Source organism: Allopontixanthobacter confluentis (assembly GCF_009827615.1).
Classification (GTDB): domain Bacteria; phylum Pseudomonadota; class Alphaproteobacteria; order Sphingomonadales; family Sphingomonadaceae; genus Allopontixanthobacter; species Allopontixanthobacter confluentis.
On sequence record NZ_WTYU01000001.1, the window covers coordinates 1,582,685 to 1,695,860 of the forward strand.

Below are 113,176 nucleotides of genomic sequence, written 5' to 3' on the forward strand. Positions count from 1 at the left end.
GTGACGATCGTGTCTTTGAACTCGACATCGCGTTCGACCTTGTAGCTCAGGGCATGGCCCGGCATCGTTACCACGCGGGCAAGGCGCGCCGCATCCAGAATGCCTTCTTCCTGGTCAAAATCCCAGCTGCGGTTCTGCTGCGCCATCAGGCGGCGCTGCAGGCGGTTGGCCAGCCGGGTAACGATGGATTGCAGGCCCGTCAGCTGGCTGTCGAGATAGGCGCGCAGCCGGTCAAGTTCGTCCGTATCGCACAGTTCCGGTGCCTCGACCACTTCGTCGAACCGGTCGGTAAAAACCTTGTAATCGAAACTGTCGGGCAAGTCGGTCCACGGGCGGTTGGGGCGGACGGGCATCATGCCTTCCTCGCCTTCGTCACCCACTTCGCCGTCGGTCATTTCCTCGTCGGACGTCAGCTCGCTTTCACTGTCGCCCTCGTCATCACTTTCGGACGTTTCACCGGCCATTTCGGTCGCCTGCGGTTCGTTCTGGCCGGAATCGTCTTCGCCATCATCCTCGCTGTCGTCCTGGCCTTCCTCGTCCTCGCCGCCCTCATTATCGCTGCTGTCGCCGCCTTCTTCCTTGGTCAGTTCCAGATGGCGCAGCATATCCAGCGTCAGCGACTGAAAGGCATTCTGGTCATCCAGCGACAGGGCCAGCGCATCGAAATCGGCGCCGACCTTATTCTCGATCCAGCCGCGCACCATCTCGACCCCGGCAGCAGCACGGGCGGGTATGGGATGGCCGGTCAATTTCTCGCGCAGCATCAACGCCAGCGCTGATTGCAGCGGCACATCATCCGCATTTTGCGCCCGCGAGATCGGGTCAGATGCGGTGCGCAATTCTACCGCCGCATCAAGATTATCCGCTATGCCACTGAAATTATTGGAACCCAATGCCTCGTATCGGGCCTGTTCCACCACATCATAACAGGCGCGGGCCAGCGGCTCTGCCGGCGCATTACGGCTGTGCAGCGAAGCATTGTGGTGACGCAGTTTCAGCGCGAAACTATCCGCAAAACCGCGCGCTTCGCGGGCCTGTTCGGGGGGCAGGTTGCGCCCCGGCAATGGCACGCGGAAGCTGGTGCCGCTGGCGGCCGGGCTGTCCGCACTCCACGCCACTTCCACTTCTGCCTCGCGCGCAAGGGCACGGCTGGCACCGGTCAGTGCCTGCTTGAACCGGTCGAGAGGTGTTTCATCTGACAAGATTACGTGTCTTCATGCCTGTTGCTGCGCGCTGATAATTGCCGGCGCCCTAGCGCAGGATGGTCTGGCCGGTCTTGGCCCAGTCCGCCATGAAACCTTCAATGCCCTTGTCCGTCAAGATGTGCTTGAACAGCGCCTTGATCACGGCTGGCGGCATGGTTGCCACGTCCGCGCCGATCTTTGCGCTTTGCAGCACATGGGTGGCGTGGCGAATACTGGCGACGAGGATCTGCGTGTCGAAATCATAATTGTCATAGATGAGGCGGATGTCTTCGATCAGTTCCATCCCGTCGAAGCCATTGTCATCATGCCGGCCCACGAACGGCGATACGAAAGTGGCCCCGGCCTTTGCAGCCAGCAGCGCCTGATTGGCAGAAAAGCACAGGGTGACATTGACCATCGTGCCATCAGTGGTCAGCGCCTTGCAGGTTTTCAGCCCGTCAATCGTCAGCGGCACCTTGATGCAGACATTGTCTGCGATCTTGCGCAGCACTTCGGCCTCTTTCATCATGGTGTCATGGTCCAGCGCGACCACTTCGGCGCTCACCGGACCATCGGTCAGCCCGCAGATCTCTTTGGTGACTTCCATGAAATCACGCCCTGATTTGGCAATCAGGCTGGGATTGGTCGTTACGCCGTCCAGCAGGCCAGTGGCGGCCATTTCCTTGATGTCATCAATATCGGCAGTGTCGACGAAGAATTTCATGCATGGCTCCGGAGGTAATAAGGGATTCGCCAACCGCTATATGCGGCCCGCGCGCCCTTCACCACCCCCGGAGCGGCAAGAATTACCGCGCGGGCTGAAATTAGAACCCGGTGCCGAAAGTGCCAATAATCAGCGGATCATTGGTGCTGCGCGGATTGGCGCGAATGGCTGCTTCCTCGCGGCCGATTTCATTCCAGATCGTGTCGTTCACCCGTGCGCCAAAAGTGTTGGCCACTTGCGAGACGTTCACGCCAGTCAGAGCTGACAGGGCCTGGCCCACCAGCGGATCCTGCGCCACGCGCATCGCATCCGCCAGTTCCGGCACCATGGCTTCCAGCAATTGGCCGCCCATTTCCTGGCGCAGGAAACTGGTAGCCGCAGTCGGCCCGCCGCGCACCAGATCGACCGCATTCTGGAACCCGATCACGCGCACCGCATCGGCCACGATGGGCGCGGCGCGGTAAGCGCCTTCGATGGCGATATCGGCAAAGGCCCCATTCAGCCGCGACTTGAACAGGGACGAAGTCAGAATATTCGACAGGATATCGCCCCGCGTGCCCAACAGATTGGCCAGGCCAATCTGCGCCACTTGCTGGTCCCAGAAACCGCCATCTGCTGTCAGACGGGCAAAGGCCCGTTCGCTGGACAGGGTCAGCATCCGGCGGATAGCATCGGCAAGGCCGAAGCCGCCAATAGACGAACAGGCGGGCAGCGCCAACAGGCCGGTGGCGGAAAGGCCCACCATGAATGCGCGCCTGCCAACCGGGCGGGAGACTGCGTTTTGGGCTGCGGGGATCAATAATTCGGTCATTTCATAATTCCTTACCTTGCCGCTCCCACCAAGCGTCCTGCATAGAAGGGCCCTATTGGACCCCTGATCATGAACCGCGCCCGACTTCTCATCTTCAATGCCGCGCTCGGCCCGCTGGATTACCGCGTGCCCGATGGCATGGTGGTGGAACCCGGCTCGGTCGTCGTCGCGCCGCTTGGCCCCCGCCAGATCATCGGGATCGTGTGGGAAGCAGAACGGTTGCCGACAGAGCCGGTTCCGGAGCACAAACTGCGCCCGCTGATCGAAGTGCTGCCAGTTCCGCCCCTGCCAGCGCAGTTGCGGCGGCTGATCGAGTGGACAGCGGATTATTACTGCGCCCGGCTGGCATCGGTCGCGCGTATGGTGCTGGCATCGGGCGGGGCCTTGCGCGGACCATCCAAAATGATCGAATACCGGCTGAGCGGGGCAGAGCCGGAACGCATGACCCCGCAGCGCGCAGTGGCGATGGATGCCCTGCAGAACGAACAATCCACCATCCGCGAATTGGCAGACCTTGCCAGCGTGAGCGAAGGGGTGCTGCGCGGGCTGGTCAATCAGGGCGTGCTGGAACCTGTGGAAGTGGACATCGACCGCCCTTACCCCAAGGCGCAGCCCGATTTTGCCCAGCCGAAACTGAGCGCTGAGCAGACCGAAGTGGCAGACCGGTTTACCGCAGCTGTAAAAGCGGAAGAATTTGCGCCCTTCCTGCTCGACGGGGTGACAGGGTCAGGCAAGACGGAAACCTATTTCGAGCCGATGGCCGCCGCCCTGCGCATGGGCAAGCAAGTTCTGGTGCTGCTGCCGGAAATCGCGCTGACCGAAGCATTCCTGCGCCGCTTCGAAGACCGCTTCGGCGCCGCGCCCATCGTGTGGCATTCCAGCCTGAAATCCACCGAACGCCGCCGCGCATGGCGGGCCATCGCCAGTGGCGATGCCCAGGTGGTGGTGGGCGCGCGATCGGCCCTGTTCCTGCCCTATCGGCGGCTGGGGTTGATCGTGGTGGATGAAGCGCATGAAGTCAGCTTCAAACAGGATGAAGGGGTGCGATACAATGCGCGAGACGTGGCCGTGATGCGCGGCCATTTCGAGAAAATTCCCGTCATTCTTGCCAGTGCCACGCCCGCGCTGGAAAGCCTGCAAATGGCGGACAGCGGCATTTACGAGAAAGTTGAACTGCCCAGCCGGTTTGGCGGGGCGACCTTGCCCGATATCGGTATTGTCAATCTGACGGAGGAAAAGCCGGAACGGGGCCGCTGGCTGGCCCCCCGGCTGGTTGAACAAATGAAATTGCGGCTAGAACGGGGCGAACAATCGCTGCTGTTCCTCAACCGGCGCGGCTATGCCCCGCTGACCTTGTGCCGCAATTGCGGGTTCCGCTTTCAATGCCCCAATTGCAGCGCGTGGCTGGTCGAACACCGCCTGTCCCAGCGCCTGTCCTGCCACCATTGCGGGCATGAAACGCAGCCGCCTGCCACCTGCCCTGAATGCGGGGAGCCGGATTGCCTTGTCGCCTGCGGGCCGGGGGTGGAACGCATTGCGGATGAAGTGGCAGAAATCATGCCCGGCGCGCGAATTGCCGTGGTCACGTCCGATACGCTGAATTCGCCCGAAAAAGCCGCGGATTTCGTCGCCAAAGCAGAAGCAGGCGCGATTGATGTAATCGTGGGCACACAGCTGGTGACCAAGGGTTTCCATTTCCCTGAACTGACGTTGGTGGGCGTGGTCGATGCCGACCTTGGCCTGGAAGGCGGGGATTTGCGCGCGGCAGAGCGGACCTATCAGCAAGTGGCGCAGGTTGCCGGACGGGCCGGTCGCGGCGCCAAACCTGGAGAGGTTCTGATCCAGACGCGCCACCCCGAAGCGCCGGTTATTGCCGCGCTGGCAGCAGGTGACAGGGATGCATTTTACGAAGCAGAAACAGAGGCCCGCCGCGATGCCGGTGCGCCGCCGTTCGGGCGCTGGGCCGCGATCATCATATCCTCCGAAGATGAAAACGAGGCCAAGGAAGCGGCCCGTGCCATTGGCGGCACCCGCCCCAACCTGCCCGATGTGGCCATATTGGGCCCGGCGCCCGCCCCCATGGCGCTGCTGCGCGGGCGATACCGTTACCGGCTGCTGATCAACGCCCGCCGTTCTGCCCAGTTGCAGGACATATTGCGCGACTGGCTGGGCGCACTGAAGTTCCCACAGGGTGTGCGCGTGGCAATTGATATCGACCCCTATTCCTTCGTCTGATGCGCATGGCTGGCACGTAGAGTGATTGGCCTGAGCTATTGCTCCACAGGACTGAACTGATAGGAAAACCGGTGCGCCCGAACATGTTGGGCGCAGCAATGATCAAGGAACACGCACCATGCTTACAGTCCACCATCTTGGAATTTCGCAATCGGAACGGATTGTCTGGCTGTGCGAGGAACTGGAGCTGGATTACGAATTCAAACGCTATGACCGGCGGGCCGACAACCGGCTGGCGCCTGACGAATATAAGGCACTGCACCCGATGGGCATTGCCCCTGTCATTCAGGATGGCGATCTGGTGCTGGGGGAAAGCGGCGCCATTTGCGAATATATCGACCATGTACATGGGGCGGCGAAATTATCGCCTGAGGTGGGGAGTGCGGATTATCCCGACCATCTGTTCTGGCTGCATTCTGCCAATGGCACGTTCATGACCAATGGCATGATGCAGTTGATGCTGAACATGGCAGAACCGCGTAACGACATGCCCGCCAGCTTTGTGGCGGACCGCACCAGAAAAGCGTGGGACATGGTCGAAGCGCGGCTGGGCGAAGCGGAATTTTTCGGCGGCAGCCAGCTGACCACAGCCGACATCATGATGGTGTATTGCCTGACCACGGCGCGCATGTTCCGCGAAGCGCCGATTGATGCCTATCCCAATGTGCAGGCATACCTCAAACGCATTGGCGAACGGCCTGCCTATCAGCGCGCATGGGCCAAATGCGAGCCGGGTGTTCCTCCCAAGCTGGATTAATTGGCCAAGTTCGCTTGTCTGGCTAAATTGAATTGAACCGCAGCGGGGGTAGTCCCCGCTGCGCTCATTCTGCGATTGCGGCCTGTTCCATTCGCGCAATCCGCCGGCGGGTCCACCATGGCTGCATGAAATTGCCTTCACGCCGGGCGCGCACCACCATCCAGATGCCGGCACCTGTGGCCACCACCAGCGCGATGACCGAGGCTTCCAGCCCGAAAGCGCCGCCGGTCAGAAGTTCCGGCCCCGCCAGCCGCGCTTCGACCATGCCTTGCCACGCATTGCCCGAAACCGGCACATCATAGATAAACCCCTGCGTCACGTTCCACCCCGCATGAATGCCGATTGCCAGCCACAGCGACCGGGTAAGCATATAGGCCCCGCCCAGCAGAATGCCCGCTTCCACGGCAATGGCCAGCGAGGAGAACAGCGTGGCATGCTGGTTGCCCATGTGCAGCAGGCCGAACACCAGCGAACTGACCGCCAGTGCGGCCCAGCTTCCGGCGAATTCTTCCATCCAGCGAAACACTATGCCGCGCATCAGCAATTCTTCCATGAAGCCTGCCACCAGCCCTGCGCTCATCACGATTTCGACAAAATCGGTCCAGTTGCCCCATCCGGTGATGCGATAGACCCCCGCCAGCGTAGCGGCGCCGACCACTGTGGTGAAAATTGCAAAACCTGCACCAAGCCCAAGCGCAGTATCCCCCAATGCGCCCTTCCATGGCAAATCGTCATGCCTGCGTTCGCCCAGCCGCCTGATGATCAGCTTGTAAGCGGCAAAGGTCACAATCACGCTTGCCAGCCCGCGCACGACAAGGTTGAGATTGTCATCGTCGAACACTGGCAGCACGTTGAACAAGGCGCCCAGCCCTGCAATGCAGGCTGCCACCACCGCTATGGCAACCACCATCGCGACCAGCGGAAATTCCCAAATTTTGCGCCACAGCGGGCGTGCAGGATCAGCCAGCGCAACAGGTTTTTCGGTCATGCGTTTGCCCCGTTCATGCAGGCCGCCGGAAGGTCAGCGGCAACTGCTTCAATCTGACGAAACGCCTTCCTTGTCGAGCAATTTGCGCTTGATATGCAGGCCATAGGCATAGCCGCCCAGCGACCCGTCGGAGCGGACCACACGGTGGCAGGGGATGAGCACCGCCACATTATTCGCGCCATTGGCAGACCCTGCCGCACGCACGGCCCTGGGGTTGCCCGCCGCGGCGGCAATTTGCGCGTATGAACGGGTTTCGCCCGCCGGAATTCTGCGCAATTCCTGCCACACCGCTTCCTGAAAGGCGGTGCCTTGCACATCCAGCGGAATGTCATTGGCCGTGCCCGGCGCTTCTACGACCGATATCACTTGCTGCAACAAAGTCCGAAAGCCTGCGCCGCCTTCGACCAGATCTGCCTTGGGGAAACGGGCGGCCAGCGCGGCTTCACCCTCGCCAAAAGACAGGCGGCATACGCCCTTGTCCGTTGCTGCCACCAGCATCGGGCCAAGGCTGGTTTGCACCACCGCCCAGTTGATGGTGACGCCGCTTGCCCCGTCACGCCATGCCGATGGTGCCATTCCCATGCGTTTCCCTGCATCATCATAAAACCGCGACGGGGCATTATAGCCTGCGTCATAAATTGCAGCCGTTACACTATTGCCCGATTGCAATGCGGCGCCAGCCCGTTCGCGCCGCAGCGCGCGGAAAAATGCAGCGGGGCTCAACCCCACAGCGCGGGTGAATAGCCGCTGGAAATGGGTCGGCGAATAGCCACTGAAAGCCGCCAGCTGTGCAAGCGGAACCGCGTTTTGGCTGGATTTGAGAACCGACAGCGCCTGCGCCACGGCCGCTTCATCGCGTGACTGCGCTTCGGGGCGGCAGCGTTTGCAGGCGCGAAGGCCAGCCGCCTCTGCATCTGCGGCAGAGGCATAGAACCGCACATTTTCCCGTTTTGGCGTTTTGGCAGCGCAGGACGGGCGGCAATAGATGCCGGTCGAATGGACACCTGTGAAAAACACGCCGTCAAACCGGCGGTCACGCGCCGCTGCAATGTGCCAGCGTTGCTCGTCAGTGACGGGTTTTTCGATCATCATGCCATCCTATGCCATTCCTGGGTGTGGTCCACCAGATAGGCTGATGGGGCAGGCCGTGCTTCCCGAGGCTTGCGGTCAAACCGTTCGCTCGCCTAAAGCATGCAGGATGAACCGGTTTTTCCATGCCATGATGATTGCATCGCTGGGCTTTTTGGCTCTGCTTGCATCTGTGGTTTTGCCCCGGCCTGCCCATGCAGACCCGGCCGACATTTCAGCCGCAGCGCGCGGCGTAGTGCGCGTGGTGATAATCGGCACCGACGGGCGTGATGTCTTCCCCGTCAGCCATGGCAGTGGTTTTGCCATTTCGCCCACCCGCATTGTCACCAATGCCCATGTCGTGCGCGAGGCACAGCAGGATGATACCATGCGTATCGGGATCGTGCCGTCAGACGGGGACGGGGCGGCATTTGCCCGCATCATTGCCATCAGCCCGCGCAACGATCTGGCGCTGGTGGAAATTGTCGGCACCACTTTGCGCCTGCCGCCGCTGACCATTTCTGGCGCGGACGACCAGGACGGGGCGGAGGTTTCCGCAGTCGGTTACCCGATGAATGTGGACCGCGCGCAAGGCCTCAGCCTGAACGATATTTTCGAATCGCAGCCAGCTGTCAAAAGCCGCGGCTTTTTATCAGGCGCGCGGCCATCGCGGCAATTTGACACCATCCTGCACACTGCCCCTATCGCACGCGGCAATTCCGGCGGGCCACTGCTGGATAGCTGCGGCCGGGTGCTGGGGGTCAACAGCTTCGGCGCGGATTCGGACGGATCGGACGCGGAATTTTATTTTGCGGTATCCAATCGCGAACTTGTCCCCTTTCTGAAAGCTAATGGCATCAATCCGCCGGTCAACGCGCTGCCGTGCCGCAGCCTGGCCGATATTGACGAGGTTGAACGCGACCGGATCGAGCGGGAACAATTGTCAGCGCGTCAGGGAATGGCCCAGCGCGCCGACGAAACGCGCGAAAAACGCAGCCGCGCCGAGGCTGAGGCAGAAGAAGCCGTGACCAGCGAACGGGAAAACCGCATGGCCGCAGCCTTCCTGCTGATGCTGGTGGCATTTGGTGCAGGCGCAGCGGCGTGGCAGGCACATGGCGCGGCGGGCAAGGAACGGCTGGTTGCCATTGGCGGCGGCATTGCAGCCGTGGCCGCCGTGGCCGCGCTGGCGCTGTGGTTCACCCGCCCTGGCCTTGATGAGATTGACCGCCGCGTGGCCGAGGCCATGCAGGAGGATGCGGCAAATGGCGGCGATGACGGCAATGGCAGCGATGGCTTCGGCGCAGGGGCCAGCACCGGCCCGCTGGTGTGCACGCTGGACGTGGACCGCAGCCGCATTACCGGCACACCCGACACACAGCTGCAATTTGACTGGGCCGAAGATGGCTGCGTGAACAAGCGCACCCAATATGGCTTTTCCGGCGGCAAGTGGTCCCGTGTGTTCGTGCCCAATTCCGAAGCCGCAGTGTCGGTCAACATTTATGATCCTGCCACCCGGACTTTCCGCACCGATCGCTATCTCCTCAATCGCAGCGCCATGAACGAAGCGCGTTCAGCACGCAGCGGATATTCGCCGCCCCAATGCGGAACGGCCAATGCCGCGGGCAAGCTGGGTGATCTGCAAGGCGGCGTGCTGGCAGCCCTGCCATCCAGCCCGAACGAGCGGCTGATCTATAGCTGCGCGCCTGAAAACGGACATCTGACGCAATAGGTTTGCCGCAGTGGAGCGCGCGGCATCAGGCCGGCATCAGGCCGGCATCAGGCGGCCAATGGCTCGCCGCTCAAGGTGATTCGGTGCATTTCCCGCGCAAATCCGGGGTAGTCGTTCAGCGCATTATGCCAGGTTGAACGGTTATCCCAGATGGCGACCGTACCTGCCTGCCACACCACGCGGCACTGGTTCTCCTCCAGCATCGCTGTGTCATAAAGCTGGCGTAGCAGGGGCAGGCTTTCCTCCCGCGTCTGCCCTTCGAACCGGATCGTGAAGGACGGATTGACGTAGAGCAGCTTGCGGCCCGTGCGCGGGTGGCGGATGACTACCGGATGGGTGGCGCCTGTTTTCATATCCTGCCCGCGCAGGTCCGCCCCCATGTCCGTCCGGGCGTAAATGCCGTCAGGCGCATAGACATGGTCGGCCGTGTGGAAAGCGCGCAATCCGTCAACGCGGGCCTTTAATTCCGCCGACAGCGCATCATAGGCCGCGCCCATATGGGCAAACAGCGTATCTCCGCCTGATGGGGGCAACAGGCGCGCCACCAGGATCGAACCCATGGCCGGGATCTGGTCATAGGAATGGTCCGTATGCCACGCCCCGCCGATATTGGTTTTCTGGTCAGCCTTTTTGCGAACAATGGCAATTTCAGGATATTCATCTTCCAGCGGAAAATAATTGTTGATGTCGATCCCGCCCCAACGCTGCGCCAATGCGATATGGTCATCGGGCGACAGGTCCTGATCGCGCAATAGCGCCACGCCATGTTCGAAAACGGCGTTTTGCAGGGCTTCCAGATCAGCATTATCAATGCAGGCAAGCTGGATGCCGGTGATTTCCACACCTGCCCTTGGTGCCAGCGGGGTCATTGCCAAAGCCATACTGATTGTCCTTTCCCACCAGGCCATTTGCGCAGCTTCACAGCAGACCATATCGGAGACCATATCGGAAAATATGATTTTGGGGAAATCTACAGGCCAGTGGCGGGTTGCATCTGTGCATCCCCGATGATAGGGGCGCGCCAGCCATTCAAGGCCAGCTCTTGGGGCAGTGTTTTGCACGCCCCTTTCAGGTTTGGCCCCAACATCGTTCCTTCCGGACCCAAGAGGACCAAAACGCGTGGAAATTTCCGCCGGTATTCAGGCTAGCCTGGCAGGCCGTTACGCTTCGGCCCTGTTCGAACTAGCCGCTGAAAAAGGTAATGTGACCGCGGTCGAAAACGACCTCGAGAAGGTTGATGCCGCCTTGCGCGAATCGACTGACTTTCGTGCGCTCACGACCAATCCAGAAGTTTCGCGCGATGCAGCGAAGAAAGCCATCTGGGGCGTTTCCGCCCTGCTCGGCATTTCGGAACTGACGCAGAACTTCCTTGGCACATTGGCGCAGAACCGCCGGCTGGCAGAATTGCCGTCGATGATTCGTGCCTTCAACACCATCGCGGCCGCCCAGCGCGGCGAAGTGACGGCCGAAGTCACCAGCGCCCATGCGCTGACCGATAGCCAGATTGCATCGCTCAAGGACCGGCTGACGGCCCGCGAAGGGCGCACTGTGAAATTGAAGACGAATGTCGATCCCGACCTGCTTGGCGGCCTTGTCGTCACCATCGGGTCCACGCGAATCGATGGTTCGATCAAAACCCGATTAAATTCCCTCGCTAACGTTATGAAGAAGGCTGACGGCAAGACTGCCGTTGGGAAAGGCTGAAAATGGAAATCCGCGCGGCAGAAATCTCGAAGGTCATCAAGGACCAGATTGCTAATTTCGGCACCGAAGCTGAAGTAAGCGAAGTCGGCTCCGTCCTCTCTGTAGGTGACGGTATTGCCCGTATCCACGGTCTCGACAATGTCCAGGCCGGTGAAATGGTCGAATTTTCCAACGGTGTGCAGGGCATGGCCCTCAACCTTGAAGCCGACAATGTCGGCGTCGTGATTTTCGGCTCTGACGCCGAAATCAAGGAAGGCGATGTCGTCAAGCGGACCGGCACCATTGTGGACGTTCCCGTTGGCAAGGAATTGCTCGGCCGCGTGGTTGACGCGCTGGGCAACCCGATTGACGGCAAGGGACCGATTGCCACCACGCAGCGCAGCCGCGTTGAAGTGAAGGCTCCGGGCATCATCCCGCGCCAGTCGGTGAATGAACCTGTTCAGACCGGCCTCAAGGCGATTGATGCGCTCGTTCCTGTTGGCCGCGGCCAGCGCGAACTGATCATCGGTGACCGTCAGACCGGTAAATCGGCTGTCGCAATCGACACTTTCATCAACCAGAAGAACAACAATTCCGGTGATGATGAAAGCAAGAAGCTTTACTGCATCTATGTTGCTGTCGGCCAGAAGCGCTCGACCGTTGCCCAGATTGTAAAGGCGCTCGAAGAAAACGGCGCTATGGAATATTCCATCGTGGTTGCCGCGACCGCTTCGGAGCCTGCACCGCTCCAGTTCCTCGCGCCTTACACCGGCTGCGCCATGGGTGAATTCTTCCGCGACAACGGCATGCACGCCGTGATCGTGTATGACGATCTTTCCAAGCAGGCTGTGGCTTACCGCCAGATGTCCCTGCTGCTGCGTCGCCCTCCGGGCCGCGAAGCCTATCCGGGTGACGTGTTCTATCTTCACTCACGTCTGCTCGAACGCGCTGCCAAGATGAATGACACGCATGGCGGCGGTTCGCTGACTGCCCTGCCGATCATCGAAACGCAGGCCGGCGACGTTTCCGCCTACATCCCGACCAACGTGATCTCGATCACCGACGGCCAGATCTTCCTGGAAACCGAGCTGTTCTATCAGGGCGTCCGTCCGGCCATTAACGTTGGTCTGTCGGTTAGCCGTGTGGGCGGTGCCGCCCAGACCAAGGCGATGAAAAAGGTCTCCGGCTCGATCAAGCTGGAACTGGCGCAGTACCGTGAAATGGCGGCGTTTGCCCAGTTCGGTTCCGACCTCGACGCATCGACGCAGAAATTGCTGAACCGCGGCGCGCGTCTGGTGGAACTGCTCAAGCAGCCACAGTACAGCCCGCTTCCATTCGAAGAACAGACCGTGTCGATCTTCGCTGGCACCAACGGCTATCTCGATGCCATCCCGGCAGCGCGCGTTGTGGAATATGAAGCAGCCATGCTGAGCCACATGCGTTCGGAACACGCCGATATTCTCGGCACCATCCGCAGCACCAAGAACTTCGATGACGATGTGAAGAAAAGCACGGTTTCCGCGCTTGACGCATTCGCCAAGCAGTTCGCGTAAGCCTGTAGAGAACCAAGGGAGCCGAAATGGCCTCGCTTAAAGAACTCAAGGGTCGGATCAACTCGGTCAAATCGACCCAGAAGATCACCAAGGCCAAGCAGATGGTTGCGGCGGCAAAACTGCGTAAAGCGCAGGCCGCAGCTGAAGCTGCGCGTCCCTATGCCAAGCGGCTTTCGGATGTCATGGCATCGCTGGCCGGCAAGGTCAGCGGTGACGATGCGCCGAAACTTCTTTCGGGCACCGGTTCGGACAAGCGCCACCTGCTGGTGGTTGCCAATTCCGACAAGGGCCTGGCGGGCGCGTTCAATTCCAACATCGTCCGCTCCGCATTGGTCAAGGCCCGCGCCCTGATCGCGGACGGCAAGGAAGTGGAATTCTACCTCGTTGGCCGCAAGGGCCGCGCCCCGATCAAGCGGGCGTTCCCCGCCCTGGTCGGCACGCAGTTCGACACCACCGATGTCCGCGAACCGGGTTATGGCGAAGCCGAACGCATCGCTGATGAACTGGTTGATATGTATCAGGCGGGCAAATTCGATATTGCCCACCTGTTCTTCAGCCACTTCAAGTCGGCGCTGACGCAGGAACCGACCCAGCAGCAGATCATCCCTGTGCCTGCACCGGAAATCGCCCCTGTCGATACCGGCGCTGTGGTGGAATATGAGCCTGATGAAGAAGCCATTCTGGAAGAATTGCTGCCGCGTTATCTCAAGACCCAGATTTTCGGCGCGTTGCTGGAAAATAACGCATCCGAGCAGGGTGCCTCGATGACCGCGATGGATAATGCCACGCGTAACGCAGGCGAACTGATCGACAAGCTGACCATTCAGTACAACCGCAGCCGCCAGGCCGCGATTACCACTGAACTGATTGAAATTATTGCTGGTGCGGAAGCGCTGTAGCACCAAGTAGAACCGCTGGCGCCAAGGCGCTTTAAGCAACGAAGGCAAGGAAGAAACCATGGCCACCGCCCCCGCCCTTAACCAGATTACCGCTGGCTCCATCAGCCAGATCATCGGCGCCGTCGTCGACGTTGCGTTCCCCGGTGAACTGCCCTCGATCCTGACCGCCCTGGAAACCGACAATAACGGTAACAAGCTGGTCCTCGAAGTGGCGCAGCACCTTGGTGAAAACACCGTCCGCTGCATCGCAATGGACGCCACCGAAGGCCTGACCCGCGGCCAGACCGTCACCAGCACCGGTGCGCAGATCTCCGTCCCGGTTGGCCCCAAGACGCTTGGCCGCATCATGAACGTGATCGGTGAACCGATTGACGAACGCGGCCCGGTTGGCGCTGACAAGCGCAACCCGATCCACGCAGAAGCACCCCTGTTTGTCGACCAGTCGACCGAAGCGGCCATTCTGGTTACCGGCATCAAGGTCATCGACCTTCTCGCGCCTTACGCAAAGGGCGGCAAGATCGGCCTGTTCGGCGGCGCCGGCGTGGGCAAGACGGTTCTCATTCAGGAACTGATTAACAACATCGCAAAGGGTCACGGCGGCGTGTCCGTGTTCGCCGGCGTGGGTGAACGCACCCGCGAAGGTAACGACCTTTATCACGAATTCCTCGACGCAGGCGTTATCGCCAAGGATGCGGACGGCAATGCCACGTCCGAAGGTTCCAAGGTTGCGCTGGTGTTCGGCCAGATGAACGAACCCCCGGGCGCACGTGCACGTGTGGCTCTGTCGGGCCTCACCATGGCGGAATATTTCCGCGATGAAGAAGGCCAGGACGTTCTGTTCTTCGTCGACAACATCTTCCGCTTCACCCAGGCCGGTTCCGAAGTGTCCGCACTTCTTGGCCGTATTCCTTCGGCAGTGGGCTATCAGCCTACCCTGTCGACCGATATGGGCAATCTGCAGGAACGCATCACTTCTACCAACAAGGGTTCGATCACCTCGGTGCAGGCCATTTACGTTCCCGCAGACGATCTTACCGACCCTGCCCCAGCAACGTCATTTGCCCACTTGGACGCAACCACCACGCTGAACCGCGCCATTTCCGAACTCGGCATCTATCCTGCGGTTGACCCGCTCGATTCCACCAGCCGCGTTCTGGAACCACGCGTGGTCGGCCAGGTGCATTACGAAACGGCTCGCCGCGTTCAGGAAACGCTGCAGAAGTACAAGTCGCTGCAGGACATTATCGCCATTCTGGGCATGGACGAGCTTTCGGAAGAAGATAAGCTGACCGTTCAGCGCGCACGCAAGATCCAGAAGTTCCTCAGCCAGCCCTTCCACGTGGCCGAAGTCTTCACCAGCATCCCGGGCAAGTTCGTCCAGATCGAAGACACGGTTGCTTCGTTCAAGGCTGTGGTTGACGGCGAATATGACCACCTGCCAGAAAACGCCTTCTACATGGTTGGCGGCATCGAAGATGCCGTTGCCAAGGCCAAGAAAATGGCTGAGGAAGCCTGAGCACAATGATGGGTTTGCTTCTCGTATTGGCTCAGGTGGCCCCTTCGCCACCAGAACCTGGCGAGAGGCCTAACATTGTTTCCGATCGGCTCGAATTGGGCTTCAAGCTTTGTGCCCAGCACGTTATTCAGCAAGGGATACTGACGCCCGACCATTTGGAGGAGCTAGAATCGCTTGATGTGCAGTTGGTTGATGATGTTGCCGACGAGATCAAGGCGAACACTGGGCCCCTCTTCACGTCGGATCGCATCTTCGCGAAAATCGGTCGGGATGATGCTAACGTTTATATTTCCACAGCCAAGAATTCATCAGCTTGCCGGGTAATAACCGCAGATACGCAAGATGGGCTCCGCGGACGGGTGAAATTCGTGAACGATCTTCGGCGAACCACCTCATGGGAATATGACGAGAGACGATCCGGAACATTCAACGGAATGATGAAAGAAGAACTACTGCTGCGTAATGGACTAATGATCGCGATTATGAACGGGCCAAACCATATCGCTAACGAAGGTGTGGGCGTACAGTCCTCTCTCACTGTTGCCTTGCTGCCGCCAAAGGGACCAAATTGATGCCACTTCACTTTGAACTTGTCACTCCGGCCAAGCTGGTCCGTTCGGAAGCCGTCCACATGGTGGTCGTCCCCGGTGCGGAAGGCGAGTTCGGCGTGCTGGAAGGCCACGCGCCGTTCATGTCCACCATCCGCGATGGCGCCGTTCAGGTCTACAAGACTGAAGGCGGCGCGCCGGAAACCATTGCAGTGCGCGGCGGCTTTGCCGAAGTGGGCGACAATGGGTTAACCATTCTGGCAGAACACGTCGACGAAGCCTGAATTCGTCACTTTTGGCATGAAAAAGGGCGGCCCCCGGGTCGCCCTTTTTGTTTGTCCAATTCACTCGCTTATAGTGAACAGGTCATCCGCCTTTACCGCGTATTTCTCCGCAAGCTCCACATTGACCGGCGCAACATTGGCAACATCACAGCGCAGGTCGCTCATTTGACCATCCGCTGCCTGCACCAGCACCCCATCTTCAATCGCAGGGTTATTGGGTTCGCCCGCTGCAAAGTTGGTCCGGATGATGCGGCTGTAGATGATATAGCGCGTATTTCCCCGCGCAAAGCTGATCTGGGCTTCGCCGCCGCCAGAATACGCCACGCTGGCCCAGGCAAGCTTGCCCGCATCCGGAGTTGCAGGCCATGCCAGTTCCGGCGCAGCACCGTCTGAGCCGAAGCGATATTGCGCAAAGCCGCTATCACCTTCGGTCACGCAGACCGACGCCCGCTTGCCGCTTGCGAACTTGCAGGAAAAGATGGTCTGCTCCCCACTGCTGCATTGTGCATCAGTGGCAGGGACTGGCTGTTCAGCCGGCTCTTCTGCAAACTTACCCTGCGCTGGCGCCGTGTCCGCCTCTATCGCATCAGAAGCAGGCTCAGGCGAGCATCCAGCAAGCGCGAAGAGCGCCAAAGCTGCCGCTGACAGCCATCGCACATTATTCACTTCCTGCGCGCTGCCTTCTTCTTTTTCATTGTATCGTGGAAACGGTCGGCCCAGCCCGGCTTCACCAATTGTTCGGCCCGCACCATCCGCAATTCGCCCGCGTCCACATCGCGGCTGACCGCGCTGCCAGCCGCGACGATTGCATCCGCGCCGATATTCACTGGCGCAATCAGCGATGAATTGGACCCGATAAAGGCGCGTTCGCCAATCACCGTCTGATGTTTGAAATATCCATCGTAATTGCAAGTAATGGTGCCTGCCCCGATGTTGGCATCAGCGCCAATCTTGGCATCGCCCAGATAGGTGAGGTGGCTCGCCTTGGCCCCCTTGCCCATTGTCGCGTTCTTTATCTCGACAAAATTGCCCACTTTCGCGCTTTCTTCCAGCACCGTTCCGGGCCGCAGGCGGGCATAGGGGCCAACGCTGGCAAATTCGCCCACACTTGCCCCTTCCAGATGGCTGAATGCGCGGATGGTGGCATTGTCCGCCACGGTCACGCCGGGGCCAAACACGACATTGGGTTCAATGGTGACATCGCGGCCCAGCTTTGTATCCCAGCTGAAAAATACCGTTTCGGGCGCTTTCAGCGATACGCCATCGGCCATGGCTTCATCGCGGCGGAATTCCTGCCATTGGCGTTCTGCATCGGCCAGTTCCTTGCGGCTGTTGATACCGGCCACTTCTGCCGGATCATCCGTGGTCACAACCGCGCTGCGGCGCCCGTCGGCATTGGCGACATTGACGATATCGACAAGGTAATATTCGCCTTGCGCATTATCATTGCCCACCCGCGCCAGCAGATCGAACAAATCTTCTGAACGCGCCGCCATCAGGCCCGAATTGCACAGGGTGCAGGCGCGTTCTTCCGCGCTCGCATCCTTAAATTCGACCATCTTGGTTATACGGCCTTCGGCATCTGCGATGACTCGGCCATATTGGAGCGCGTCATCTGGTTCGAAGCCCAGCACCACCACCGCAGGCGCATCGGGTTGGTGCAGCCGGTCGAGCATGGATTGCATGGTGGCGGGGCGCACAAAGGGCACGTCGCCGTAAAGAATCAGGACATCACCCGAAAACCCTGCAAGCGCATCCTGCGCCTGCTGCACTGCATGGCCGGTGCCCAGCTGTGGCTCCTGCAGGCAGGTCCGCGCCCGGTCACCCAGGGCATTTTCCAGCTGTTCGCGCCCTGCACCCACAACCACGACGGTGTGGGCTGGCTTCAACTCGCCGGCAGAAGCCATCAGATGGTCCAGCATCGGCCGGCCGGCAATAGGGTGAAGGACCTTGTGCAGGTCACTTTTCATGCGAGTGCCCTTGCCGGCGGCAAGGATGATGGTGGCAAAACTGTTCATGCCGCTGCCAATGCCACCAAATGCTTGCCGTTTGAAGGCGCTTAAGTCAGGTCAGCACAGATGAATGATATTCCTTTCGACATTGTCGGCTTCGATCTGGATGGCACCTTGCTGGATACGCACCGCGATCTGGGCGAAGCGGTGAACCACGCGCTGGAACTGGGCGGTTATGACCGCGTGCCGGTGGAACAGATTGAAAGCCTGATTGGCGGCGGTGCCAAGATCATGCTGAAAAAGGCGCTGGATGATGCAGGCGGGGTCACGGAAGAGGAATTCCGCCCGCTCTACAAGGCGTTGCTGGCCTATTATGCGGAACATAACGCTGTCCATTCACGGCCTTATGACGGCGCGATTGCCATGCTGGACGGGCTGGCTGAACGGGGCATCAAAATGGCCGTGGTGACCAACAAGTTTGAAAGTTTCGCCACTGACATTCTGACCAAGCTGGACCTTGCCAGCTATTTCGAAACCATCATTGGCGGCGATACGATGGGCAAAGGCCGGTCAAAGCCGCAGCCTGACCCGATCTTCGAAGCCATTCGCCGCTGCGGTGGCGGGCCTTGCGTTTTCATTGGTGACAGCACCTATGACATGGCCGCAGCACGCGCCGCGAATGTGCCGGTGGTGGCCGCTGCCTATGGCTATTGCGACCGGCCCGCGCATGAATTGGGCGCCGATATTGTCATCGAAAGCCTGTACGAATTTATTCCCGCGCTACAGAACATGCCTGCGCTACAGAAAAATTGAGCCCCCGCTTTTACCGCGAGGGCCCGGTTATTTTTCAACGCTGATCAAGCGGATCAAAAGTCCAGTTGTGCCCGCACGCCGAATGTGTCGACATTATAGGACCGTGTCAGGCCCGCAGCGATGGCCGCATCGTCATATTCATTGTGCAGATAGTTCAGCATGAAGCGGGTGTAATCGGTCGGGGTCCACACCAGTGACAGACCATAGGTGTTCTGCATTCCGCCGGTAATGCCTGCATCATTAAGGTCGAGATAGTCATAACGCGCCACGACCTGCACTGCACCGAAACCGCCATTGCCCACCGGGTTTTTCGGCTTGATCCGGTCAAATTTCCCGCCCTTGTAAGTCCGGCTGTCACCGCCGGTCAGGAAATAGCCCACTTCGGCATAACCGCCGAAAAACGTGGGATCCGCTGCGCCGGCCGTGCGGCTGGCTTTCTGCCAATAGGTTTCGCCGGTGGCGTGGAAAGGCCCGTTGATCGCTGCAAATTCCAGCCCGTAACCAAATTCACCCGTGGCAGCGATGCTGCGCGTATCGACAAAGCGCGTGTCAGTGAAATGCACCTGCGGGCGCTGGCGATAACGGACAGAGGACTGGCCATCATTGAAATCACGCCAGTGAACAGAACCGCCCAGGTGAAGCTGCGTGTTGGCCAACTTGGGAGCAAAAACCACGCGGCCATCAGCGCCCCAGCTGTTGTTGCTGGCTGACAGATTATCGATATTGTCCGTAAACACACCGCCCTGCACCAGCAGGGTGCCGGGATTGAATTCGGCCGAAACACCCACGCGGCGCTGGAAGCCGAATGCGTCGGTAAAGGCGGCACGTTCCATGAAACTGGTGAACCGGCTGCTGGTCAGTTCTTCCAGCGACTGGAAATTATTATGCTGGCCCACGGTCAGCTTGGCAGCGCCTGCATCATAGCCCAATGTGGCATCGGTAATTTCGACTTCATTATCCGCAAATTCCAGCTCGATCTTGTAATCAAACCCGCCCGGAATATCGCCCTTCACCCCAATGCGCGCACGGCGCACTTCATTGGCAAAGCCAAGGCCGGGATCGTTGATGACGTCCGGCGCATCGACCGATCCTGCGTCGATCATCAGGCGGCCAAAAGGCTCAAAGCTCCAGCCGTTCGATTTTTCGAGGGTGGCGACTTTCACATCCTTTGTCGCCGCCGCAGCCTTTTCTGCCGATTGCGATGCGCTGGCACCAGCCTGACTGGCCGCCTGCGTGGCAGCTTCCGCCTTGGTATCGGCAATCACAAGCCGACCTTCCAGCCTATCGATCTGCTGCGCCATTGCGGCCATCTGTTCGCGCATGGCGGAAATTTCCGCGCGCAATGCGTCTGATTGCTGCGCGGTTTGCGCGTGGGCAGGCACTGTCCAGCCAAGAGCCGATGCGACTGCCAAGGTCGAAATTGCGCGAAAATTACTCATCGAAGATAAGGTCCTGTGCGTTTGATTACGATTCGTTGTCGCATCTATGTCCTCTGCGTGACGCTTATATGACAACTTATGCGCAAGGTGCCGTTACGGCATGGCAGTTACGGCGCAGAACAGTTGAAAGTGGCGGAAAGCCGTGCCATCCCGCGCTGGTCCGGGGCTTTGCAGCAGGCAGGATTTGACCCCGTAATTGCAATATGGAGACTACATTATGTCGATTTCGTTCAAGGATCGCGTTGCTATTGTTACTGGTGCCGGCGGCGGCCTGGGCAAGGAATATGCGCTGGAACTGGCACGCCGCGGCGCCAAAGTCGTGGTGAACGACCTTGGCGGATCGCGTGATGGCACGGGCACGTCGGATGCCGCCGCTGAAGTCGTGGCCGAAATCGAAGCGATGGGCGGCGAAGCGATGGCCAATGGCGCATCGGTGACCGAATTTTCCCAGATGGAAGAAATGGTCGCCAAGGCGAAGGAGAAATGGGGCGGCGTCCACGTCCTGATCAACAATGCCGGCGTCCTGCGCGACAAAAGCTTCGCCAAGATGAGCCCGGAAGATTTCGAATTTGTGGTGCGCGTCCATTTGCTCGGCTCTGCCTATGCCACCAAGGCCTGCTGGGACACGTTCCGCGACCAGGCCTATGGCCGTATTCTGATGACCAGCAGTTCCACCGGCCTGTTCGGCAATTTTGGCCAGGCCAATTACGGCGCGGCCAAGCTGGGCCTTGCGGGCCTGACCAAGACGCTGCACCTTGAAGGCGCGAAGTATAACATCCGCTGCAATTCACTGTCGCCAGTGGCCGGCACCCGCATGACGCAGGATATTTTCCCTGAACAGGCATTTGAACTGTTCGGCCCGGAAAATGTCGTGCCAGCGGCGCTGTTCCTGGTGAGTGAAGATTCGCCCACCAATGCCATCGTCGGCGCAGGTGCAGGCGGTTTCCATTCCGCATGGGTCATGATGAACGACGCCGTGTGGCTGAAGGAAGAAGACCGCACGGTTGAAGGCTTTGCCGCCAATTGGGACAAGATTTCCGAACAGTCGAACCTGATTGCGCCGCAGTCCGGCGCTGAACAGAGCGGGGCAATCCTGAAGGCGATGCAGCAAGTGCTTGGCGCGGATGCGGCACCTTCGTCTACTCGCGGTTGATCGGCGCAATCGGCGAACGTCATTCGCTGTATTGACACACTAATACACTGGTTCTATCTCTCCCCTATCCAAGGGGAGGATAGAACTATGTATAGTGAAGAAGACCTGCGCGGAGCAGTCGCTTCCGGTGCCATCAGCGCTCAGGCTGCCGATGCCCTCCGCGCCCATGTAACATCGGGCCGCTTTACCCTGGCAACTGATGAAGAAAACTTCCGGCTGATCAACAGCTTCAACGACATTTTCGTGACCATTGCAGCCGTGCTGCTGCTGGTGGCAATGGCTGGCATTGGCCAGGCCTTCACCCCCGGTATAGACGGGCCGCCGCCCTTTTCCGGCCTGCTGATTGCCGGCACGGCATGGGTGCTGGCAGAATTGTTCACCAAAAAACGCCGCATGGCCTTGCCCAGCATCGTTTTGCTGCTGGCCTTTGTCGGCGGCGTGTTCGTCACGCTGATCGGCTTTGGCATCATGGCCCTTGGTGGTGGCGATAATATTGATCCTCAAGGGCAGACTCTGGCGCTCATCATTGCTTCAGCCAGCGCCCTGCTGACTGCCGCGGCCACATGGGTGCATTGGCAACGTTTCAAAGTGCCGATTACCGTGGCCGCAGGCGCTGCTGCGGTTGCTGCCACAGTGATGACGGCGCTGGGCGCTGCCTTCGGCCTCGCAAATGCTGACAATGCCCAGAATGTCCTGCTGCCGATGGTCTTTATGGGTGGTCTGGCTATTTTCGCCTATGCCATGCGCTGGGACATCAGCGACCGCGCCCGCACCACCCGCCGCAGCGATGTGGCATTCTGGCTGCATCTTCTGGCTGCACCGATGATTGCGCATCCGCTGTTCTACTGGCTGGGTGTGACAGGCGGCCAGGATATCAGCCCCGCTGCGGCTGTCGGCGTCCTGTGCGTCTATATCGCCATGGGTCTGGTTGCTTTGATGGTGGACCGCCGTGCGCTGCTGGTCTCCGCTCTCGCCTATGTGCTGGTCACGCTGACATCGCTGTTCGACAGGTTCGGCGCGGTGGAACTGAATGTGGCGCTGACCGCCTTGGTCATCGGGTCTGCCTTGCTGACGCTGTCTGCTTTCTGGACACCGATTCGCCAGGCACTTGTGAGACTGTTGCCAGGCCCGATGCAGCAAAAATTGCCATTGTCAGGCCTCGCTGTCGCAGCCTGAATCGGTGCACAAAAAAGGCCTCCGCTCGATATTCGGGCGGGGGCCTTTTTCACGTCCTGTCAGGCTGGATAATCACACAGCCTTGAGCAAGCGCCGTTCAACCGGTGCCAGAATGCCGGCCAGTTCATGCCCGCGCTTCAATATCTGGCCCTGTTCGCCAAACAAGGTCCACATGCCCTGTTTACCGCGCAGCGATGGCCGTTTTTCCACGCGCGCCTGCGGCCGCTCGGCAGCGCGGCGAAAGGCTGCAAAACTGGCCACATCACGGTTGAAGTCCATCGCGTAGTCACGCCATTCACCAGCCGCCACCATGCGCCCGTAAAGGTCCATGATCCGGCCCAGTTCTTCCCGCGCAAACCCCACCTGCAAAGGCTGCCTGCCCGGAAATGCGATGACTGACCCTGGAGTGTGAGGGGAAAGATGCGGGCCTGTGCCAGCTGACATCAGCTATCGGTGCCGCTGCGCTGGGTGGATCCGGCGTCCTGACCAGAGCCGGTCTGCGCTGCTTTCAAACTGGTTAGCTCCGCCTGCATTTCGGCCATCTGCTTCTGCATTTCCTCGATCCGGCGGTTTCCCGTCCCGATCATTTCCTCGCACGGTTCATCACATGGGGTGCCGTAGGGGATGAATTCCCGCAGCCATTCTTCCGCCGGCATCAGCGTGCTGCGCGCCTTCAGGCCAACCATGGTCGCGCCTTCCGGCACATTGTCCAGCACCACTGCATTCGCGCCGACCCGGCCACGTTTGCCAATGGTGATAGGCCCGATGATCTGCGCGCCTGAGCCGATGATCACATTATCTTCCAAAGTCGGGTGGCGTTTGCCGCCCTTGCCATTGGTGGGGTTGGTACCGCCCAGCGTCACACATTGATAAATTGTGACATTATCGCCGATTTCAGCGGTCTCCCCGATGACGGTAAAGCCATGATCGATGAAGAAATTCTTGCCGATGGTCGCCCCGGGATGAATGTCAATTGCTGTCAGCATCCGGGAAAAATGGTTCACCAGACGGGCCAGAAAATACAGTTGTGCGCCAAACAGCCAATGCGCCACGCGGTGCAGGCCCAATGCCATCACGCCGGGATACAGCAGAACTTCCCAACGCGAACGGGGCGCAGGGTCGCGCGCACGGATCGAATCCAGATAGTCTCTCAGACTTTGCAACATGGCCATGCGATCCTTTCGCTCCGCGATTCTTTCACCAATCCTGCGCCAAGGCAAGCCTGCTTGAAAGCTGCGGTCATAACAGCCGCGGCTGCTGCGCCCCATGCACAGCATCCAGCGCATCCCGCCAGATTGACAAGGTGGCCGGTGCCTTGCGTTCAAGGCTGAGCCGGTCAATCGTGACAACCAACCGTTCAATCGCCGCAAAACTGCGCGTTGCACGGGGCAGCAGATAGGTAAGAGCGCCTTCGCCCAATGCAAGCGCACGCTGCGCTGCCAGCGCTTCGATCAGATCCGCTACCATCGCATCATCGGGCGCGCCGATTTCCAGATGCAGCGCCGCACCAAGCCGCGACCGCAAATCCGGCAGGGTAATAGTCCAGCCAGCACCTTCAGCCCCGCCATCGGTAATGAGCAGCAACGCCTGGCCATTTTCCTGCGCGCGGTTCCAGCGATGAAACAGATCGGTTTCATCCATCTGGTCAGCCCCGTCGAGCACTTCGCCCCTGCCTTGCGCGGCAAACCAGCGGCCCAGCAATGATTTGCCGGAACGCGGCGGCCCGGCAAGAATGGCGGTATGAAATGGCCATCGGGATGGATCGGCCAGTGCATCGATCACGCCCCGGTTGGCATTGCCCACCACGATGCGGTCGGGGTCGGCAGCATTTCTGTGGGACAGGGGCAGGGCAATCTGCGTCATCAGGGCAGTGTCAGCAGCTTTGCAGCATTACGGCGAAACCATCAGGCACCCAGCCCTAGCGGCTGATGGCAAGCGCATTGTTGCCCTGGCTGACGGTAAAGCCGCGGGCGCGCAGCGCGGCCGCCAATTGTTCCAATGTGCCGCTGTAACTGACCCGCATCACCGACGTGCCGCCAATGGCCAGACTGCTGGCCGCAGCACCGCGGACACCGGCCGCCGCCCGCACGGCAGACAATGTCGCATCGACAGAACCGCCATCGGGGCTGGCAAACTGGACCACATAGCTGGATACCGCCACCGGCGCTGTTGCAGGCCCTTGTTCCTCGCTGGCGGCAGGCACATTTTGCGCTGCTGCGGCGCTGGCGGCCCTGCGCGCAGCATCGGCCTGCGCATCGGCAGCACGGCCCAGATCAATCAATTGCTGCAATTCAGGGGCAATGACAGGCGCACCCAGATTGAGGGTTGGATCAGGGCGCAATTTGCCGTCCTGTAATGCCTGTTCAAAAATGCCGTTCAACCGCAGCATGGCCTGATTGAGCATTCTGGGTAGGTCATCATCACCCTTGGCCGTAAGGGTGAAGCTATCGAGAAAACGGTTGTCTGGGCCAAAGCGGGCAGTGAATGTCCCTTTTATCGGCCCGCCCGGCCATTGCCGTTCCAGCCGGGCAATCGGGATCAGCACATCTGCGGCGCCAAACTGGTCCAGCACATTGCGCCACCAAGTCCGGCTTCTGCGGCTGGTCTGGCCATAGGTAATCAGCAGCGAATCGCCATTGGCCCCGGAAGGCCGGACATAATCTATGCTGCTGGCACCTGTCTGATATTCGGCCCAGGCGCGCTGCCACGGGTTGACCATTTCATACACCCGCGCCGTCCCGCCTTCGATCGTGACGGGAATCAGCAGCATCGGCGCAGAACGGGTCTTGCGCCCGGCCGCGCCCAGCAGGCCGCCAGCGCGTGTCCGGTCAAAGATCACTCCCAGCGTCGCAATATAGCGCTGCGGGCCGATGCGTTCTTTTTCAATGACAATGGCAGACACCATCGATTCGAGCTGCGAATCGGATATTTCCGATCCGCCCAGCTTTTTCCACGCGGCACGCTGCGCCTGTGCCCACCCCTTCTGGCGGGCTTCTTCTGCGGTCTTGCCAGTGGTGTTCACTTCAATCCCGCCAATGTCGATATCGCTGCTGCTGGCGACAGCGGCAATGCCGCGGTCCCCGTCAACCTGCGCCCACAAGGCGCGGCCCGCGACAAGCGCGCACAGCAGGATCACAAGCGCCATGGCCCCGATAAACAGGGTGGGGCGCAACCGGGCTGAAAGAAGGTTCACATGAGTCATCGGGGAAAACTTGGGGCCTTTTGCCCAAACGGGCATGGAAATCCAAGCGCGAAAGATTAAAGCAGCATTATGTCCACCAAAAATACTTCACCTGAGAGTTACACTTACGCCAAAGCGGGCGTTTCCATCGATGCAGGCAATGCGCTGGTTAAAGCCATCGGACCGCTGGTAAAAGCGACTGCGCGGCCCGGTGCCACGTCGGAACTGGGCGGTTTCGGGGGCTTTTTTGACCCCAAGGCTGCCGGCTATACAGACCCGCTGCTGGTCGCGGCCAATGACGGGGTCGGCACCAAGCTGAAACTGGCCATCGATCATGACCGGCACGACAGCGTTGGCATCGACCTGGTGGCAATGTGTGTCAACGATCTGATCGTTCAGGGCGCTGAACCGCTGTTTTTCCTGGATTATTTTGCCACTGGCAAGCTGGAAACCGGCATTGCCGAACGGGTTGTCGCCGGGATTGCCGAAGGGTGCAAGGACGCCGGATGCGCGCTCATCGGCGGAGAAACTGCTGAAATGCCGGGCATGTATGCTGCTGGTGATTACGACCTGGCCGGCTTTTGCGTCGGCGCTGTGGAGCGTGGGCAGCAATTGACCGGCGATGAGGTTGCACCGGGTCAGGTGCTGCTGGGGCTGGCCAGTTCGGGCGTTCATTCCAACGGTTATTCTCTCGTTCGCCGGCTGGCCGCTGACAAGGGCTGGAAAATGGACCGCCCCGCCCTGTTTGATTCGGACCGCCTGCTGATCGACATTCTGATCGAGCCGACGCGGATTTATGTAAAAAGCCTGCTGCCGGTGATCCGCTCCGGAAAAATCGCGGCGCTGGCGCATATTACAGGTGGCGGTCTGCTGGAAAATATCCCGCGCGTGCTGCCCGTTGGCGCCCATGCCATGGTGAACGCGGATGCGTGGGCGCAGCCGCGCCTGATGGCGTTCCTGCAAGCGCAGGGCAATATCGAGCCGGAAGAAATGGCCCGCACGTTCAACTGCGGTGTCGGCATGGTGCTGGCGGTGGATGTACAGCACGAAGCCAGCGTAACCGAGCAATTGCAGGCAGCGGGCGAAACGGTCCTCAACATTGGTCAAATCACTGCTGGCGAACGTGGGTGCACCGTGCGCGGGTCTGCCGGAACATGGTCTGCCCGCAACGACTGGGAAGCCAGCCATCTCGGGTGACAGCCAGCCTTCCGGCGCGGGTGCGTGCGTGCCAGTGGCCGTTTTCATATCAGGCAGCGGCACCAATATGGCAGCCCTGCTGTATGCCAGCAGAATGGCGGGTAGCGCCTATGACATCGTGCTGGTGGCCAGCAATGATCCGGATGCCGAGGGGCTGAAACTGGCAGCCGGAGAAGGCATCGCCACATTTGCCCGCCCTCACCGTGGGATGGAACGCGCTGATCACGATGCCATCATGGAACAGGCCGCCACGGATGCTGGCGCGCAATGCATCATTCTGGCCGGATATATGCGCATCCTCACTCCGGAATTCGTGGAACGGTGGGCCGGCAGGCTGATCAACATTCACCCGTCCCTGCTGCCCAAATATCGCGGGCTCGACACGCATAGCCGTGCCTTGGGCGCAGGCGACAAGACCGCAGGTGCCACGGTCCATCTGGTCACCGCAGAACTGGATGCGGGGGAAATACTGGGCCAGGCACAGGTTGCCATCCTGCCCGGCGATACAGAAGCCAGCCTGTCAGCGCGGGTAAGACTGGCAGAGCATCAATTATATCCGCGCGTGGTCAATGCGTATCTGAAACGCCCCTATGATCCGTCCTATCTGCTGGATCAGGTGCGGCTGCGGGCGCTGGCCCTGCCAGAGGCGCAGGAACGAGACAGCCATGGTTCGCCCGGATGGCGCACCGGCGGCAAGAGCGGCAGGTATTTTGCCTATTTCAGCCAGCAGCATCATGGCGAGCCGCATATTGCCCTTCTGGCCAAAACCAGCGGGCAGGATGAGTTGGCAGAGCTGATTGACCGCGATCCCGCTGCGTTTTTCCGCCCTGCCTATTATGGCGCCAGCGATTGGGTCGGGCTGATTTTGAACCGCCCGGGGCTGGATTGGGCACAGGTCAACTATTGGCTGGAACGTAGCTGGCGCATGGCGGCACCCCGGCGGCTGACATCGCTGCATGATGCCGATATGCTCGAAGCCGGCCTGCTTGACCCTGACTTGCCGGATGCTGGCGACCAGTTCTAGCCCATGCCGCCGCCGCCCCGACCCCATGCCCTTGCCCGATCAGCATTGGCAGACCGCGCGAATGGCTGGCTGGCAACCAGTTGGGCCAAAGGCTGGCTTTCCTTTCCGCCGCTCGATGCCGAAAGCTTGCTTGCCAAAGCGGGGCAGGATTTTGCGGCCGCAGACGAAATGGGCGGGCGCACCCGCGAAGATGTGGACGATTTTCAGGAACGACTGACGCGCCTGTGCCATAGTGTTGAGCACGAAGCCCGGCTTAACTCCCTTGGCCGGGCCATTGCCCACGGGCAGATTGTCCGCGTAATCCGGCAGCGGCTTGGCTTGGGCAAATTATGGCAGGCCCAGCCTGAAATGCTGCACACGCCCCTGGCCCCGCCCATTATCGTGGTGGGTCAGATGCGCGCTGGAACAACGCGGCTTCACCGTTTGCTGGCAGCAGATCCGGCCCATTGCGCAACCCGCTTTTGCGACAGCTGGCAGCCCGTTCCCGGCGGCGCGGTTGATCTCAGACCATTATGGAGCGGGATGGCTCTGTTCATGGCGCGGCGGATGGACCCGTGGATTGATACGCTGCACCCGTTTGGCGCAGCCCGCGCCGATGAGGAACTGGGCTGGCTGGCCAGCGCGCTGGACCATGGCGCGTATGAAGCGCAGTGGCATATCCCATCATTCACTGCGTTCAGCGAAGCGCGCGGCGCAGTGCCCGTCTACCGCGAATTTGCCCGTATATTGCGCACCGATGCCGCCTATCATGGCAATGCCGCGCTGCCGCGGGTGATGAAAGTCCCGCAATTTGCCGAAGATTTGCCCGCCCTGCTGGCGCAATTTCCCAATGCGCGACTGGTGATCGCCAGGCGCGACCACATTGATGTGACGCAAAGTTCAGCATCGCTGGTGGCCAATCAGATGACCATGCAGTCAGATGATGTGGACCTGCCATGGATCGAGCGTGAATGGCAGCGCAAGATAGCGCTGCGAAGCGCCCGGATGGACGCTGCGCTGGCGGCATTTGCTGGGCCGGTAGCGCAGGTGGAATTTGCTGACATCAACCGCGATTGTCTGGGCGCCATATCCGGCGTGTATGATACGCTGGGTCTGGAACTGACGCAGGCCGCCAGAACTGCGATGGAGACCGAATTGGCACAGGCCAGCCAGTCTGCCCATCACCACCATCAGGAAATGTACCAGGGTTTTGCCAGCGGCGAAGCCTAAGCCGCATCCCCATTGAGCAGGCAGTTTGGCTGGTCGCGCCTGATAATCAATTGGCCACGAGATCGCTCGCCAGAATTCTGGCAAGCGCTGGCGGCTGATCCGAGCGGAAGCTTTGCCAATAGGCTATTTTGCCGTCTATCACCTGGCATTGCCACAGACATTGCGCCACCAGCACAGGGTCGCGTGCCGTGGTAGCGCCCTTGATCAACACATCATCGCCATTGCGGCTGGCGCTTTCGATCGTGATGGCAAAGCCGGTGTCGAGCGCGACGAAACGGCGAAAAAATTCGATGCAGTTTTCCCGGCCTTCAATGCGGGTCAGGCGGCTATCCACAAACACGAAATCGTCATGCATCATGGCTGCCAGTGCATCGACATCAGCCAAGTTCATCCGCTTGATAAAACGGCGGGCAGTTGAAACGCGGCTTCTGAATAGCATTGTTGCAGCGTAACACGCTCAAAACCATAATAATATTTGACGGATGTTAAGTTTGGACAAAAAAAGGGCCACCCTTTCGGGCAGCCCTTGTCTGTTGTGTCAAAGGTTTCAGAACCTTAGCCGACAATTTCGTCTTCATTGAAGAAATACGCAATTTCTGTCGCCGCATTTTCGTCGCTGTCAGAACCATGGACGCTGTTGGCTTCAATGCTTTCAGCCAGTTCGGCGCGAATGGTGCCGGGTGCGGCGTCCTTGGGATTGGTAGCACCCATGATGTCGCGGTTGGCCTGCATGGCGTTTTCGCCTTCAAGCACTTGCACCACAACCGGGCCGCTGATCATGAAATCGACCAGTTCACCGAAGAACGGGCGTTCCTTGTGCACGGCGTAAAAGCCTTCAGCCTGTTCGCGGGTCATCTGGATACGCTTGGAAGCGACAACGCGCAGGCCTGCTTCTTCCAGCATCTTGGTGACAGCGCCGGTCAGGTTGCGGCGGGTGGCATCGGGCTTGATGATCGAAAAGGTGCGGGTAACCGCCATGGGAGTTTCCTAAATTGCAAGATTGAAAGGGGGAATGCGTTGCGCGCGCCCCTAGCCGCGAAGGAAGAATATCGCAAGTCCTGCGTGGTGTTGCCCGGTTGCGCCCGGCTAACAGTCAAACCGACGCCTCAGCCCATTTCCCGCCATTTACCGCCATCCTGTTTCCAGAAATGGCGTTCGATACCTTTTTGCACATGGCTGTCGCTGCCCAGCAACCGCCAGCAGGCCCGCGCATCTTCCAGCCGGTCATCACCAAACAGCAGGAACGCGCGAGCGAAGTTGCAGGCTTCTTCCCGCCATTTGCCATCAGCAAGAATGACGAATTTCGCATCATTGGCAGCTTGTATATCCGCCGCAATCAACACCGGCTGGCGCGCTTCGTTACCCTCGCCTGCCTGCCCGTGGGCCAGAAACGCCTCCGGCGCGACTTCCCACAGTGCTGTGTCGATGCGGCTTGCGCGGTCGGCGTCTTCGCACACCACCAGCACGCGCTCCCCCGCAGCCTTGGCAGCGCGGGCCAGCAGCGGAACGACCAGTTCTGCCGGATCGCGGCTCAACTGATAGAAATCGACCCGCATCAGCCTTCCGGTTTATGGATCGTCGGGTTTTTCGCAGCAGCGCCGCTGACTGCCGTGCTGCTTTTCGACCGGCGGCACCGTTCGGAACAATAGCGGACATTGTCCCATTCACGTGCCCATTTCTTGCGCCAGTTGAACGGCAGCCCGCACGTCAGGCATATTTTGCTGGGCAGTTCTGCCTTGTGTGACGTGCGGGCCATAATGTTCAATCAACCTTCTAGATTATCGCGGACATATTGATCGATCAGGCGGACGCCGAAACCGGTCGCTCCCTTGTCCCAGGTGGTGCCGGGCTTGTCGGCCCAGACCATGCCGGCAATATCGCAATGCGCCCATGGGGTGCCTTTTTCGATGAACCGCTGCAGGAATTGCGCTGCGGTAATTGACCCTGCACCACGCGCGCCTACGTTTTTCATGTCGGCAATGGGGCTGTCGATCAGCTTGTCATAAGCAGGTGACAGCGGGAAACGCCACATCTTGTCGCCACTGGCCTTGCCGGCGGCAGTCAGCTTGTCGGCCAGATCATCGTCATTCGCAAACAAGCCGCCATGTTCGTTACCCAGCGATATGATGATCGCGCCGGTCAGCGTGGCAAAGTCGATGATGGCAGCCGGTTTGAATTCCTTCTGCGCCCAATGCAGCGCATCGCACAGCACCAGACGGCCTTCTGCATCGGTGTTGATCACTTCGATGGTCTGGCCCGACATGGATGTGACCACATCGCCCGGACGCTGCGCCTTGCCGTCGGGCATGTTTTCCACCAGCCCCATCACGCCCACGATGTTGGCTTTCGCCTTGCGCGTGACCATGGCCAGCATGGCGCCTGCCACTGCGCCTGCGCCGCCCATGTCCCACTTCATGTCTTCCATGCCGGCGCCGGGCTTCAGCGAAATGCCGCCACTGTCGAATGTGACGCCTTTGCCTACAAATACTGTCGGTTTTTCGCCTTCAGCCCCGCCATTCCAGCGGATTGCCAGGATGCGCGACGGCTGTTCTGATCCAAGGCCCACGCCCAGCAAAGCGCCCATGCCCAATGCTTCCATCTCGGCATCGTCCAGAACCGTGACTTCGACGCCGGTGCCGGCAAATTTCTCTTCGCATTTCGCGACGAAACTGACCGGAAAAATCTTGTTGGACGGTTCAGCCACCAGTTCGCGGGTGAATTCCACCCCGTCAGCCAGCGCTGATTCGCTGGCCCATGCGGCATCGGTGCCTTCTGGCGCCCCTGCCACAGTAACACTGGTGAGAGTGGCTTTCAGTTCTTCCTTCATGGTGGTGCGGTAAATATCATGCCGCCAGCCGCGCAGGCGCAGGCCCAGCAGCACAGATGCCGCTTCATCGGCCGAAAGCTGGGAATTCGACAGGTCCAGCACCAGCGATGTCGCGCCAGAGGCAAGATATTTGGCAGTTACAGCCGCGCCCGCCTTTTCAAGCGATTCGCGGCGGCCATCAGCGCCCGCTTCGCCAGCGCCTGCCAGCGCCACGCGGACGACAGAACCACTGCGTTCGACGAAACTTTCAAAAATCTGCCCGGGATTGCCTTTGAATCGCGCAGTAGCAGCCCCTTCGTCGATGGATTTTTCGAGGCCAGCGGGCATCGCACCCTTGTTGACGACATAGGCCACCAGCCGGGCAGTTGCAGGAACGGTGGGTTGAAAATCGATCTTCATGGGGTCTCCGACGCAGCAAGTGTGAAAGAAGCGTGGCCGCATGGCAGCCTGTCGTTCTGTTGGCGATTGCGATTAGGCGCGGGCGGTGCGATAGGCAAGCCATGCTCCCCCGCCCAGAGATTACGCCGCATCTGGCGATACGACATTCCAGCAAATTCAGCACGGCTGCCGCGGCGCTGGCGCTTGCCTGTTGCTACGCCGCACCCGCAGCGGCGCAGGATGTGGCGCAGGATGTGGGTCAGGATGCAGATCAGCCTGAAGGGCCAGCCACGGCGCAGGCAGCAAGCCCTGCGGTGCGTAACATCGATTTTGAAGCGGACACGCTAGCCTACGATTCCGAAGCCGAGATCGTCACCGCCACCGGCAATGTTGTGCTGCGCAGTGAAGACCGCTCGGTCATCGCGCAGGAAGTGAACTGGAATCGCACCAGCGGGGTGATTATTGCGACGGGCGATGTCCGGTTTGTGGATGAGGATGGCAATCAGCTTTATACCGATCGGCTGGAACTGACGGACAAGTTTGAAGCCGGTGCCATGGAAAATCTGCTGCTGGCCCTGCGTGAAGGGGGCCGGCTGGCCGCACGCGGGGGAACGCGGCAGGAAGATGGCACGATAATCCTGACAGAAGCGGCCTATAGTGCCTGTGCCGTGATGGATGAAGATGGCTGCACCAAAGACCCCAGCTGGCGCATTACCGCCGACCGGGTGACATATGACCCGCAGGACAAGCGCGTGCGTTTTCGCGGTGCCTATCTGGAATTATTCGGCGCGCGGCTGCTGCCGCTTCCCGGCCTTGCTGTCCGGACGGATGGCAAATCCGTCTCCGGTGTTCTGGTGCCTGACTTGCGAATTTCAGAATCGAACGGCGTTGAAATCAACGGCAGTTACTATTTCCGCCTGGGGGACAATCGCGACCTGACCCTTGGGGCATATCTGTTTACCAAAGCCCCGCCGATGGCGACTGCCCAATGGCGCCATCTGACCGAAAAGGGTGCCTATCAGATAACCGGCTATCTGACGCAAAGCCGCCGCATTTCCACTTTCACCGGCACGCCGACATCGGAACGCGACCTGCGCGGATATGTCGCGGCCAATGGCAAATTCCAGTTCAGCCCGGAATGGAGCCTGACGGGCTCCATCCGTCTGGCAACCGACCGCACGTTCCTGCGCCGGTACGATATCAGCCGCGATGATCGGCTGCGCTCGACAATTGAACTGGAACGGATCGACGACACATCCTATTTGTCGGTTGCAGGCTGGGCCACGCAGGTCATGCGCCTGGGCCAGCCTCAGGGGCAGGTTCCGCTGGTGCTGCCAGTGATTGATTACCGCCGCCGCCTGCAAGACCCGGTGCTGGGCGGCACGGTGGAACTGCAGCTCAATTCTCTCAACCTCTACCGCAACGAGGGGCAGGATACGCAGCGCGCATTTGCCGGTGCGCGCTGGGATTTGCGCACCATTACCGGTATGGGCCAGCTGGTGTCCGTCACGGCCCTGGCCCGCGCCGATGTCTATCACAGCGATGAAAACCAGCTGACCGATACGGCCATCTACCGCGGCCTTCCGGGCTGGCAGGGACGCGGTATCGCGCTGGGCGCAATTGATGTGAAATGGCCCTTTGTCGGGCAGGCATTCGGCGGCACACAGGTTCTGACCCCGCGTGTCCAGCTGGTCGCCACGCCTGCAATCCGCAATCTGGCCGTGCCCAATGAAGATGCCCGCGCCATTGATCTGGAAGATTCCAACCTGTTCGCCCTCAACCGCTTCCCCGGTTATGATCGGGTGGAAGACGGTGTGCGCCTGACGTACGGCTTCGACTGGGAATTGCAGCGCCCCGGCTGGCGCATAAAATCCACCATCGGCCAGTCATACAAGCTGGACAAGAACCCAGTCATCCTGATCGACGGGACCGGCCTCAGCGAGAGAGTGTCGGACCTGGTTGGGCGGACAGAAGTGCGCTTCCGCGACTTTGTCAAAGTCACCCATCGCTACCGGCTGGACAAGGACAATCTGGCTCTGCGCCGTAACGAATTTGACGCCACGGTCGGCTCGCGCCGGACCTATGCCGAAGTGGGCTATCTGCGCCTCAACCGCGATATTGACGGGCTGGTCGAGGATTTGCAGGACCGCGAGGAATTGCGCGTTGCCACCCGCGTGGCTTTTGCGAAATACTGGTCCTTGTTTGGCGCAGGCGTGTTCAACCTGACAGACCGCAACGAAGACCCGACTTTTACCGCCGACGGGTTTGAACCTGTGCGCACGCGGCTGGGTGTTGCCTATCAGGATGATTGCCTGGAATTCGGCCTTACCTGGCGGCGTGATTATGTGGCGTCGGGCGATGCCCAGCGGGGCGACACTTTCCAGCTGTTCTTCTCGTTGCGCAACCTTGGTTTCCGCTAGATCGGCACAGCAGAGGGGACAGGCTGAACGGCGCGATTGGCAGCGAGGCCCAAAACGGCTATTTGCGCAGCCACTCAGCTACGGTTAAGCCGGAAACAGCAATTAACCGGGCAGTTCATGGCGCAAAAAGCGCGCGTTAATCGGAATTTACGTGTGATTCAAAAGACCATTTCCAAATTACTGACAGGAATTGCCACCGTCGGCCTCGTCACGTCCCCTGTGGCAGCACAGGCGCAGGCCAATGAGCAGGCCAGTACGCAAACTGGTGCGCCGGTTGGTGCACAGGCCGGAATGCAGGCAGGTGGGGCTGTTGAAATCGACAATCCGCTGGGCATTCCTGCAAATGTGGTTCTGCTGGGCCAGAGCGACCCGAACAATCGCCGCGCCACCGCGCTGGTCAATGGTTCGGTCATCACCGGTACCGATGTTGAACAGCGTGTGGCCCTGCTGGTCGCCGCATCGGAAAGTGCGCTTCCCGAGGAAGAATTGCAGCGTGTGCGGATGCAGGTGCTGCGCAATCTGATCGACGAGACATTGCAGATCCAGGAAGCTGCAGCGCAGGAAATTGTCGTCGCGCGCGAAGAAATTAACGAGCGTTACGCGCAGGTCGCAGCCCAGAATTTCGGTCAGGATACTGGCAAGATGGATGCCTATCTGATCAGCATCGGATCATCGCCGGTCTCGTTGAAGCGCCAGATCGAAGGCGAAATGGCATGGCAGCGGCTGCTTCGCCGCCAGATTGCACCCTTCATCAATGTGTCCGAAGAAGAAGTGCGCGAATTGCTGGAACGCATGGAAGCATCACGCGGAACGGATGAATATCGCCTTGGCGAAATCTATCTGTCGGCCACTCCTGAAACGCGGGAAGCGGTGCGGCAGAATGCCCAGCGCATTGTTCAGCAATTGCAGCAGGGCGGCAGCTTTGTCGCTTATGCCCGCCAGTTTTCCGAAGCATCGACTGCCGCTGTCGGCGGCGATCTCGGCTTTGTCCGGCTGGAAACCCTGCCGGGCGAAATGCAGACCGTGGCCCGTTCCATGGCGCCTGGCCAGTTGGTCGGCCCGTTTGAAATTCCCGGCGGCTTCGAGATTCTCTATCTGATCGACAAGCGCCAGATCCTCATGGCTGACCCACGCGATGCGCTGCTCAGCCTCAAGCAGATTTCTATCAGCTTTGCGCCTGGCACTACCGAACAGGCCGCAACTGCGCGGGTTGAACAATTCGCCAATACGGTAAAGACCATGCGCGGTTGCGGCGATGCAGAATCGATTGCCGCCACCATCGGCGCGGAAGTCGTGACGAATGACCAGATCCGCGCGCGCGCATTGCCCGAACAGTTGCAAAGCGCGCTGCTGCAATTGCAGCTTGGCCAGACCACGCCGCCTTTCGGCTCTGTCACCGATGGGGTGCGGGTGCTGATGCTGTGCGGCCGGGATGACCCCAAGCCTGACAGCGGCCCTGATTTCGAGCAGATGATGGAGCAGATGGAAAACGACCGCATTTCCAAGCGTGCCCAGCGTTATCTCCGCGATTTGCGCAATGATGCCTATATCGAATATAACTGATCGATCTGGTTTGATAAATTCTCGATGAAAGCGCTGGCCATCTCGCTCGGTGATCCGGCCGGGATTGGCCCGGAACTGATTACCGAGGCATGGGCGCGGCGCGATGCCCATGACCTGCAGCCGTTTTTTGCAGTCGGCGGGGAAGTTATCCTCGCCGCTGCGGCGCGGCAGCGCGGGCTGGATGTGCCAACCATCCGCATCACCCGCCCAGAGCAGGCAGCGGCAGCTTTCTCCGCAGGCCTTCCGGTATTGGCCCTGCCAGCCGCATCATCTGCGGGCGAGACGGAACGATACAGCCCCGGCACCCCTGGTCTTGCCGGTGCCCGCCTTGCATTGGCATCGCTTCGCCATACAGCCCAGCTTGCGCTGGATGGCGACGTTGCTGCCATTGTGACAGCGCCGGTGGCGAAATCGCAGTTGGCCAAGGCAGGGTTCAAATATCCCGGCCAGACCGAATTTCTGGCTGCCGCCTGCAACATTGCTGCGGAAAATGCAGTGATGATGCTGGCAGGGCCGCAATTGCGCACCGTGCCTCTCACCGTACATTGCGCCTTGTCCGAAGTGGCGGGGCTGCTGTCTGTTGATCTCATCAGGCGGCGGGCGACCATTACCGCACAGGCTCTGATCCGCGATTTCGGTATTGCCGCCCCTCGCCTCGCGCTGGCGGGGCTGAACCCCCATGCCGGCGAAAATGGCCAGTTCGGGGATGAGGAAATCCGCATCATCGCGCCTGCCATCGCCGCGCTGCGCGAAGAAGGGATTGATGCCACTGGCCCTCACCCTGCCGATGCGCTGTTCGCGCCCCATGCGCGGGCGAAATATGACGTGGCGCTGGCCATGTATCACGATCAGGCGCTGATCCCATTGAAAGCGCTGGATTTCGATGCCGGGGTCAATGTCACTCTGGGCCTGCCGATCATCCGCACATCGCCCGACCACGGCACCGCGTTTGACATTGCCGGCACTGGGACGGCCGATGCCGGGGCCACCATCGCGGCCATTCGTATGGCTGGTGAATGTGCGGCAAGACGCGGGACATGAGCATCGATCTGCCACCATTACGCGAGGTCATCGCGCGTCACGGCCTCAGCGCATCGAAGGCGCTGGGCCAGAATTTCCTGTTCGACGAACAGTTGCTGAACCGCATCGCTGCCATTCCCGGTGACTTGCAAGGCAAGGCCGTGCTGGAAGTGGGCCCCGGGCCCGGCGGCTTGACCCGCGCCTTGCTGCGTGCCGGCGCGCGGGTAACAGCCATTGAAATGGACAGCCGGTGCCTGCCTGCCCTGGAAGAATTGTCAGACGCATTTCCCGGCCAGCTCCGCATTATGCAGGGCGACGCGCTGAAACTGAACCATGATGAACTTATGGGCGAGCCTTTTGCCGTGCTTTCCAACCTGCCCTATAATGTCGGCACCGCATTGTTTGTGCGCTGGCTGGCCGGCGAGACGTGGCCGCCGCAATGGACCAGCCTGACATTGATGTTCCAGCAGGAAGTGGCGCAGCGCATTGTGGCATCTGCGGGCAATTCCGCATTTGGCAGGCTGTCAGTGCTGGCCCAGTGGCGCAGCACGGCGGCACTGGCGATGAAAGTGCACCGCAGCGCATTCACCCCGCCGCCCAAGGTGATGAGCGCAATTGTCCACGTGGTTCCGTCCGCCATGCCCGAAGGGGTGTCGGCCAAGGTTCTGGAACGGATAACCGAGGCGGCCTTCGGCCAGCGCCGCAAGATGCTGCGCCAGAGCGTGAAGGGTATCGAAGGCGCTGTCGCCGCGCTGGAAGCACTGGAAATCGATACTCAGCGGCGCGCAGAAACCTTGTCCGTTGAAGAATTCGTCGCCCTCGCCCGTATACTGAGCCGACCGGCCCCGGCTGGCAGAAATTTGCTTTCCCCGCAGTAACGCCTAGCTTCCGTGGCGGGGGTCGCGATTCGCAATCCTGGCGCAAGCCGGATTGCTTCGTAGTAACGGGGAAATATATGAAAAATCTGATGATCGTATCAACGCTGGCCGTGTTGGCAGCGTGTTCACCAGCAGACACCACCGACGAACCGGCGGCACCTGTCGAAGTGGTCGAAACAGAAGCGGCGATGACAGCGGCAGATGGCGGACCCACCACCGGCACATTCAAGGTTACCGATGCTGACGGCAAGGTGAGCATGGAAGTGCTGAATGCCGATGGCACCTATACGTCCACGACCGAGGGTGAAGAACCCAAAACCGGGAAATGGGAACAGAAATCCCCCAATTCCTATTGCGCCACGCCTGATGAAGAAGGTGCAGTCCAGAAATGCTACACCGAAACGGTCGACGCAAATGGCGTCTGGACATCGGTCGATCCCGACGATGGCAAATCATCCACCGTCGAACGCGTCGAAGCTTGAGCGGCGAGTTGATGGTCTGAAATATGGGGCATCGCGGCGACATTCGCTGCGATGCCCGATTTTCATGTGCTTCAGCAGCTGGCCTTTTTCGCCAGCCGGTATTGATGCAGCAGCGGTTCGGTATAGCCGCTGGGCTGCTGCGCCCCTTTGAACACCAGATCGCACGCGGCGCTGAACGCTATACCGTCCCAATTGCCTGCCATTGGCTGGTAGTCAGGATCGCCCGCGTTCTGTTCGTCCACCTTGGCTGCCATGCGTTTGAGAGCGTCCATCACCTGATCCTGCGTGCACACGCCGTGCAGCAGCCAGTTGGCCATGTGCTGGCTGGAAATACGCAGCGTGGCGCGGTCTTCCATCAGCCCCACATCGTGAATGTCGGGAACCTTGGAACAGCCAACGCCGGCATCAATCCAGCGGACCACGTAACCCAGCAGGCCTTGCGCGTTATTGTCCAGTTCCTCACGCACTTCTGCCTCACTCCAGTTCACGCCTTCAGCCAGCGGAATGGTCAGCAGCGTGTCGAGCCCTGGCACATCGCCCAGCCCTTTCTGCACTTCAAACACATCGGTGCGGTGATAATGGAGCGCATGCAGCGTGGCGGCAGTGGGCGAAGGCACCCAGGCGGTATTGGCGCCTGCCTTCAGATGGCCGATTTTTTCCCTCATCATCTGGCCCATCAGGTCAGGCGCGGCCCACATGCCCTTGCCAATCTGCGCCTTGCCTGACAGGCCATGGCGCAGGCCAATGCCCACATTGCGCGCTTCATAGGCAGCCAGCCAGGCGCTGGATTTCATCGCCCCTTTGCGCACCATGGGTCCGGCCTGCATGGACGTGTGAATTTCATCGCCGGTCCGGTCAAGGAAGCCGGTGTTGATGAATACGATCCGGTCTTTCACGGCGTGAATACACGCACCCAGATTGGCGCTGGTGCGGCGTTCTTCATCCATCACGCCGACCTTTACCGTGTGGCGCGGCAGTTCCAGCAAATCTTCCACCGCATCGAACAGATCATTGGTAAAGCCGCATTCTTCCGGCCCGTGCATCTTGGGTTTCACAATATAGATGCTGCCTTCGCGGCTATTGGAGTATTGCCCCAGCCCGCGCACATCATGGGCGCCAATGGCGCTGGTTATAACCGCATCCATGATGCCTTCGGGTATCTGCGAACCATCGGATAGCAGAATGGCAGGATTGGTCATCAGATGGCCGACATTGCGCACGAACAGCAGGCTGCGGCCCGGCAATTCGCGCTCGCTTCCTTCGGTCAGGAACACGCGCTTGTCACCCGCCAGCTTGCGCGTCAGCGTCTTGCCGCCTTTCTCGAAGCTTTCCTGCAGATCGCCCCGGATTACGCCAAGCCAGTTGCGATAGGCGGCCAGCTTGTCCTCTGCATCCACCGCGGCGACCGAATCTTCCAGATCGACAATCGCGGTCAGTGCCGATTCCAGCAAAATGTCGGCAATGCCTGCCTTGTCGGTTTTGCCAATCGGGCTGTCAGCATCGAAAATGACTTCGATGTGCAGACCATTGTTGCGGAACATGCGGCCCTTGTCCGTCTGGCCGACATATTGCCGGTCATCCGCGATGGGGATTGCGCCATCGGTTAGGGCCAGATCAGCCCAGCTGCCGCTTTTCAGCGGAACGGCTTCATCCAGAAATGCGCGGCCCGCCTTGATCACTGCCGCGCCCCTGTCGGGGTCGTAACCGGCTATTTTGGCAGCGGGCGCATCTTCCAGCGCATCCGTGCCATAAAATGCGTCATACAGGCTGCCCCAGCGTGCATTGGCGGCATTCAGCAGGAAACGCGCATTCAAGACCGGCACCACCAGTTGCGGGCCCGCCATGGTGGCAATTTCCGGATCGACATTCTGCGTGGCGATGGTGAAAGCATCAGGTTCTGCCACCAGATAGCCGATTTCCTGCAAAAAGGCGCGATAGGCAGCGGCATCATGCAGCTTGCCGCGCCGCTCGATATGCCATGCATCAATCTTGGCCTGCAAATCATCACGCCGCGCCAGTAGTGCGTGATTGCGCGGCGCAAATTCCGCCACAATTGCGGCGAAGCCCTGCCAGAAACCATCGCCATCATGGCCAAGGGGCGCAACAATTTCGCCCTCGACAAATTCGGCCAGCGCTGGATCAACCTGCAGTCCGGCGCGCGTTACATAATCGGTCATAAATCCTACCCGTTGTTCGGTCTGGCTGCCCGCTGGCAGCACTTGATATGCAGTGATTTTATCCGGGGGAGGAAGCCGCTCTATGCCGCTCGCCCGCCTGAAATGCAACGGCTTTACCCAGTTCAGTAGCGTGCAGGCTTGGCCGCAGCGCGTCACGGGGCTAGAGCGGTTGCAAATGCAACAAACAGAGCACGACACACACCCGCTGATCAGCGCAATCGACCAGGCCGCCATGCTGGCCCGTGTCCAGACATGGGGCGATATCAACACCGGCACTGCCAACCTTGCAGGGCTGGCACAGCAGGCGGCCTTGCTGGCCGATGCGTTCGCCGCCCTGCCCGGTGACGTGACGCTGGTGGATGCAGCGCCCGTCACCGCAATCGACGCATCTGGCGCGGAATTTGAAAAACAGCATGGCCAGCATCTGGTAGTATCCGTGCGGCCAGATGCGCCGCGGCGCCTGCTGTTCACAGGGCACATGGACACGGTTTTTCCGGTCGACCACCCTTTCCAGAGCCAGACCTGGCTGGATGCAGCCACGCTGAACGGGCCGGGTCTGGCGGATATGAAAGGCGGCATTGCCGTGATGCTGCACGCTTTGCTGGCGCTGGAAGCCAGCGGCGCTGCCAGCAGCATCGGTTATGATGTGTTGATCAATTCAGACGAGGAAACAGGCTCTCTGTCATCCTCTGCGCTGATCGACCAATTGGCGCAGGGCAAATATGCCGCCCTTACCTATGAGCCATCCGCCCTGCCCGATGGCACGCTGGCCCATGCCCGCGGCGGCACGGGTAATTATTCGCTCATCGTTAAAGGCAAATCCGCCCATGCCGGACGCAACCCGCAGGACGGGCGCAATGCGCTGGTTGCCGCAGCCGCGCTGGCGGTGGGGCTGAAAGCCATTGAAACGCCGGAATGCCCGGTAAACCCTGCCCGGATCGAAGGCGGCGCTGCCAATAATGTGGTGCCGGACAATGCCGTGCTGCGGTTCAACATTCGTCCGCGCGAGCCCGCCGCTGGCGCACAATTCGAAATGCGGATGCAGGAATTGATGCGCGATGTGCGGCAAAGCCATGACGTATCGGTAGAATTGCACGGCGGCGTTACCCGCCCGCCCAAGCCGGTGGACCGGCAGGCGCAGAAACTGTTTGATCTGGTGCGTGACTGCGGCGCATTGCTGGGCCAGACCATTGGCTGGCAATCCACCGGCGGCGTGTGCGATGGCAACAATATTGCCGCCTGCGGTGTGCCTGTGGTGGACACCATGGGCGTGCGCGGCGGCGCAATCCATTCGCCAGACGAATTCATGATAGTCCCTTCCCTGAAGGAACGTGCCGCACTGTCGGCATTGGTCCTTCAACGCCTTGCTTCCGGAGACGAGCTTTGACCTTTCGCCTGCGCGCCGCGCATTCTGACGATCTGGAACCGCTGTATGAAATGGCCAAGCTGACAGGCGGCGGCTTTACCAATCTGCCGCCGGATCGCACGGCGCTGGGCGCCAAGCTGGCGCGCGCGGCCACTGCCTTTGCGCGCACGGAAGATGGCGTTTGCGATGAACAATTCGTGCTGGTGCTGGAAAATACAGAAACCGGCGAAGTGCGCGGAACCTGCCAGCTGTTCACGCAGGTCGGCCAGCAATGGCCGTTCTATTCCTACCGGCTGAACACGCTGACCCAGCATTCGCAGGAACTGGACCGCACGGTGCGCGCCGAAATGCTCAGCCTGGTCACCGATCTGGAAGGCTCCAGCGAAGTGGGCGGGCTGTTCCTGCACCCCAATGAACGGGCCGGCGGGCTTGGCCTGCTGCTGGCGCGCAGCCGCTATCTGTTTATCGCCATGCACCGTGCGCGCTTTGCAGACCGGATTTTGGCGGAATTGCGCGGCATCATCGATGAACGCGGCGGATCGCCGTTCTGGGACGGTGTGGCAGGCCGGTTTTTCGGCATGACATTTCAGGAAGCGGATTATTTCAACGCCATCAATGGCAACCAGTTCATCGCCGACCTGATGCCGAAACACCCGGTCTATGTGGCCATGCTGTCCAAAACCGCGCGCAGCGCGATCGGCGTGCCGCACCCCTCGGGCCGCGCAGCCATGCGGATGCTGGAAAATGAGAATTTCGCGGCCGAAGGCTATGTCGATATTTTTGACGGCGGCCCGACCATGACCGCCAAGACAGACCGCGTCAAAAGCATCGCGGAAGCCGTCTCGGGCACGGTGGACCGGGTCGATCTGGAAAAGGGTGAACGCGCCTTGCTGGCGACTGGCCAGTTAAGCAATTTCCGTTCCTGTTACGGCGCCCGGCACATTTCCGAAGATGGCACGATATCGGTCAATTCGCAGGCGGCAGACACATTGGGCCTGTCCGCAGGTGACACGGTCTGGAGCGTTTCACGGTGAGCGCACAAGTCGAAATCAATTTCGATGGCATCGTTGGGCCATCGCATAATTACGCCGGTCTCAGCCTTGGCAATCTGGCAGCCACTGCCCATGCCGGTGAAACATCCTACCCGCGCGCCGCTGCGCTGCAGGGTCTCGACAAGATGCGCGGGAACATGGCCCTGGGGCTGACGCAGGGCTTCCTGCTGCCGCTGCCCCGCCCCAATACTTCATGGTTGCAGGCGCTGGGCGCGGATGAGACGATCGACCGCAGGCTGGTGGCCGCGGCTTGGTCTGCCAGTTCCATGTGGACAGCCAATGCCGCCACAGTCAGCCCGGCGGCTGATACCGCTGATGGGCGCTGCCACCTGACCCCGGCCAATCTGGTCACCATGCCCCACCGCGCGATGGAATGGCCCGATACCATGCGGCAATTGTTCGTGGCCTTTGGTGACGAGCAGCATTTTACCCTGCACACACCCGTCCCATCCAGTTTCGGCGATGAAGGCGCGGCCAATCATATGCGGTTTTGTGCCGGGCATGGTTCTGCCGGGGTGGAAGTGTTCGTTTACGGCCGCATGGGCGGCCCCTTCCCCGCACGCCAGCATGAACAGGCCAGCCGCGCCATTGCCCGCCTGCACGGGCTGGACCCGCAGCGCACGGTCTTCATCGAACAGAACCCTGACGCCATTGCCGCAGGCGCGTTTCACAATGACGTTGTCGCCGTGGCCAATGAACGGGTGCTGTTCACCCATTCGCTTGCCTTTACTGACCAGCATGGCGCTTATGATGCCATCCGCGCCCAATTCCCAGAACTGGAAGTAGTGGAAGTGCCTGCCAGCGCGGTCAGCCTGGAAGAAGCGATCAAGACCTATCTGTTCAACGCCCAGCTTCTCAGCCTGCCGACCGGCGAAATGGCGCTGGTAGTGCCGCTGGAATGCCAGGAAAGCACCGCAGTTCGCAGCTGGCTGGATGAAATGCTGGCCGGAAACGGGCCGATCCGCAAAGTTATTCCAGTGGATGTGCGCCAGAGCATGGCCAATGGCGGCGGCCCTGCCTGCCTGCGCCTGCGCGTTGTCGCGGACCCGGCAACAGTCGATCCGCGTTTCCTGCTGGATGGTGCGAAGGCCGACCGGATGGCAGAAGTGATCGGCAAGGTGTGGCCAGAGCAGATCGATACTGCGGACCTTGGCAGCGATGCGCTGGCGGCAGATGTGATCGCGGCGCGCCTGGCCCTGCTGGACATGCTGGATCTTTCCGTGCTGGCTTAACCGTCGGTTTACCTTACAATCACCCTTTGCGTTAACCTTCACCTCTGGCGGCGGTGCTGAACTGGCATGATGCTTGCTACTCAAGACGTTAACGAAAGGGTGAAGATGCTAGCCAAGATCAAACGTCTGTTTGTCATCAAGACGAATTGGGAAGCCTATCTCATCATATACGCGCTTGGCCTTGGCGCGGTGGAACGCGGCAGCAACTATCTCGTCCAATATCCCGGCTTTGGCGGCAAACTTCTGTTTCTGGCCTGCACTGGCGCGGTATTCCTGGCTGGCGCAAAGATCCTCGACTGCCTGAAACTGGAAAAGCAGGTGGAAGCTGCGAGAGACGCAAGCTCGGCCTGAAGGCTAATTCCGACTATTATGTAAGTGAGGGTTTCTGTTGCTACGTACCCTGCGCCTATTGTCAGGCGGAGGCTGAACCGAGCGCCTGCTTAGCTGTCGGTTCTCTCGTGCACGATCAAGGTAGAGGGTTTCTGTTGCTACGTACCCTGCGCCTATTGTCAGGCGGAGGCTGAACCGAGCGCTTGCTTGAATGTCGGTTCTCTCATGCACGATCAAGGTGGAGGGTTTCTGTTGCTACGTACCCTCCGGACGCCCGGTATCCGTTCTGTTGCCCGGTCGGTCCAACCGCGCTAAGGCTTTGTAAGATCAGGCCGTGAGGCCGTCAGATTACGCAGCGATTGCGAGTGCTTCGTTATCGTTTGCACTTATGTGTTGTGAGCTTTTTACGGGGATTCTCAACCCGGGCAAAAACAATGTCTTTGAACACACGTCGATCCTAGTTCGGCCCCGTCATCTGCCCCGTTTTACCGGGGTTTATGGTGGAGCCGCCGGGTACTGCCCCCGGGTCCGCTGCGTCTATTACACATCACAATTTATCGCCATATCCGGCCAAAGCCGGCAGCGCCTATATAGGCAGCTTCAGCTTAATGTGAAGTGACTGTGTTGCAGACAGCTGCCGATATCTGGCCCTGCCAGCGCAATGGGCGCGGCGGGCTTATTCCTGAACCGAGCCGCGCTTCTTCAATTCATCGCGGATTTCGGCGAGGAGTTCCACTTCGCTGGGGCCCGATGGTGCCGCTTTCTGCTCCTCGTGCTCCATCACCTTGTTGGCAGCGCGAACAACCAGAAAAATTACCCACGCAATGATGAGGAAATTGATCACCTGGGTCAGAAATTCCCCATAGCCGATCATGGCGACGCCGGCTTCCTTCAGCTGGGCATAATTGGCGACTTCACCCTCATACCCGTCAGGCACAGCGCCAAGGCGCAGGAAATAATTGGAAAAATCAATATCACCGAAAATCCATCCGATCAGCGGCATGATAATGCTTTCGGTCAGGGACGTGACGATCTTGCCAAAGGCTGCGCCAATTATCACCGCAACAGCCAGATCCAGCACATTACCGCGATTGATGAATTTCTTGAATTCTGCGAACATCAAACCTCCCCTTTGCATTGTCTGACACCGTCCCTGCCAGTCGATGGGATATTTTCCAAGTGGGCGCCGCTATGATGGTGCAGATACGCTTGAAAGCGGGCGCAGGTGTGCTATCTGTTTAACACAGACAGCCAGACGGGCTTGGCAGCGCCAAATGGCGCTTAGGGAAAGGATACCATTCATGAATTCCAGTGTTTTACGCCGCATGGCGTTTGTCGCCGCAGCATCTGTTGCGCTGACCGGTTGCGGGATCAATTCGGTCCCGACCAAGGAAGAAAACGTCAATGCCAAATGGGGCAACGTGCAGAGCGCATATCAGCGCCGTGCGGATCTTATCCCCAATCTGGTTGCAACGGTGAAGGCTGCCGCCGCGTCCGAAACGCAGATTCTGACCAATGTGACAGAAGCCCGCTCGCGTGCGACATCGGTTAACATCACCACTGATGATCTTTCCGATCCGGCCGAATTCCAGAAATTCCAGGAATCCCAGAACCAGCTGACGCAGGCCCTTGGCCAGCTTCGCAGCATCGTGGAAAATTACCCCCAGCTGCAAAGCCAGCAGGGTTTCCGTGATCTCAACGTGGCCCTGGAAGGCGCTGAAAACCAGATCAACACCGAACGCATGCGCTATAATGAAGCGGTGCAGGAATATAACACGGAAATTCGCACTTTCCCGTCCGTCATTGCGGCCAATGTCATTTATGGCGCCAAGCCCAAGCAGGCCTTTACCGCGCAGGCCGGTTCGGAAGTGGCCCCGACGGTGAATTTTGATACCCCGGCGGCGGCGAACTGATCGCATCACAATGACTGAGAACCGCATCGGTGCCGCTGCAAGGCCGGCATTTCTGACTGCCGACCGGGTTTTGACCCGGCTGGTTATCCTGCTGGCTGCTGCGGCGGCGCTGATGTGCCTGGCAGTGCCTGCCATGGCGCTGCCGGAACGGCCGGAAGGCCCGGTGCTTGATGCAGCCGATATGCTACCCCCTGCCGAAGAAGCCGCGCTGGACCAGCGGCTGCGCGATTATAATCGGGAAACGGGCCGCGCCATCATTGTTGTGACCGTGCCTGACCTGGGCGGCGAGGCGATTGAACCCTATGCCGTCAATCTGTTCGAAACATGGGGCATCGGCGGGGCCGAACTGGACCAGGGGCTGCTGCTGCTGGTGGCCAAGCAGGAACGCAAGATGCGGATCGAGGTCGGTTATGGCCTTCATCCCTACATTCCCGACATTCTGGCAGGCCGGATTATTGCAGAAACCATCACGCCGCGTTTCAAGGCGGGTGATTTTGCCGGCGGCATCATTGCCGGGGTGGATGACATTACCACGCAGCTGGACCGTGACCCGGCAGACGCCCGTGCGATTGCAGCAGCGGCAGAAGCCGCGGCGCAGCAGGAAACTTCGGGCGATGGCGGCAATATTGGCGGCGTGATCTTCTGGATCGTGCTGATCGTCTTTTTCATGATCGTATTCGGCAGCCGCGGCGGCGGCCGGCGCTATCGCGGCGGGGGCATGGGCAGCGGCGTTGGCGGCGCTGTCGGCAATATCATCCTGTGGGAAGCGCTCAATGCGGCAGCCCGCAGCAGCGGTCACGGCGGCGGCTTTGGCGGCGGCGGTGGCGGTTCTGGAGGCGGCGGATTTGGCGGATTTGGCGGCGGCATGTCCGGTGGCGGCGGCGCGAGCGGGGGCTGGTAAAATGGCAGTTTCCCGTAAACCCTATCTCGACGCCGCAGCCCATGATCTGGTCAGCAAGGCTGTGGCACAGGCTGAAACCACCACTTCTGGCGAAATCGTCACCGTTCTGGCTGAAAGGTCCGATGGATATAGCGACATTGCCCTGGCATGGGCCGTGCTGGCAGCATTCACCGTGCTGACAATCTTCTGCGTTTTTCCGCAGTTCTTCCTCGACAAGGCAGATTTCTTGCGCGGCGGCTGGGGCGAAGAATGGACGATTACGTCGATCCTCAGCCTGGCCACCGGGCTGGCGCTGGTCAAATTCCTCGCTGTATGGCTGTTCCAGCTGTGGGAGCCGGCCAAATTTGCGATGATCCCGCCCACTGTCAAAACAGCGCGGGTCCACCAGCGCGCAGTCACCCATTTCAAGGTTGGTGCGGAGCGCCGGACACATGGCCGCACCGGCGTGATGATCTATCTGTCCATGAGCGAACACCGCGCCGAAATCGTGGCGGATGCGCCCATCGCCCAGCTGGTTTCTGCCGAAGTATGGGGCGAGGCGATGGCCGATATGCTGGCCGAAATCAAACAGGGTAAAATTGCCGAGGGGATGGCTGCCGGTGTGCGCGATGTCGGTATTATCCTGTCGCAGCATTTCCCGCCTGACGAAAATGATGTGAATGAATTGCCCGACCGCCTGATCGAGGTGTGATGACTTTCCCCGACAGTGACGCGCCAGAAGAAATTGTCTGGCAGGGCAAATATGTCACCGCCAAGAAGCGGGGCCGCTGGGAATACGTCGGCAGGTCGCGCAACATTCGCGCCGCCGTGATTGTGGCGGTTGAAGATGGCCATGTCCTTCTGGTGGAACAATTCCGTGTGCCGCTGGGCCGCAATTGCCTGGAACTTCCCGCTGGTCTCATCGGCGATGATGATGGCGAGGAAGACGAGGACACGCTGACCGCTGCGGCGCGCGAGCTGGAAGAAGAAACAGGCTACCGCGCCAGCACACTCACCGATCTGGGCTGTTTCTATTCATCACCCGGCATGGTCAGCGAAAGCTTCACCCTGGTGCGGGCAAGCGGGCTGGAAAAAATCCACGAAGGCGGCGGGGTCGAAGGCGAGAATATCACCGTCCACCGTGTATCCCTTGCCGGAATGGCTGAATTCATCGACAGTAAGCGCGCGGCCAATGTCGCGATTGATGTCCGCATGCTGTTATTGCTGGGCGCAGGAATTTTGGGAGAGGAACAGGCATGAGCGGACGGGTTTCAGGCAAGCTGGCATTGGTGACAGGCGCAGCCCAGGGGTTGGGGCGCGCCCATTGCACCTATCTGGCCCGCGAGGGTGCGCGGGTGCTGTGTACCGATATGAATGCCAATGGTGCTGCGGAAACTGCGGCGCAGATCAATGCGGAAATGGGGTCTGGCACTGCCTATTCGCTGCAGCATGATGTCACCAGCCAGCACGATTGGGCTGCGGCAATTGATGCTGCGCGTGACCAGTTAGGCGGATTGTCAGTGTTGGTGAACAATGCCGGCATCGGCGTGAACGGCAATATTGAAACCTGCACTTTTGAAGACTGGCGCAAGGCATTTGCCGTCAATGTGGACAGTGCATTTCTGGGCTGTCAGGCGGCATTGCCGCTGATGAAAGACCATCAGCCCGGCTCCATCATCAATATTTCATCCATCGCGGGCCTGATCGCCAGTGATACGATGCCTGCCTATAATGCGTCCAAGGCGGCAATCTGGATGTTGAGCAAATCGGTCGCCCTTTATTGCGCCAAGCGCGGGTGGGACATCCGCAGCAATTCTGTACACCCCACCTTCGTCGACACGCCGATCCTGGATGGCATCGGCCAGAAGGCGGGGTTGGAAAAAGACGTGATCATGGGCAAACTCGCCCGTCAAATTCCCCTGGGCCGGGTGGGCGAACCTGTCGATATCGCCATGGGTGTGGTCTATCTCGCCAGCGATGAAAGCCGCTTCATGACTGGCGCGGAACTGAAACTGGATGGCGGCATTTCCGCCATGTAACTGGGTGTTGGTGGGGTGAGAGGACCCTCTCGGGTCCTCTCAGTCAGCAATCAACGCAATTGCGATATATACCAGCAGCAAGGAACCGAAGCCGAGCAAGGTGCCGGCGACAAAGCCGATGCGGACCCATGTGGCATCAATGCCGAAGTAATTGGCAATTCCGGCGCATACACCCCAGATCTTGCCCTGCGAACGATCGAGCCTGAAAGACTTTGTCGCGCTCACATCGGCGGATGAATAACGGTCAAGCTGGCTCATGCGAATACACCCGAAGTCACGACAGTCTGGCTGGCTGGTGCGATGGCAACGGCGAGGAACACTGCGGAGATTGCGATCGAAGTTACAGCGGCGAAGAGGCGAGCGCTGAGGTTGTTTACTTGCTTCATGGTCATATTCCTTTTCAAATTTTTTTCCTGGACCGTTCCAGAAAAACCACCGGTTGTTGGTGATGCCACTACCATTGCAGGAGGCGTGCCAGTTTTGAAAATCGGCGCAATTCAGCCATTGTTCAGCTTCCGGAATTGATAGCGATAAACAATAATTCCGGAAAATTGGTATTTTTCACCAACTATTGGAATTGTTGATTTCTATTGGCGCAGAACAATAGCGCAGGGTAATGCGCAGGGCACCCCATGGCCCTCGACCAGATCACCCTTTCCCACTTCCGCAATCACCGCGAAACCCGTCTTGACGGGGCGCGCAAGTTCAATTTGCTGGTGGGTGAAAATGGTGCGGGCAAAACCAATATTCTCGAAGCATTGTCGCTGTTTGCGCCCGGACGCGGCCTCAGGCGCGCAGCCCTGCCTGAGATGGCGGATGCAAAGGGCCCGGGCGGATTTTCCATCGGCGCTTCGCTGATTGACGGGGCGGGCAATGATCCGGTGCGGCTGGGCACCTATACCGAAGCTGCGCGGCAGGGCCGGCGGCTGGTACAGGTCAATGGGGCAGATGCCAGCGCGGTCAGCCTGGGTGAATGGCTGGCGATCGGCTGGCTGACCCCGGCGATGGACCGGTTGTTTAACGATAGTGCGGGCGCAAGACGGCGGTTCATGGACCGTATGGCTCTCGCGCTTGATCCGATGCACGCCCGCCATGCCACAAGATTTGAAAATGCCTTGCGGGAACGCAATCGCCTGCTGTCCGATGACCGCCCGCCCGAAGCAGCGTGGCTGGACGGGGTCGAGGCGCAACTGGCTGACCATGGCGCGATGCTGACGCAGGGCCGCGCCCGGCTGATCGGGGCGCTGGGCGCGGAAATAACCACTTTGCCAGCCCAACCCTTCGCCCGCCCTGCCCTTGTCTACGCCGCAGGCGGACCCATCGACAGGGCCAGTCTGGCAGAGGCATTTCGAACTGGCCGGAACCGTGACCGCGCGGCTGGCCGCACGCTGACTGGCCCCCATCGCGACGAGTTGGCCGTGACCATGTCCGGCAAGAACGCGCCTGCCGCCGCCTGTTCCACAGGCGAACAGAAAGCCATGCTCATTGCCATCACCCTGGCCCATGCAGCGCTGGCCGCGCGCGGCCGCCCCAACCTGTTACTGCTGGACGAAGTGGCTGCTCATCTGGATCCGGTAAGGCGCGCCAGCCTGTTTGAACGGCTGCGTGACAATGGCGCACAGGTCTGGCTGACAGGCACGGAACTTGCCCCCTTTGCCGACATCCGCGACGAAGCCGCGGTCTGGCAGGTTACTGACGGCCAGCTAGAACGGCTCTAGCTGCCGTTTTTACCTTCTTCAGGCTTTTCCGGCAGCGCATCCGCAACCTTGCCCACAGTGGACGCGACCAGCACTTCGATGCCTTCCGCCGTGGGGTGAATACGGTCTGGCTGAATCAGTTCCGGTCTGTCGAACACAGGTTCGATGAAGAAGGGCACCAGCGCGGCGCCATATTGTCTGGCCAGCGCCGGATATGCACCGTCAAATTCGCGCACAAAATCTGCCCCCAGATTGGGCGGTGCGCGCATGCCCATCAGCAGCACCGGGATCTTGCGCCTGGCAAGTTCGTCCAGCATGGCGGCCAGATTGGCGCGGGTTTCAGATGGCGGCAGGTTACGCAGCAGATCATTGCCGCCCAGTTCCAGAATAACCAGTTCCGGCTGCACTTTCTGCGCATCCAGCGTGAAGGCCAGCCGTTGCAGGCCCGCAGCAGAGGTGTCGCCCGATACGCCTGCATTGGCGACCCGTGCATTGATACCGCGCGCGCGCAATGCCGCTTCCAGCCGGGCGGGGTAACTTTCCCCCTTATCGACGTTATAGCCTGCAAACAGACTGTCGCCGAATGCCAGAATCTGCCGCTCCGACCCCATTACCGCTGCCTCGGCCGGCATTCCGGCATTTGCCGCAGGTTCAGAAACCACTGCCTGTTCGGGTGCCTGTGTGCCGCAGGCAGCCAGCAAGATTACCGGAATTATCGACCAAACGCGTATTGTCATCTGCGAGTCTCCTTGTCGCGGCCCCCTGCCTATGCCATCGCAGCGCTGTGGCAAGCCCTCTGACAATATCCGCTCGCAATCTCACCCTCACACTTGGCCAGGGCGATGCCTCGGTCGAGATTCTGCGCGGGATTGATCTCGACGTGGCAACGGGCGAGGTGCTGGCTTTACTCGGTCCATCCGGGTCAGGCAAAAGCTCGCTCATGGCGGTTTTATCAGGGCTGGAACGCGCCAGCGGCGGCACAATAACCGTGGCCGGAGAAGATTTCGCCGCCTTGGACGAGGATGCGCTGGCCCATGCGCGCCGTGGCCGCATCGGCATTGTGCTTCAGGCGTTCCACCTCCTTCCCACCATGACGGCAGCCGAAAATGTGGCCACCCCGATGGAACTGGCAGGCAGCAAAGATGCCGGCCCGCGCGCCCGCGCAGAACTGGAAGCGGTCGGGCTGGGCCACAGGCTGGGCCATTATCCGACCCAGCTTTCTGGCGGGGAACAACAGCGCGTGGCGCTGGCCCGCGCCATGGCCCCGCGCCCGCAGCTTATTTTTGCCGATGAGCCAACCGGCAATCTGGACGTGGCGACGGGCCATGACATTATCGAATTGCTGTTTGCCCGCCGCGCCGAAACGGGCGCGACGCTGATCATCATCACTCATGATGCCGAGCTGGCCAAGCGCTGCGACCGCATCGTCACCATTGCCGATGGCCGCATTGCCTCGGACACCGCTGCAAAGTGAGCGCGGAAAAGTGAGCGCGGCAGCGGCATCAGGAGGGCTGTCATGGGGCGCAGCGTGGCGCATTGCCCGCCGCGATCTCAATGGCCGTTTCAAGGGCCTGCGCCTGCTGCTGGTCTGCCTGTTTCTAGGCACCGGCGCCCTGGCCGCGATCGGCACGCTGACTGCTGCCATCGAAGGCGAACTGGCCAATCGCGGGCAGGAATTGCTCGGCGGCGATCTGGAAGTGGAGGTTTGGCAGCGCGATCTGACACCCGATGAACGCAGCGCGCTGGCCAGCTTTGGCGCGATATCCGGCGGGACACGGTTGCAGGCGATGGCCAGCACGGCCAAAAATGCGGCTCCGGTGGAATTGAAGGCAGTGGATGCCGCATGGCCCCTGTATGGCAAGCTGACGTTGGCTGGTGGGCGCACGGCGGGCGCACCTGCTGCGGGCGAGGCGTGGCTGGCGCAGGGCGCGGCGGAACGGCTGGGCATTTCTGTGGGCGACCAGTTCAACATTGGCGGCAAGCCGCTGCGTGCTGCAGGAATTATCGCAGACGAACCCGACCGCCTGAGCGAAGGTTTCCAACTTGGCCCGACGATCATCGTGGCGCAGGATTTTCCCGCAACCGCAGGGTTGCTGGCCCCCGGCGCCATGTATCAAAGCAAATATCGCGTGGCCTTTGCTGGCAATCGCGATCCTGAAGCTGTGCAGCAGCAGTTGGAGAAACAATTTCCCAATGCAGGTTTCGAATATCGAAACAGGGACAATGCATCGCCGGGTGCCGACCGTTTCGTATCGCGCATGGGCGAATTTCTCACGCTGGTGGGGCTGGCCGCACTGGTCATTGCCGGCATCGGCATTGGCGGCGGCGTGTCATCCTATCTTGAAGCGCGGCGCACCAGCATTGCCACGTTGAAAGTGCTGGGCGCATCCAGCCGCGATATCGTGCGCATCTATGCGCTGCAAATTGGTGCAGCGGCGCTTCTGGGCAGCGCCTTGGGACTGGTGGCAGGCGTGTTGGTCACTCCCATTCTTGCCTCCGCCCTTGATGGCTTGCTGCCGGTGGAGCGCACTTTCGTGGTCGAGCCAGTCGCCCTGCTGATCGCTGCTTCCTATGGCTTGCTGGTGGCGCTGGTGTTTGCGGCAACGCCGCTGCTGCGGACCCGCCAGTTTCCGGCCATGGCCCTCATGCGTGCACGGATTGTGCCTTTGTCACGCGACAGGCGGGCGCTGGCGTGGGTGCTGGGCGGTATGGCGGGCATCGTTGCGCTGGCCTTGCTGACGGCGCGCCAACCCATGCTTTCAGGCGGTTTCCTGGCCGGCGCTGCGATCGTCCTTGGCCTGCTGGCCTTGCTTGGGCTTGGCATTCGCAAACTTGCCGCAGCCCTGCCCCGCCCGGCTGACCCACTGTGGCGTAATGCACTCGCCAACCTTCACCGCCCGGGCGCGGCCACAGGCGCGCTAGTCACAGCGCTGGGCTTTGGCCTTGCTGCCTTCGTTCTGCTGGCTGCCATCCAGAGCAGCATCAACGGCAATATCGAACGCCGCGTTCCGGCCCAGGCGCCTGATTATTTCGTGCTCGACGTGCCGCGTGACAGGGTTGCCGAATTCCGGCAGCTGGTCAGCGCGCAGCAGCCGGATGCGCAAATCCGCACCGTTCCTGCATTGCGCGGCGCCATCTTGGCCTATGGACCAAAAGACGCGATGATACGGGTGGCCGATCTGGAGGAAATTCCCGATGGCGCATGGCCCCTGCGCGGCGAACGCGGCCTCACCTATGCTGACGAATTGCCAGCCGGCAACAGGCTGACCGAAGGCAAGTGGTGGGCGCCATCCTATTCCGGCGAACCACTGGTGTCGGTGGATGAAGAATTTGCCCGCGCGATCGATCTAAAAATTGGCGATTATCTGACCATTGGCCTGTTGGGCGTGGAACGGACGGCCAAGGTGGTCAATTTCCGCCAGATTGACTGGGAAAGCATGGGTTTCAACTATGTGCTGGTGTTTTCCCCCAATGCGATTGGCGATGCACCGCATAATCTGGCGGCGACAATCGAACTGCCCGCTGATGCGCCAACCGGCCCGTTGCTGCGCCAGCTGGTGAGCAATTTCCCGTCCAGTTCAGTTATCGAAATTGGTCAGGTTCTGGCAGAAGCGCGGGTCATTTTGGGCCAGGTCGGCGTTGCCACCTTTGCCGCGGCATCCGTGGCAGTGCTGGCCGGATTGGCCGTGCTGATTGGCGCGATTGCGGCTGCCCGCGCGGTGCGGACATATGATACGGTGGTGTTCCGCGTTCTGGGCGCGAGCCGCCGGCAAGTGCTGATCATGCAACTGGCAGAATATGGTGCGCTGGCACTGATCCTGGCGGTGGTTGCGCTGGGCCTTGGCACTTTGCTGGCATGGCTGGTGGTTGTGCAATTGTTCGAATTTGACTGGTTGCCCGACTGGGGCGAGATTCTGGGAGTGCTAGGGCTTGGGCTCATGTTCGTGCTGGTGTTTGCGCTGGCCGGTTCCCTGCCGCTTTTACGGGCGAAACCGGCGCAGGCGCTGAGGGCGCTTTAAGCCCTCAGTTCACGCTCATTCGAAGACAGAAGCGCCCGCCGGGTCGCGCGGGTCAGGCCCGTAGCGATTGGGGCCGGCCGTGCCGGGCAATGCCATCAGCACAATCAGCCCGATGGAAACCAGAAAGCCAATGTAAGGCACGAGGCTGCCGAAGATAAAAGCTGCATACCACCAGCCCGACATATCCCGGTCGTGAAAGCGTCGTACGGTAAGCGCGAGGCTGGGAATGAAAACAAGCAGCCCCCAGGCCATGAGTGCCAGCCCGAAGCCGCCCATCAGCAGCCCGAAAGGTTCATCCGCGCCAGCCATTTCCTGACTGAGCATTGCGCCGGTCCCTGCCGTGCCCATCATCAGAATGGCAAGACCCACCACCACGATCAGGTTCAGCAGCGCAAACAGCCAGTATTCGCGGCGGCACGACCGTCCACTAAATTCAAAATACCGCTTCAGCGGCAAAATCATCCAATGCATTGATAGCCCCCATTTTCCTGACTGGGCGCAAGTCACCATAGAGAGGTCGCCGATGCAACGAAAAAGGGGCCCCTTGCGGAGCCCCTTTTCCTTGTTTCGAGCGGCTTAGGCTTAGAACTTGAAGCCGGCTGTCACACCATAAGTGCGCGGCTGGTTCGGGTAACCCGAAACCGTGCCGGACTGTGCCACACCGTCAAACACCGTCGTGATGAACCGGTCATCTGTAAGGTTGCGGCCCCAGACGCCCACTTCAAAGCCATTATCCATCTTGAAGATAAGCGCCCCGTTGAGGAGGTTGGCTTCCATCCGGAAAAGCTGTTCAGCCGACGGACCGAAAGCCGGCAAGCCATTGGTCAGATTGACATTGCTTTCATGGCTGAAATCGACCCGGGCGATCAGCACATTGCCGCTGGCGCCCAGTTCATGCGTATAGGTAGCCGATGTCGCGATCGAGAATTCGGAAATGCCCGATGGCCGCTGACCGGTCAGATCGCCAACTGCCGAATTGGGGAAGCTGTCGAAAATCGGGTCAAGATAGGTAAGGGCAAAGGTAATCACCAACGGGTCAGTCGGGTTCAGCGTGGCGTCAAATTCGAAGCCGCGCGTCGACTGTTTGCCGGCATTTGCCAGAGCAAAACCCGTGCCGGTGAAGATGTTGGACTGGAAGCCCTTCAGCGTCTGGTCGAACAGGGCAAGGTTGAAGCCCATCCGGTCGAACTGGGCTTTCAGGCCCACTTCATAGACGATGGCATCTTCCGGCCCGGCAAAGCGGGTGCCGGTGTTGAGGTTTGGCGTGGCGATACCCGCATCGCGAATGGGCGATGAAGGGGCCAGAATGCCGCTGAGCAGCGGCCCGGGAGTGTAGTCACCTGCCAGTGGACGCGAATCGCGTGACAGGTTGACCGACGATGCCTTGAAGCCGGTTGCATAGGTGGCATAGACATTGATGTTGTCCGACACATCATACGCAGCGCGCAAGGTGTAGGAAAAATCGCTGTCCGATGTCTTGCCATCTTCCACCGCGTTGGGAACGTTGAGGAATGGCGGCTGGAACTGAAATGCGGCCAGACCCAGCAGCGGGTTTGTTGCAGGGTTTACCGCCAGGCTGGCAATCTGGCCGAAGACTGCCGGATTGGCCCCGGCAAAAGCAGCAATCACTGCCGGATCCCGGCTGCCAATTGCGCCGGCGATGAACGCGTCCACCAGGTTGATCTGGCCCAGTTCATCAAACGCCGTCATATTGGCGGTGAAGTCTTTCTTGTCCTTGGTGTAGTTGAAGCCGGCGGTCAGCGTCAGGCGGTCGGTCACTTCAAAATCAAGCGTGCCGAATACCGAAAACGCTTCATTGTCGAGCGAATAGGCTTCGTCTGTCAGCAGGCCGGGGCTGAATATGCTGTTCTGCGGCAGACCCAGCGCAGCTTCGACCCCGTTGAAGACCAGCGGATTGCCCGCCAGCAGGGAGAAGAACGGACGCGCATCATCACCCGTGATCAGCTGGCCGGTCTGGTCAACTTTCTCGTTGAAGTAGAAGCCGCCCAGCAGGAAGTTGAACGGACCGTCGAAATCTGACGCAATCCGCAATTCCTGCGACAATGTGTCAATGTTCTGATCAGTTGCCTGGTTGACCACATCCGCGCTGGAGAAATCGACATCCTGAAGGCCGAAGGACGACAGGCCGCGATAGGCGCTGATGGACGTGATCGAGAACGGGCCAGTTTCATAATCGATCTGGACCGAACCGCCGTAGCTGTCGATTTCATTGCTTGGCAGAATGTTGAGGAAAGTCGTGTCGCTGAACAGATCTTCCGGCACCAGCGCGCCGCCAACGGCAAACAATGCCGGAACGGTGGGGCCAGCAACGACGTTGCCTGCATAGCAACATTCTTCGTCAATCCGCGAAAAGTCACCGATGGCGCGAATCTTGAGGTCCGAGCTGGGTTCGATCAGAACCTGACCGCGCAGGCCCCAACGGTCACGATTGTTGATTTCCGCGCCGAGATTGGGAACATCCACATAACCGTCACGCTTGTTGATGTTGCCATCCAGCGACACCGCGATGGTGTCTGTCAGCGGACCGGTCACGTCGGCTTTCACCGCGATCTGGTTGAAATTGCCATAAGTGGCCGAAACGCCGCCGCCAAATTCGAACTGCGGTTCACGCGTGATAACCGAGATGACGCCGGCAGATGCGTTCTTGCCGAACAATGTCGACTGCGGCCCGCGCAGAACTTCGATTCGCTGCACATTGGCAAGATCGCCAATCTGGGCCGCAGAACGCGAACGGTAGATACCATCAATGAAGACGCCAACCGAAGGTTCGATACCGGCATTGTTGGCGCCATTGCCGAAGCCGCGAATGATGAAAGTGGTGTTGGCCGAGCTTTGCAACTGGCTGACGCGCAGCGACGGCGCGACTGTCTGAAGATCTGAAAGATCGCGGATTTGCGCGCGTTCCAGCGTCTCGCCCGACGTTACCGATACCGAAATTGGCGTTTCCTGAAGCGTGGTTTCACGCTTGGATGCTGTTACAACAATGGTGCTGTCATAGCCGGAGGTGGATACTTCCGCTTCCTGTTCCGCTTCGACAGAAGCATCGGCATCCTGTGCCATGGCCGCAGCCGGAAGGGTAATTGCTGCCACTGCCACACCGGCAAGCATGGCATTGCGCGCCGAAAAGGCGCCGCCGAAACGAGTGAATTTCATGGAATCTCCATCCTCTGCGATCCGGCCCATTATTATTGAAGCGGCCGGTTATCCACGCGTGGTCTAGGGGAGCGTGAAATTTCGCTCAAGCATATCCGCATAGAATCCGCAGGCTTTTTTCGGGTGTTGCATAGGAACAACAGTGGTTATGCTTGCCCCCGGGCGCTGTCTAAGCTAGGGGCGCGCGCAAATGTCGAGGTGCATCCACTGTGTGCCCCCTCCCCTTAAAGTGAGCCCCCAAATGTCCGCATCTTTGCGTAATGTGGCGATTATCGCCCACGTCGACCACGGCAAGACTACTCTTGTTGACCAATTGTTCCGCCAGTCCGGCACGTTCCGCGACAACCAGCGCGTGGAAGAACGCGCCATGGATTCCAACGATCTTGAAAAAGAACGCGGGATCACGATTCTGGCCAAGTGCACCTCGGTCGAATGGGAAGGCACTCGGATCAACATCGTCGATACCCCTGGCCACGCCGACTTCGGCGGCGAGGTGGAGCGTATCCTGTCGATGGTCGACGGCGTTATCCTGCTGGTCGATTCGAGCGAAGGCGCCATGCCGCAAACCAAATTCGTGACCGGCAAGGCGCTGGCGCTGGGCCTCAAGCCCATCGTGGTCGTCAACAAGATTGACCGTCCCGATGGCCGCGCATCGGAAGTGCTGGACGAAGTGTTCGACCTGTTCGTCAGCCTTGGTGCCAATGACGAACAGCTCGATTTCCCTGTGCTTTATGCCTCGGGCCGCAATGGCTATGCCAGTGACGACATCGAAGCGCGCGAAGGCACGCTGACGCCGCTGTTCCAGAAAATTGTCGAGCACGTGCCCAGCCCGGAAGCGGACTTTGATGGTCCCTTCAAATTCCTGGTGACATTGCTTGACCGTGACAATTTCCTCGGCCGCATCCTGACGGGCAAGGTCCAGTCGGGCACGATCAAGGTCAATGGCCCGATCCATGCTCTTGATAATGACGGCAAGATTGTAGAAACCGGCCGCGCTTCCAAGCTGATGGCGTTCCAGGGGCTGGAGCGCATTCCGGTGGAAGAAGCGCGTGCAGGCGACATTATTTCCATGGCAGGCCTGACCGTTGCGACGGTATCCAACACCATTTGCGATCCGTCGGTCACCGAACCGCTGCACGCGCAGCCCATCGATCCGCCAACGCTGTCGATGCGCTTTGCCGTGAACGACAGCCCCTTTGCGGGCCGCGAAGGCACCAAGGTGACCAGCCGCATGATCCGTGACCGGCTTGAACGGGAAGCGGAAAGCAACGTGGCCATCAAGATCACCGAAGCCGAAGACAAGGACAGCTTCGAAGTGGCTGGCCGCGGCGAATTGCAGCTGGGCGTGCTGATCGAAACCATGCGCCGCGAAGGCTTTGAGCTGGGCATTAGCCGCCCCCGCGTGCTGTTCACCGAAGACGAAAACGGCAATCGGATGGAACCATACGAAACCGTCGTGATTGACGTGGATGATGAATTTGCCGGCACCGTGGTGGAAAAAGTCGCCATGCGTAAGGGCGAAATGACCGACATGCGTCCTTCGGGCGGCGGCAAGACCCGGATCACCTTCAGCGCGCCGTCACGCGGGCTGATCGGTTATCACGGCGAATTCCTGTCCGACACGCGCGGCACAGGCATCATGAATCGGCTGTTCGAGAAATATGGCCCTTACAAGGGCAAGATCGAAGGTCGTGCCAATGGCGTTCTCATCTCCAACGGCACGGGCGAAGCGGTCGGCTATGCGCTGAACATGCTGGAAGACCGCGGTATCCTGTTCGTGAAGCCGCAGGAAAAGCTGTATGAAGGCATGATCATCGGCGAAAATGCGAAGCCGGACGATCTTGAAGTGAACCCGATGAAGTCCAAGCAGCTGACGAACTTCCGTTCGACCGGCAAGGATGATGCCATCCGCCTGACCCCGCCCAAGGTCATGACGCTGGAACAGGCCATCGCCTATATCGACAATGATGAAATGGTCGAAGTGACCCCGCTCAACATTCGTCTGCGCAAGGCCCTGCTCGATCCGAATGAGCGCAAAAAGGCTGGCCGTAAAAAGGAAGTGTGAGCGCCGCTCCATAACTTTCTGACAATTTAACGTCCGACAAAAGGGCGGGCCAACCACACCGGTTGGCCCGCCCTTTTCTGGTCTGGCGGCAAAACTATCCTGTCACCAGCATGGTTTCGCCAATGACCAGCGCGGAATAGATGATGGCCCCGGCGGCAAATGGCCAGAACCGGCTTTGCCTGTCTTCCGGCAGTTCTTCCTTCATAACATTGAGAACAACGCCGCCTGCGACAAAGGCAAACAACCCGCCCACGGCAATGCCGGGAAGTTCGATCAGCATTCCCATCAACCAGCCAAGCATTACCGCGCCAGCGATGATCCACCGGCCATAGGCATCATAGGCCTTCACATGGTCGCGCCGCATGCCGAAATCCGCAGTGGCGAAATGGAGCGCCATGGCGATGAAATACAGCGCCAGCCCGCCTGCTGACATATCTTCCCGGTGGCTGAGCAAATAGCCGATCATCACGTTCAGCAGCGAAAAACTGCCAATATGCAGCCACAGCATATGGCTTTCGATCCGGTCGCCTTCGCCCATTTGTCGCGACCGGCTGCGCGATATCTTGATCGCCCGCTCCAGCGCATAAAAACTGGACAGGCCGAGCAGGGCCAGGGAATTCACCAGCGTTTCGGCCAGTTCCGGCCCCATTGAAATCGCTTCGGCAAAGGCGGTGCGATGCCCGCCTAATTCCGGCAGAATGTGCAGAAACACATAGGCAACCGCCGTGCCGCCGGCAAAGGACAGCCAGCCGTTGCGCGGTGTTCTGTCCAGAAAATCCAGCCGCCCGATGAAAATATGTGTGCCGGCAAATGCCAGCGCCATCAGCAGCGTCACGATCGAAACTTGGGACATCATGACACCCTAACGCGCAACCATGCCGAAAGTGGCATGGTACCGCCACGATGCGTCAGCCTGCCACGGTGGCCAAAACTGGCCATGTTGCCTATGGCAGGACAATGCACACAGGAACTCTCATTTCGCTTGGCCTCTACTTTGCCCTCATGATTGGCATTGGCGTTTATGCGTGGGCCAAATCGACTGACGATAGCGAGGGGTATCTACTGGGTGGGCGGCAATTGCATCCCGCTGTTGCAGCCTTGTCCGCCGGTGCTTCCGACATGTCGGGCTGGCTGCTGCTGGGCCTGCCCGGCGCGCTTTACCTTTCCGGTCTGGTCGAGGCATGGATCGGCATCGGGCTGTTTGCCGGTGCCTTTGCCAATTGGCTTATCGTTGCCCCGCGGCTGCGCGAACAGACAGAACGGCTGGGCAATGCGCTGACCATTCCGGAATTTCTGGCCAACCGCTTTCCTGACAAGGCAGTGGCTTTGCGCGTGATTGCGGCGATCATCATCGTGGTGTTTTTCACTGTCTATACCGCTGCAGGTCTGGTGGGCGGCGGCAAATTGTTCGTCACCAGCTTTGCCGGACTGTTCGGCGATACCGGCATGAGCGATTACATGACCGGCATCTGGCTAACCGCTGGCGTGGTGCTGGCCTATACGATGGTGGGCGGTTTCCTTGCCGTCAGCCTGACCGATTTTGTCCAGGGCTGCATCATGGTGGTGGCGCTGGTGCTGATGCCGCTGGTGGTGCTGCTGGACGATGGCGGGGTCACTACGGTCGTGAATACTTTGCAGGGGGTTGATCCTGCCTTTCTCAGCCTGACCAATGGCCTCACGTTTCTCGGCTTTCTTTCCGCTGTGACATGGGGTCTTGGCTATTTCGGCCAGCCCCACATCATCGTGCGGTTCATGGCCATCCGCAAATTGTCGGACGTGCCGGTTGCGCGCAATATCGGCATGAGCTGGATGGCAGTGGCTGTCTTGGGAGCGATTGGGGTCGGCATCGTGGGCCGCGCCTATGTCGAACAGAACGGGCTGACGCTGGAAGACCCTGAAACCATCTTCATCCTGCTCGCCAATCTTTTGTTCCACCCGCTCATTACCGGGTTTCTGCTGGCCGCATTGCTGGCCGCCATCATGAGCACGATCAGTTCGCAGCTGCTGGTTTCCTCCAGTTCGCTGACCGAGGATTTCTACCGATTGTTTTTGCGCAAGCAGGCTGGCGAGCGTGAAATCGTCAATGTCGGGCGGGTGTGCGTGGCATTGGTGGCGCTGGCGGCGATTGCCATTGCGCAGGATCCCGATAGCCAGGTGCTGGGTCTGGTTGCCAATGCCTGGGCCGGGTTTGGCGCGGCATTTGGCCCGCTGATTGTGCTGGCACTGACCTGGCAGCGAATGACCGGGGCCGGCGCGGTGGCCGGACTGGTGACGGGCGCAGCCGTGGTTATCATCTGGATTTCGCTGGGCTGGAACAGCAGTTTCATGGGCGGCGAAGGCATTTATGAAATCATCCCGGGATTTGCCGCAGCCTTCGCGGCCATCGTTGCTGTCAGTTTGATGGGCGTTGCCCGCACTGATCAAGCGGCGGCTGTGTAACGGGAGTTCAAACCGTGGCAAAAGTGACCGGATTGGGCGGCGTTTTCTATGTGGTGAAAGACCCTGCCTCCACCCGCTCATGGTATCGCGATGTACTGGGCATCGACGGTGAATATGGGCCGCAGCTCAATTGGTCGGAAGAAACCGGTGATTCGCCCTATTCGCTGATCAGCCATTTTGGTGATGACGCATATATCAAACCCGGCGCAGGCGGTTTCATGATCAATCTGCGGGTCGACGATCTGGATGGCTTTGTTGCCCAGCTCAAAGCCAGGGATGTGGCTGTTCTGGACAGCGTTGATGAAGGCTACGGCAAATTTGCCTGGTTGCTTGATCCTGACGGGGTCAAAATCGAACTGTGGCAGCAATGCGCGGCACCTGACTAGCAGGGCGGATTGCCGCATTAGGGTTACGTTAACCGTAAAATGGGAAAAAAGGGCGTTATGAAACGCCTTGCCGCCTTGTTTCTTATCGCTTTGATGACCGCTGGCTGCGGCGCTGTGCCTGCGAAACGCAGCGACGCACCACTGCGCGGGCCTGCGACTACTGCCATCGCACCCAACCCGCAGGCACGCCAATGTCTGGCGCAGCTGGGACAGGATGGCTCGCGTTTTACGGCTCTGCCAGACAAATATTATGGTGCCGGCTGTTCCCAGCTTAACACCGTCAACCTCAATGCCTTGCAGGGCGACGGGGCGCAGTTCAGCCTGACCAATATCGGCCCTGTCACGTGCCCTACGGCCAGCATTCTGGCAGGATGGGCACGATACGGCGTGGACCGCGCGGCGCGGCAATTGCTGGGCAGCCCCCTGCAGCGGATCGAGACAATGGGCAGTTATGCCTGCCGCAATGTAGCCGGCAGCGGGCGCCGGTCTGCCCATGCATCGGCGCAGGCCATCGACGTTGCCGCATTCATCCTGGCAGATGGCCGGCGGATCAGCGTGCTTGATGGATGGACTGGCGGCTCAGATGCAGAGCGTGAATTTCTGCGGACGGTGCATGCCAGCGCCTGCAAACGGTTCGGCACGGTTCTGGGCCCCGCTTACAATGCCGCCCATCGCAACCATCTCCATCTGGAAGAAGGTGGCAATTCGTTCTGCCGCTAGACTGCTGCTAAGCTGCCGCTAGGCTGCCTTTACGCTGCGGCAGTCATATCCGCTTCAATTTGCAACCGTACCGCTTCTGCAGCGTGTTTTGCCCCCAGTTTCGCCATCATGTTGGCCCGGTGAATTTCGACCGTTCGTGGGCTGATCTCCAGTTCGCGGGCGATCACCTTGTTGCTGCTGCCTGCAGCCAGCCATTGCAGTACTTCGCGTTCGCGGGTGGACAGGAAAGCGATGCGGCTTTGCGCTTCGATCATGCGGCGCCGCGCCTGCCCGTGGGCGGCAACTTCCACGCTGATTTTGGCCAGCGTCAGGTTGAACCGTTGAAGATCCAGCGGCAGCGGCAGATAATCCAGCGCGCCAGCCTTGATCGCGGCCACGATGCGCACGGTTGATGGCTCGGTATCGGTCGCAATCATTGGCAGCCAATGCCCTGCATCGGCCAGCCGCCGCAGCACTTCGGGAACCCCGCCAGTTTCGTGATCATCCCGTACCACCAGAATGCCGGTCTCGGGCAAATGGTCGATCAGTTCATCTGCCGAAGCATAAACCTCCGCATGATGGCCCAGATTAAAGGCGATGCGTGATAATTCCGCCCGCAGCCTGCTGGATGGGTCGATGAAGCGAAGGATAAGTTGTTGTTCCATAAGTGCGATTGTGCCGCGCTTATGGCTGTCCCGCATCCCGCATTACTACCAAAGCGGATGGTTAGCGATTGTTAACCACGTTCGTTTTGCCGCTCTGCAGACCCGTATGCGGACCCGTGCAGGAACCGTGCAATTGCTCCGGATCGGACATAAATTAGGCAACAATCCCTATCGCATTAACCCCTAGGCATTTTCCGCTACGTAGTACTACTTGGAATAGAAGCTGTAATCCGGCAAGGAATGGAAGGCGGATTTGAGCGCATCACCCCAACTGGATGATATTGCCTGAAAATAAGGGTCATCCTGCGCGATTCGTTTTTCATGCGTCGGCGCGAATGCGTCCCGCTCAATCACCATCAAATCAAGCGGCAAGCCCACTGACAAATTCGCCTTCAGAGTGGAATCAAACGACACAATCAGCAATTTGACCGCATCTTCAAAGCTCATTGAACGGTCATATCCGCGAATGATGATCGGCCGGCCATATTTGGTTTCCCCAATCTGGAAAAACGGCGTGTCGAAGCTGGCTTCGATAAAATTGCCTTCCGGATATACCATGAACAGGCGCGGTTCCATGCCGGCAATCTGGCCTGCCACGATTACAGACGCGGTGAACTTCCCTTTTCCGGTAAGGCCGTTGGCTGACTGGCGTTCGCTGATTGTCTCGCGCACCAGCTTTCCGATTTCTGTCGCCACCTGAAACATGGTGGGGGCGCCAAGCAGCGTATTGATGCGGTCGTCCGGAGTTTTGGTGCGTTCTTCCAACTGGCTGATAACTGCCTGGGTGGTCGCCAGATTGCCAGCGGTCATTACCGAAATGATGCGTTCCCCCGGCACGTTCCAGTGAAACATTTTGCGAAAGACAGAGATATTGTCGACGCCCGAATTCGTCCGAGTATCGCTCATCATCACGATACCTTTCTCGACCAGCATTCCCACACAATATGTCATTACAATTTTCCTTCGTCCGGACGCGTCTGCTGGGCGCCGGCTTCTGCCTGTTCAAAGGTCGAGAACGTTTACTGCCACATGGCGATAGTGCAAATGCGGCAGGGCTTACTGTTCTACCTGCTGCTGCTCGACCGACACCTCGACCTCCAGGGCCTGCGATGATCCGCCATAGCTGATGCCCGTAATGGGCGCGGCATCGCGGTAATCGCGCCCCGTGGCCACCCGCACATAGCGCGGATCGGGGCTGATCCCGTTGGATACGTCAAACCCGACCCAGCCCAGCCCATCGACATGGGCTTCTGCCCATGCATGCGTTGCTTCCTGCTCAATCCGGTCGTCCATCATGAGATAGCCGCTGACGTAACGGGCCGGAATGTCCATGGCGCGCGCAGCGCCGATGAAGATATGCGCGTGATCCTGACACACGCCTGCGCCTTGTATCAGGGCTTCTTCAGCGGTGGTTTCAACCCCGGTCTGGCCGATCTGATATTCCACCGTTTCCAGAATGCGGGATGACAGGGCGTGCAACAGCCCCACCTTGTCGGCAGAGTGGGCTGAAATACTTTTGATCAGTTCTTTCACGCGCGGGCCGGGTTTGGTCAGATTTGTCTGGCTGAGGAATGACCACAGGGGCAGATGGCCGGAATGGGCCCCGATCATGCCGGAATTATCCTGCGTATCCACCACGCCTTCGCAGCGGATGACCACTTCCCTTGTGCCCGGTTTGACCGACACCAGCGTTACGCGGTTAAAATGCTGATCATCATATTCCAGTTCGCGGATGGCATTTTCATAATGCATGTCCCACGACACGATCTGCTGGCCCTGGGTGGCTTTCGGCGTCAGCCGCAGCCGCTGCAATGCGTGAACGACCGGCTCGTTGAAATTATATCGGGTGGTATGGCGGATGGCTAGACGCATGGCTTACGCGGTAAACCGGTAGTCTTCGGCGATGGCACTGCCGATGGCGGCATTGCTGCTCATGAAATCTGTCAGGAACCGGTGCAGGCCCATCTCGAACACTTCATCCACGGTCATGTCTGCCAGCCGCGTATCGGCATCCCGCATAAGTTCATTGCTCAACCCTTCTGCTCCATGGATTTTTGCCAGCGCCCGCAGATTATCGCGCAGCGCCGAATGGCAGAATGCCAGGCTGCGCGGGAACCGGTTATCCAGCAGCAGGAATTCCACAATGCCGCGCGCATCAATCTGCCCGGCATTGAGGAAACGGTAGCCCCGGTCACCCGAAACAGAGCGCAGGACAGTGTCCCACTGGCCCGTATCATGCGTTGACCCGACATAGGAAAATGACGGCAGCAGCAGATAATATTTGATGTCCAGAATGCGGGCCGTGCTTTCGCCACGTTCCAGAAATGTGCCGGCGCGGGCAAAATGATAGCCTTCGCTGCGCAGCATGGAACCGGCCATGGCGCCGTGCACCAGCGTGCCGCCGCGCCTGACCATGGCAACCACCTGCCCCACGGTGGACTGGGTTACAGGGCGCGCCAGCATATCCTTGATCTGCATCCAGCTTTCGTTGATCGCTTCCCACAATTCGCTGCTGATCGCATTGCGGGACAGGCGCGCATTGGTCCGCACCTGATCAAACATCTGCATGACGCTGGAATGATTATCCTTGTCGCGCAGAATGAAATTCCACGTCTGCACGCCGGTATAGGTGCCGTGCTTGGCTTCATAAGCCCTGCGTTGTCCGGCAGTCTGAATGACCGAGCGCCATTCTTCTTCAGAACTGACCAGATCACGCGTCAACGCCATGCGCAGCCCTGCATCCAGCAGGCGGGCAGTGTTTTCCGCCCGTTCCAGATAGCGGAACATCCAGAACAGCCCATTGGCTGTGCGGCCTAGCATTGGCTGGCCCCTTTATCCGTAAAGCGCGCCATCAGTCCTTCAGCACCCAAGTATCCTTGGTGCCGCCGCCCTGGCTGGAATTTACCACCAGCGAACCCTTCTTCATGGCCACCCGCGTCAAGCCGCCAGCCGTAATGTCGATATTATCCGGCGAGACAAGAACGAAGGGCCGCAGATCGACATGGCGCGGTGCCAAGCCCTTCTTGGTGAAAATGGGGCACGTGGACAGCGCCAGCGTGGGCTGCGCGATATAATTGGTGGGGTTTGCTTCCAGCTTCTTGCGGAAATCCGCCAGTTCGCGGCGTGACGAGGTGGGGCCGATCAACATGCCATAGCCGCCGGACCCGTGGACTTCCTTGACCACCAGATCAGCCAGATGGTCCAGCACATAGGCCAGGCTGTCCGCTTCCGAGCAGCGCCATGTCTGGACATTGGGCAGCAGCGGCTTTTCGCCGGTATAGAATTCGACGATTTCCGGCATGAAACTGTAAATCGCCTTGTCATCGCACACACCGGTTCCGGGCGCATTGGCAATGGTGACGCCGCCTGCACGGTACACATCCATGATGCCGGGAATGCCCAGCACGCTGTCGGCATTGAACGTCAGCGGATCGAGATAATCATCATCAACCCTGCGGTAAATAACATCGACCGGCTTGAAACCGCGGGTGGTGCGCATGCCCACACGGCCGTCGATGACCCTGAGGTCAGTGCCCTCCACCAGTTCCGCGCCCATCTGGTCCGCCAGAAAAGCGTGTTCGAAATAGGCGCTGTTGAAAATTCCCGGCGTCAGCACGGCCACCACCGGCTTGCCCTGGGTTACAGATGGCGCGCAGGCAGCCAGACTTTTGGCCAGGCGGCGCGGATAATCCGACACCGGTTCCACGCCGACGCGGGTGAACAGTTCGGGGAACATCGACATCATGGTTTCGCGGTTTTCCAGCATGTAGCTGACACCCGATGGCGTGCGCGCATTGTCTTCCAGCACATACCATTCATCCGGCCCAGTGCGGACCAGATCGATACCAACGATATGCGTGTAAACCCCGCCCGGCGGGGTAAAGCCGACCATATTGGGCAGCCACGCGTCATTATTGCGGAACAACCGTTCCGGCACCCGCCCGGCCCGGATGATTTCCTGCCGGTGATACAGATCATACATGAATGCATTAAGCGCACGCACGCGCTGTTCGATACCGCGGGTCAACCGCCGCCATTCGCCCGCATCAATGATGCGCGGCACCATGTCAAAGGGGATCAGCCGTTCCTCGGCTTCGTCTTCGCCATACACATTGAAAGTGATACCGGTACGGCGAAAGCTGCCTTCCGCTTCGAAATGCTTGCGCCTCAGAAAATCGGACTGCTGCTCTTCATGCCAGTTGCAATATTCACCATAGGCAGGGCGGATGCTGCCGTCCGGCTTGTGCATCTCGTCAAATTTGGCCGCTGCCTCAGTCATGAACCCCCTGATGGTGTGATTGTCCGCAAGCCCGTTACCTAAAGCAACTGCCGCATTATTAAACCCAAAGGTTCAACTAACTTCTAGTTCCCGTAAAACCGCCAGGATCGATTCTTCGGAATAGGCAAAGCCGATATGGGTGCAGCGCAGCGCCACCGCGCGATCACGCTCGCCTTGCCTGCCGCAGGAACTACGGGGGCTGACAATGCCGTCGCGCGCGCTCCAGAAAGCGATGGTGGGCACGGGCGGTTTTCCCGATACATCCTGCGAAACAGGCGGCGTTTCCACGCTATGTCCGGTGACAAACTGGTAAATACGCCACGCATTATTGGCCCGCGGGCTGCCCGAAAACGGGGATCCCATCGTAATCACCTTGGCCACTGCTTCAGGATGGCGCTTGGCCAGTTCGCGCGCGAACAGCCCGCCCAGGCTCCATCCCACCAGCACCACCGGTTCACCATAACGGTCATGCAGATCAAGCAGGCGCTGTTCCAATATGGCAAAGTTTTCCGGCGTCGGGCCCAGATTGAACCCCATGCCCCAGCGTTTTACCTTGTGGCCAGCGCGTTCAAGCTGCCGCGCCATATAGCGCATCCTGATGGGGTGAGTGCCAAAGCCGGGCAACAGCATCACCTTGCGGGGCTGCTCCGCCGGCTGGATATCAATATGTCGGCCCAGCCGCCTGAATGGTTCGATCACCGCCTGCGTTTCTGCCAGCAGGCGCAAGATGGAAGGGGAGCGGACATCCTCGGGCGCAGCTTCCCGCGCCAGAGCCAGCCGCTCGGCCAGGCTGGTGCCTTCAATGCTCATCTGTGCCACGTCGCGCATGTGGCAGGCGGCATCCCGAGTTTTCCCATCCTGCTCATGCCTTCTCAAATACCCGTTTCCTCACGCTGTGCCAACTTCTTGCTGTTGCAGGTGATCCTCCCCATATGCACAGCCATGTCAGAACTCGTCATTCGCCGCGGCCTGGAAGAACCCGATACTTCCAGAGATTTCAAACCTCACAAGCCCAAGCGGCCCGAAAAATCCATGCCCGGCCGCAGGTTCGAACTGGTGTCGGAATATGAACCTGCCGGCGACCAGCCGACGGCGATTGCCGAACTGGTGGCAGGGACCAAGGATGACGAACAGACGCAGGTGCTGCTGGGTGTTACCGGCTCCGGCAAGACGTTTACCATGGCCAAGATCATCGAAACCTTGCAGCGCCCCGCGCTGATCCTGGCGCCCAACAAGATTCTGGCGGCCCAGCTTTACGGAGAATTCAAAAGTTTCTTCCCCAATAATGCGGTCGAATATTTCGTCAGCTATTACGATTACTATCAGCCGGAAGCCTATGTGCCGCGGTCCGATACCTATATCGAGAAGGAATCCTCGGTAAACGAGGCGATTGACCGGATGCGCCATTCGGCAACCCGCGCCCTGCTGGAACGCGACGATGTCATCATCGTGGCGTCTGTGTCCTGCCTCTATGGCATCGGTTCTGTCGAAACCTATTCGGCGATGATCTTCGACATCAAGACAGGCGATACGGTCGACCAGCGCGAATTGATCCGCAAGCTGGTGGCCCTGCAATACAAGCGCAATGACGCCGCCTTTGCGCGCGGCAATTTCCGGGTGCGCGGTGATAATCTGGAAATTTTCCCCAGCCATTATGAAGACATGGCATGGCGCGTCAGCTTTTTTGGTGATGACATCGAAAGCATCAGCGAATTTGACCCGCTGACGGGCAAGAAAGGCGCGGCCCTGGAAAAGGTCCGTGTATATGCCAATTCGCATTATGTGACCCCGGGCCCGACCATGAAACAGGCCAGCCAGGCCATCAAGTTCGAGCTGGAAGAACGGCTGAAGGAACTGCACGCCGAAGGCCAGTTGCTGGAAGCGCAGCGGCTGGAACAGCGGACCAATTTTGACCTGGAAATGATTGCCGCCACTGGCAGTTGCGCCGGGATTGAAAATTACTCGCGCTTCCTGACCGGCCGCCTGCCGGGCGAACCGCCGCCGACATTGTTTGAATATCTGCCTGAAAACGCCCTGCTGTTTGTCGATGAAAGCCACCAGACCGTGCCGCAGATCGGCGCGATGGCCAAGGGCGACCACCGCCGCAAGCTGACCCTGGCGGAATATGGCTTCCGCCTGCCCAGCTGTATCGACAACCGGCCGTTGCGCTTCAACGAATGGGACGCGATGCGCCCGCAGACCTTTGCCGTGTCTGCCACGCCCGGAAATTGGGAAATGGACCAGACCGGCGGCGTTTTTGCCGAACAGGTCATTCGGCCCACCGGCCTGATTGATCCGCCGGTGGAAATCCGCCCGACGGAAGATCAGGTGCAGGACTGTATCGAGGAATGCCGCAAGGTCGCGGCCAATGGTTACCGCACGCTGGTGACCACGCTGACCAAGCGGATGGCAGAAGACCTCACCGAATTCATGCACGAAGCGGGCCTGCGGGTGCGTTACATGCATTCCGACGTGGAAACGCTGGAGCGGATCGAGCTGATCCGCGATTTGCGGCTGGGCGTGTATGATGTGCTGGTGGGCATCAACCTGCTGCGCGAAGGGCTGGATATTCCCGAATGCGGCCTTGTCACGATCCTGGACGCGGACAAGGAAGGCTTTCTGCGCTCTGAAACATCGCTCATCCAGACCATTGGCCGTGCGGCGCGCAATGTGGACGGGCGTGTTATTCTCTATGCCGACAGGATGACCGGCAGCATGGAACGGGCCATTGCCGAAACCGACCGCAGGCGCGAAAGACAGCACGAATTCAATGTGAAACATGGCATCACGCCGACCACCATCAAACGCAACATCCAGGATATTGTCGCCCATACTGCCAGCCAGGATGGGGTTACCATCGGCACGGGTGATGATGCGCGCAACAATATGGTGGGTCACAATCTGCGCGGCTATATCGAAGACCTTGAAAAGCGGATGCGCAATGCCGCCGCTGATCTGGAATTCGAGGAAGCAGGCCGGATTCGCGATGAAATCCGCCGGTTGGAAGCAGATGAGCTGGGCATCCCCGATGGCGATAAAAAAGCGCCGCTGGTGGGCAGGTCCAATGAAGGCAAGCCCGGAACGCGCAAGATGCGTTACGGGCAAACCCAGCGCAAATGGAAGAAATGAGGCGGCCTTGCCGCGCATTGAGGCCGTAATTTTCGCCGCAATGATTGCCACCCCGCAGTTGGCGCTTGCCCGCAGGGCACCGGAAGCGATAGGCGAAATCTATGACAAGAAAACTCGCCATGCCCCGTCCCGCTTTCATGCCCGCCAAGACGCTGGCAAATTGAGAATATGGCGATGCGTCTGATCCCCATGTGCGCCGTGCTTGCGCTGTGTGCCTGCAAGCCGCCCGCCACCGATGATTATGTCGAGCGGGTTGATCTGGCCGAAACCAGCGCCGCTGTGGGCGAACCCCTGCCATCGCCCGACGCGACAGATGCAGTATGGGCGCAAACCACGGCTGACCGGATTGTCTATGGTATTCCAGGCCAAGTGCCGTTCCTCGCGCTGGCGTGCGACGTGAATGCCGCTGGCGCTGCACAGATCCATATCACCCGGTTTGCCCCGGCAGATGCGCGGGCCAAGGCGCTGCTTGCGCTGATTGGCAATGGCCATATCGCGCGCCTGCCGGTCGATGCGAAATGGAACGGGCAGGCGTGGTTGTGGGAAGGATCTGTTTCTGCAGATGACCCGCGCAGCGAAGTGCTGACAGGCACACGCAAGATCACTGCCACCTTGCCCGGCGCCGGAATGCTGGACCTTAATCCGAGCCCGATGCCGAGCCAGCTGGTAGAAGCGTGCCGCCAGAAACAGATGGCTGCCGCTCCCCCGAAATTGGCCCCGAAATCGGCCCAGTAACAGGTCCAGTACCAACCAAAGTAACCAGCGTTTCAGGCCCCAGCACCTGACCAAGCTGTTGCGCGCTGCCGCCCGGCGGATACCACAGATATAAAGGCACGCCCGCGGCGCCATGGCTGGTCAGAAAACGGGTAATTTCAGGGTCGCGCCGGGTCCAGTCCCCGACAAGTGCGATGACCCCTGCCTTCGCAAACGCATCACGCGTTGCCTCGCGCTCGATCGCAACGCTTTCGTTGACCTTGCAGCTGAGGCACCAGTCCGCGGTAAACCACACAAACACCGGCTTGCCAGTGCTGCGCGCAGCATCAAGACGCGCCTGCGAAAACGGTTTCGCATCAATCAAGGCGGTTTCAGACCGCGCCGATTGTGGCGGATCATACGCATCAGCCAGCCCAAATGCGAGCACAATGGCAGCGATAATACCTGCCACAGAAGTAAAGCGGAGCGATCTTGTGCCAGCACGCTGCCCGCTGCCCAACGCAGCCAGCGATGCCACCACTGCGGCGCTGATCCCGATGGCCAGAAACGCATATTCGGCCCCTGCCAGCCGCCATATCAGCCATGCCAGCGCGGCCGCTGTCAGCCCCATGGGTATGGCCATGATATGGCGGAAACGTGCCATCCATGGCCCCGGCGCAGGCAGCAGGCGGCGCACGGCAGGGATGAAGCCGACCGCCAGAAACGGCAGCGCCAGACCAAGGCCCAGCGCAGCAAACAGCACCATGGCTTCTACCGGCGGTAACAGCAGCGCTGCGCCAAGCGCGGCGGCCATGAACGGGCCGGTGCACGGCGTTGCTACCACCGCTGCCAGAACGCCTGTCGCAAATGCGCTGGCCGGTTCTCCGCTACGTGTGACAGATACAGATGGCAGTTCGAACATACCGGCAAGATTGGCCGTGATGGCCGCCGCCAGCACCAGCAGGCCCACCACCACACCGGGTTCCTGCAACTGGAACGCCCAGCCCACCTGTTCGCCCGCTGCGCGCAGTGCCAGCACAAGTCCGCCCAGTGCGGTGCACGCCAGAATGACGCCGGCACTATAGGCCAGCGCTTCCTTGCGCGCCTGCCGTTCATTTTCGCCAGCGCGGGCAAGACTGAGGGCTTTGAGGCTGAGAATGGGAAAGACGCACGGCATGATATTCAGCAGCAGCCCGCCTGCCGCCGCGCCCAGCAGCAGCACCAAAAGCGATGGCAGCATAGCGCCATTTGGGGCCACAGGAACGCCAGCGGCACCGACCGCCCCTTTGTCTGCGCCAAAGTGGACGCCATCATCCTCGTCAAACGCCAGAATGCCTTCGATAGCATCCGGCGCATCACCGCGCAGCGCCAACGGGATTTCCGCAATCAGCTGGTTGCCCCTGCGGCTGAAACGCTGCGGCGCGGCATAATTGATGATGTCAGTACTGCCGAGAAAGATATGCGGGCGTTCCAGCGGCAGGGTGGCCGGCACCGGAATGGCAAGACGCAGCAATTCATCCGTAATTTCAAAGGCAGCACGCTGGTCCAGCAGCGCCGGTATTGCCGCGCGCCAGGCTGCAAAGCGCGGCGCATCGGATGCTGTGCCGCTGGTGGCCAGCCGAAACTGCAGCTGAGCATTTTCGGGCACGCAAATGACATCGGTGCAGGCCAGCCACTGCGCATCCAGCGCAATCGGAACGCCTGTTTGCGGCAGCGTGCCAGCAGGCACGTGCAGCGGCACCAGCACCGCATATGGGCCTTTGTAAACGTGGTTCATCAGCCCGCTGATCAGCAATTGACGGGGCACGGGATATTCCGGCTCGCTCGCTTGCCAACCGGCGGGCAATTGCCACTTCAGCTGCATTCCATAGCCAGCATCGCCGGGATTGCGCCAATATCCGTGCCAGCCATCATCCGGTGTAAAATGAATGGCCACCATTACTGTCTGCCCCGCCGCTATTGGCCCTTCGGCGGCAAGCTGCGCTGCAATATGGGTCGGCCGCGCTGCTTCCTGCGCGACCCCGACTGCAGGAACCGCCAGCGCCATGACCAGAGCTACAGCCACAGCCATCAGCGCGAGAATTTTCTGCACCAGTCTGATCGGGATGATAGTCTTGTCCATCGGCGGCATTGTCCTTGCACGACCACGCGGTCATGGCCAAGGAGATGTTGCATCCTGCGTTGAATAAAAGGCGGCGAGACTGACCATGAGCGAAAAGCGTGATCTTCTGATATTGGGCGGCGGCCTTGTCGGGATGACCCTGGCGCTGGCCGCAGCCAGAAAAGGCATCAGCAGCCATGTCGTGGACCGCGCCGATCCGGCTGACCTGACCGCAGATGGGTTCGATGGCCGCGCATCGGCCATTTCAACTGCCAGCTGGAATCTGTTTACCAATATTGGCCTGGCTGAACGGCTGGAACCGCATGGCTGCCCCATCCAGTCCATCGCCGTGTCCGACCAATTGCGCCCGGGACGGCTGGATTTTACGCCAGAACCGCATGAAGGATCGCTCGGGCGGATGTTTGCCAACCGCGAATTGCGGCTGGCGCTGTTTGAAGCGGCCAAGGCTGAACCGTTGATTTCGTGGAATTCAAAAGTCGAAGTTACCGCCCGCAGCCGCGGCGAACACGGCGTGGAAGCCACCTTGGCAGACGGGCACACAGTGGCGGCCCGGTTGATGATCGCGGCGGAAGGGCGCAATTCACCCACGCGTGAGGAAGCCGGGCTGGTGGTAGCCAAATGGGATTATACCCACCGGGCCATCATTGCCGGGCTGACCCATGAATTGCCGCATGAAAATGTGGCATGGGAAATATTCTACGCCCAAGGGCCATTTGCCCTGCTGCCGATGCTGGATGATGCCGATGGCCGCCATCGCAGCGCGCTGGTGTGGACAGTAAGCGAAGCCGATGCCGCTGGCGTTCTCAAACTGTCCGACCGGGCGTTTCTGGCCGAAGTGGAAAAGCGCATGGGTGATATTTTCGGCGCAGTAACTTCGGTGGCGGCGCGATCATCCTTCCCGCTCGGCTTCCACCATACTGCCCGCATCACCGCGCCGCGTCTGGCGCTGGTGGGCGATGCTGCCCATGGCATCCATCCCATCGCCGGACAGGGTCTGAACCTTGGCCTGCGCGATGTGGGCGCATTGGTGCAGGTTCTGGCAGATGGCATGAAACTGGGGCTGGAAGCAGGTGATGCGCAATTGCTGGCGCGTTATGAAAAATGGCGCGGGCTGGATGCCTTTACCGTGGCATTGGCAACAGATGGGCTGACCAGACTGTTTGGCGTTCCGGGCCGTACGGCATCGGCCATCCGGCGTCTGGGCATGGCGGGCATCCAGCGCACACCGGTGCTGAAAAACTGGTTCATGGACGAAGCGCGCGGCGTGACAGGCGATATGCCCGAATTGCTGCAATACTGACGATTGTATTCAGCTTTGGCCTGTGCCGGAGTTACTATCTTATGGATTATTGCTCTGGCTGACGGGGCTTGGCTGTTCGACCAGCTGCCCGCTGCCATCGCGCAAGCGCCGCGGTTCCAGCACGGCTGATGTCTCGATCAGGTCCAGCGCCCGCTGGGCTGCGTCATACCTTTCGGCATCCCTGATCCACCGCGAGGCGCGGCTGGCACCCGGCAACATTTTCACTTCCTCGATGGCTGCCCGCACTCGCCCGCTTTCCAGGAAATAGCGAGCCCGTTCCAGCCGGCGTTCCGGCTGGGGCGATGGCGCCGTTTCGCGCCTGACGATGAACAATTCGCTCAATTCGCGCCGGAACCGGTCAAAGGAAGGTTCCTCGGTTGAATCAGACAATTCCGGCCCCAACCCATCCAACTGCGCCAGCAGCTGATCCAGTGTGACCGGATTGCGCGAAATTTCGATCACCGTGCTGACAGCATTGGGCAGTGCATCGCTGAAACGAAGGCGCAACTGGTCAGCCAGATAGCCAAGTTCCGCGCCCCGTTCCAAGGCACGCCGGGTGGCAAAGGCAATCAGCAGCCCTTCGGCGCGGGCGGCATTGCCGGTTGCGGCCTGCGATTGAAGGTCAAGCCGCGCCAGACGCTGTTCTGCCGCGGCCAGCCGCTGGTCCAGACCGCCCTGTTGCTGAGAAACCCGTTCCACCGCTTCGCTGGCAGCAACGGCCGCCTGGGTTTCTTCAGGGCTTGGCAACCCGGGCGCCCGGGTTGCGGCAGGCGCTGCGCCATCAGGCAGCCCCATTGCGATCTGCGCCGATTTTCCGGACGGCGTCAGCCTGCTCCAGTCACCATCAACCTTATAGGCGACATAGCCAACCAAAGACGCGCCCAGAATGAACGCAGCCAGCGCAACCAGCAGAATGGCGCGCGTAGAACCGGTTTTTCTGCGGCTTTGGCTTGTATGGCTTTCCATCAGTTCCCGTTCTGCAACCCGTGAATTATCGGCCGGGCATAGCGCGCTATATAGTGTGCTATGTGGCCAGACTGTCACTACGTCCTTGGCACATGTCTTTTACCAAGGCCAGCAGGGCAGTTTCGTCAGGCCGCGCAGCATGGCGGATTTCAGCCCATCCGGTAAGAGCGGCGGCCGAGATGCGCGGGCCAAGAGTGGCAAGCGAAATACCGCCAAGGTCCACCCCGTGCCGGGTGCATTCTGCATGAAAATGACGCGCTGCTGCGGCCGAATGCAGCATGACCACCCCGCCATTTGCCAGAAGTTGCGCCAGCTTGGCCGACATGGCCAACGGCTCTGCCTGATAAACAATGCGCTCTGTCACCTGGACATGCGGCGGAATGGCCAGTGGAATCCGTTCCGCGCCCGCAAGGCGCAGAAACCGTATGCTGTCACCATCCAGATTATCAAGCAGGGCCTGCAACCCGCCTGTTCCTGTTTGCGAGACCTGAAATCCGGCAGCCTGGGCGATGGCGGCAGTGGATTTTCCCACTGCATGGACCGGTTTGGCGGCAAATTGCGCCAGTTGCGGCCCGCCGTGGCGGATGGCATTGGCACTGCCGATCAGCAATGCGTCAATGCCCGCTGCGACAGGTGCTTGCCACGCAGCAGGGCGTATTTCAAACAAGGCTTCGCCCCGCACTTCCAGGCCGGCCTTGCTGGCAAGGGCGATTGTCAAACCAAGGCCCGGCTGCGGACGGATGGCGAAAATCTGCCCGGCCATCAGCTGTGCCCAAATGCCCCGTCAGAAGCAGGCCCGTTAAAATACGCCGTGATGCTGGCCGAAGCGCGGCCCAGAAGATCTGCCGCCAACCGCGCAGGCCCGTCATGATCAGTTACATCGAACACAGATTGGCCGGAAATATGCTCGGCCCCGTCAGGGCTGTAGAGCGCGGCTTCCAGCGTTATCTGGCCGCCGTCCACCGCGCTCAGCACGGCAATCGGGCTATGGCAATTGCCGCCCAGCGCAGCCAGCAGGGCCCGCTCTGTCATCACGCCAGTATGGCTGGGGGCATGGTCAATTTCTGCCAGAATTTGCCGCATGGTGTCATCCGACGTACGGCATTCAATCCCGATCGCACCTTGTGCCGGTGCTGGCAGCCATTCATCCACCGCAAGCGGCGTGCCCGTACCGGTGCGGCCCAGACGTTCCAACCCGGCAGCAGCCAGCAGGGTGACGTCCGCTTCGCCCGCTGCCAGTTTTGCCAGACGCGATGCGACATTGCCGCGAAACATGACGATTTCGCAATCTGGCCGGCGATAGAGCATTTGTGCCGCCCGGCGCGGCGCGCTCGTGCCGACACGCGCGCCCTGCGGAATGCCGGTGATGCTGGACGCACCGATCAGCACATCGCGCACATCCGCACGCGGCAGAATGGCGGCGATGGTCAGCGCAGCGGGACGGATTGTTTCCACATCTTTCATGGAATGGACCGCTGCATCAATATGGCCTTGCGCCAGCCATGCATCCAGTTCCTTGGTCCACAAGGCCTTGCCGCCAAGGTCAGCCAGCGGCTGGTTCAAAATCCGGTCCCCGCTGGCGCGCACTGGCACCAGTTCCACCGCGCTTTCATCCCACCCATGGGCAGCACACAGGCGGGCGCGCGTTTCATGGGCCTGCGCCATGGCAAGCGGCGATTGGCGAGTCCCGATACGGATGGGGGCGGATGGTTTGGCGTGTCTGGTCATAGGGCCTACTTGCCCTAGCCATCCATCTCGTTCAGGGGAAGCCCATGGGGATTGTGCTCGGAATAGAATCCAGTTGTGATGAAACGGCAGCGGCTCTGGTCACCACTGACCGGCAGATTATCGCGCAGCGTATCGCATCGCAGGATGAAGCGCATGCACCCTATGGCGGTGTCGTGCCCGAAATCGCCGCGCGCGCCCATGCGGAAAAACTCGCCCCCATGATTGCCGAAGTCATGGCCGAGGCCGCGCTCGATTTTCAGGATCTTGATGCCATTGCCGCAACCGCTGGCCCCGGCCTGATTGGCGGGGTGATGGTAGGGCTGGTCAGTGCCAAGGCGCTGGCAATGGCCAGCGGCGTCCCGCTCCTTGCCATCAACCATCTGGAAGGCCATGCGTTGAGCCCGCGGCTGGCGGATGCCACGCTGGACTTCCCCTATGCCCTGCTGCTGGTTTCAGGCGGGCATTGCCAGATCTTGCAAGTAAACGGCGTGGGCGATTATCGCCGTCTTGCCACCACGATTGACGATGCGCTGGGCGAAGCTTTTGACAAGACGGCCAAGATCCTCGGCCTTGGCTATCCCGGCGGGCCAGCGGTGGAAAAACTGGCCCGCGAAGGCGATGAAAAGGCCGTCCCCCTGCCCCGCCCGCTGCGGGGCAGCAAGGAACCGCATTTTTCCTTCGCTGGCCTCAAAAGCGCGGTGATGCGGGCGAAGGACAGCGGGCAATATCAAAATGCGGATATTGCAGCCAGTTTCCAGCAAGCCGCGATTGACTGCGTGCTGGACCGGTTGCGCGTTTCGCTGGATGCGGCAAGCCCGCTGCCATCACTGGTGGTGGCAGGCGGTGTCGCCGCCAACAGCGCCATCCGCGCCGCGCTGGAACAATTTGCGCAGGTGCGCGCCATGCGGTTTGTTGCACCGCCCCTGTCGCTGTGCACGGATAATGCAGCCATGATTGCCTGGGCGGGCGCAGAACGTCTTGCCACCGGCCAGAATGATCCGCTGGATTTTGCGGCGCGCCCACGCTGGCCGCTTGATCCCGATGCCGAACCGGTGCGCGGTGCAGGAGCCAAGGCATGACGAAACTGGGGGTTCTGGGCGCAGGTGCATGGGGCACGGCGCTGGCGCAAATGCTGGCGTCTGACGGGCGCGATGTGCTGATCTGGGCGCTGGAAACAGAGCTGGTGGATGAAATCAACACCCGTCATACCAATACTCTTTACCTGCCTTCCGCCGCCCTTTCCCCGGCCATCCGCGCGACCGGCGATCTGGCCGAATTTGGCGGCTGCGATGTCATCCTCGCCGTTACTCCGGCGCAGCATCTGGGCAAAGTGCTGGGCACGCTGCTTTCCAGCGTGGCCGCAGCGCCTGCCGATCTGGTTCTGTGCAGCAAGGGGATAGAAGCGGGCACAGGCCGGTTGATGAATGACGTGGCAAAGGATGCAGCGCCCGGCAGCGATATTGCGATCCTGTCCGGCCCGACATTTGCACATGAAGTGGCGGCAGGCATGCCCACTGCCGTGACATTGGCGTGCAGTGGCGGCGCGGCGCAGTGGGACAGGCTTTCACCCGTCATCGCGCGGCCCCAGTTCCGCCCGTATTATTCTGACGATGTCATTGGCGCGGAAATTGGCGGCGCGGTTAAAAACGTGCTGGCGATTGCTTGCGGCGTGGTCGAAGGGCTGGGCCTTGGGCAGAATGCGCGTGCGGCGCTGATTGCGCGCGGATATGCCGAAATGCTTCGTTTTGGCGAGGCGCTGGGCGCTGACCGCGACACGCTGGCGGGCCTGTGCGGCCTGGGTGATCTGGTGCTGACCTGTTCGTCCACGTCCAGCCGCAATTTCTCGCTTGGCAAGGCGCTTGGCGAAGGGCAGCCGGCAGATCTGCTGATGGCGGACCGGCGCACCGTTGCCGAAGGCGCGCATACTGCCCCTGTGCTGACAGAACTGGCCATGCGCCGGGGTGTCGCCATGCCGATTGTGGCGGCCGTTTACCGCCTGCTGGGCGGCGCGCCTGCCGGTGACGTGGTGGCTGGCCTGCTGGCCCGGCCGCTGACCGCCGAACAGGATCAATCTGCGTGACCGAACGCACTGATGAAGGCGATATAGCTGCCCTTGCAAAAGGGGGCAGGACCAATTTCTTCGGCTTTCTGCTGCGGCTGGCAGCGCGCCTGCCCTTCCTGTTTATTGCCGGGCGTCTTTACGGCGCGGATGCGCTGGGGCGTTTCGCATCAGCGCTGGTGATTGTCGAACTGATCGCAATGCTGTGCACCATGGGCGAAAAGCGTGGGCTGGCCCAGCGCCTTTCCGACGGGGGGGCCGATAGCGATCCGGCTGCTGCCACCTGTATCGTGTTTGACGGTTTGCTGGTGGCGCTGCTGTTCGGCAGCGCTGCGGCAGCATTGCTGTATCTGTTTCCGGCGCCGATGTTTCCCAGCGGTGTTTTTACCGAGGCGGACCGGCTGATCGTCCTTGCCATTCCGGCGCTGGCGATGACCGAAATCGCCCTGGCCGCGCAGGCATACAGGTTTGATATCGTCACCACCGTGCGCGCACGCGCCATTGTGGAACCATGGTCCATTTCCATCATGGCGGGGGTGTTGTTCTATCTGATCCCCGACAGCGGCCTGTCCATGGCCTATCTGTTTTCCATCATCGCGGCCGCGCTGACCGCATTCTGGGCCTTGCTGCGCGATTATGGCCTGCCGCGCGACTGGCACCCCAGCCTGAAGCGGATGACCCGCCTGACCGTGCGCGGCCTGCCGCTGGCATCTGCCGATGCCATTGAATGGGGCACGCGCCGGCTGGACCTGTTCATTCTGGGCCTGTTTGCCGCCCCTGCCGCAGTGGGGGTCTATTATGTGGCCCAGCAAGTCGCCAGCCTGCCGCAAAAGCTGAAAACCAGTTTCGAGCCTATTTTGGGCCCGGTCATTACCCGCAACCTGAAAGAAAAGAATTACGCCGCCATTGCCGCGCAGGTCTGCCAGGTGGGCTTCTGGATCATTGCCGCGCAGGCGGGCATTGCGCTGGCACTGGGTGTTCCGGGTGAAGGTGTGATGGGCCTGGTCGGGCCGGGCTTTGTTGCCGGCACCGGCGCATTGGCGTTCCTGCTGGCAGCCGAAGTGGTGGCCGCGACTGCGGTGGTTTCAGAAGCCGCGCTGGTTTATGTCGCACGGCTCAGAAACTTGTCGATTTCGGTCGCCACCATATTGCTGCAGGCTGCGTTGACGGTGGGCGTGATGGTGCTGGCGGACAGATATGGGTTGAGCGATTTTTACCGCGCGGCAGGCGCTGCCATGTCGCTGATGGTGGCGCTGGGGTTGATGTCAGTGGCCAAGGCATGGCTGCTTGGCAGAATTCTGGGCCACAAGGTGAACAACTGGCGCTGGGCGCTGGTATGGGCCGCCGCGCCTGCGGTGGTGGTTGGCTTTGTCGCGACCTTGCTGCCGGAATGGGCAGAACTGCTGTTCGGCATCCCCGCCATCCTGCTGACCTATGGCTGGATTATCTGGCACAAGGGCTTTGGCCCGGAAGACCGTGTCCTGTTCCGCCGCAACATCGGCGGCGGGGACAATCAGGCCTGAACTGGATAGCTGAACCGCAGAAAGATCACGACGCCCTTTGACGCAAGGTGCACCATGGCTAAGGAAGCGCAATGCAACTTCGTCCAACCATTGCCACCAGCGCCGGCGCCCTGCTTGTCATATCGCTCGCCCTTATCGGCAGCGCTTATAGCGCAGCGCCGCTGGCCCAGCGGATGGATGATCTGGCAAAGGACGCCATCGCGCAGCAAGGCGGCCGCGGAATTACTGCCCGCTTTGCCACCAATGGCGGCGCCCCGTCACGGCATCCGCTGCTGCGCGGCGGGACGCGGCTGGATGATGGCACGCGCGCCAAGGTGGCAGAAGCCATCAGCGCCATTCCCGGCGTAGGCGGGGTGCGCTGGGCGGATGGTTCGATCATGGCCGAAAGGCAGGTCGTGCCCATCGCCCCGATGCATTGCCAGGAGGACGTCGAAGCGTTGCTGGCAGCACGCACGCTGCGCTTTGAAGAAGCCAGCAGTGCGATTGACCCGGCGAGCGAGGAATTGCTCGACGAAGTGGCCGCCGCCCTGCGCCCATGTCTGGGCAGCATTATTGCGATTGATGGCCACACCGACAGCCTGGGATCAGAAGCGGCCAATATTGCCTTGTCAAAGGCGCGGGCACTGGCAGTGGAACAGGCACTTTTCAAACGCGGCATTCCGCATGATGGCATGCGCGTGCGCGGGGTCGGTTCGCGCGAGCCGATCGACGGGCTGGACGAAGCAGACCCCGCAAACCGGCGGATCGAATTTTCGGTCATTGCCACTGTCCCGCTGGCCCCCACCCCCGTTGACACACCAGGAGCGCGCTAGACATGCCTATCTGGTTTGAACTCATGATCCTGTTGCTGATAACCTATGCCACAGGGCTTGCGCTTGGCTGGCTGGTATGGGGCCGCGTGATCACCAAGGATGGAGAAATTGAACCATGATCGAACTGGTGCAGGCCAATTGGCTGCTGTTTGTTGCCGCATTGCTGATCGGCATTGCGATTGCCTATTGGATATTCGTTGCCAGCAGACGCACGAGGGTTGAAACGGACGGGTCCGATGCCCTTACCGAAGGGGCCGCCCCGGCAGCGCGCAATCAGGCGCTGATCGATGCGGCGCCGGCTACTGTCATCGGAAGCGCCCCCACCACTGCGGCCCCACCCCTTCAACCTGCCATTCCGCCTGCCGTGCCCGCAGGCTTGAGCGGCGCCGGAACAGCCGTGGCCGCCGCCGCGGCGCAGCAAAACGCGCAGGTTCTTGAAGAACAGGCCAGCAACCCGGTGACACAAGAAGATATTCCTGCCGCCCCGAATGCGCCCGCATCTGCCCCGGCATCGCAAAGCGGGGATGATCTGGGCCGAATCAAAGGCGTGGGGCCGAAATTGCAGGCCCTGCTGGCAACGCTGGGCGTGGACAGTTTCGCCCGGATTGCCGCATGGTCTGATGCTGAAATTGACCGGATTGACGCGCAACTGGGCCGCTTTGCAGGGCGCATCCGGCGGGACAATTGGGTCGAACAGGCGCGCTTGCTGGCAGGCGGCGATACCGCAGGGTATGAGGATAAATTCGGCAAGCTGTAGCTTCGCCGCGTCCGGGAGCGGTGTTTATTGCGCGCTGCGGAACCAAATCTGCCGTATCAGGTTAAGTTGATACTTATCAATAAACCGGAAGTTCAGATATGCCCGCACCGCGCGTCCTTGTTGCTGAAGACGAGATGATTGTCGCCTTTGACCTGTGCAACACGGTCGAAGAAGCTGGATATATCGTCGAAGGACCGCATGGCGATATCAAGTCAGCCATGAAAGCGCTGGAAAATGGCACGCCGGATATTGCCATCCTCGATGTCAATCTGACCGATGGCGAGACCTTCGAACTTGCAGAAATGCTGATTGCGCAGAATGTGCCGGTGATTTTCCATTCCGGCCATTTCAGTCCGGACGAAGTCAACGCCCGCTTTCCCATGGCGCAGGCCTGTGCCAAGCCGTGCCCGCCGCAAAAACTGCTCGTGGCGGTACAGCAGGCCCTTTCCATACCCAGCTGAATTTACACGCTGATCCGCAAGGCAGACCGCCCCTCTGGATACCGTCCCCCAGCATTTCTATCGCCTGCTGCATCTGGCCTAAAAGCGATGCGTCCTATAACGCTTCTGATTGATCATTCAGGAGCCGACAATGAGCGATGCGATTTTTCCTGTTCCAGCCCAATGGGCGGCCAATGCGCTGGTTGACAGCACTGGCTATGAAGCGAAATATCGCCGGTCCATTGCCGATCCTGACGGGTTCTGGCGCGAAGAAGCGCAGCGGATCGACTGGATCGAGGATTTCGATACCGTCAGGGATACATCCTTTGACCGGGACGATTTTCGCATTCGCTGGTTTGAAGGCGGCAAGCTCAACATTGCGGCAAATTGTCTCGACCGCCATCTGGCGGCGCGCGGCGATGATGTGGCCATCATCTGGGAGCCGGATGATCCGGCCGATGCCGGCCGCAAGATCACCTATCGCCAGTTGCACGACGATGTATGCAAATTTGCCAATGCCCTCAAGGCACACGGCGTTGCCAAGGGCGACAGGGTAACGCTTTATCTGCCGATGGTACCCGAAGCGGCGATTGCCATGCTGGCCTGTGCGCGCATTGGTGCTGTGCATTCGGTGGTGTTCGCTGGCTTTTCCCCCGATGCATTGGCGGGCAGGATCAAGGATTGCCAATCCCGCATCGTAATTACGGCTGACCAGGGCCTGCGCGGCGGCAAGACCATTCCGCTTAAGGCCAATGTCGATGCGGCGCTGGAAAAACTGTCCGCGCAAGAAGTGGCGGTCGACACGGTCATCATGCTGCGGCGCACTGGCGCGGATGTGCCGATGGTGGCCGGCCGCGATGTGGACTGGGCCGATGCCGTTTCAGGCCAGGGCGCGGATTGCCTGCCGGAAATCATGGATGCGGAAGACCCGCTGTTCATCCTTTATACCTCAGGCTCCACCGGGCAGCCCAAGGGCGTGCTTCACACCACTGGCGGATATGCGGTGTGGACCGCAATGACCCATCACTATGTGTTCGATTACCGCCCGGGCCAGGTCTATTGGTGCGCGGCCGATGTAGGCTGGGTGACGGGCCACAGCTATGTCGTCTACGCGCCGCTGATGAACGGGGCGACCACGGTGATGTTCGAAGGGGTGCCGAATTTTCCCGATTTTTCCCGCTTCTGGCAAGTGATCGACAAATATCAGGTCGAGATTTTTTACGCAGCGCCGACCGCGCTTCGGTCCCTGATGCGCGAAGGGGACAAATACGTCACCCGCACCAGCCGCCGCAGCCTGCGCCTGTTGGGCACCGTGGGCGAGCCGATCAACCCCGAAGCGTGGCAGTGGTATCACCGCGTGGTGGGCGAAATGCGCTGCCCCATCGTCGATACCTGGTGGCAAACCGAAACCGGCGGCGCGATGATCACGCCCCTGCCCGGCGCAACCGCGCTGAAGCCCGGCAGTGCCACCCTGCCCATGTTCGGCGTGCAGCCTGCCCTGGTTGATAATGACGGGGTGGAACTGGAAGGCCCCGCCGAAGGCGCGCTTATCATAAAGGACAGCTGGCCAGGCCAGATGCGCACCGTTTACGGCGATCATGACCGTTTTTTCCAGACCTATTTCACCACCTTCCCCGGCGTCTATTTTACTGGCGATGGATGCCGCCGTGATCAAGATGGCTATTACTGGATTACCGGCCGGATAGACGATGTGATCAACGTTTCGGGCCACCGCATGGGCACCGCCGAAGTGGAAAGCGCCCTTGTTTCCCACCCGCAGGTGGCAGAAGCCGCGGTGGTGGGCATGCCGCATGATGTGAAGGGGCAAGGCATTTACGCCTATGTCACCCCGATGGAGGGGATCGAGGCAGGCGAAGAATTGCGCGCTGAACTGGTCAAATGGGTGCGCAAGGAAATTGGCCCCATTGCCACGCCTGATATCGTCCAGTTCGCACCCGGCCTGCCCAAAACGCGCAGCGGCAAGATCATGCGCCGCATCCTGCGCAAAATTGCCGAAAACGACACAACCAATCTGGGTGATATATCCACACTGGCAGACCCCGGCGTGGTGGATGATTTGCTGGCGGGCCGCCCCGGCCCAAAGACATAAGCGCGTGACCATGCCTGAGCCCATGCCTGAGCCCATGCCTGAGCCCTGCCTGATCCCCTGCGTGATCCCATGAACCCCATGCGAATTATGCGCCCCATGCGAACCGCGCTGTATCTGCCTGCCAATCGCGCCAGTGCAGTGGCCAAGGCGCGCATGGCTGATTGCGATGCAGTCATTCTTCATCTGGAAGATGCGGTGGCGCCCGAAGCCAAAGATCAGGCACGCAGCGATGCCGTGGCAGCGGTGACAGAAGGTGGTTTTGGCGACCGCCTGCTGGTCATACGCATCAATGCGCTGGATAGTGCATGGGGGCCAGATGATTGCGCCGCCCTGTCAGACGCACGGCCCGATGCAGTGCTGCTGCCCAAAATTTCCAGCGCCGCAGATATTGCCGATGCCCGCGCCTTATTACCTGTTGACCTCCCCATCTGGGCCATGCTGGAAACCTGCGCTGCCTTTCTCGATCTTGGCGCGATTGCCCGCGATGGCAGGCAAAACGGGCTGGCTGCATTCGTGCTGGGCACCAACGATTTGGCCCTGGAAATGCGCTGCACGCTGGATACGCAGCGCAGCGCCCTGCTGCCCTTGTTGACGCAAGCAGTGGTGGCAGCGCGCGCGCATGGCCTGATTGTTCTGGACGGTGTGTTCAACGACATTGCAGATGCAGAAGGCCTGGCCAGCCAATGCGCGCAAGGGGCGGAATTGGGGTTTGACGGAAAAACAATCATCCACCCGGCCCAGCTTGCCCCAGCCAATACAGCCTTTGGGCCCACACCAGCGCAAATTGAGCAGGCAAGCGCGATCATCGCGGCTTTTTCTGCAGCAGAAAACGCGGGCAAGGGCGTGATCCGGCTGGATGGCAAAATGGTCGAACTGCTGCATTTGCGGCAGGCGGAACAGACTTTGGCAATCCATCGGGCAATCACTGCTCGCGCTGGCTGACCGGTTTGTTTCCGCTCTGGATAAATCAGGGTTGCCGCCCTGCTGTATCCCTGCAATTGACTGTTCTGAACCTGTTTTGAAAACCGCCGCAATGTGCTGGCGACAAGGAGTTATCATGGCCGGAATGGTGCCTTTCAGCTGGGAAGACCCGTTTGATCTTGAAGGTCAGCTGACCGAAGATGAACGCATGATCCGCGATGCAGCCCACGCCTTTGCGCAAGGGGAATTGCAGTCGCTGGTGCAGCAGGCCTACCGCGACGAACGCGCCGCGCCTGAACTTTTCCCGATGATGGGCCAGGCAGGCCTTTTGGGGGCAACCGTGCCGGAAGAATATGGCGGCGCGGGTGCTGGCTATGTTTCCTATGGCCTCATCGCGCGCGAGATCGAGCGGGTTGATTCAGGCTACCGTTCCATGGCGTCCGTCCAGTCCAGCCTCGTGATGTATCCCATCCATGCTTACGGTTCCGAAGAACAGCGGCGCAAATATCTGCCTGGCCTTGCCAGCGGCGAATTGATCGGCTGTTTCGGCCTCACCGAACCCGATGCAGGTTCAGACCCCGGCTCGATGCGCACCTATGCCAAGAAAGATGGCGATGGTTACAGCCTGTCGGGCGCGAAGACATGGATCAGCAATTCACCCTTCGCCGATGTATTCGTCGTGTGGGCGAAAAGCGAAGCGCACGGCGACGGTATCCGCGGTTTCGTGCTGGAAAAGGGCATGGCGGGGCTGTCTGCGCCCAAGATCGAAGGCAAGATGAGCCTGCGCGCATCCACCACCGGCATGATCATGATGGACGAAGTTAAGCTGCCAGCCAGCGCGCTGCTGCCCGAAGTGCAGGGGCTGAAGGGGCCATTTGGCTGCCTCAACCGTGCGCGTTATGGCATTAGCTGGGGCGCAATGGGCGCAGCGGAATTCTGCCTTGCCGCGGCGCGCCAATATGGCCTTGATCGTAAACAGTTCGACCGTCCGCTGGCCGCCACGCAGTTGTTCCAGAAAAAACTGGCCGACATGATGGCGGACATCGGCCTTGGGCTGCAGGCATCGCTGCGGGTTGGCCGGTTGATGGATGAAGGCAGGTTTGCGCCGGAAATGATTTCCATCGTCAAACGCAACAATGTCGGCAAGGCGCTGGAAGTGGCGCGCCATGCACGCGACATGCACGGCGGCAACGGCATTTCCGACGAATATCAGGTGATCCGCCACATGATGAACCTGGAAACGGTCAACACCTATGAAGGTACGCATGATGTTCATGCGCTTATCCTTGGCCGGGCCATTACCGGAATCGCGGCTTTCTGACAAAAATGCACTCCCCCTTCTCTCGGCGCCGGTGTCATGACTGGTCTATGCGCTGGCACAAGTGCCGGATTGAGTGCTAGACATGACACCGGCGGGAGAAAAAGGAAAACCGGTGCGGCTGTACAGCTACTATCGCAGTTCCACGAGCTACCGGATGCGCATTGCGCTGAACCTGAAGGGGCTCGATTACGAAATCGTGCCGGTAAACCTGCTGAAAAGCGAGCAGACAGCGCCGGAATTCAGCGCGCAGAACCCTTATGCCACCGTGCCGATGCTGGACGCATTTGGCCGCAACCGAGCGCAATCCATGGCCATGCTGGAATGGCTGGATGAAGCCTGCGGGGGCCCGGCACTGTTGCCGGCAGATATTGAACAACGCTTCACCGTGCGCGAACTGGCCTATGCCATTGCCACAGAATTACACGCGCCGCTCAACATGCCGGTATTACAATATCTGAAAACGCAGCTGGGCCACGATCAGGAAGCGGTGGACATCTGGTATCGCCACTGGCTCAAGAAAACGCTGGTTCCGGTTGAATATCGCCTCTCGCAGCTGGATACGGGCGATTTTCTGATGGCAGAACCCGGCCTGTTCGAGGCTGTGCTGATTCCGCAATTATACAATGCCCGCCGCTTCAATTTCGACCTTGGCGATATGCCCTGCATGACCCGTATCGAAAGCGCCTGCCAGACGCTGGACGCGTTCCAGCGCGCCCATCCCGATCACCAGCCCGACAATCCCGAAAAGGAAACAGCCTTATGAAACTCGCATCTTTGAAGTCGGGCCGTGATGGCAAGCTCGTTGTCGTTTCAAAAGATCTCACGCGCTATTGCGCGGCCGACAATATTGCCCCGACCATGCAGGCCGCGCTCGATAATTGGGAAGATGTGGAGCATAAATTGCAAGCGCTCTACATGGATGTCGAACATCAGGCAGTGCCGTGCGAACGCTTCCATGAACGCGAAGCGGCCTCCCCTCTGCCCCGCGCCTATCAATGGGCCGATGGCAGCGCCTACATCAATCATGTGGAACTGGTGCGCAAGGCGCGTGATGCCGAAGTGCCCGAGAGCTTCTATCACGATCCGCTGATGTATCAGGGCGGATCTGACGATTTCCTCGGCCCGCGTGACCCTATTCCCTTGGGCGATCCGGCATGGGGCTGCGACATGGAAGGCGAAATCGCCGTCATTACCGATGATGTGCCGATGGGCACCACGCCGGAAGATGCCGCCAGCCATATCAAGCTGGTGATGCTGGTGAACGATGTATCCTTGCGCGGCCTCATTCCGGGCGAACTGGCCAAGGGCTTCGGCTTTTTCCAGTCAAAGCCTGCCAGCGCCTTTTCACCAGTGGCTGTAACCCCCGATGAACTGGGCGAGGCGTGGCAGGATAGCCTGGTGCATCTACCCTTGATGGTGGATTACAATGGCGCGCCATTTGGCCGCGCTCAGGCTGGTGTCGACGCCACTTTCAACATGGCGCAATTGGTGGCCCATGCGGCGAAAACCCGCAATCTGGGCGCCGGCGCCATCATCGGGTCTGGCACTGTGTCCAACAAGGGCGCCGATGGCGGTGCGGGCAAGCCGGTCAGTGAAGGCGGGCTTGGCTATAGCTGCATCGCGGAAATCCGCATGATCGAAACCATCGCCAATGGCGAAGCCAGCACCCGGTTCATGCGCGCAGGGGACACGGTGGCAGTCGATATGCATGATGCTTCGGGCCATTCCATTTTCGGGCGGATCGAACAGGAAGTGATCGACGCCTGAGGGACGCCTTAGGGCCTGTCAGCTTGGCGCTTTGCGTCCCGGCGTCAGCCGGCAGCCCAGCTCAACCGGGCCAGTTGGTCTCCCGATAGACGCAGGCCAGCCGCGGCCACCACATCGTCCAGCTGTTCGCGTTTCGATACGCTGGCAATAGGCGCTGTAATGCCGGGTTGAGCGATCAGCCAGGCAAGGGCGATCCGGGTCAGAGTGGCGCCTGTTTCTGCCGCAACTTCATCCATCGCGGCCAGAACCGCCATCCCTTCGTCACAGTAATAATCCGCAATGCGGGCAGCACGGCTGCCAGCAATGTCGGACTGCTGGCGGTATTTGCCGGTTAGAAAACCGGATGCCAGCCCAAAATAGGGCAGCACGGCAATATCCCGCGCCATGCACAAATCCCGCAATGCGCCTTCATATGGCGTCATTGATCCCCTGCGCGCAGCCAGCCGTGTTTCGAAAGACCCGCGCGCCAAGAGGTTATATTCAGGCTGGAGCACAGTGTAAGGGGTGCCGATATCAAGCGCCGACGCCAGTCTTTCCGGTGTGAAGTTTGACGCGCCCAGGCTGGCGATCTTGCCTGCATCCAGCAATTTTCCGAAGGCCTCTGCCACATCCTCCTGCGCCACATCAAAATCATCCTGATGCGCGTAATAGACATCAATCAGGTCAATCCCGAGACGGGTAAGCGATGCGTCACAGGCGGCGGCAATTCGTTCCGGCGCAAGACCCTTGCCGCCCTCGCCCGGTAGCATACCCACCTTGGTGGCAATGCGAACCTTGTCGCGCTTGCCCGATGATTTGAGCCATTGGCCGATGATTTTTTCAGATTCGCCGCCCTTATGCCCGCTCACCCATGCCGAATAGACATCGGCAGTATCAATCATGCAGCCGCCCGCATCGACAAACCCGTCCAGAATTCGGAAACTCTCCTGCAGGTCCGCCGTCCAGCCGAATACATTTCCGCCCAACACGACAGGCAGGCCACCGAGGGCGGGATGCTGGTCGTTTTCACTCGGCATGTCTTTTGTCCTGTCTGATGGCGGTATGAGCGTGATGGCGGTATGGGCGTAGCGAAATGGCCTGAGATCGATAACAGAAAGCCGGGCAAGTCATGGTAAACCCACGCCTTGCCCGGCTGTAATGTCGTTTTCCCGCATCAACCGAAACGGCGCACAATTACGCGCCGTTCCGGCTGAAAGATGCGTCAGTTCCCGGCAGGATCACTAATCGATTTTGCCGACGCCATGCCGGGGGCTTCGGATTTGCCGCCGATCTTGTCACGAACGGCCTTTTCGATCCGTCCACCGATCGTCTTGTCGACATTTTTCCAATAATCGATGGCCCGGACCAGCACTTTCTCGCTGACGCCGTCGGCCAGATGGCCAGCCACGTTGGACACAAACCGGTCCCGCTGTGCATCATCCATCACTTCACGCACCAGAATGCCGGCCTGCGTCCAATCGTCATCATCTTCACGCAACGTATAGGCCGCGCGCACCATATCGCCGTCTGAATGCCACAGACCTGCTTCTGGACCCGGTACTGGCTGCGCGGACGGCCCGCCATAGGAATTGGGCGCATAGACAGGATCGACCGCATTGGTCACCCGCATGGCCCCTGCCCGCGAATAGCTGTTCACCGGCGCATTGCGGACGGAGTTAACCGGGATCTGCTTATAATTCACGCCCAGACGATGGCGATGGGCATCTGCGTAGGAAAAGCCGCGGGCCAGTAGCATCTTGTCGGGCGAGAGGCCGATGCCGGGAACAATATTATTCGGTTCGAACGCCAGCTGTTCGATCTGAGTGTCCCAGTCCACAGGGTTTTCATTGAGAGTGAGCTTGCCCACCTCGATCAGCGGATAATCGGAATGCGGCCATGTCTTGGTCAGATCGAACGGGTTGATCCTGTATGTCTTGGCATCATCATACGGCATGATCTGCCATTTCAGTGTCCAGCTTGGGAAATCACCCTTGTGGATGGCATCAAACAGGTCGCGGCGGTGGTAATCGCTGTCTTCGCCGGCTTTCTTGACCGCTTCATCCTGCGTCAGATGCGCGTTGCCGCTCATGCTGCCGACATCTGTATGGAAGTGGAACTTCACCCAGAATTTCTCGCCGCTTTCATTCACCAGCATATATGTGTGGCTGGAATAACCATTCATTTCACGCCAGTTTTTCGGCACCCCGCGGTCGCCCATCAGATAGGTTACCTGATGCGCGCTTTCCGGGCTGAGTGTCCAGAAATCCCACATCATGTCATGGTCACGCAGGCCATTATCCGCGCGTCGTTTCTGGCTGCGGATGAAATTCTGGAACTTGATCGGATCGCGCACGAAGAAGACCGGCGTATTGTTGCCGACCATGTCGAAATTGCCTTCCTCGGTGTAGAATTTTACCGAGAAACCCCGCGGGTCACGCCACGTATCGGGGCTGCCGCGTTCACCGGCAACGGTAGAAAACCGCATGGCCACATCGGTCTTCTTGCCTTTCTTGAACAGATCGGCCTTGGTGTATTTCGACACATCGGCGGTGGTTTCGAAGGAGCCGAAAGCACCTGAACCCTTGGCATGGGGCTGCCGCTCGGGAATGCGCTCGCGGTTGAAATTGGCCATCTGCTCGAGCAGATAATGGTCGTGCAGAACAATCGGGCCATCAGGACCGACTGTAAGCGAATGCTCGTCGCTCTGGACGCGGATGCCCCCATCGGTGGTGGTTGCAGGGGCAGGCATTTTCTTGTCAGCCATGATCGGCTCCTTTGATAAAATCTCTCTTTCTCAATACGCTCCGGCATCCAAGCTGTTCCTGATGCCATTGCCCGCAGAATACAGGCTGACGCGGCGGACCGCGCTGCACAACTCAGTAATAAACCGTAATGTCTGGCCGCAGCATCTGCGCCACCAAATCAGGGCTGACAAATCAGATCATCAAGGCAGTCAGGACACACGATTCAGGCCAGAGGCTTAATATCGCATGGCATGAATTCCCCTAATGCCTGCCCTTTACATGTCGGGTGCCTAACCCTGTCTGTGCATTTCAAGGCGTCCTGCATTTTATACTTGCAATTACGCATTTGACTTCTTGACATATCAGAGCAGATTGCAGGCTTGTGCAGAGGTGAGAGGAACTTCAGGTGGCATTTGTCGAAGATTCCACGGTAAAAATGCGGAATGGCGCTGACATCACCGCGTATTTTCCGTCGCGGCGACGGAGCGTCCGGACATGAGCGCGTCACCCAACTTCTTGTATATCGGGACCAGCAAGGCAGGTTCCACCTGGATTTTCAAAGTGCTGTCATGGCACCCGCAAATCCATATGTACCCGGGCAAGGATCTCGGCTTTTTCACCAGCCAGTTTGATCGCGGGTGGGATTGGTATTCCGCGAATTTCACACCTGAACCGCGTCAGAAAATCATCGGCGAAGTGTCCCATAGCTACATGATTTCCACGCAAGCGCGGGACCGCATTCATGCAACATTGCCCGATGCCAAATTGCTGGTGTGCCTGCGCGAACCGGTTGAGCGGACTTTCTCCCAATATCTCGACGGGATCAAGAACGGCAAATTCGAAGGCACATTCGAGGACGCGCTGGAGAAAGTTCCGTCCCTGATCGACAGAAGCCGGTATGGCACCCACATTGCGCAATATCTGGAACTGTTCCCGCGTGAGCAGATCCATATCGCCAGCTTTGACCAGTTGAAGACAAGTCCGACCCAGTTTGCCGCCGACATGTTTGCGTTTCTTCATGTCGATCCGCTCGAAATTCCGGAAAAGCTTGGCCAGAAAGTGCTGCCCGCAGGCACGCCCAGAAACCGCGGCATCACCATGGCGGCGAAGAAAATGGCCAGCGCGGCAGAAGAAATCGGTCTTGTCCGCCTGAAAGGCCGGGTCAAGACTTCGCCGTTCATCCGCAACCTCCTCTACAAGCCGTACACAACGGGCGCGCGCCCGCAGATGTCTGCCGAAACAAAAGCACGGCTGCGCGAAATGATGCGCGGCGAAGTGCGCTTGCTAGACAAGGTCGCGGGCACGGATTTTGCCAACCTGTGGTCATACCCCGAAAGCGGATAGGCTGCGGGTTTCGCGCTCTGGAAAAGGAGGGTTGGGCTTGATGCGCATTTCAATCCTGTTTGCGGCTGCGATTGTTGCCGCCACGATCGCGCCCGCCCTGTTCCAACCGGGCGGCAGTGATGAAACTGCCGCAGGCGCGGACACAGTCCGTATTCCAGTCATTTACAACAGCACGCTGGTTCATGGTTACACACCGTCACCAATAGAATTTGCAGGCCGCCCATGGCGGGTAAATGCTGGCTCAACATGGAACAGGGACCTCGATTACCCGGTGCGAATTTCCGCCAGCGGTAAAAGCATCCGGCTTGAAATCCGCGATAGCGAGGCAAGCAGGTCGCGCAATGACAGGCCCGGCAAAAGGCGCGCCGAACTCAGCACCAGCCTTTATGGGGACGACGCCCGCCTGCCCAATGGCAAAATGTTATGGGGCGCGTTTTCTTTTAACCATCTGCCATGGGCAGACCCTGCGGGAATGCGCGAATTATGGGGCGGGGTTTACGGGCAAATCCACATGGGGTCCGGCTTCGGCGGATCGCCAGCCTTTGCGGTGAGGCGCAAGGCCGATGGGCGATTGTGGATCACCACGCGGGGGGAATTGGACAGTGAGGGAACTGACCGATATCTGGCGCCGCTGTCCTTCGGGGAACGCCACGATCTGGTCTATGCCATCACCCTGCATCCGGTAAATGGCAATGCCAGGGTGTGGATTGATGGGCGGCAGGTGGTCAATGTATCCAACGTCTCGATCGGCAGCAGGGATGCCCGCGCATATTGGGCGTTTGGCCTGTATTTCGCTGGCGGTGTTACCAGCCCGGTAGTGGCCGAATATAGCAATATGATCGCGCCGGGCATGACCCCGCTGACGCAGCGGATAGCTACGCCTCCTGAATGGCAGTGACGCCGCAAACGCCGCATCCGCGTGTTGGCACACGCATCACCCATAGACCTGATTCCGGCAAACCGTTGGCCGGACTCGAATCAAGATTGATTTCTATAGGTAAATAACCCGCTTGCATAACTAAAGGCTTTAACTAAAAATATTCATCAAAATAAAGTGAGTCGCATCAGAGCTTTCTAAGGGGGAAAGATTCATGCGACTTGATCACAGAACCGCTCCTGTGCTTACCCATTCCAATCGCCTTGTGTCGGAAGACTGCTTGTTTCTGCGCGTTGACGGTTTGTTACCTGCGCTCCTGCCTGTTCAGGATTGTGAGCACGCTTGATGAACCGGCCCCGCTCTCTTGAAGATATTGACGTTGACCATGCAACGATGGACGAAACCTCCATTGCATCTGCATTTTTCAATACGTCCGGCAAAATTTCGAAACCGATTTCGTTCGACTATTTGCGCCGCGAGAGCGCGTGTCCGAAACAGGCCGTAGCATTTCCCGGATTTTCCCGGATTGGCGAAAAAGCCGAGGGCGACCAGCAGCTGATGCGCGGCGTGATCGGGGCCGTGACGCCGGATTATGTGACGGGCCGGCGGCAGCTGACTGCCAAACGCCTGTTCGACATAACCGCCAGCATTGCTGGCCTGCTAATCCTCGCTCCGGTCTTCGCCTTCGTCTTTCTGATGATCTGGCTTACCGACAGCGGGCCTGCCATTTATGCCCATGAACGGGTGGGCAGGAACGGCCAGTTGTTCCGGTGCCTGAAATTCCGGACGATGCGCAGGGATGCCGATCAGGCCCTGGCAGTTTTGCTGCAAAGCGATCCCGAAGCGCGGCGCGAATGGGACCGGGCGCAAAAGCTGCGGCACGACCCGCGGATCAGCCCGATCGGCAGGTTCCTGCGCCTGAGCAGTCTGGATGAACTTCCCCAGCTCCTCAATGTGCTCGCAGGCGACATGAGCCTGGTTGGCCCGCGCCCGATTATCCTGTCCGAATGCCATCGCTATGGGCGTTATCTGGGCAAATATCTTGATCTGACCCCCGGCCTGACCGGGCTGTGGCAGGTCAGCGGCAAAAACAGCGTCAGTTACCGCCGCAGGGTCGCGCTGGATGTTCTCTACCACCAACAGGCCTCTTTCCGGCTCGACCTGATGATCCTGCTCAAGACAATCCCTGCCATCGCACGGACGGAAGGATATTAGCGCCATGCATGATTACGAGCGATATTATGACGATCTGCATGCCGGGGGCAGACGCGCTTCCGGCCATACTGCCGCAGCGGCCCAGGTCATGCTTGCGGCGCTGGCGTGGCTTGGCACGGCTGGCTGCACTTCCATTTCCAGCGATGCCCCCGCAGGCGCGCAGGCCTATGCCATCATGCCATCCATCCAGCCGCAGACGGATCGCTATCTGATTGGCACTGCCGATACGGTCACGGTGATGGTTTTCCGCGAACCTGAACTCAGCGTCACCGACCGGATCGTCGACCAGGGCGGCAATCTTAACCTGCCGCTGGTTGGTGACATTGATGTCCGGGGCAAGACTGCCGGACAATTGTCTGACGAAATCAGGCTGCGTCTGGCGCGCTATGTGATCGACCCCAAAGTGTCCGTCGGCATTGTGTCGGCATCCCAGAATATCGCAGTCGAAGGCAGCGTGAACCAGCCCGGCGTCTATCCTGTTCCCGGCCGGTCCTCGCTTATCCAGGCCATGGCTCTGGCCCGCAGCCCTACGCCTGTCGCTGCGCTGGATCAGGTGTTTGTCTTCCGCACTATCGATGGCCGCGAACAGGCGGCGCGGTTCGATCTCCGGCGGATCAGGGCGGGGCATGACCCCGATCCGGTCATTCTGCCGGGCGACAAGATCGTCGTGGGAATTTCCAACCTCAAGGAACTGTGGCTCGAATATCTATCAATCCCTGTTTTCAATATCTTCCGGACGTTTTGAGAAACCCCTCAAACCGCAGCCGGCAGTAAAGAACGGTGTCAATCCAATGCGCTATGAAGGAAAAACGATAGCAGAAAACGCGGTCTCGCTGGATCTTGATTATCCGCGCAGGGAAACGCCATCAACCACGCCGATGCAGAAGATCATGGCGATGGCGTATCGGCAGCGCTGGACGCTGCTGGCCGCATTTCTGGTCGTTTTCATCATCGGCGCCATCCTGACATTTGCTGCCCCGCGCGAATATACCGCTGCTGCATCGGTGCAGTTTGAACAGCAACCGCCGCGCATCATTGCCCTGCCCGATCTTGAACCGGCCCCATCAGCGCAGGATGCAGAACGATTTTTGCAGACCCAGCTTGATCGTGTGCGCAGCCGGCAGATTGCCGACCGGGTCAGCGACAGGCTGAAAATTGCCGCTACCCCGCGCTATCTCGAAGCCTTGCAGATTGACCCCGCCGCGCCAGACCAGTTGCAGAACCGGATTTTCCTTGCCTTACAAAGCGGTCTGCTGGCTGAAATCGGCCTCAACACGCGGATTGCCACGATCAAATTCACCAGCCGCGATCCGGTTATTTCCGCACAAATTGCCAATGGCTTCGCTCGCGAACTGATCGACTCCAGCCTCAAGGACAAGGAAGAAACCTCTACCAAGGCGCTGGGTTACCTTCAGGAACAACTGGCCGATGCCAAGACCAGGCTGGAAGATTCCGAGCGGCGCACGCTGCTTTATGCGCGCAAGGCCAATCTGACCCAGACCATAGCGCCCGGGCTGGGCGTGGATAATGGCTCGCTGGTGGCGCGGCAGTTGGGCAGCCTGACAGATTCGCTGTCTGATGCCACTGCCCGGCGCATCGAGACGCAGCAATTGTGGCAACAGGTTCGCAACACCTCTGCCATGGCCGTGCCTGATGTTCTGCAAAACCGCGCAATCCAGGACCTGATGGCGCAAAAGGCGCAAGTGCAGTCGGCGCTGGCCCAGGAACGCCAGCGGCACACGGAAGAATACCCCGCCGTGCGCGAAATGGCGGAACAGGTGCGCGAAATTGACGGGATGATCGGCAGTCTTTCGGAAAATATCCGCCGGTCCTATTTTGCCCGCTATTCCGCTGCGGCAAAGCAGGAGCAGCAGCTCAATTCCGCAGTCGACCGGCTCCAATCCTCCGCCATGGCCGAGCAGGAACGCGGGGTGGAATTCAATTCCCTGAAGCGGGAGGCGGAAACGAACAAGGTTTTCTACGATGGTCTGCTGCAACGGTACAAGGACATTGCCGCTGCATCGGGCGCGCCGCCGGTCAATGTCTTCATGATCGACCGGGCGCAGGCATCGCTCAAGCCTTCGTCACCCAATATTCCGCAGAATCTCGGCCTTGCACTGATCGGCGGGCTACTGTTCGCCTCATTTGCGGGGCTGCTGCGCGAAAAGATCCACGATGTCGTCCGCACGCAGGAGGATATTGAGGAAGCAACCGGTGTCCCGTCGCTGGGCGTGGTGCCCAAGGTGGACGGGTCGGGCGACATTCTAAGCCTGCTTGCTGATCCTTCCTCCGCGCAGGCCGAAGCGCATAATTCGCTGGCCGTGTCGCTGCAGCAGCTGAATGACGGAATTCTGCCTGAAAGCGTACTCTTGACCAGCAGTATGCCCGGTGAAGGCAAATCCACCACTGCAATCGGGCTGGCACGCAGCCTGACCCGGCTTGGCCATAGTGTACTGCTGATCGACGGTGATCTCAGGAACCCGTCGCTGACGAATATTCTTGGACCGGTGCCTGCAATCGGGCTGGCAGACGTGCTGGAAGGCAAGGGAAAACTTGCCAAGGCCGTTTTCCAGCCCGACGGGGAGGATTTCAAGGCCATCGCCGCAGGCAATCTGACGATGCCGCCTGTCAGCGTGTTGGCGCAGTCAAAGACCAGTCCGGTGCTGGAAGAATTGTCTGAACTGGCCGACATAGTGTTGATTGACGGTCCGCCGATCCTTGGTCTGGCAGATGCGGTCCTGCTGTCGCAGGCCGCCGAAGTAACGGTGATGGTGGTGGAAGCCAACTGGATCGACAAATCGCATCTGGCTTCTGCTGTGGGCCGCCTGCCCCAACACACCAAGATCGGCGCAATTCTGACGAAATTCAGCCCGCGGATCGCCGGAGTGCGTTACGGCTACAACAATTATTACGCCCGCTAGATGGTGCGGGCATGACACAATCTGCCTTTGCTGACCGCCTGGCAGCCAGACGCCGGGCGCGGGCCAATGCGCCGGCCGCGCGCCGTACGCAAAGCATCAATGCGCTTGAACGCACCGCTCTGCTTGGCGGGATGGCGGTGCTGTTATTGCTCAACATCGCCCTGATCGGGCTGAAAGTTGGCCCGCTGCCAGTCCGGGCTGCACTGGCAGTGGCGTTTCTGGGTCTGGCCACCCTCCAGTATCCAGCCGCGTTTCGTCATGCGCTGGGCCGCCAGTCGGGGCTGGTGTGGCTGGCCATCCTGTTGGCAGCGCTGGGCACATTTGTCAGCCTGATCAACCGCGCACCGGCCCCTGTCATCATCGGTTCGCTGATCGAAGTGCATCTGCAGATTATCGTGACAGTGCTTCTGGCGACAATGGTGGCCCATCTGTGCGGGGCACGGCCTGTTCTGCTGACAGTCGCAGCGGTGGTGGGGTTGAGCGCGCTGGTCGCTCTCGTCCAGTTCGCAGGGGCTGGATGGGCATGGCAGATCCGAGAAACCCTTGGCCAGATTCAAGGGCAGAACATGGCGGAAGTGAAATATTTCCTCAAAGGGCGGCCAATGGGGCTGTCATTCTCGCCCATCCATCTGGGAACCCAGCTATGCATTGCCTTTGCTGCTGTCACCATCACGCGTGTGGGGCTGGCGCCCGGGCACAAACAGCGCGCGTGGCTTGATCCGGTAGTGGTTGGCGCGGTTCTGTTCCTGCTCGTTTTTTCTGCGGTGAGCGGCAACCGGTCGCCCATTCTCGGCGCAGGCATTTTCCTTGCCTTCTACGCTTCCCGCAAGGGCGGCGCGATGCTCCCTGCCATGTTGCTTGGCCTTGCCATCTTTGCCTATTTTCTCTTTCCCGTCCTGCTTGATGCCATGCAATCGGCAAATCTGCGCATTGCCCAATCGGCTGACCGGTCTGCCCTGACCCGGGTGCCGCTTGTGACGCTTGGCTGGAAGCTGTTTCTGGACAATCCGTTGGGCTATGGGTTCGGCTTTGAACCTTTCGCTCACTGGAGCAAATATTGGCATGAAATCTACACGCTGCCAGGCGCCGATGCCGTGCGCGACCGGGACTTGCACAATTACCCGCTGAGTATGCTCAACACTTACGGGATCGGGCTGTTACTGGCGCTGCCGCTGGCGGTTTTGCTGCTGGCCCGGTCCAAAATCTTCCTCATCTATTTCATTCCCTACGTGATCCATATCCTGTTCCACAATTCCGGCCCGTTCTGGAATGATACGTTGATCTGGTTTGCGATTGGCGCAGTGTCCGCGATGAAATTAGCGCAGCCAGACGATGGTGCGCCGCGGCATTTTGCGCGGTCCCTGCCCGGTCAGCTGCGGCTGACGCGCCAGACATTTACAAAATCCCTTTCGCAGCGCGGCACAATGCTGCGGCCATGATTTTCGCCCGCTATCTGCAATTCAGGCAAGCCTGGTAAAGGAACACGGCAATCGACCCCAAGGCAAGTTCTGGCGCTGACATGACAAATGCACCGGTTCCCGGGCGGGACCGGCTGGGCGAACTCGACAGTTTGCGCGGCATCGCGATCATTGCGGTGGCCTGTTACCACTATCTCTATCGCTTCCCCGAATTTTACCCTTACTCTTTTCGCGTCTGGCCTGTCTGGCAATTGGGCTCCCTTGGGGTGGAGCTGTTTTTCGTCATTTCCGGCTTCGTGATCGCGCTGACCCTGCAGGCAAGCAAGGCTCCCAATGAATTTGCGGTGCGGCGAATGTCGCGGCTGATGCCTGCGATGGTGGCCTGTTCGCTGCTGACTTTTACTGCCATGCACCTGGCCGATACGCCCTTTGCAGATTTTCGCCGGGTAGGCTGGCAGGGTTTTGTCCCGTCATGGACTTTCACTTCGCCCCAATTGTGGGGCTGGTTGCTGCCTGATGTGCGGTTTATCGACGGAGCCTATTGGTCGCTATTTGTCGAAATACGGTTTTATATCCTTATCTCGCTCCTCTATTTTTTCGTCTCGCGCAAACATTATGCGATTGCCGTTCTGGTCCTCTGCCTGGCCGCCACCTTGGCCGACATGCTGACCGGCACCGCAGCTACAAATACTCTCAATCAATTGATCCGCCTGCTGTTCTTTCCCGATTACCTCCCGCTTTTTGTCGTCGGGGTGTTCAGTTACGAACTGTTCACGGGCAAGCGCAGCGCGGCCTGTATTGCAGGTTTTTGCTTGTCTGCTGCAACTGCCCTTGCTGAAGGCTTTACCAAGGGCATGGGCACAGCGCTGGTCATCACCGGTATCATCGCCGTGTTCGTAATGCTGATCTTGAACCGGAAACTGCTCAGCTTCCTCAATTGGCGGCCCCTTCAATGGCTGGGCGTGTGCAGCTATTCCTTTTACCTGCTTCACCAGAACATCGGCATGCTGGTCATCACCCAGTTTCCTGATGGCCTCGGGCCAATTGGCGCCGCCTTCGCGATTGCGCTTACCATTGCGCTGATCGCATTGCTGGCATCGGGCATTTACATCTGGGTGGAACGGCCCGGCCAGCGGCTGGCGCGGCGGATCTTCTCGGCCCGCAGCCCCCGCCTCCAGCCCGCACCTGCCGAATAGAGCGCGTTATTACTTATCGGGGCGCAACCGCTGCAATTTGGCCGAAATCAGCTTCTGCAGCCAGACCCCGTCATCGCCCAGGGCGGGCCTGAGTGCAAACCACAGGACACTGCCTGCCGCCAGTGCAGCGCCCCCGCCCGCCAGCAGGACCGGCAAATCCCCCAGCGCCGCCCGCCGCGCCAAATGGACCGCCACCCACACCGGCCCCACCAGCAGCATCGACATGGCCAGATGCCGCAGATGCACGATCACCACCGGCATCACGGCAAGGCCGGTAATCCGCCGAACCAGATCGAACATCAGGAGGAAATTGGCCATTACCGCCAGGCCAACCCCGGCAGCAACGCCGGCAACGCCGTAAGCTGAACCGGCGTAGGCCCCCGATGCCACAAGGCCTGCATAGACCCACTGACGCCACGCACGCTGATACATGGACCCCATCGCCTGAACCACAGAATCGCTGATCTTGTAACTTGTGCGGAACAGCAGGGATGCGACCAGTATCTGGAACGGCGCAACCATCGCATCCCACCTTTTACCGAGCAGGAAATGCACGGTTTCCGGCGCCAGAATGATAAGAATGCCGCTAACCGGGATGGTGACCATCGCAATGACGCCAATGGCGCGCTGAAACGCTGCCGCAACCCGTTCGGGCTGATCCTGGATTGATGACATGGATGGCAACAACACTGTCGATGCAGCGCGGCCAAACAATTGCGCTGGCAGCATCAGAAACTGGTATGCCCGGTTGTAAAAACCAAGCGCCTCTGCCCCCAGCCAACGGCCAACAATAAAATAATCAATCTGAAGCGCAACGAAATTGCCCACCTGCCCCAAAGAAAATGCGTAGCCCACATGGATCAATTCGCGCGCGACCTGCGGTTTTGCCCACAAGCCCAGCTTGGGGCGAGCCAGAATATGCAGCGTCAGCATGCGGCTGCTGACCTGCGCCATATAGGCCCATGCCAATGACCATGCGCCAAACCCCAGCAGCGCCAGCGGCAGGGCAACAAAGCCAAATCCGAATACGAAACTGCCCAGTTCCACCAGCCCCAATACGCGGAACCGCCGCGCCCGCTGGATCAGCGCGCCCGGCACAGCAGCCAGACTGCTGAACAGCAGCGTCAGCGAAAGAAACCGGATAAATGGAACCAGCTCCGGTATGCGAAAAACCGCCGACACGGGTTCTGCTGTGAAATAAATGCCGGTTGCCGCTGCCAGCCCGGTATACAGTGAAATCGCGGAACTGGCCTGAATATGATCGCGCGTCAGGACAAGCCGCTGCACCACCGCGCGCGAAATGCCGATCTGGCTGAACTGGTTGGCGACACTGGTGACGACCGTGGCCGCCGCAATAATGCCGAATTCGCGCGCGGAAATGGTCCGCGCAAGCAGGATCAGCACTGCGGCACGCAGCACCATGTTGGCCGCAATCGCCAGCACCTGCCACGCCATCCCGTCAACCGCTTCTTCGGTGAGGGACCCCTTTTTCATTCCGCAGTGCCCATGGGCAAGGCAGGCCCGTCTGCCGCGCTTTGGGCCGCAGCCCATGCCGCGCAATATTGCTGCATACTGTGTGCGGCGGAAAATTTCTGTTCGATCAGGTGCCGTGCCGCTGTTCGCCGTACCGCTGCTGCTGCGGCAGGTTCACCGGCCAGTTCTGCCACAGCGCGGTCGATGGCCGGTTCATCATCCGCGTTGACGATCTTGCCCAATGCCGTGTCGGGGATCAGTTCTTCAATCCCCTCACTTTGCGAAACGATAATGCTGCATCCCGCCAGCATGGCTTCCTTGATAACATTGGGCAGACGTTCCGATGGTTTGGTGGACAGGAGCAGGAACAGCGCTGCCTGCTGCATTCTGGCCATCAGATTTTCGCGGCTGACATGGCCGCAGAAACGCACGGCACCGTCCGGCACCAGCGCCGCAGCCAGTTTTTCAAGCCGGGCGCGGTCGGGCCCATCGCCGAAAATCTCCAGCCGCAACTTTGCATCATGGCCATATGCGCGGGCAAAAGCGCGGATGACCGACGCTACATTTTTTGATGGGTAGAGGGCAGCAGCAGTCAGCCAGAGATTGCGGTCCCGCTGCGGGCTGTCAGCCGCGTCAATGCTGATGGGAATGCCGCGATGAACCACGTTCAGCGGCGTGCCCGCCTGCGCCCTGCGGGAAAGATAAGGCCGGTTGGCTTCTGCATGGGTGAACAGGACATCCGCCTCGTCAATTGCCATGCGGGTCAGGAAATCATCCGCCACCAGATCATAGGCGCCGACAAATGCCGAACGCAGCACCGGAGAATGGCGGCTTTTAAGGATGGGGAAAATCAGGCTGGCATGGCGGGACCAGAACAAATGGACCACGTCTGGCGCTTGCGTGCTGATATGCTCGGCAATTTCCGCGCAGCGGGGCAGGGCCAGCAATGCGCCCAGCGCAGCGCGGGGCTGGCGCCGTATGTTCTTCAGAATTTGCCCGCTCAACCGCCACAGCACGGCGCGTGACCGCCAGCAAAGTTTTAGCCACCGCGCCGCCCCGCCCAGCGCTGGCCGCATCACCGGCAAGTCTGGCGGTATCCCACGTTCAAGGTCAAGCTGGCGCTGGTTTTTCGCCGGAGGCTTGATGGTGTAAACGGTGACAGCGTGACCGTCATTTTTCAGCGCAAGGATGTCTGACAGGGCAAAGGCCTGACTTGGCACCAGAAATTGCGGGAAGATGTAGCTAACTTTCACGCCGCACCGCCACATTGCCGCGCGCCAGATTGCGAAGGGCAATCCGGTTCGTCATCGCGATTTTGCAGGCGCCCAGGTGACAAAAGTGCGGCCGGTCATGCCCAAGATCACTCCGTACAGCGTGGCAAAAATCAGTGTCGCCGCTGCGATTGGTTTGGCCATCAGGGCCGGTCCAAGCCGCTGCAGAACTATTGCCGCTGCCCCTGCAACAACCAGCGCGCCTGCGGCCAGAATCCACGAATAACCGGCGATAGCGCCCACAAAGCACAGGCCAGCCAGACCCAGAAACAAACCGCCAAACCAGCGCATTTGTTTGCGAGAGGCATATTTGAAGCGGTCGATCCGTTGCATCTGACGCAATTGCGGGCGCAAATAGGAATGGGTGTGATACGCGCGCGCACCAATGCGGATTTTCCGGCGGAATTCTTCATCATGCACCGCCACGCTGCGCTCATAGGCAATGACATCATCCGCCTTGATCAACCGGCGGCCCTGGAAAATCACGCTCATGGATACGGTCAGATCGTCCAGCACCGTATCTGGAAAATCAGGGTACAGGTGCCGCCTGATGCTGAAGATCGACCCGTCTGCCCCCATCACATTGCCGGTGGCAGTTTCGAGACTGCGCGCCCGCTCGTCAAGACTCCAGTATGAAGTACTGATTTCCGACGTGATGCTCGGGCTTTCGTCCTGATAGAGCAGCGTGCCGCACACGCCGCCCACATTGCCATCGGCATAATAGGTCAGCAGTTTCTGGATTGCATCGTCTGCAAAAATTACATTGGCATCGGTAAAAACAATGATGTCGCCCTGCGCCATGGCCGCCAACCGCTTCATTCCTGCCGCCTTGCCGCATCGGTCAACGCCCCTGACCAGTGTCAGCAATCCATCCTCCTGTGACAGGATCTGCGCTGATGCGTCGGTCGAACTGTCGTCAAAGACGAGAATTTCGAGATCGGGCATCGTGGTTTTCAGACGCTTCAGGCTGGCCAGCTTCTGCGGCAGCGCGGCTTCTTCATTATGGACACAGAATTGCAAGCTCGCCCGGCCTGCAAAGGCCCCTCGCCTTACAGGCAGAATAGGCAGAGTTTTCAGGATGACCGGATAAATAAAATACGGATACGCAAAAAGAAGCAGACAAGTCATGCCCAGTATAATCAGGATGAATGATGGCTGCATTTTGCCAAGTCCCCCCAAATGCTCTGGGGCTTGGTCTACCACATTTACCAAAACAGGTAAATAATGCGGCCCTCAAACTGGCGTATGCCAATCAGCGGCAGTGTTCAGGCGCTAAGGTGACAGCCCTAATCAGAAAAAAAGCCACCAGATCGCGCCCCACAGCGCCGCGGCGCCGCCTGCGATAATGGCCAGCCGCAGCAGCCCGGGCCACCGCCACACATACAGCTTGCGCGCCCGCCGCCGCTGTCCAATTCCAGACTGGACAGGAGCACCCCTCATTGGATTTTCGGTGTTGTTTGTCGGCATGGGATTAGCAGTCGCCCAGTGGTTTGTGTTTATGGGACATCAGATCCTTTATCATCAAGACGCCTTAAACGCATCAAATTCAACTTTGCCATCTGCCGCTTTCCCAACCTTCACCAGATGCTTGACCGCCGCCGCATATTCGCACGCGGCAATCCTGCCCTCATTTGACAGTCACGGCCATTTTGATCAGTCTTTCTAAGTAAAGTTACACAGTGATTACCGAGCCACGTTGCAGCATGACTTTTGTTTGAGTGATACGATGGCCAGTGCGGCGAACACGATAGGCCGCGGCGGCAAAATGATACTGCGGGAATGCCGGCAGCGCGAGAGTTAGGTTTCATGAAAGGCGGGAATCGTGAAAAGCGGGCACCTGACAAATCGCATTCCCTGTCATATCGGGCAGCGCATTTCGATTGTCGGGGCCAGTGGAAGCGGCAAGACCTTTCTCGCCCGGCGTTTGTCCGATGTGCTGTCTTTGCCGCATCATGAACTCGATGCACTGCGCAGCGCTACGGACATACGGGCAGAAGACGATAGCCTCTTTGCCAGCCGCGTAACGCAACTGGTGGCCGATGGTGCGTGGATTATTGATGGCCATTACCGAATAATACGCGGCCAGATATGGCATCGCGCCGATACTGTCATCCTGCTGGAATACCCACTGCACCACATCGCGGCGAGCCTGGGCCGGCGCTATCTTGCTGCGCGCCGCGCGCGCGCGGCCAGTGCGCCCCAGCAAAATATCCAGCCATCACCAGCCGCAGCAGCAGCAAGCTGGCGGCAACGCTTGCAAAGATTGTCCAAAACCATCCGGGAACGCCGCGAATACCGGAAGATCTTGCAGCAGCCGGAATTTGAACATGTTGCCGTTATAAAGCTGAAATCAAGGGAAGAAGCGGAAAATTTCCTCCGCAGCCTGCCTGCTGTCAGCGGCCATGCAGCCGGTCCAGCCATTGGCGTACCGCCGCCTCGCGTATCGAGCAGCAATGGGCTGCTGATCGAATTCGTCGGCTTCCCCGGCTCCGGAAAATCGACCGTGGCCAATGGGCTGATGAAACACGGCCTTTTCGCCACCCGCAAGCAATTGGCAAAAGCATGGACAGACTTGCCCACGCACCAGAAACTCCTCGTGACCCTTGGCCTTGCAGCAAAACCCGCGCTCGTCTGGTCAGCTTTGCGTTTCCTGGCCGCAAACAAATCGCTCAAAAGTGACGTGCTGAACCGCATGGCCAGAATTCTCGTCATGTCGCAGTGGCAATTGCAAAACCGTCAGGCAATCATGCTCGATCAGGGCATGTTACAGCATCTGATGTCCATCCATTTCGCATCAGGCCAGAAGTCTTCCGCCTCTGCAAACATGGCCCCGCTCATCCGTCAGCTGTTCAAAGGCCGCGATACGCATATTATCGTCCTGGAAATCAGCCCCCGATACGCAGCACAGAGAATTGCAGGACGCGAAGCCGGTTTCAGCCGGTTTGACGGGCTGGACGCCCCACATATTGCGCACCTCCTGCAGCAAAGCATCGAGCTACCCCGCGAAATCGCAAATGCCGCACGCAGTGCTGGCCTCAATGTGGTGGAAGTGGATGCCAGCCTGCCCGTCAGCGACATCATCGCGGCCCTGAAGGGCAAGCTCCTTCCCGCGATCGCCTGACGAACCTTAAGCGCGCATCGGTCAATTTTGCAGGCGCGCTGGCGGAGAGACAGGGATTCGAACCCTGGGTACGGTTGCCCGCACAGTAGTTTTCGAGACTACCCCGTTCGACCACTCCGGCATCTCTCCGCGGCGCTTGAGGGGCAGGAAAACTGCACCCCGGTCGGTTGGGAGCGAGGCGGTTAGCCCAAGGTCGGCGACTTGCCAAGCCCCTTCGCACATCCAAATCATGCAATCCTGGTGGAAGAAAGTGCCAGATAACTTGTTTCGCACCTGCGAAGGTCTATATTCCCACCATTATGGAACGTATCCAGTTCTTTTCGCAAGCAGCCGGCCGCACCATTGATGTGCCCCGCCATGCAAAAGCGCGCTTCGCGATTGGTGATGTCGTGCGCCACCGGATGTTCGATTTCCGCGGCGTGATTTTCGATATCGACCCGGTGTTTGCTAATAGCGACGAATGGTACGAATCCATTCCCAAGGAGCTTCGGCCCAAGCGCGAGCAGCCGTTTTATCACCTGCTGGCGGAAAATGAGGAATCGTCCTACGTCGCCTATGTCAGCCAGCAGAACCTGCTGGGTGATGCCGATGGCGGCCCGGTTGACCATCCGACTGTGGCAGAATTGTTCGGCGATTTTGAAGATGGACGCTACCGGATGCGGCGGTCACTGACGCATTAAGCTGCAAGGCTGCCATCAAGCGCAGGGCGTTCGCACGCTCCGCAACGCAGCCACGAATATCAGTCTTTGAGCTTCCAGCCTGATTTCAGCACCTTGTAGACAATGACCACCAGCAGCAGGTTCAGCACGCCCAGCCCTGCGGCGGCGCCCAACACGGCTGTGTTGGTATCCCCAATGTCGCTTTCCCCCAGAAAGCCGAAGCGGAAACCGGAAATAACGTAGAAGAACGGGTTCAGGCGGCTGATGGCCTGGAACGCAGGTGCCAGATTGTCGATTACGTAAAAAGTGCCTGACAGCAGGGACAATGGCGCAATCACGAAATTGGTGACCGCGGCATTGTGATCAAATTTTTCGGCCCAGATGGATGCCAGCAACCCCAGCAAAGCCAGCAGAACCGCGCCCATCAGCCCGAACCACGCCACGACCCACGGATGTTCAACCCCCAGCGAAACCCCCGGCCATAAAGACATGGCGAGCGCCACCGTGCAGCCGACCATGATGGCGCGGGTGACGGCCGCCATGACAATGCCTGCCATCAGTTCCCCTTCGGAAAGCGGCGGCATCAGCAAGTCGATGATGGTCCCCTGGATCTTGCCGGCAAGCAGCGAAAAGCTGGAATTGGCAAAGGCATTCTGCATCATGCCCATTACAATCAGCCCGGGCGCCACAAAAGTTGCGAATGGAACCCCAAGGACTTCGCGGCCTGTTCTGCCCAATGCGACGGTGAAAATGACCAGAAACAGCAATGTTGTGACCGCGGGGGCCCAAATCGTCTGAGTCTGCACCTTGAGAAATCGCCGAACCTCCTTAATATAGAGACTCCACAAGCCGATGCGATTAATGCCGTGAATAACTGGCACACCGCGCGGCGGAAACCGGCTTCCCTCGCCGGTAGCGTTTCCGGTCCCGGTTGCCGGGGCAAGGGACGCATCAGAGTTTTCTTGGGTGCGGGCTTGATCGGCCATGAAGGCGCGCCTAGTGCCAACTGCTTCTGCTGGCAAGCCCAGCTGGACCATCGTTTATTGGATAAGAGTGCATGAGCTGGACTGACGAACGCATCGCGACACTGAAAAAGTTGTGGGAAGGTGGATCGACCGCCAGCCAGATTGCGGAAGAACTTGGCGGCGTCAGCCGTAATGCAGTGATTGGCAAGGCCCATCGGCTGGGCCTCAAATCGCGCCCTTCCCCGGTCAAGGCGAACGACAATAAGGGCGAGAAGAAGAAGCCCGCGCCCAAGCCAGTGGTTAAAAAGGCTACCGCGCCCAAACCCGAGGCGATCAAGCCGCCGGAAGCCGGCCCAGTTTCTGCACCCGCGCCTGAGCCAGAGCAGCACGAGGAGCCATCGCGGCCAAAAGCCGCCGAAAGCGGTATCCCCTCGCAGCCCTTGCCCAATCCTTCCACCAATCTGCCCAAGATTGTCTCTGTCGGGCCAGGCGGCTTTTTGCGTCAGGGCCCTGGCGACCAGCAGGCCCCCATTCCGCCAGCCCCGCCGCGCAGGTTGGTGCCGGCAAAGCCGAGCGCCGACATTGCCAGCAAGACGAGCCTGCTGGAACTGAGCGACAAAGTATGCCGCTGGCCCATGGGCCACCCCGGCGAACCGGATTTCCATTTCTGCGGTCAGGATGTGAACCCCGGCTTCCCTTATTGCGTGGAACACTGTGGACGGGCCTTCCAGGCACAGTTGCCCCGCGGTGCGCGCCGTCCGCCCCCGCCCTTGCCATTTGGCGGACCGCGCGTTCGCTGAGGCAATTTGCATAAATCAGGAAAAAGGGCGCGTTTCGAACAGGAACGCGCCCTTTTTTTTCATAAGGTGCAGCGCATTTTTGCATATTGGTAAGGTCGCACTGATGTTGCGCTGCAGGTCTGCACCGCTGGCGCGGCGCAATAAAAGGGATGACCAGCCTCATCCGGCTGATTATGCGTCAGATCAATGCGCAGTTTCGCTTCTTTCCTGAAATCCATTTTCCTGACAGGCGTGCTGCTTGCTCTGGCGGCCTGCACTGACCATCAGGAAGCAGAAACGGGCCCGGTCGTGCTGGCGGCAGCCAGCCTGCAGGAAGCCCTTGAGGATGTGGCCGATGCGTGGATGCTGGAAGGGCACCCCCGCCCCGCCCTCGCCTTTGCCGGAACGCCGGCACAGGCCCGTCAGATTGAACATGGTGCGCCTGCCGACATTGCGTTTTTGGCGGACGAGGAATGGATGGACCGGCTCGAGCAGCGGAGATTGCTGAAGCCCGGCACGCGTTCTGCCATCGTCGGCAACCGGCTGGTGCTGATCGCCCCCGCCGCCGCACAGCAAACTGACCCACCTATAGAAATGGCCGACTTTGCTGCCCGGCTCGGCAATGGTGACCCTGGCGGGCGGCTGGCGATGGGCGATCCTGACAGTGTGCCGGCCGGGCGCTACGCCCGCGCGGCGCTTCGCTCCCTCGGCGTGTGGGATGCCATCAGGCTGCAGATTGCCCCTACCGAAAGTGTCCGTGCAGCCATGGCGTTGGTGGAACGGGGGGAAGCGCCGCTCGGCATTGTGTATGAAAGCGATCTGGCATCATCAAAGCAGGTGCGGCTGGCAGGCATGATCAGCGCCGCGCACCAGCCATCAATACGCTATCCGGCAGCCCTGCTGAAGACGGCAAGCCACCGCGATGCCGCAGGGTTTCTGGCATTTCTGAAATCTGCGACAGCGCAGGCAATTTTTGCAGACCATCGTTTCAGCCCTGTCGCACAGCCATGATAACGCCCCTTGAATGGTCCATCATTGGTCTGTCCCTGAAAGTAAGCCTGGTGGCCATTACGCTGACCCTGCCGCTGGCCTATGGGCTGGCGTGGCTGCTGGCGCGGCGCCGCTTTCCCGGCAGGTTCCTGCTGGATGCGCTGGTCCATCTGCCGCTGGTGGTGCCGCCAGTGGTGACCGGCTGGTTGCTGCTGGTGCTGCTTGGCCGCAATGGCCCCATCGGCTCCATTCTTCTCGACTGGCTTGGCGTAACGCTGGTGTTTCACTGGACCGGCGCGGCGGTGGCGGCAGCGGTGATGGCCCTGCCCCTGATGGTGCGCGCCATGCGCCTTTCGATCGACGCGGTGGACCGCAAGCTGGTCGGCGCTGCCAGAACCCTTGGCGCGAGCCCGTGGCATGCCTTCCGAACCATAACCCTGCCACTCAGTCTGCCCGGCATTCTGGCAGGCGCGGTACTGGGATTTGCCCGCTCGCTGGGCGAATTTGGCGCGACCATTACCTTTGCTTCCAATATTCCCGGGCAAACACGGACATTGCCGCTGGCAATTTATACCAGCCTTCAGGTTCCCGGCGCAGAAGGCGTGGTGACGCGTCTCGCAATCATTTCCATCGTCCTGTCGCTGGCCGCGCTGCTGGCTAGCGAATGGCTGGTCAGGCGGACCAGCGGCGGTAATGCCCATGTCCTTTGATATTGTGCTGCGTCATGCGACCGGTGAAAATTCCATCGCAATCGATCATCATTCCGATGCCAGTCTGGTTGCGATAACCGGCCCTTCAGGCTGCGGGAAAACAACTGCCCTAAATTGTGTGGCGGGGCTGATTACGCCGCAATTTGCGCAGATTTCGGTGAATGGCCGCACGCTGATCGATAGCGAGCGCAATGTCAGCCTGCCTGCCGAAAGCCGCCGCTGCGGCTATATATTTCAGGACGCGCGGCTGTTTCCCCACCTGCGGGTATCCGCCAACCTTGCTTATGGCATGCGGATGCGCGGCGCGGCGCACACTGATGTGGACCATGCTGCCGTTATCGACGTGCTGGGCATTGGCGGGCTGGCGGATCGCTGGCCCGCGACATTGTCCGGCGGCGAAATTCGCCGGGTCGCAATTGCGCGGGCGCTGATGTCTGGCCCTGAATTTCTGCTGCTTGATGAACCGCTGTCATCGCTCGACAAGGCGCGCGGTGAGGAGGTTCTGGGCATGATCGAGCGGATCCATTCGCAGCTGTCGGTCCCCATGTTGTATGTCAGCCATGATCCGGCAGAAGTTGCCCGCCTGACACAGACCATCATCAAACTGGGATAAGGCCTTGTCCCGCCGCCATGCCGCCCGCTAGACTGGGTTTGCGATCAACAGTCCCAAGGCAATTTTATGGCGCTTTCACTTCATTCCGCACTCATCCCCAGCATGATGCAGGTGCTTGGCTCCGTCGAAGGTTTTGTCGACAAGGCACAC

Annotated in this window: 106 protein-coding genes, 1 tRNA gene and 1 other RNA gene (2 of these 108 cut by a window edge); 64 read left to right on the forward strand and 44 right to left on the reverse strand. The window is 59.8% G+C overall.

Annotated features, from left to right (window positions below; translation table 11 throughout):
- The 3 genes from cobT to GRI44_RS07445 form a co-directional block, all read right to left on the reverse strand.
- Positions 1-1,202, reverse strand: the 5' portion of a protein-coding gene (cobT, locus tag GRI44_RS07435) for a cobaltochelatase subunit CobT (protein ID WP_160600797.1). It extends 625 nt beyond the left edge of the window; 1,202 of the gene's 1,827 nt are visible here — the first part of the coding sequence; the start codon lies at positions 1,200-1,202; its stop codon lies beyond the left edge, outside the window.
- A 49-nt stretch (positions 1,203-1,251) separates the two neighbouring features.
- Complete coding sequence (gene fsa, locus GRI44_RS07440; protein ID WP_160600799.1) at positions 1,252-1,908, reverse strand: fructose-6-phosphate aldolase; 657 nt, start codon at positions 1,906-1,908, stop codon at positions 1,252-1,254.
- A 100-nt stretch (positions 1,909-2,008) separates the two neighbouring features.
- On the reverse strand, positions 2,009-2,719 hold the full coding sequence (locus tag GRI44_RS07445; protein WP_160600801.1) for a DUF4197 domain-containing protein: 711 nt from the start codon (positions 2,717-2,719) through the stop codon (positions 2,009-2,011).
- Between the two features lie 69 nt (positions 2,720-2,788).
- On the opposite strand from GRI44_RS07445, the gene GRI44_RS07450 reads away from it, so the two are divergent.
- Positions 2,789-4,954, forward strand: a complete 2,166-nt coding sequence (locus GRI44_RS07450; protein WP_160600803.1) for a primosomal protein N' — start codon at positions 2,789-2,791, stop codon at positions 4,952-4,954.
- Positions 4,955-5,072: 118 nt separating this feature from the next.
- The gene (locus tag GRI44_RS07455; RefSeq protein WP_160600805.1) at positions 5,073-5,711 is read left to right on the forward strand and encodes a glutathione S-transferase family protein; all 639 of its coding nucleotides are present in this window, start codon (positions 5,073-5,075) and stop codon (positions 5,709-5,711) included.
- A 64-nt stretch (positions 5,712-5,775) separates the two neighbouring features.
- Here the strand turns inward: GRI44_RS07455 and GRI44_RS07460 are convergent, their stop codons facing one another.
- Both GRI44_RS07460 and GRI44_RS07465 read right to left on the reverse strand, forming a co-directional pair.
- Positions 5,776-6,699 (reverse strand): CPBP family intramembrane glutamic endopeptidase, encoded by a 924-nt coding sequence (locus GRI44_RS07460; protein WP_160600807.1) that lies wholly within the window; start codon positions 6,697-6,699, stop codon positions 5,776-5,778.
- 48 nt (positions 6,700-6,747) lie between these two features.
- Positions 6,748-7,791, reverse strand: coding sequence for a bifunctional transcriptional activator/DNA repair enzyme AdaA (locus GRI44_RS07465; protein WP_408609190.1), 1,044 nt, complete (start codon positions 7,789-7,791; stop codon positions 6,748-6,750).
- A gap of 106 nt (positions 7,792-7,897) precedes the next feature.
- Between GRI44_RS07465 and GRI44_RS07470 the strand changes: the two genes are divergently transcribed.
- Positions 7,898-9,496, forward strand: a complete 1,599-nt coding sequence (locus GRI44_RS07470) for a S1C family serine protease (protein ID WP_232843005.1) — start codon at positions 7,898-7,900, stop codon at positions 9,494-9,496.
- Positions 9,497-9,543: 47 nt separating this feature from the next.
- On the opposite strand, the gene GRI44_RS07475 is transcribed toward GRI44_RS07470, so the two are convergent.
- Entirely contained in the window at positions 9,544-10,377 is an 834-nt protein-coding gene (locus GRI44_RS07475; protein ID WP_160600809.1) for a TauD/TfdA dioxygenase family protein, read from the reverse strand.
- Positions 10,378-10,615: 238 nt separating this feature from the next.
- On the opposite strand from GRI44_RS07475, the gene GRI44_RS07480 reads away from it, so the two are divergent.
- The 6 genes from GRI44_RS07480 to GRI44_RS07505 are packed head-to-tail and all read left to right on the forward strand — an operon-like array spanning position 10,616 to position 15,979.
- Positions 10,616-11,200: a F0F1 ATP synthase subunit delta gene (locus GRI44_RS07480; RefSeq protein ID WP_160600811.1), complete on the forward strand. Its 585-nt coding sequence runs from the start codon at positions 10,616-10,618 to the stop codon at positions 11,198-11,200.
- 2 nt (positions 11,201-11,202) lie between these two features.
- Positions 11,203-12,732, forward strand: coding sequence for a F0F1 ATP synthase subunit alpha (gene atpA, locus GRI44_RS07485; RefSeq protein WP_160600813.1), 1,530 nt, complete (start codon positions 11,203-11,205; stop codon positions 12,730-12,732).
- Between the two features lie 26 nt (positions 12,733-12,758).
- Positions 12,759-13,631 carry a F0F1 ATP synthase subunit gamma gene (locus GRI44_RS07490; RefSeq protein WP_160600815.1) on the forward strand — a complete coding sequence of 291 codons (873 nt, stop codon included), beginning with the start codon at positions 12,759-12,761 and terminating at the stop codon, positions 13,629-13,631.
- Positions 13,632-13,689: 58 nt separating this feature from the next.
- Positions 13,690-15,147: a F0F1 ATP synthase subunit beta gene (gene atpD, locus GRI44_RS07495; protein WP_160600817.1), complete on the forward strand. Its 1,458-nt coding sequence runs from the start codon at positions 13,690-13,692 to the stop codon at positions 15,145-15,147.
- 5 nt (positions 15,148-15,152) lie between these two features.
- On the forward strand, positions 15,153-15,719 hold the full coding sequence (locus tag GRI44_RS07500) for a hypothetical protein (RefSeq protein WP_160600819.1): 567 nt from the start codon (positions 15,153-15,155) through the stop codon (positions 15,717-15,719).
- Positions 15,719-15,979, forward strand: coding sequence for an ATP synthase F1 subunit epsilon (locus GRI44_RS07505; RefSeq protein WP_160600821.1), 261 nt, complete (start codon positions 15,719-15,721; stop codon positions 15,977-15,979). Before GRI44_RS07500 ends, GRI44_RS07505 begins: the two co-directional genes overlap by 1 nt.
- A 60-nt stretch (positions 15,980-16,039) precedes the next feature.
- Here the strand turns inward: GRI44_RS07505 and GRI44_RS07510 are convergent, their stop codons facing one another.
- Complete coding sequence (locus GRI44_RS07510) at positions 16,040-16,414, reverse strand: hypothetical protein (protein ID WP_160600823.1); 375 nt, start codon at positions 16,412-16,414, stop codon at positions 16,040-16,042.
- Between the two features lie 227 nt (positions 16,415-16,641).
- Positions 16,642-17,997 carry a bifunctional UDP-N-acetylglucosamine diphosphorylase/glucosamine-1-phosphate N-acetyltransferase GlmU gene (gene glmU / locus GRI44_RS07515; RefSeq protein WP_160600825.1) on the reverse strand — a complete coding sequence of 452 codons (1,356 nt, stop codon included), beginning with the start codon at positions 17,995-17,997 and terminating at the stop codon, positions 16,642-16,644.
- A gap of 60 nt (positions 17,998-18,057) precedes the next feature.
- Between glmU and GRI44_RS07520 the strand changes: the two genes are divergently transcribed.
- The gene (locus tag GRI44_RS07520; protein ID WP_160600827.1) at positions 18,058-18,744 is read left to right on the forward strand and encodes an HAD-IA family hydrolase; all 687 of its coding nucleotides are present in this window, start codon (positions 18,058-18,060) and stop codon (positions 18,742-18,744) included.
- 53 nt (positions 18,745-18,797) lie between these two features.
- On the opposite strand, the gene GRI44_RS07525 is transcribed toward GRI44_RS07520, so the two are convergent.
- Positions 18,798-20,183, reverse strand: coding sequence for an OprO/OprP family phosphate-selective porin (locus GRI44_RS07525; RefSeq protein ID WP_160600829.1), 1,386 nt, complete (start codon positions 20,181-20,183; stop codon positions 18,798-18,800).
- A gap of 217 nt (positions 20,184-20,400) precedes the next feature.
- Here GRI44_RS07525 and GRI44_RS07530 point away from each other — a divergent pair, with 217 nt between their 5' ends.
- A complete protein-coding gene (locus tag GRI44_RS07530; RefSeq protein WP_160600831.1) occupies positions 20,401-21,336 on the forward strand; it encodes an SDR family NAD(P)-dependent oxidoreductase in 936 nt (311 codons plus the stop codon).
- An 87-nt stretch (positions 21,337-21,423) separates the two neighbouring features.
- Positions 21,424-22,512, forward strand: coding sequence for a hypothetical protein (locus GRI44_RS07535; protein WP_160600833.1), 1,089 nt, complete (start codon positions 21,424-21,426; stop codon positions 22,510-22,512).
- Positions 22,513-22,584: 72 nt separating this feature from the next.
- Here GRI44_RS07535 and GRI44_RS07540 read toward each other — a convergent pair whose 3' ends face one another.
- The 4 genes from GRI44_RS07540 to GRI44_RS07555 all read right to left on the reverse strand — a co-directional run bounded on the left by GRI44_RS07540 (position 22,585) and on the right by GRI44_RS07555 (position 25,714).
- Positions 22,585-22,956 (reverse strand): DUF2794 domain-containing protein, encoded by a 372-nt coding sequence (locus GRI44_RS07540; protein WP_160600835.1) that lies wholly within the window; start codon positions 22,954-22,956, stop codon positions 22,585-22,587.
- On the reverse strand, positions 22,956-23,678 hold the full coding sequence (gene epsC, locus GRI44_RS07545; RefSeq protein ID WP_160601353.1) for a serine O-acetyltransferase EpsC: 723 nt from the start codon (positions 23,676-23,678) through the stop codon (positions 22,956-22,958). The genes GRI44_RS07540 and epsC overlap by 1 nt, the downstream gene beginning before the upstream one ends.
- Positions 23,679-23,751: 73 nt before the next feature.
- Positions 23,752-24,375, reverse strand: coding sequence for a P-loop NTPase family protein (locus GRI44_RS07550; protein ID WP_160600837.1), 624 nt, complete (start codon positions 24,373-24,375; stop codon positions 23,752-23,754).
- Between the two features lie 55 nt (positions 24,376-24,430).
- On the reverse strand, positions 24,431-25,714 hold the full coding sequence (locus GRI44_RS07555; RefSeq protein ID WP_232843006.1) for a heavy-metal-associated domain-containing protein: 1,284 nt from the start codon (positions 25,712-25,714) through the stop codon (positions 24,431-24,433).
- Between the two features lie 69 nt (positions 25,715-25,783).
- Here GRI44_RS07555 and purM point away from each other — a divergent pair, with 69 nt between their 5' ends.
- The 3 genes from purM to GRI44_RS07570 are packed head-to-tail and all read left to right on the forward strand — an operon-like array spanning position 25,784 to position 29,123.
- Positions 25,784-26,890, forward strand: coding sequence for a phosphoribosylformylglycinamidine cyclo-ligase (gene purM / locus GRI44_RS07560; RefSeq protein ID WP_160600839.1), 1,107 nt, complete (start codon positions 25,784-25,786; stop codon positions 26,888-26,890).
- A gap of 28 nt (positions 26,891-26,918) precedes the next feature.
- On the forward strand, positions 26,919-27,914 hold the full coding sequence (purN, locus tag GRI44_RS07565; RefSeq protein ID WP_332872377.1) for a phosphoribosylglycinamide formyltransferase: 996 nt from the start codon (positions 26,919-26,921) through the stop codon (positions 27,912-27,914).
- A gap of 3 nt (positions 27,915-27,917) precedes the next feature.
- Positions 27,918-29,123 carry a sulfotransferase family protein gene (locus GRI44_RS07570; protein ID WP_160600843.1) on the forward strand — a complete coding sequence of 402 codons (1,206 nt, stop codon included), beginning with the start codon at positions 27,918-27,920 and terminating at the stop codon, positions 29,121-29,123.
- Positions 29,124-29,169: 46 nt separating this feature from the next.
- Here GRI44_RS07570 and GRI44_RS07575 read toward each other — a convergent pair whose 3' ends face one another.
- From GRI44_RS07575 to GRI44_RS07595, 5 genes are all read right to left on the reverse strand, one after another.
- The gene (locus tag GRI44_RS07575; protein WP_160600845.1) at positions 29,170-29,562 is read right to left on the reverse strand and encodes a nuclear transport factor 2 family protein; all 393 of its coding nucleotides are present in this window, start codon (positions 29,560-29,562) and stop codon (positions 29,170-29,172) included.
- Positions 29,563-29,678: 116 nt separating this feature from the next.
- Positions 29,679-30,101 (reverse strand): nucleoside-diphosphate kinase, encoded by a 423-nt coding sequence (gene ndk, locus GRI44_RS07580; protein ID WP_160600847.1) that lies wholly within the window; start codon positions 30,099-30,101, stop codon positions 29,679-29,681.
- Positions 30,102-30,229: 128 nt separating this feature from the next.
- Positions 30,230-30,679 (reverse strand): DNA polymerase III subunit chi, encoded by a 450-nt coding sequence (locus tag GRI44_RS07585; protein ID WP_160600849.1) that lies wholly within the window; start codon positions 30,677-30,679, stop codon positions 30,230-30,232.
- Positions 30,679-30,879, reverse strand: a complete 201-nt coding sequence (locus tag GRI44_RS07590) for a DUF2256 domain-containing protein (RefSeq protein WP_160600851.1) — start codon at positions 30,877-30,879, stop codon at positions 30,679-30,681. Before GRI44_RS07590 ends, GRI44_RS07585 begins: the two co-directional genes overlap by 1 nt.
- Before the next feature lie 9 nt (positions 30,880-30,888).
- On the reverse strand, positions 30,889-32,349 hold the full coding sequence (locus GRI44_RS07595; RefSeq protein ID WP_160600853.1) for a leucyl aminopeptidase: 1,461 nt from the start codon (positions 32,347-32,349) through the stop codon (positions 30,889-30,891).
- Positions 32,350-32,450: 101 nt separating this feature from the next.
- On the opposite strand from GRI44_RS07595, the gene GRI44_RS07600 reads away from it, so the two are divergent.
- The 5 genes from GRI44_RS07600 to GRI44_RS07620 all read left to right on the forward strand — a co-directional run bounded on the left by GRI44_RS07600 (position 32,451) and on the right by GRI44_RS07620 (position 38,691).
- A complete protein-coding gene (locus tag GRI44_RS07600; protein WP_160600854.1) occupies positions 32,451-34,748 on the forward strand; it encodes an LPS-assembly protein LptD in 2,298 nt (765 codons plus the stop codon).
- A 117-nt stretch (positions 34,749-34,865) separates the two neighbouring features.
- A complete protein-coding gene (locus GRI44_RS07605) occupies positions 34,866-36,311 on the forward strand; it encodes a peptidylprolyl isomerase (RefSeq protein ID WP_160600855.1) in 1,446 nt (481 codons plus the stop codon).
- Between the two features lie 24 nt (positions 36,312-36,335).
- Positions 36,336-37,352, forward strand: coding sequence for a 4-hydroxythreonine-4-phosphate dehydrogenase PdxA (gene pdxA / locus GRI44_RS07610; protein WP_160600857.1), 1,017 nt, complete (start codon positions 36,336-36,338; stop codon positions 37,350-37,352).
- Positions 37,349-38,209, forward strand: a complete 861-nt coding sequence (gene rsmA, locus GRI44_RS07615; protein WP_232843007.1) for a 16S rRNA (adenine(1518)-N(6)/adenine(1519)-N(6))-dimethyltransferase RsmA — start codon at positions 37,349-37,351, stop codon at positions 38,207-38,209. The genes pdxA and rsmA overlap by 4 nt, the downstream gene beginning before the upstream one ends.
- A 77-nt stretch (positions 38,210-38,286) precedes the next feature.
- Positions 38,287-38,691 (forward strand): hypothetical protein, encoded by a 405-nt coding sequence (locus GRI44_RS07620; protein WP_160600861.1) that lies wholly within the window; start codon positions 38,287-38,289, stop codon positions 38,689-38,691.
- 71 nt (positions 38,692-38,762) lie between these two features.
- On the opposite strand, the gene GRI44_RS07625 is transcribed toward GRI44_RS07620, so the two are convergent.
- Entirely contained in the window at positions 38,763-40,868 is a 2,106-nt protein-coding gene (locus tag GRI44_RS07625) for a malate synthase G (RefSeq protein WP_160600863.1), read from the reverse strand.
- Positions 40,869-41,043: 175 nt separating this feature from the next.
- On the opposite strand from GRI44_RS07625, the gene GRI44_RS07630 reads away from it, so the two are divergent.
- The 4 genes from GRI44_RS07630 to GRI44_RS07645 all read left to right on the forward strand — a co-directional run bounded on the left by GRI44_RS07630 (position 41,044) and on the right by GRI44_RS07645 (position 44,869).
- The gene (locus GRI44_RS07630; protein WP_160600865.1) at positions 41,044-42,255 is read left to right on the forward strand and encodes a hydrolase; all 1,212 of its coding nucleotides are present in this window, start codon (positions 41,044-41,046) and stop codon (positions 42,253-42,255) included.
- Positions 42,252-43,268, forward strand: coding sequence for an arginine N-succinyltransferase (locus GRI44_RS07635; protein ID WP_160600867.1), 1,017 nt, complete (start codon positions 42,252-42,254; stop codon positions 43,266-43,268). Before GRI44_RS07630 ends, GRI44_RS07635 begins: the two co-directional genes overlap by 4 nt.
- Positions 43,265-44,518, forward strand: coding sequence for an N-succinylarginine dihydrolase (locus tag GRI44_RS07640; RefSeq protein ID WP_160600869.1), 1,254 nt, complete (start codon positions 43,265-43,267; stop codon positions 44,516-44,518). The genes GRI44_RS07635 and GRI44_RS07640 overlap by 4 nt, the downstream gene beginning before the upstream one ends.
- Positions 44,519-44,623: 105 nt before the next feature.
- The gene (locus tag GRI44_RS07645; protein WP_160600871.1) at positions 44,624-44,869 is read left to right on the forward strand and encodes a hypothetical protein; all 246 of its coding nucleotides are present in this window, start codon (positions 44,624-44,626) and stop codon (positions 44,867-44,869) included.
- A gap of 254 nt (positions 44,870-45,123) precedes the next feature.
- Here GRI44_RS07645 and ssrA read toward each other — a convergent pair.
- Positions 45,124-45,467: a transfer-messenger RNA gene (ssrA, locus tag GRI44_RS07650) on the reverse strand.
- Between the two features lie 57 nt (positions 45,468-45,524).
- Positions 45,525-45,968 carry a large conductance mechanosensitive channel protein MscL gene (gene mscL, locus GRI44_RS07655; protein ID WP_160600873.1) on the reverse strand — a complete coding sequence of 148 codons (444 nt, stop codon included), beginning with the start codon at positions 45,966-45,968 and terminating at the stop codon, positions 45,525-45,527.
- A gap of 181 nt (positions 45,969-46,149) precedes the next feature.
- Here mscL and GRI44_RS07660 point away from each other — a divergent pair, with 181 nt between their 5' ends.
- From GRI44_RS07660 to GRI44_RS07680, 5 genes are read left to right on the forward strand one after another with little or no spacing between them, the layout of a single operon-like run.
- Positions 46,150-46,761, forward strand: a complete 612-nt coding sequence (locus GRI44_RS07660) for a LemA family protein (RefSeq protein ID WP_160600875.1) — start codon at positions 46,150-46,152, stop codon at positions 46,759-46,761.
- Between the two features lie 10 nt (positions 46,762-46,771).
- Positions 46,772-47,662 carry a TPM domain-containing protein gene (locus GRI44_RS07665; RefSeq protein ID WP_202386160.1) on the forward strand — a complete coding sequence of 297 codons (891 nt, stop codon included), beginning with the start codon at positions 46,772-46,774 and terminating at the stop codon, positions 47,660-47,662.
- A 1-nt stretch (position 47,663) separates the two neighbouring features.
- On the forward strand, positions 47,664-48,353 hold the full coding sequence (locus tag GRI44_RS07670; RefSeq protein ID WP_160600877.1) for a TPM domain-containing protein: 690 nt from the start codon (positions 47,664-47,666) through the stop codon (positions 48,351-48,353).
- Positions 48,353-48,901, forward strand: coding sequence for an NUDIX hydrolase (locus tag GRI44_RS07675; protein ID WP_160601356.1), 549 nt, complete (start codon positions 48,353-48,355; stop codon positions 48,899-48,901). The genes GRI44_RS07670 and GRI44_RS07675 overlap by 1 nt, the downstream gene beginning before the upstream one ends.
- Positions 48,898-49,680: an SDR family oxidoreductase gene (locus GRI44_RS07680; RefSeq protein WP_160600879.1), complete on the forward strand. Its 783-nt coding sequence runs from the start codon at positions 48,898-48,900 to the stop codon at positions 49,678-49,680. The genes GRI44_RS07675 and GRI44_RS07680 overlap by 4 nt, the downstream gene beginning before the upstream one ends.
- Before the next feature lie 39 nt (positions 49,681-49,719).
- On the opposite strand, the gene GRI44_RS07685 is transcribed toward GRI44_RS07680, so the two are convergent.
- Entirely contained in the window at positions 49,720-49,938 is a 219-nt protein-coding gene (locus GRI44_RS07685) for a PspC domain-containing protein (protein ID WP_160600881.1), read from the reverse strand.
- The gene (locus tag GRI44_RS13860) at positions 49,935-50,141 is read right to left on the reverse strand and encodes a hypothetical protein (protein ID WP_232843008.1); all 207 of its coding nucleotides are present in this window, start codon (positions 50,139-50,141) and stop codon (positions 49,935-49,937) included. Before GRI44_RS13860 ends, GRI44_RS07685 begins: the two co-directional genes overlap by 4 nt.
- Before the next feature lie 171 nt (positions 50,142-50,312).
- Between GRI44_RS13860 and recF the strand changes: the two genes are divergently transcribed.
- The gene (gene recF, locus GRI44_RS07690; RefSeq protein WP_160600883.1) at positions 50,313-51,398 is read left to right on the forward strand and encodes a DNA replication/repair protein RecF; all 1,086 of its coding nucleotides are present in this window, start codon (positions 50,313-50,315) and stop codon (positions 51,396-51,398) included.
- On the opposite strand, the gene GRI44_RS07695 is transcribed toward recF, so the two are convergent.
- Positions 51,395-52,114, reverse strand: coding sequence for an arylesterase (locus GRI44_RS07695; protein WP_202386162.1), 720 nt, complete (start codon positions 52,112-52,114; stop codon positions 51,395-51,397). The genes recF and GRI44_RS07695 overlap by 4 nt on opposite strands.
- A gap of 47 nt (positions 52,115-52,161) precedes the next feature.
- Here GRI44_RS07695 and GRI44_RS07700 point away from each other — a divergent pair, with 47 nt between their 5' ends.
- Together GRI44_RS07700 and GRI44_RS07705 are read left to right on the forward strand one after the other, a co-directional pair.
- Positions 52,162-52,851 (forward strand): ABC transporter ATP-binding protein, encoded by a 690-nt coding sequence (locus GRI44_RS07700; RefSeq protein ID WP_160600885.1) that lies wholly within the window; start codon positions 52,162-52,164, stop codon positions 52,849-52,851.
- Complete coding sequence (locus GRI44_RS07705) at positions 52,817-55,396, forward strand: ABC transporter permease (protein WP_160600887.1); 2,580 nt, start codon at positions 52,817-52,819, stop codon at positions 55,394-55,396. The genes GRI44_RS07700 and GRI44_RS07705 overlap by 35 nt, the downstream gene beginning before the upstream one ends.
- Before the next feature lie 15 nt (positions 55,397-55,411).
- On the opposite strand, the gene GRI44_RS07710 is transcribed toward GRI44_RS07705, so the two are convergent.
- The gene (locus tag GRI44_RS07710) at positions 55,412-55,867 is read right to left on the reverse strand and encodes a DUF805 domain-containing protein (RefSeq protein ID WP_160600889.1); all 456 of its coding nucleotides are present in this window, start codon (positions 55,865-55,867) and stop codon (positions 55,412-55,414) included.
- Positions 55,868-55,978: 111 nt separating this feature from the next.
- Complete coding sequence (locus GRI44_RS07715; protein ID WP_160600891.1) at positions 55,979-58,570, reverse strand: TonB-dependent receptor; 2,592 nt, start codon at positions 58,568-58,570, stop codon at positions 55,979-55,981.
- A 241-nt stretch (positions 58,571-58,811) separates the two neighbouring features.
- Here GRI44_RS07715 and typA point away from each other — a divergent pair, with 241 nt between their 5' ends.
- Positions 58,812-60,635 (forward strand): translational GTPase TypA, encoded by a 1,824-nt coding sequence (gene typA, locus GRI44_RS07720; protein WP_160600893.1) that lies wholly within the window; start codon positions 58,812-58,814, stop codon positions 60,633-60,635.
- Between the two features lie 94 nt (positions 60,636-60,729).
- On the opposite strand, the gene GRI44_RS07725 is transcribed toward typA, so the two are convergent.
- Positions 60,730-61,491, reverse strand: coding sequence for a hypothetical protein (locus GRI44_RS07725; protein ID WP_232843009.1), 762 nt, complete (start codon positions 61,489-61,491; stop codon positions 60,730-60,732).
- 101 nt (positions 61,492-61,592) lie between these two features.
- Here GRI44_RS07725 and putP point away from each other — a divergent pair, with 101 nt between their 5' ends.
- The 3 genes from putP to GRI44_RS07740 are packed head-to-tail and all read left to right on the forward strand — an operon-like array spanning position 61,593 to position 64,180.
- Positions 61,593-63,074, forward strand: coding sequence for a sodium/proline symporter PutP (gene putP / locus GRI44_RS07730; protein WP_160601359.1), 1,482 nt, complete (start codon positions 61,593-61,595; stop codon positions 63,072-63,074).
- Positions 63,075-63,088: 14 nt separating this feature from the next.
- Positions 63,089-63,460 (forward strand): VOC family protein, encoded by a 372-nt coding sequence (locus tag GRI44_RS07735; RefSeq protein ID WP_160600895.1) that lies wholly within the window; start codon positions 63,089-63,091, stop codon positions 63,458-63,460.
- Between the two features lie 39 nt (positions 63,461-63,499).
- Complete coding sequence (locus GRI44_RS07740; RefSeq protein ID WP_232843010.1) at positions 63,500-64,180, forward strand: extensin family protein; 681 nt, start codon at positions 63,500-63,502, stop codon at positions 64,178-64,180.
- 29 nt (positions 64,181-64,209) lie between these two features.
- Here GRI44_RS07740 and GRI44_RS07745 read toward each other — a convergent pair whose 3' ends face one another.
- From GRI44_RS07745 to GRI44_RS07770, 6 genes are all read right to left on the reverse strand, one after another.
- Positions 64,210-64,824, reverse strand: coding sequence for a response regulator transcription factor (locus GRI44_RS07745; RefSeq protein ID WP_160600897.1), 615 nt, complete (start codon positions 64,822-64,824; stop codon positions 64,210-64,212).
- A 207-nt stretch (positions 64,825-65,031) separates the two neighbouring features.
- A complete protein-coding gene (locus tag GRI44_RS07750; RefSeq protein WP_160600899.1) occupies positions 65,032-65,775 on the reverse strand; it encodes a proteasome-type protease in 744 nt (247 codons plus the stop codon).
- Between the two features lie 105 nt (positions 65,776-65,880).
- The gene (locus GRI44_RS07755) at positions 65,881-66,696 is read right to left on the reverse strand and encodes a transglutaminase family protein (protein WP_160600901.1); all 816 of its coding nucleotides are present in this window, start codon (positions 66,694-66,696) and stop codon (positions 65,881-65,883) included.
- Between the two features lie 3 nt (positions 66,697-66,699).
- Positions 66,700-67,644 carry an alpha-E domain-containing protein gene (locus GRI44_RS07760; RefSeq protein WP_160600903.1) on the reverse strand — a complete coding sequence of 315 codons (945 nt, stop codon included), beginning with the start codon at positions 67,642-67,644 and terminating at the stop codon, positions 66,700-66,702.
- 31 nt (positions 67,645-67,675) lie between these two features.
- Positions 67,676-69,103: a circularly permuted type 2 ATP-grasp protein gene (locus tag GRI44_RS07765; protein WP_160600905.1), complete on the reverse strand. Its 1,428-nt coding sequence runs from the start codon at positions 69,101-69,103 to the stop codon at positions 67,676-67,678.
- Positions 69,104-69,175: 72 nt separating this feature from the next.
- Positions 69,176-69,913, reverse strand: a complete 738-nt coding sequence (locus GRI44_RS07770) for an alpha/beta hydrolase family protein (RefSeq protein ID WP_202386163.1) — start codon at positions 69,911-69,913, stop codon at positions 69,176-69,178.
- A 132-nt stretch (positions 69,914-70,045) separates the two neighbouring features.
- Here GRI44_RS07770 and uvrB point away from each other — a divergent pair, with 132 nt between their 5' ends.
- Both uvrB and GRI44_RS07780 read left to right on the forward strand, forming a co-directional pair.
- Positions 70,046-72,232: an excinuclease ABC subunit UvrB gene (uvrB, locus tag GRI44_RS07775; protein ID WP_160600909.1), complete on the forward strand. Its 2,187-nt coding sequence runs from the start codon at positions 70,046-70,048 to the stop codon at positions 72,230-72,232.
- 168 nt (positions 72,233-72,400) lie between these two features.
- Positions 72,401-72,967: a hypothetical protein gene (locus GRI44_RS07780; RefSeq protein ID WP_160600911.1), complete on the forward strand. Its 567-nt coding sequence runs from the start codon at positions 72,401-72,403 to the stop codon at positions 72,965-72,967.
- Here GRI44_RS07780 and GRI44_RS07785 read toward each other — a convergent pair.
- Positions 72,870-75,047 carry a protein-disulfide reductase DsbD family protein gene (locus tag GRI44_RS07785; RefSeq protein ID WP_160600913.1) on the reverse strand — a complete coding sequence of 726 codons (2,178 nt, stop codon included), beginning with the start codon at positions 75,045-75,047 and terminating at the stop codon, positions 72,870-72,872. The two genes, GRI44_RS07780 and GRI44_RS07785, sit on opposite strands and share 98 nt — an antisense overlap.
- An 85-nt stretch (positions 75,048-75,132) precedes the next feature.
- Here GRI44_RS07785 and GRI44_RS07790 point away from each other — a divergent pair, with 85 nt between their 5' ends.
- Positions 75,133-76,347 (forward strand): FAD-dependent monooxygenase, encoded by a 1,215-nt coding sequence (locus tag GRI44_RS07790; protein ID WP_160600915.1) that lies wholly within the window; start codon positions 75,133-75,135, stop codon positions 76,345-76,347.
- Positions 76,348-76,386: 39 nt separating this feature from the next.
- On the opposite strand, the gene GRI44_RS07795 is transcribed toward GRI44_RS07790, so the two are convergent.
- From GRI44_RS07795 to hemC, 3 genes are read right to left on the reverse strand one after another with little or no spacing between them, the layout of a single operon-like run.
- Entirely contained in the window at positions 76,387-77,313 is a 927-nt protein-coding gene (locus GRI44_RS07795) for an MICOS complex subunit MIC60 (protein WP_160600918.1), read from the reverse strand.
- A 58-nt stretch (positions 77,314-77,371) separates the two neighbouring features.
- Positions 77,372-78,076, reverse strand: a complete 705-nt coding sequence (locus GRI44_RS07800; RefSeq protein ID WP_160600920.1) for a uroporphyrinogen-III synthase — start codon at positions 78,074-78,076, stop codon at positions 77,372-77,374.
- Positions 78,076-79,041 carry a hydroxymethylbilane synthase gene (gene hemC / locus GRI44_RS07805; RefSeq protein WP_160600922.1) on the reverse strand — a complete coding sequence of 322 codons (966 nt, stop codon included), beginning with the start codon at positions 79,039-79,041 and terminating at the stop codon, positions 78,076-78,078. The genes GRI44_RS07800 and hemC overlap by 1 nt, the downstream gene beginning before the upstream one ends.
- Before the next feature lie 44 nt (positions 79,042-79,085).
- Between hemC and tsaD the strand changes: the two genes are divergently transcribed.
- From tsaD to GRI44_RS07860, 11 genes are all read left to right on the forward strand, one after another.
- Positions 79,086-80,120, forward strand: coding sequence for a tRNA (adenosine(37)-N6)-threonylcarbamoyltransferase complex transferase subunit TsaD (tsaD, locus tag GRI44_RS07810; protein ID WP_160600924.1), 1,035 nt, complete (start codon positions 79,086-79,088; stop codon positions 80,118-80,120).
- On the forward strand, positions 80,117-81,121 hold the full coding sequence (locus tag GRI44_RS07815; protein WP_160600926.1) for an NAD(P)H-dependent glycerol-3-phosphate dehydrogenase: 1,005 nt from the start codon (positions 80,117-80,119) through the stop codon (positions 81,119-81,121). Before tsaD ends, GRI44_RS07815 begins: the two co-directional genes overlap by 4 nt.
- The gene (locus tag GRI44_RS07820) at positions 81,118-82,623 is read left to right on the forward strand and encodes a lipopolysaccharide biosynthesis protein (protein WP_332872378.1); all 1,506 of its coding nucleotides are present in this window, start codon (positions 81,118-81,120) and stop codon (positions 82,621-82,623) included. Before GRI44_RS07815 ends, GRI44_RS07820 begins: the two co-directional genes overlap by 4 nt.
- A 71-nt stretch (positions 82,624-82,694) precedes the next feature.
- Positions 82,695-83,435 carry an OmpA family protein gene (locus GRI44_RS07825; RefSeq protein WP_160600928.1) on the forward strand — a complete coding sequence of 247 codons (741 nt, stop codon included), beginning with the start codon at positions 82,695-82,697 and terminating at the stop codon, positions 83,433-83,435.
- Positions 83,436-83,550: 115 nt separating this feature from the next.
- A complete protein-coding gene (locus tag GRI44_RS07830; protein ID WP_160600930.1) occupies positions 83,551-84,192 on the forward strand; it encodes a hypothetical protein in 642 nt (213 codons plus the stop codon).
- Between the two features lie 98 nt (positions 84,193-84,290).
- The gene (locus tag GRI44_RS07835; protein ID WP_160600932.1) at positions 84,291-84,653 is read left to right on the forward strand and encodes a response regulator; all 363 of its coding nucleotides are present in this window, start codon (positions 84,291-84,293) and stop codon (positions 84,651-84,653) included.
- A gap of 130 nt (positions 84,654-84,783) precedes the next feature.
- Positions 84,784-86,742: an acetate--CoA ligase gene (gene acs, locus GRI44_RS07840; RefSeq protein WP_160600934.1), complete on the forward strand. Its 1,959-nt coding sequence runs from the start codon at positions 84,784-84,786 to the stop codon at positions 86,740-86,742.
- 96 nt (positions 86,743-86,838) lie between these two features.
- The gene (locus tag GRI44_RS07845; protein WP_332872379.1) at positions 86,839-87,684 is read left to right on the forward strand and encodes an HpcH/HpaI aldolase/citrate lyase family protein; all 846 of its coding nucleotides are present in this window, start codon (positions 86,839-86,841) and stop codon (positions 87,682-87,684) included.
- Positions 87,685-87,808: 124 nt separating this feature from the next.
- Positions 87,809-88,984, forward strand: a complete 1,176-nt coding sequence (locus GRI44_RS07850; protein ID WP_160601363.1) for an acyl-CoA dehydrogenase — start codon at positions 87,809-87,811, stop codon at positions 88,982-88,984.
- A gap of 112 nt (positions 88,985-89,096) precedes the next feature.
- Positions 89,097-89,747, forward strand: a complete 651-nt coding sequence (maiA, locus tag GRI44_RS07855) for a maleylacetoacetate isomerase (RefSeq protein WP_160601364.1) — start codon at positions 89,097-89,099, stop codon at positions 89,745-89,747.
- Complete coding sequence (locus GRI44_RS07860; RefSeq protein ID WP_160600936.1) at positions 89,744-90,751, forward strand: fumarylacetoacetate hydrolase family protein; 1,008 nt, start codon at positions 89,744-89,746, stop codon at positions 90,749-90,751. The genes maiA and GRI44_RS07860 overlap by 4 nt, the downstream gene beginning before the upstream one ends.
- Positions 90,752-90,795: 44 nt before the next feature.
- Here the strand turns inward: GRI44_RS07860 and GRI44_RS07865 are convergent, their stop codons facing one another.
- Complete coding sequence (locus tag GRI44_RS07865; protein ID WP_160600938.1) at positions 90,796-91,767, reverse strand: aldo/keto reductase; 972 nt, start codon at positions 91,765-91,767, stop codon at positions 90,796-90,798.
- Positions 91,768-91,952: 185 nt separating this feature from the next.
- The gene (locus tag GRI44_RS07870) at positions 91,953-93,494 is read right to left on the reverse strand and encodes a catalase (protein ID WP_160600940.1); all 1,542 of its coding nucleotides are present in this window, start codon (positions 93,492-93,494) and stop codon (positions 91,953-91,955) included.
- Positions 93,495-93,969: 475 nt separating this feature from the next.
- Between GRI44_RS07870 and GRI44_RS07875 the strand changes: the two genes are divergently transcribed.
- From GRI44_RS07875 to GRI44_RS07905, 7 genes are all read left to right on the forward strand, one after another.
- Positions 93,970-94,818, forward strand: coding sequence for a sulfotransferase domain-containing protein (locus GRI44_RS07875; protein WP_160600942.1), 849 nt, complete (start codon positions 93,970-93,972; stop codon positions 94,816-94,818).
- A gap of 40 nt (positions 94,819-94,858) precedes the next feature.
- Entirely contained in the window at positions 94,859-95,716 is an 858-nt protein-coding gene (locus GRI44_RS07880) for a heparin lyase I family protein (protein WP_160600944.1), read from the forward strand.
- Between the two features lie 324 nt (positions 95,717-96,040).
- On the forward strand, positions 96,041-96,910 hold the full coding sequence (locus tag GRI44_RS07885) for a sugar transferase (RefSeq protein WP_232843011.1): 870 nt from the start codon (positions 96,041-96,043) through the stop codon (positions 96,908-96,910).
- 4 nt (positions 96,911-96,914) lie between these two features.
- A complete protein-coding gene (locus tag GRI44_RS07890; RefSeq protein WP_160600946.1) occupies positions 96,915-97,655 on the forward strand; it encodes a polysaccharide biosynthesis/export family protein in 741 nt (246 codons plus the stop codon).
- Positions 97,656-97,701: 46 nt separating this feature from the next.
- Positions 97,702-99,831 carry a GumC family protein gene (locus GRI44_RS07895; RefSeq protein WP_160600948.1) on the forward strand — a complete coding sequence of 710 codons (2,130 nt, stop codon included), beginning with the start codon at positions 97,702-97,704 and terminating at the stop codon, positions 99,829-99,831.
- Positions 99,832-99,842: 11 nt separating this feature from the next.
- Complete coding sequence (locus GRI44_RS07900; protein WP_160600950.1) at positions 99,843-101,270, forward strand: O-antigen ligase family protein; 1,428 nt, start codon at positions 99,843-99,845, stop codon at positions 101,268-101,270.
- An 80-nt stretch (positions 101,271-101,350) separates the two neighbouring features.
- Positions 101,351-102,445, forward strand: a complete 1,095-nt coding sequence (locus GRI44_RS07905) for an acyltransferase family protein (protein ID WP_160600952.1) — start codon at positions 101,351-101,353, stop codon at positions 102,443-102,445.
- 9 nt (positions 102,446-102,454) lie between these two features.
- On the opposite strand, the gene GRI44_RS07910 is transcribed toward GRI44_RS07905, so the two are convergent.
- The 3 genes from GRI44_RS07910 to GRI44_RS07920 are packed head-to-tail and all read right to left on the reverse strand — an operon-like array spanning position 102,455 to position 106,209.
- A complete protein-coding gene (locus tag GRI44_RS07910) occupies positions 102,455-103,939 on the reverse strand; it encodes a lipopolysaccharide biosynthesis protein (protein ID WP_160600954.1) in 1,485 nt (494 codons plus the stop codon).
- Entirely contained in the window at positions 103,936-105,171 is a 1,236-nt protein-coding gene (locus tag GRI44_RS14120; protein ID WP_160600956.1) for a glycosyltransferase, read from the reverse strand. Before GRI44_RS14120 ends, GRI44_RS07910 begins: the two co-directional genes overlap by 4 nt.
- Positions 105,172-105,222: 51 nt before the next feature.
- Positions 105,223-106,209, reverse strand: coding sequence for a glycosyltransferase (locus GRI44_RS07920; RefSeq protein WP_332872380.1), 987 nt, complete (start codon positions 106,207-106,209; stop codon positions 105,223-105,225).
- 802 nt (positions 106,210-107,011) lie between these two features.
- Between GRI44_RS07920 and GRI44_RS14125 the strand changes: the two genes are divergently transcribed.
- On the forward strand, positions 107,012-108,310 hold the full coding sequence (locus GRI44_RS14125; protein WP_160600960.1) for an AAA family ATPase: 1,299 nt from the start codon (positions 107,012-107,014) through the stop codon (positions 108,308-108,310).
- A 39-nt stretch (positions 108,311-108,349) separates the two neighbouring features.
- On the opposite strand, the gene GRI44_RS07930 is transcribed toward GRI44_RS14125, so the two are convergent.
- Positions 108,350-108,439: transfer RNA gene (locus GRI44_RS07930), tRNA-Ser, on the reverse strand.
- A 170-nt stretch (positions 108,440-108,609) separates the two neighbouring features.
- Here GRI44_RS07930 and hspQ point away from each other — a divergent pair.
- A complete protein-coding gene (hspQ, locus tag GRI44_RS07935) occupies positions 108,610-108,990 on the forward strand; it encodes a heat shock protein HspQ (RefSeq protein ID WP_160600963.1) in 381 nt (126 codons plus the stop codon).
- Positions 108,991-109,049: 59 nt separating this feature from the next.
- Here the strand turns inward: hspQ and GRI44_RS07940 are convergent, their stop codons facing one another.
- Positions 109,050-109,955, reverse strand: a complete 906-nt coding sequence (locus tag GRI44_RS07940) for an ABC transporter permease (RefSeq protein WP_160600965.1) — start codon at positions 109,953-109,955, stop codon at positions 109,050-109,052.
- Between the two features lie 71 nt (positions 109,956-110,026).
- Here GRI44_RS07940 and GRI44_RS07945 point away from each other — a divergent pair, with 71 nt between their 5' ends.
- From GRI44_RS07945 to GRI44_RS07965, 5 genes are all read left to right on the forward strand, one after another.
- Positions 110,027-110,734 (forward strand): GcrA family cell cycle regulator, encoded by a 708-nt coding sequence (locus tag GRI44_RS07945; protein WP_160600967.1) that lies wholly within the window; start codon positions 110,027-110,029, stop codon positions 110,732-110,734.
- 186 nt (positions 110,735-110,920) lie between these two features.
- On the forward strand, positions 110,921-111,724 hold the full coding sequence (modA, locus tag GRI44_RS07950; protein WP_160600969.1) for a molybdate ABC transporter substrate-binding protein: 804 nt from the start codon (positions 110,921-110,923) through the stop codon (positions 111,722-111,724).
- Positions 111,721-112,413 (forward strand): molybdate ABC transporter permease subunit, encoded by a 693-nt coding sequence (gene modB / locus GRI44_RS07955; protein ID WP_160600971.1) that lies wholly within the window; start codon positions 111,721-111,723, stop codon positions 112,411-112,413. The genes modA and modB overlap by 4 nt, the downstream gene beginning before the upstream one ends.
- Entirely contained in the window at positions 112,397-113,026 is a 630-nt protein-coding gene (locus GRI44_RS07960; RefSeq protein WP_332872381.1) for an ATP-binding cassette domain-containing protein, read from the forward strand. Before modB ends, GRI44_RS07960 begins: the two co-directional genes overlap by 17 nt.
- Before the next feature lie 66 nt (positions 113,027-113,092).
- On the forward strand, positions 113,093-113,176 hold the 5' end (the start) of the coding sequence (locus tag GRI44_RS07965) for a DUF1993 domain-containing protein (RefSeq protein WP_160600973.1). The gene runs 441 nt beyond the window's last position; 84 of the gene's 525 nt are visible here — the first part of the coding sequence; its start codon is at positions 113,093-113,095; its stop codon lies off the right edge, out of view.

Bases quoted from the DNA above. Each gene is read 5' to 3' on its own strand.
- mscL (WP_160600873.1), bottom strand. From the start codon at position 45,968: ATGTTCGCAGAATTCAAGAAATTCATCAATCGCGGTAATGTGCTGGAT.
- GRI44_RS07570 (WP_160600843.1), top strand. From the start codon at position 27,918: ATGCCGCCGCCGCCCCGACCCCATGCCCTTGCCCGATCAGCATTGGCA.
- GRI44_RS07625 (WP_160600863.1), bottom strand. From the start codon at position 40,868: ATGACCGATTATGTAACGCGCGCCGGACTGCAGGTTGATCCAGCGCTG.
- GRI44_RS07630 (WP_160600865.1), top strand. From the start codon at position 41,044: ATGCAACAAACAGAGCACGACACACACCCGCTGATCAGCGCAATCGAC.
- epsC (WP_160601353.1), bottom strand. From the start codon at position 23,678: ATGTTGCAAAGTCTGAGAGACTATCTGGATTCGATCCGTGCGCGCGAC.
- GRI44_RS07550 (WP_160600837.1), bottom strand. From the start codon at position 24,375: ATGACGCAGATTGCCCTGCCCCTGTCCCACAGAAATGCTGCCGACCCC.
- GRI44_RS07590 (WP_160600851.1), bottom strand. From the start codon at position 30,879: ATGGCCCGCACGTCACACAAGGCAGAACTGCCCAGCAAAATATGCCTG.
- GRI44_RS07445 (WP_160600801.1), bottom strand. From the start codon at position 2,719: ATGACCGAATTATTGATCCCCGCAGCCCAAAACGCAGTCTCCCGCCCG.
- GRI44_RS07745 (WP_160600897.1), bottom strand. From the start codon at position 64,824: ATGGAACAACAACTTATCCTTCGCTTCATCGACCCATCCAGCAGGCTG.
- GRI44_RS07605 (WP_160600855.1), top strand. From the start codon at position 34,866: ATGGCGCAAAAAGCGCGCGTTAATCGGAATTTACGTGTGATTCAAAAG.
- GRI44_RS07645 (WP_160600871.1), top strand. From the start codon at position 44,624: ATGCTAGCCAAGATCAAACGTCTGTTTGTCATCAAGACGAATTGGGAA.
- atpA (WP_160600813.1), top strand. From the start codon at position 11,203: ATGGAAATCCGCGCGGCAGAAATCTCGAAGGTCATCAAGGACCAGATT.
- hspQ (WP_160600963.1), top strand. From the start codon at position 108,610: ATGGAACGTATCCAGTTCTTTTCGCAAGCAGCCGGCCGCACCATTGAT.
- GRI44_RS07870 (WP_160600940.1), bottom strand. From the start codon at position 93,494: ATGGCTGACAAGAAAATGCCTGCCCCTGCAACCACCACCGATGGGGGC.
- GRI44_RS07750 (WP_160600899.1), bottom strand. From the start codon at position 65,775: ATGACATATTGTGTGGGAATGCTGGTCGAGAAAGGTATCGTGATGATG.
- GRI44_RS07850 (WP_160601363.1), top strand. From the start codon at position 87,809: ATGGTGCCTTTCAGCTGGGAAGACCCGTTTGATCTTGAAGGTCAGCTG.
- GRI44_RS07880 (WP_160600944.1), top strand. From the start codon at position 94,859: ATGCGCATTTCAATCCTGTTTGCGGCTGCGATTGTTGCCGCCACGATC.
- pdxA (WP_160600857.1), top strand. From the start codon at position 36,336: ATGAAAGCGCTGGCCATCTCGCTCGGTGATCCGGCCGGGATTGGCCCG.
- GRI44_RS07890 (WP_160600946.1), top strand. From the start codon at position 96,915: ATGCATGATTACGAGCGATATTATGACGATCTGCATGCCGGGGGCAGA.
- GRI44_RS07910 (WP_160600954.1), bottom strand. From the start codon at position 103,939: ATGAAAAAGGGGTCCCTCACCGAAGAAGCGGTTGACGGGATGGCGTGG.
- ndk (WP_160600847.1), bottom strand. From the start codon at position 30,101: ATGGCGGTTACCCGCACCTTTTCGATCATCAAGCCCGATGCCACCCGC.
- GRI44_RS07825 (WP_160600928.1), top strand. From the start codon at position 82,695: ATGCAACTTCGTCCAACCATTGCCACCAGCGCCGGCGCCCTGCTTGTC.
- GRI44_RS07940 (WP_160600965.1), bottom strand. From the start codon at position 109,955: ATGGCCGATCAAGCCCGCACCCAAGAAAACTCTGATGCGTCCCTTGCC.
- GRI44_RS07450 (WP_160600803.1), top strand. From the start codon at position 2,789: ATGAACCGCGCCCGACTTCTCATCTTCAATGCCGCGCTCGGCCCGCTG.
- modA (WP_160600969.1), top strand. From the start codon at position 110,921: ATGCGCAGTTTCGCTTCTTTCCTGAAATCCATTTTCCTGACAGGCGTG.
- tsaD (WP_160600924.1), top strand. From the start codon at position 79,086: ATGGGGATTGTGCTCGGAATAGAATCCAGTTGTGATGAAACGGCAGCG.
- modB (WP_160600971.1), top strand. From the start codon at position 111,721: ATGATAACGCCCCTTGAATGGTCCATCATTGGTCTGTCCCTGAAAGTA.
- fsa (WP_160600799.1), bottom strand. From the start codon at position 1,908: ATGAAATTCTTCGTCGACACTGCCGATATTGATGACATCAAGGAAATG.
- atpD (WP_160600817.1), top strand. From the start codon at position 13,690: ATGGCCACCGCCCCCGCCCTTAACCAGATTACCGCTGGCTCCATCAGC.
- GRI44_RS07960 (WP_332872381.1), top strand. From the start codon at position 112,397: ATGCCCATGTCCTTTGATATTGTGCTGCGTCATGCGACCGGTGAAAAT.
- acs (WP_160600934.1), top strand. From the start codon at position 84,784: ATGAGCGATGCGATTTTTCCTGTTCCAGCCCAATGGGCGGCCAATGCG.
- glmU (WP_160600825.1), bottom strand. From the start codon at position 17,997: ATGAACAGTTTTGCCACCATCATCCTTGCCGCCGGCAAGGGCACTCGC.
- GRI44_RS07500 (WP_160600819.1), top strand. From the start codon at position 15,153: ATGATGGGTTTGCTTCTCGTATTGGCTCAGGTGGCCCCTTCGCCACCA.
- GRI44_RS07685 (WP_160600881.1), bottom strand. From the start codon at position 49,938: ATGAGCCAGCTTGACCGTTATTCATCCGCCGATGTGAGCGCGACAAAG.
- recF (WP_160600883.1), top strand. From the start codon at position 50,313: ATGGCCCTCGACCAGATCACCCTTTCCCACTTCCGCAATCACCGCGAA.
- GRI44_RS07695 (WP_202386162.1), bottom strand. From the start codon at position 52,114: ATGACAATACGCGTTTGGTCGATAATTCCGGTAATCTTGCTGGCTGCC.
- typA (WP_160600893.1), top strand. From the start codon at position 58,812: ATGTCCGCATCTTTGCGTAATGTGGCGATTATCGCCCACGTCGACCAC.
- GRI44_RS07620 (WP_160600861.1), top strand. From the start codon at position 38,287: ATGAAAAATCTGATGATCGTATCAACGCTGGCCGTGTTGGCAGCGTGT.
- GRI44_RS07540 (WP_160600835.1), bottom strand. From the start codon at position 22,956: ATGTCAGCTGGCACAGGCCCGCATCTTTCCCCTCACACTCCAGGGTCA.
- rsmA (WP_232843007.1), top strand. From the start codon at position 37,349: ATGAGCATCGATCTGCCACCATTACGCGAGGTCATCGCGCGTCACGGC.
- GRI44_RS07835 (WP_160600932.1), top strand. From the start codon at position 84,291: ATGCCCGCACCGCGCGTCCTTGTTGCTGAAGACGAGATGATTGTCGCC.
- GRI44_RS07535 (WP_160600833.1), top strand. From the start codon at position 21,424: ATGTATAGTGAAGAAGACCTGCGCGGAGCAGTCGCTTCCGGTGCCATC.
- GRI44_RS07705 (WP_160600887.1), top strand. From the start codon at position 52,817: ATGGCCGCATTGCCTCGGACACCGCTGCAAAGTGAGCGCGGAAAAGTG.
- GRI44_RS07765 (WP_160600905.1), bottom strand. From the start codon at position 69,103: ATGACTGAGGCAGCGGCCAAATTTGACGAGATGCACAAGCCGGACGGC.
- GRI44_RS07715 (WP_160600891.1), bottom strand. From the start codon at position 58,570: ATGAAATTCACTCGTTTCGGCGGCGCCTTTTCGGCGCGCAATGCCATG.
- uvrB (WP_160600909.1), top strand. From the start codon at position 70,046: ATGTCAGAACTCGTCATTCGCCGCGGCCTGGAAGAACCCGATACTTCC.
- GRI44_RS07785 (WP_160600913.1), bottom strand. From the start codon at position 75,047: ATGGACAAGACTATCATCCCGATCAGACTGGTGCAGAAAATTCTCGCG.
- GRI44_RS07595 (WP_160600853.1), bottom strand. From the start codon at position 32,349: ATGAAGATCGATTTTCAACCCACCGTTCCTGCAACTGCCCGGCTGGTG.
- GRI44_RS07455 (WP_160600805.1), top strand. From the start codon at position 5,073: ATGCTTACAGTCCACCATCTTGGAATTTCGCAATCGGAACGGATTGTC.
- GRI44_RS07670 (WP_160600877.1), top strand. From the start codon at position 47,664: ATGGCAGTTTCCCGTAAACCCTATCTCGACGCCGCAGCCCATGATCTG.
- GRI44_RS07710 (WP_160600889.1), bottom strand. From the start codon at position 55,867: ATGCATTGGATGATTTTGCCGCTGAAGCGGTATTTTGAATTTAGTGGA.
- GRI44_RS07465 (WP_408609190.1), bottom strand. From the start codon at position 7,791: ATGATGATCGAAAAACCCGTCACTGACGAGCAACGCTGGCACATTGCA.
- GRI44_RS07525 (WP_160600829.1), bottom strand. From the start codon at position 20,183: ATGAGTAATTTTCGCGCAATTTCGACCTTGGCAGTCGCATCGGCTCTT.
- GRI44_RS07520 (WP_160600827.1), top strand. From the start codon at position 18,058: ATGAATGATATTCCTTTCGACATTGTCGGCTTCGATCTGGATGGCACC.
- putP (WP_160601359.1), top strand. From the start codon at position 61,593: ATGCACACAGGAACTCTCATTTCGCTTGGCCTCTACTTTGCCCTCATG.
- GRI44_RS07860 (WP_160600936.1), top strand. From the start codon at position 89,744: ATGAAACTCGCATCTTTGAAGTCGGGCCGTGATGGCAAGCTCGTTGTC.
- GRI44_RS07555 (WP_232843006.1), bottom strand. From the start codon at position 25,714: ATGACTCATGTGAACCTTCTTTCAGCCCGGTTGCGCCCCACCCTGTTT.
- GRI44_RS07585 (WP_160600849.1), bottom strand. From the start codon at position 30,679: ATGCGGGTCGATTTCTATCAGTTGAGCCGCGATCCGGCAGAACTGGTC.
- GRI44_RS07665 (WP_202386160.1), top strand. From the start codon at position 46,772: ATGACTGAGAACCGCATCGGTGCCGCTGCAAGGCCGGCATTTCTGACT.
- GRI44_RS07755 (WP_160600901.1), bottom strand. From the start codon at position 66,696: ATGCGTCTAGCCATCCGCCATACCACCCGATATAATTTCAACGAGCCG.
- GRI44_RS07490 (WP_160600815.1), top strand. From the start codon at position 12,759: ATGGCCTCGCTTAAAGAACTCAAGGGTCGGATCAACTCGGTCAAATCG.
- GRI44_RS07905 (WP_160600952.1), top strand. From the start codon at position 101,351: ATGACAAATGCACCGGTTCCCGGGCGGGACCGGCTGGGCGAACTCGAC.
- GRI44_RS07505 (WP_160600821.1), top strand. From the start codon at position 15,719: ATGCCACTTCACTTTGAACTTGTCACTCCGGCCAAGCTGGTCCGTTCG.
- GRI44_RS07660 (WP_160600875.1), top strand. From the start codon at position 46,150: ATGAATTCCAGTGTTTTACGCCGCATGGCGTTTGTCGCCGCAGCATCT.
- GRI44_RS07470 (WP_232843005.1), top strand. From the start codon at position 7,898: ATGAACCGGTTTTTCCATGCCATGATGATTGCATCGCTGGGCTTTTTG.
- GRI44_RS07790 (WP_160600915.1), top strand. From the start codon at position 75,133: ATGAGCGAAAAGCGTGATCTTCTGATATTGGGCGGCGGCCTTGTCGGG.
- GRI44_RS07600 (WP_160600854.1), top strand. From the start codon at position 32,451: ATGCTCCCCCGCCCAGAGATTACGCCGCATCTGGCGATACGACATTCC.
- GRI44_RS07575 (WP_160600845.1), bottom strand. From the start codon at position 29,562: ATGCTATTCAGAAGCCGCGTTTCAACTGCCCGCCGTTTTATCAAGCGG.
- GRI44_RS07900 (WP_160600950.1), top strand. From the start codon at position 99,843: ATGACACAATCTGCCTTTGCTGACCGCCTGGCAGCCAGACGCCGGGCG.
- GRI44_RS07875 (WP_160600942.1), top strand. From the start codon at position 93,970: ATGAGCGCGTCACCCAACTTCTTGTATATCGGGACCAGCAAGGCAGGT.
- GRI44_RS07885 (WP_232843011.1), top strand. From the start codon at position 96,041: ATGAACCGGCCCCGCTCTCTTGAAGATATTGACGTTGACCATGCAACG.
- GRI44_RS07675 (WP_160601356.1), top strand. From the start codon at position 48,353: ATGACTTTCCCCGACAGTGACGCGCCAGAAGAAATTGTCTGGCAGGGC.
- purM (WP_160600839.1), top strand. From the start codon at position 25,784: ATGTCCACCAAAAATACTTCACCTGAGAGTTACACTTACGCCAAAGCG.
- GRI44_RS07530 (WP_160600831.1), top strand. From the start codon at position 20,401: ATGTCGATTTCGTTCAAGGATCGCGTTGCTATTGTTACTGGTGCCGGC.
- GRI44_RS07830 (WP_160600930.1), top strand. From the start codon at position 83,551: ATGATCGAACTGGTGCAGGCCAATTGGCTGCTGTTTGTTGCCGCATTG.
- GRI44_RS07460 (WP_160600807.1), bottom strand. From the start codon at position 6,699: ATGACCGAAAAACCTGTTGCGCTGGCTGATCCTGCACGCCCGCTGTGG.
- GRI44_RS07780 (WP_160600911.1), top strand. From the start codon at position 72,401: ATGGCGATGCGTCTGATCCCCATGTGCGCCGTGCTTGCGCTGTGTGCC.
- GRI44_RS07475 (WP_160600809.1), bottom strand. From the start codon at position 10,377: ATGGCTTTGGCAATGACCCCGCTGGCACCAAGGGCAGGTGTGGAAATC.
- GRI44_RS07895 (WP_160600948.1), top strand. From the start codon at position 97,702: ATGCGCTATGAAGGAAAAACGATAGCAGAAAACGCGGTCTCGCTGGAT.
- GRI44_RS07800 (WP_160600920.1), bottom strand. From the start codon at position 78,076: ATGGCCGGGCAGATTTTCGCCATCCGTCCGCAGCCGGGCCTTGGTTTG.
- GRI44_RS07770 (WP_202386163.1), bottom strand. From the start codon at position 69,913: ATGAGCATTGAAGGCACCAGCCTGGCCGAGCGGCTGGCTCTGGCGCGG.
- GRI44_RS07865 (WP_160600938.1), bottom strand. From the start codon at position 91,767: ATGCCGAGTGAAAACGACCAGCATCCCGCCCTCGGTGGCCTGCCTGTC.
- hemC (WP_160600922.1), bottom strand. From the start codon at position 79,041: ATGACCAGACACGCCAAACCATCCGCCCCCATCCGTATCGGGACTCGC.
- GRI44_RS07945 (WP_160600967.1), top strand. From the start codon at position 110,027: ATGAGCTGGACTGACGAACGCATCGCGACACTGAAAAAGTTGTGGGAA.
- GRI44_RS07760 (WP_160600903.1), bottom strand. From the start codon at position 67,644: ATGCTAGGCCGCACAGCCAATGGGCTGTTCTGGATGTTCCGCTATCTG.
- GRI44_RS07815 (WP_160600926.1), top strand. From the start codon at position 80,117: ATGACGAAACTGGGGGTTCTGGGCGCAGGTGCATGGGGCACGGCGCTG.
- GRI44_RS07725 (WP_232843009.1), bottom strand. From the start codon at position 61,491: ATGATGTCCCAAGTTTCGATCGTGACGCTGCTGATGGCGCTGGCATTT.
- GRI44_RS07845 (WP_332872379.1), top strand. From the start codon at position 86,839: ATGCGAACCGCGCTGTATCTGCCTGCCAATCGCGCCAGTGCAGTGGCC.
- GRI44_RS07740 (WP_232843010.1), top strand. From the start codon at position 63,500: ATGGGAAAAAAGGGCGTTATGAAACGCCTTGCCGCCTTGTTTCTTATC.
- GRI44_RS13860 (WP_232843008.1), bottom strand. From the start codon at position 50,141: ATGGTAGTGGCATCACCAACAACCGGTGGTTTTTCTGGAACGGTCCAG.
- GRI44_RS07680 (WP_160600879.1), top strand. From the start codon at position 48,898: ATGAGCGGACGGGTTTCAGGCAAGCTGGCATTGGTGACAGGCGCAGCC.
- GRI44_RS07795 (WP_160600918.1), bottom strand. From the start codon at position 77,313: ATGGAAAGCCATACAAGCCAAAGCCGCAGAAAAACCGGTTCTACGCGC.